General features: G+C 48.8%; 98 protein-coding genes and 2 pseudogenes (2 of these 100 running past the window's edge). 22 read left to right on the top strand and 78 right to left on the bottom strand.

Features of this window, described 5'->3' with window-relative positions; genetic code table 11:
* The 8 genes from BLS44_RS11760 to BLS44_RS11725 form a co-directional block, all read right to left on the bottom strand.
* Positions 1–444 carry the start of a TolB-like translocation protein gene (locus BLS44_RS11760; protein ID WP_090390245.1) on the bottom strand. It extends 714 nt beyond the left edge of the window, so 444 of the gene's 1,158 nt are visible here — the first part of the coding sequence; it begins with the start codon at positions 442–444; the stop codon falls past the left edge of the window.
* A gap of 16 nt (positions 445–460) precedes the next feature.
* On the bottom strand, positions 461–1,660 hold the full coding sequence (locus BLS44_RS11755) for a TolB-like translocation protein (RefSeq protein ID WP_090390244.1): 1,200 nt from the start codon (positions 1,658–1,660) through the stop codon (positions 461–463).
* A 2-nt stretch (positions 1,661–1,662) separates the two neighbouring features.
* A complete protein-coding gene (locus tag BLS44_RS11750; protein WP_143019745.1) occupies positions 1,663–2,835 on the bottom strand; it encodes a PD40 domain-containing protein in 1,173 nt (390 codons plus the stop codon).
* Positions 2,832–3,503 carry a DUF6250 domain-containing protein gene (locus BLS44_RS11745; protein ID WP_090390242.1) on the bottom strand — a complete coding sequence of 224 codons (672 nt, stop codon included), beginning with the start codon at positions 3,501–3,503 and terminating at the stop codon, positions 2,832–2,834. Before BLS44_RS11745 ends, BLS44_RS11750 begins: the two co-directional genes overlap by 4 nt.
* A 44-nt stretch (positions 3,504–3,547) precedes the next feature.
* Positions 3,548–5,233, bottom strand: coding sequence for a RagB/SusD family nutrient uptake outer membrane protein (locus BLS44_RS11740; RefSeq protein ID WP_090390241.1), 1,686 nt, complete (start codon positions 5,231–5,233; stop codon positions 3,548–3,550).
* A gap of 21 nt (positions 5,234–5,254) precedes the next feature.
* Positions 5,255–8,566, bottom strand: a complete 3,312-nt coding sequence (locus BLS44_RS11735; RefSeq protein WP_176954398.1) for a TonB-dependent receptor — start codon at positions 8,564–8,566, stop codon at positions 5,255–5,257.
* Positions 8,567–8,769: 203 nt separating this feature from the next.
* A complete protein-coding gene (locus BLS44_RS11730; RefSeq protein WP_143019744.1) occupies positions 8,770–9,831 on the bottom strand; it encodes a FecR family protein in 1,062 nt (353 codons plus the stop codon).
* Positions 9,832–9,915: 84 nt separating this feature from the next.
* On the bottom strand, positions 9,916–10,491 hold the full coding sequence (locus tag BLS44_RS11725) for an RNA polymerase sigma factor (RefSeq protein ID WP_176954397.1): 576 nt from the start codon (positions 10,489–10,491) through the stop codon (positions 9,916–9,918).
* A 609-nt stretch (positions 10,492–11,100) separates the two neighbouring features.
* Here BLS44_RS11725 and BLS44_RS27145 point away from each other — a divergent pair.
* On the top strand, positions 11,101–11,364 hold the full coding sequence (locus tag BLS44_RS27145; protein WP_090390237.1) for a phosphoketolase family protein: 264 nt from the start codon (positions 11,101–11,103) through the stop codon (positions 11,362–11,364).
* Here the strand turns inward: BLS44_RS27145 and BLS44_RS11715 are convergent.
* The 9 genes from BLS44_RS11715 to BLS44_RS11675 all read right to left on the bottom strand — a co-directional run bounded on the left by BLS44_RS11715 (position 11,361) and on the right by BLS44_RS11675 (position 16,055).
* Positions 11,361–11,885, bottom strand: a complete 525-nt coding sequence (locus BLS44_RS11715) for a DUF6691 family protein (protein ID WP_090390236.1) — start codon at positions 11,883–11,885, stop codon at positions 11,361–11,363. The genes BLS44_RS27145 and BLS44_RS11715 overlap by 4 nt on opposite strands.
* Positions 11,886–11,900: 15 nt before the next feature.
* Positions 11,901–12,464 carry a YeeE/YedE family protein gene (locus BLS44_RS11710; protein WP_090390235.1) on the bottom strand — a complete coding sequence of 188 codons (564 nt, stop codon included), beginning with the start codon at positions 12,462–12,464 and terminating at the stop codon, positions 11,901–11,903.
* 6 nt (positions 12,465–12,470) lie between these two features.
* Positions 12,471–12,764, bottom strand: a complete 294-nt coding sequence (gene trxA, locus BLS44_RS11705; RefSeq protein WP_090390234.1) for a thioredoxin — start codon at positions 12,762–12,764, stop codon at positions 12,471–12,473.
* Positions 12,742–12,966, bottom strand: a complete 225-nt coding sequence (locus BLS44_RS11700; protein ID WP_090390233.1) for a DUF6132 family protein — start codon at positions 12,964–12,966, stop codon at positions 12,742–12,744. Before BLS44_RS11700 ends, trxA begins: the two co-directional genes overlap by 23 nt.
* Complete coding sequence (locus tag BLS44_RS11695) at positions 12,950–13,183, bottom strand: hypothetical protein (RefSeq protein WP_143019743.1); 234 nt, start codon at positions 13,181–13,183, stop codon at positions 12,950–12,952. Before BLS44_RS11695 ends, BLS44_RS11700 begins: the two co-directional genes overlap by 17 nt.
* Positions 13,180–13,389, bottom strand: a complete 210-nt coding sequence (locus tag BLS44_RS11690) for a YgaP family membrane protein (RefSeq protein WP_090390322.1) — start codon at positions 13,387–13,389, stop codon at positions 13,180–13,182. Before BLS44_RS11690 ends, BLS44_RS11695 begins: the two co-directional genes overlap by 4 nt.
* 6 nt (positions 13,390–13,395) lie before the next feature.
* Entirely contained in the window at positions 13,396–13,713 is a 318-nt protein-coding gene (locus BLS44_RS11685) for a rhodanese-like domain-containing protein (RefSeq protein WP_090390231.1), read from the bottom strand.
* An 11-nt stretch (positions 13,714–13,724) separates the two neighbouring features.
* The gene (locus BLS44_RS11680) at positions 13,725–15,143 is read right to left on the bottom strand and encodes an MBL fold metallo-hydrolase (RefSeq protein WP_090390230.1); all 1,419 of its coding nucleotides are present in this window, start codon (positions 15,141–15,143) and stop codon (positions 13,725–13,727) included.
* Positions 15,144–15,260: 117 nt separating this feature from the next.
* Positions 15,261–16,055: a sulfite exporter TauE/SafE family protein gene (locus BLS44_RS11675; protein ID WP_090390229.1), complete on the bottom strand. Its 795-nt coding sequence runs from the start codon at positions 16,053–16,055 to the stop codon at positions 15,261–15,263.
* 541 nt (positions 16,056–16,596) lie between these two features.
* On the opposite strand from BLS44_RS11675, the gene BLS44_RS11670 reads away from it, so the two are divergent.
* Positions 16,597–17,349 (top strand): porin family protein, encoded by a 753-nt coding sequence (locus tag BLS44_RS11670; RefSeq protein ID WP_090390228.1) that lies wholly within the window; start codon positions 16,597–16,599, stop codon positions 17,347–17,349.
* Between the two features lie 115 nt (positions 17,350–17,464).
* Positions 17,465–18,478: a lysylphosphatidylglycerol synthase transmembrane domain-containing protein gene (locus BLS44_RS11665; protein ID WP_176954396.1), complete on the top strand. Its 1,014-nt coding sequence runs from the start codon at positions 17,465–17,467 to the stop codon at positions 18,476–18,478.
* Positions 18,479–18,536: 58 nt separating this feature from the next.
* Here BLS44_RS11665 and ligD read toward each other — a convergent pair whose 3' ends face one another.
* The 5 genes from ligD to BLS44_RS26530 form a co-directional block, all read right to left on the bottom strand.
* A complete protein-coding gene (gene ligD / locus BLS44_RS11660; RefSeq protein ID WP_090390226.1) occupies positions 18,537–19,559 on the bottom strand; it encodes a non-homologous end-joining DNA ligase in 1,023 nt (340 codons plus the stop codon).
* A 580-nt stretch (positions 19,560–20,139) separates the two neighbouring features.
* Complete coding sequence (locus tag BLS44_RS11655; protein ID WP_090390225.1) at positions 20,140–21,120, bottom strand: MlaD family protein; 981 nt, start codon at positions 21,118–21,120, stop codon at positions 20,140–20,142.
* A gap of 5 nt (positions 21,121–21,125) precedes the next feature.
* Positions 21,126–21,893: an ABC transporter ATP-binding protein gene (locus BLS44_RS11650; protein ID WP_090390224.1), complete on the bottom strand. Its 768-nt coding sequence runs from the start codon at positions 21,891–21,893 to the stop codon at positions 21,126–21,128.
* Between the two features lie 13 nt (positions 21,894–21,906).
* Positions 21,907–22,677 carry an MlaE family ABC transporter permease gene (locus BLS44_RS11645; RefSeq protein WP_090390223.1) on the bottom strand — a complete coding sequence of 257 codons (771 nt, stop codon included), beginning with the start codon at positions 22,675–22,677 and terminating at the stop codon, positions 21,907–21,909.
* Positions 22,678–22,887: 210 nt separating this feature from the next.
* A complete protein-coding gene (locus BLS44_RS26530; RefSeq protein WP_176954395.1) occupies positions 22,888–23,049 on the bottom strand; it encodes a hypothetical protein in 162 nt (53 codons plus the stop codon).
* A gap of 30 nt (positions 23,050–23,079) precedes the next feature.
* Here BLS44_RS26530 and BLS44_RS11635 point away from each other — a divergent pair, with 30 nt between their 5' ends.
* A complete protein-coding gene (locus BLS44_RS11635) occupies positions 23,080–23,349 on the top strand; it encodes a hypothetical protein (protein WP_090390221.1) in 270 nt (89 codons plus the stop codon).
* Between the two features lie 303 nt (positions 23,350–23,652).
* Here the strand turns inward: BLS44_RS11635 and BLS44_RS11630 are convergent, their stop codons facing one another.
* On the bottom strand, positions 23,653–24,834 hold the full coding sequence (locus tag BLS44_RS11630; RefSeq protein WP_176954394.1) for a phospholipase D-like domain-containing protein: 1,182 nt from the start codon (positions 24,832–24,834) through the stop codon (positions 23,653–23,655).
* Between the two features lie 238 nt (positions 24,835–25,072).
* Here BLS44_RS11630 and BLS44_RS11625 point away from each other — a divergent pair, with 238 nt between their 5' ends.
* Positions 25,073–25,264 (top strand): YtxH domain-containing protein, encoded by a 192-nt coding sequence (locus BLS44_RS11625; protein WP_090390219.1) that lies wholly within the window; start codon positions 25,073–25,075, stop codon positions 25,262–25,264.
* 46 nt (positions 25,265–25,310) lie between these two features.
* Positions 25,311–25,529, top strand: a pseudogene (locus BLS44_RS27140) (dodecin family protein).
* 291 nt (positions 25,530–25,820) lie between these two features.
* Here the strand turns inward: BLS44_RS27140 and BLS44_RS11615 are convergent.
* From BLS44_RS11615 to BLS44_RS11595, 5 genes are all read right to left on the bottom strand, one after another.
* Entirely contained in the window at positions 25,821–26,492 is a 672-nt protein-coding gene (locus tag BLS44_RS11615) for a BON domain-containing protein (protein WP_090390218.1), read from the bottom strand.
* A 175-nt stretch (positions 26,493–26,667) separates the two neighbouring features.
* Positions 26,668–27,999, bottom strand: coding sequence for a L,D-transpeptidase family protein (locus BLS44_RS11610; protein WP_090390217.1), 1,332 nt, complete (start codon positions 27,997–27,999; stop codon positions 26,668–26,670).
* Between the two features lie 101 nt (positions 28,000–28,100).
* A complete protein-coding gene (locus BLS44_RS11605) occupies positions 28,101–29,126 on the bottom strand; it encodes a helix-hairpin-helix domain-containing protein (RefSeq protein ID WP_090390216.1) in 1,026 nt (341 codons plus the stop codon).
* Between the two features lie 23 nt (positions 29,127–29,149).
* Complete coding sequence (locus BLS44_RS11600) at positions 29,150–29,977, bottom strand: hypothetical protein (protein ID WP_090390215.1); 828 nt, start codon at positions 29,975–29,977, stop codon at positions 29,150–29,152.
* A gap of 176 nt (positions 29,978–30,153) precedes the next feature.
* Entirely contained in the window at positions 30,154–30,507 is a 354-nt protein-coding gene (locus tag BLS44_RS11595) for a hypothetical protein (RefSeq protein ID WP_090390214.1), read from the bottom strand.
* Positions 30,508–30,741: 234 nt separating this feature from the next.
* On the opposite strand from BLS44_RS11595, the gene BLS44_RS11590 reads away from it, so the two are divergent.
* Complete coding sequence (locus BLS44_RS11590) at positions 30,742–31,326, top strand: DUF308 domain-containing protein (RefSeq protein WP_090390213.1); 585 nt, start codon at positions 30,742–30,744, stop codon at positions 31,324–31,326.
* A 102-nt stretch (positions 31,327–31,428) separates the two neighbouring features.
* Here the strand turns inward: BLS44_RS11590 and BLS44_RS11585 are convergent, their stop codons facing one another.
* The gene (locus BLS44_RS11585) at positions 31,429–31,611 is read right to left on the bottom strand and encodes a hypothetical protein (RefSeq protein ID WP_090390212.1); all 183 of its coding nucleotides are present in this window, start codon (positions 31,609–31,611) and stop codon (positions 31,429–31,431) included.
* A gap of 623 nt (positions 31,612–32,234) precedes the next feature.
* Positions 32,235–33,056, bottom strand: coding sequence for a universal stress protein (locus BLS44_RS11570; protein WP_090390209.1), 822 nt, complete (start codon positions 33,054–33,056; stop codon positions 32,235–32,237).
* 316 nt (positions 33,057–33,372) lie between these two features.
* On the opposite strand from BLS44_RS11570, the gene BLS44_RS11560 reads away from it, so the two are divergent.
* From BLS44_RS11560 to BLS44_RS11550, 3 genes are read left to right on the top strand one after another with little or no spacing between them, the layout of a single operon-like run.
* Entirely contained in the window at positions 33,373–33,816 is a 444-nt protein-coding gene (locus tag BLS44_RS11560) for an Hsp20/alpha crystallin family protein (protein ID WP_090390207.1), read from the top strand.
* Between the two features lie 3 nt (positions 33,817–33,819).
* Positions 33,820–34,470, top strand: coding sequence for a BON domain-containing protein (locus BLS44_RS11555; protein WP_090390206.1), 651 nt, complete (start codon positions 33,820–33,822; stop codon positions 34,468–34,470).
* 55 nt (positions 34,471–34,525) lie between these two features.
* Positions 34,526–35,584, top strand: a complete 1,059-nt coding sequence (locus BLS44_RS11550; protein ID WP_090390205.1) for a response regulator — start codon at positions 34,526–34,528, stop codon at positions 35,582–35,584.
* Here the strand turns inward: BLS44_RS11550 and BLS44_RS11545 are convergent.
* The 3 genes from BLS44_RS11545 to BLS44_RS11530 all read right to left on the bottom strand — a co-directional run bounded on the left by BLS44_RS11545 (position 35,577) and on the right by BLS44_RS11530 (position 38,509).
* Positions 35,577–35,870 (bottom strand): hypothetical protein, encoded by a 294-nt coding sequence (locus BLS44_RS11545; RefSeq protein ID WP_090390204.1) that lies wholly within the window; start codon positions 35,868–35,870, stop codon positions 35,577–35,579. The two genes, BLS44_RS11550 and BLS44_RS11545, sit on opposite strands and share 8 nt — an antisense overlap.
* Before the next feature lie 737 nt (positions 35,871–36,607).
* The gene (locus BLS44_RS11535; protein WP_218127737.1) at positions 36,608–37,621 is read right to left on the bottom strand and encodes a zinc-dependent alcohol dehydrogenase family protein; all 1,014 of its coding nucleotides are present in this window, start codon (positions 37,619–37,621) and stop codon (positions 36,608–36,610) included.
* A 3-nt stretch (positions 37,622–37,624) separates the two neighbouring features.
* Positions 37,625–38,509, bottom strand: coding sequence for a polysaccharide deacetylase family protein (locus tag BLS44_RS11530; protein WP_090390202.1), 885 nt, complete (start codon positions 38,507–38,509; stop codon positions 37,625–37,627).
* Positions 38,510–38,772: 263 nt separating this feature from the next.
* Here BLS44_RS11530 and BLS44_RS26525 point away from each other — a divergent pair, with 263 nt between their 5' ends.
* Entirely contained in the window at positions 38,773–38,946 is a 174-nt protein-coding gene (locus tag BLS44_RS26525) for a hypothetical protein (protein WP_176954393.1), read from the top strand.
* 102 nt (positions 38,947–39,048) lie between these two features.
* Here BLS44_RS26525 and BLS44_RS11525 read toward each other — a convergent pair whose 3' ends face one another.
* The 3 genes from BLS44_RS11525 to BLS44_RS11515 all read right to left on the bottom strand — a co-directional run bounded on the left by BLS44_RS11525 (position 39,049) and on the right by BLS44_RS11515 (position 42,546).
* Positions 39,049–39,561: a pyridoxamine 5'-phosphate oxidase family protein gene (locus BLS44_RS11525; RefSeq protein ID WP_090390201.1), complete on the bottom strand. Its 513-nt coding sequence runs from the start codon at positions 39,559–39,561 to the stop codon at positions 39,049–39,051.
* A 229-nt stretch (positions 39,562–39,790) separates the two neighbouring features.
* Entirely contained in the window at positions 39,791–40,240 is a 450-nt protein-coding gene (locus BLS44_RS11520; protein ID WP_090390200.1) for a hypothetical protein, read from the bottom strand.
* 137 nt (positions 40,241–40,377) lie between these two features.
* A complete protein-coding gene (locus BLS44_RS11515) occupies positions 40,378–42,546 on the bottom strand; it encodes a cation-translocating P-type ATPase (RefSeq protein ID WP_245729187.1) in 2,169 nt (722 codons plus the stop codon).
* Positions 42,547–42,786: 240 nt separating this feature from the next.
* Between BLS44_RS11515 and BLS44_RS11510 the strand changes: the two genes are divergently transcribed.
* On the top strand, positions 42,787–43,623 hold the full coding sequence (locus tag BLS44_RS11510) for a universal stress protein (RefSeq protein ID WP_090390199.1): 837 nt from the start codon (positions 42,787–42,789) through the stop codon (positions 43,621–43,623).
* Positions 43,624–44,160: 537 nt separating this feature from the next.
* Positions 44,161–45,750, top strand: a complete 1,590-nt coding sequence (locus tag BLS44_RS11505; protein WP_090390198.1) for a sensor histidine kinase — start codon at positions 44,161–44,163, stop codon at positions 45,748–45,750.
* 277 nt (positions 45,751–46,027) lie between these two features.
* Here BLS44_RS11505 and BLS44_RS11495 read toward each other — a convergent pair whose 3' ends face one another.
* From BLS44_RS11495 to BLS44_RS11475, 5 genes are all read right to left on the bottom strand, one after another.
* Positions 46,028–46,468: an Hsp20/alpha crystallin family protein gene (locus BLS44_RS11495; protein ID WP_090390196.1), complete on the bottom strand. Its 441-nt coding sequence runs from the start codon at positions 46,466–46,468 to the stop codon at positions 46,028–46,030.
* A 145-nt stretch (positions 46,469–46,613) separates the two neighbouring features.
* Positions 46,614–48,992 (bottom strand): phosphoenolpyruvate synthase, encoded by a 2,379-nt coding sequence (ppsA, locus tag BLS44_RS11490; protein WP_090390319.1) that lies wholly within the window; start codon positions 48,990–48,992, stop codon positions 46,614–46,616.
* Between the two features lie 68 nt (positions 48,993–49,060).
* Entirely contained in the window at positions 49,061–49,876 is an 816-nt protein-coding gene (locus BLS44_RS11485; protein ID WP_090390195.1) for a universal stress protein, read from the bottom strand.
* Positions 49,877–49,958: 82 nt separating this feature from the next.
* Positions 49,959–50,795, bottom strand: a complete 837-nt coding sequence (locus BLS44_RS11480; protein ID WP_176954392.1) for a universal stress protein — start codon at positions 50,793–50,795, stop codon at positions 49,959–49,961.
* A gap of 31 nt (positions 50,796–50,826) precedes the next feature.
* A complete protein-coding gene (locus BLS44_RS11475) occupies positions 50,827–51,642 on the bottom strand; it encodes a hypothetical protein (RefSeq protein WP_143019740.1) in 816 nt (271 codons plus the stop codon).
* 230 nt (positions 51,643–51,872) lie between these two features.
* On the opposite strand from BLS44_RS11475, the gene BLS44_RS11470 reads away from it, so the two are divergent.
* Together BLS44_RS11470 and BLS44_RS11465 are read left to right on the top strand one after the other, a co-directional pair.
* On the top strand, positions 51,873–52,919 hold the full coding sequence (locus BLS44_RS11470; RefSeq protein WP_090390192.1) for a zinc-dependent alcohol dehydrogenase family protein: 1,047 nt from the start codon (positions 51,873–51,875) through the stop codon (positions 52,917–52,919).
* A 21-nt stretch (positions 52,920–52,940) separates the two neighbouring features.
* Positions 52,941–53,756, top strand: coding sequence for a hypothetical protein (locus tag BLS44_RS11465; RefSeq protein ID WP_090390191.1), 816 nt, complete (start codon positions 52,941–52,943; stop codon positions 53,754–53,756).
* A gap of 210 nt (positions 53,757–53,966) precedes the next feature.
* On the opposite strand, the gene arsB is transcribed toward BLS44_RS11465, so the two are convergent.
* The 10 genes and pseudogenes from arsB to BLS44_RS27135 form a co-directional block, all read right to left on the bottom strand.
* A complete protein-coding gene (gene arsB / locus BLS44_RS11460; RefSeq protein ID WP_262492852.1) occupies positions 53,967–55,004 on the bottom strand; it encodes an ACR3 family arsenite efflux transporter in 1,038 nt (345 codons plus the stop codon).
* 202 nt (positions 55,005–55,206) lie between these two features.
* Positions 55,207–55,623: an arsenate reductase ArsC gene (locus tag BLS44_RS11450; protein ID WP_090390318.1), complete on the bottom strand. Its 417-nt coding sequence runs from the start codon at positions 55,621–55,623 to the stop codon at positions 55,207–55,209.
* A gap of 16 nt (positions 55,624–55,639) precedes the next feature.
* Positions 55,640–56,479 carry an arsenite methyltransferase gene (locus BLS44_RS11445; RefSeq protein WP_090390317.1) on the bottom strand — a complete coding sequence of 280 codons (840 nt, stop codon included), beginning with the start codon at positions 56,477–56,479 and terminating at the stop codon, positions 55,640–55,642.
* 51 nt (positions 56,480–56,530) lie between these two features.
* Entirely contained in the window at positions 56,531–56,863 is a 333-nt protein-coding gene (locus BLS44_RS11440) for an ArsR/SmtB family transcription factor (RefSeq protein ID WP_090390188.1), read from the bottom strand.
* Between the two features lie 392 nt (positions 56,864–57,255).
* A complete protein-coding gene (locus tag BLS44_RS11435; RefSeq protein WP_090390187.1) occupies positions 57,256–57,702 on the bottom strand; it encodes a pyridoxamine 5'-phosphate oxidase family protein in 447 nt (148 codons plus the stop codon).
* A gap of 481 nt (positions 57,703–58,183) precedes the next feature.
* On the bottom strand, positions 58,184–59,617 hold the full coding sequence (locus BLS44_RS11430; protein WP_090390186.1) for a glycoside hydrolase family 30 protein: 1,434 nt from the start codon (positions 59,615–59,617) through the stop codon (positions 58,184–58,186).
* 245 nt (positions 59,618–59,862) lie between these two features.
* On the bottom strand, positions 59,863–60,483 hold the full coding sequence (locus tag BLS44_RS11425; RefSeq protein ID WP_090390185.1) for a dihydrofolate reductase family protein: 621 nt from the start codon (positions 60,481–60,483) through the stop codon (positions 59,863–59,865).
* A 108-nt stretch (positions 60,484–60,591) separates the two neighbouring features.
* The gene (locus BLS44_RS11420; RefSeq protein ID WP_090390184.1) at positions 60,592–62,637 is read right to left on the bottom strand and encodes a M13 family metallopeptidase; all 2,046 of its coding nucleotides are present in this window, start codon (positions 62,635–62,637) and stop codon (positions 60,592–60,594) included.
* Positions 62,638–62,901: 264 nt separating this feature from the next.
* Positions 62,902–63,909 (bottom strand): helix-turn-helix domain-containing protein, encoded by a 1,008-nt coding sequence (locus tag BLS44_RS11415; RefSeq protein WP_090390183.1) that lies wholly within the window; start codon positions 63,907–63,909, stop codon positions 62,902–62,904.
* 183 nt (positions 63,910–64,092) lie between these two features.
* Positions 64,093–64,197, bottom strand: a pseudogene (locus BLS44_RS27135) (DUF1569 domain-containing protein); the annotation flags it as partial.
* A gap of 788 nt (positions 64,198–64,985) precedes the next feature.
* Between BLS44_RS27135 and BLS44_RS11400 the strand changes: the two are divergent.
* The gene (locus BLS44_RS11400; RefSeq protein WP_090390315.1) at positions 64,986–66,008 is read left to right on the top strand and encodes an LLM class flavin-dependent oxidoreductase; all 1,023 of its coding nucleotides are present in this window, start codon (positions 64,986–64,988) and stop codon (positions 66,006–66,008) included.
* 118 nt (positions 66,009–66,126) lie between these two features.
* Here BLS44_RS11400 and BLS44_RS11395 read toward each other — a convergent pair whose 3' ends face one another.
* The 18 genes from BLS44_RS11395 to BLS44_RS11310 all read right to left on the bottom strand — a co-directional run bounded on the left by BLS44_RS11395 (position 66,127) and on the right by BLS44_RS11310 (position 94,531).
* Positions 66,127–66,561 carry an OsmC family protein gene (locus tag BLS44_RS11395; RefSeq protein ID WP_090390314.1) on the bottom strand — a complete coding sequence of 145 codons (435 nt, stop codon included), beginning with the start codon at positions 66,559–66,561 and terminating at the stop codon, positions 66,127–66,129.
* A 74-nt stretch (positions 66,562–66,635) separates the two neighbouring features.
* Positions 66,636–67,262 (bottom strand): Crp/Fnr family transcriptional regulator, encoded by a 627-nt coding sequence (locus BLS44_RS11390; RefSeq protein WP_218127736.1) that lies wholly within the window; start codon positions 67,260–67,262, stop codon positions 66,636–66,638.
* 68 nt (positions 67,263–67,330) lie between these two features.
* Positions 67,331–69,841 (bottom strand): cation-translocating P-type ATPase, encoded by a 2,511-nt coding sequence (locus tag BLS44_RS11385; RefSeq protein ID WP_090390181.1) that lies wholly within the window; start codon positions 69,839–69,841, stop codon positions 67,331–67,333.
* A 62-nt stretch (positions 69,842–69,903) separates the two neighbouring features.
* Complete coding sequence (locus BLS44_RS11380) at positions 69,904–70,368, bottom strand: heme-binding domain-containing protein (protein ID WP_090390180.1); 465 nt, start codon at positions 70,366–70,368, stop codon at positions 69,904–69,906.
* Positions 70,369–70,447: 79 nt separating this feature from the next.
* Positions 70,448–71,584 carry an efflux RND transporter periplasmic adaptor subunit gene (locus BLS44_RS11375; protein WP_090390179.1) on the bottom strand — a complete coding sequence of 379 codons (1,137 nt, stop codon included), beginning with the start codon at positions 71,582–71,584 and terminating at the stop codon, positions 70,448–70,450.
* A gap of 67 nt (positions 71,585–71,651) precedes the next feature.
* Positions 71,652–75,995, bottom strand: a complete 4,344-nt coding sequence (locus BLS44_RS11370; protein WP_090390178.1) for a CusA/CzcA family heavy metal efflux RND transporter — start codon at positions 75,993–75,995, stop codon at positions 71,652–71,654.
* A gap of 311 nt (positions 75,996–76,306) precedes the next feature.
* Complete coding sequence (locus tag BLS44_RS11365) at positions 76,307–76,684, bottom strand: hypothetical protein (RefSeq protein ID WP_090390177.1); 378 nt, start codon at positions 76,682–76,684, stop codon at positions 76,307–76,309.
* 174 nt (positions 76,685–76,858) lie between these two features.
* A complete protein-coding gene (locus BLS44_RS11360) occupies positions 76,859–77,941 on the bottom strand; it encodes an alkaline phosphatase family protein (RefSeq protein ID WP_090390176.1) in 1,083 nt (360 codons plus the stop codon).
* 53 nt (positions 77,942–77,994) lie between these two features.
* On the bottom strand, positions 77,995–79,680 hold the full coding sequence (locus BLS44_RS11355) for a LamG-like jellyroll fold domain-containing protein (RefSeq protein ID WP_090390175.1): 1,686 nt from the start codon (positions 79,678–79,680) through the stop codon (positions 77,995–77,997).
* Positions 79,681–79,705: 25 nt separating this feature from the next.
* A complete protein-coding gene (locus BLS44_RS11350; protein WP_090390174.1) occupies positions 79,706–81,295 on the bottom strand; it encodes an IPT/TIG domain-containing protein in 1,590 nt (529 codons plus the stop codon).
* 48 nt (positions 81,296–81,343) lie between these two features.
* Positions 81,344–82,030, bottom strand: a complete 687-nt coding sequence (locus BLS44_RS11345; RefSeq protein ID WP_090390173.1) for a hypothetical protein — start codon at positions 82,028–82,030, stop codon at positions 81,344–81,346.
* Between the two features lie 53 nt (positions 82,031–82,083).
* Positions 82,084–83,574: a RagB/SusD family nutrient uptake outer membrane protein gene (locus tag BLS44_RS11340; RefSeq protein ID WP_090390172.1), complete on the bottom strand. Its 1,491-nt coding sequence runs from the start codon at positions 83,572–83,574 to the stop codon at positions 82,084–82,086.
* Positions 83,575–83,605: 31 nt separating this feature from the next.
* Positions 83,606–86,776 (bottom strand): SusC/RagA family TonB-linked outer membrane protein, encoded by a 3,171-nt coding sequence (locus BLS44_RS11335; RefSeq protein ID WP_090390171.1) that lies wholly within the window; start codon positions 86,774–86,776, stop codon positions 83,606–83,608.
* A 21-nt stretch (positions 86,777–86,797) separates the two neighbouring features.
* Positions 86,798–87,853: a DUF5007 domain-containing protein gene (locus tag BLS44_RS11330; protein ID WP_176954391.1), complete on the bottom strand. Its 1,056-nt coding sequence runs from the start codon at positions 87,851–87,853 to the stop codon at positions 86,798–86,800.
* 5 nt (positions 87,854–87,858) lie between these two features.
* The gene (locus BLS44_RS11325) at positions 87,859–88,902 is read right to left on the bottom strand and encodes a fasciclin domain-containing protein (protein WP_090390169.1); all 1,044 of its coding nucleotides are present in this window, start codon (positions 88,900–88,902) and stop codon (positions 87,859–87,861) included.
* A gap of 17 nt (positions 88,903–88,919) precedes the next feature.
* The gene (locus BLS44_RS11320; protein WP_090390168.1) at positions 88,920–90,422 is read right to left on the bottom strand and encodes a RagB/SusD family nutrient uptake outer membrane protein; all 1,503 of its coding nucleotides are present in this window, start codon (positions 90,420–90,422) and stop codon (positions 88,920–88,922) included.
* A gap of 14 nt (positions 90,423–90,436) precedes the next feature.
* Complete coding sequence (locus BLS44_RS11315; protein WP_090390167.1) at positions 90,437–93,307, bottom strand: SusC/RagA family TonB-linked outer membrane protein; 2,871 nt, start codon at positions 93,305–93,307, stop codon at positions 90,437–90,439.
* Positions 93,308–93,961: 654 nt separating this feature from the next.
* A complete protein-coding gene (locus BLS44_RS11310) occupies positions 93,962–94,531 on the bottom strand; it encodes a helix-turn-helix domain-containing protein (protein WP_090390166.1) in 570 nt (189 codons plus the stop codon).
* A 500-nt stretch (positions 94,532–95,031) separates the two neighbouring features.
* On the opposite strand from BLS44_RS11310, the gene phnA reads away from it, so the two are divergent.
* From phnA to BLS44_RS11290, 3 genes are all read left to right on the top strand, one after another.
* Positions 95,032–96,273 carry a phosphonoacetate hydrolase gene (phnA, locus tag BLS44_RS11305; RefSeq protein WP_090390165.1) on the top strand — a complete coding sequence of 414 codons (1,242 nt, stop codon included), beginning with the start codon at positions 95,032–95,034 and terminating at the stop codon, positions 96,271–96,273.
* 8 nt (positions 96,274–96,281) lie between these two features.
* The gene (phnY, locus tag BLS44_RS11300) at positions 96,282–97,727 is read left to right on the top strand and encodes a phosphonoacetaldehyde dehydrogenase (protein ID WP_090390164.1); all 1,446 of its coding nucleotides are present in this window, start codon (positions 96,282–96,284) and stop codon (positions 97,725–97,727) included.
* A gap of 172 nt (positions 97,728–97,899) precedes the next feature.
* A complete protein-coding gene (locus BLS44_RS11290) occupies positions 97,900–99,216 on the top strand; it encodes a DUF5690 family protein (RefSeq protein WP_090390162.1) in 1,317 nt (438 codons plus the stop codon).
* On the opposite strand, the gene BLS44_RS11285 is transcribed toward BLS44_RS11290, so the two are convergent.
* A complete protein-coding gene (locus BLS44_RS11285) occupies positions 99,186–99,581 on the bottom strand; it encodes a hypothetical protein (protein ID WP_143019739.1) in 396 nt (131 codons plus the stop codon). The two genes, BLS44_RS11290 and BLS44_RS11285, sit on opposite strands and share 31 nt — an antisense overlap.
* 320 nt (positions 99,582–99,901) lie before the next feature.
* Between BLS44_RS11285 and BLS44_RS11280 the strand changes: the two genes are divergently transcribed.
* Together BLS44_RS11280 and BLS44_RS11275 are read left to right on the top strand one after the other, a co-directional pair.
* Entirely contained in the window at positions 99,902–100,804 is a 903-nt protein-coding gene (locus BLS44_RS11280) for an alkaline phosphatase family protein (RefSeq protein ID WP_090390160.1), read from the top strand.
* Positions 100,805–100,854: 50 nt separating this feature from the next.
* Positions 100,855–103,290, top strand: coding sequence for a glycoside hydrolase family 95 protein (locus tag BLS44_RS11275; protein WP_143019738.1), 2,436 nt, complete (start codon positions 100,855–100,857; stop codon positions 103,288–103,290).
* 73 nt (positions 103,291–103,363) lie between these two features.
* Here BLS44_RS11275 and BLS44_RS11270 read toward each other — a convergent pair whose 3' ends face one another.
* The 6 genes from BLS44_RS11270 to BLS44_RS11245 all read right to left on the bottom strand — a co-directional run bounded on the left by BLS44_RS11270 (position 103,364) and on the right by BLS44_RS11245 (position 110,159).
* Positions 103,364–103,903: a hypothetical protein gene (locus tag BLS44_RS11270; protein WP_143019737.1), complete on the bottom strand. Its 540-nt coding sequence runs from the start codon at positions 103,901–103,903 to the stop codon at positions 103,364–103,366.
* Between the two features lie 275 nt (positions 103,904–104,178).
* Positions 104,179–105,417 (bottom strand): NAD(P)/FAD-dependent oxidoreductase, encoded by a 1,239-nt coding sequence (locus tag BLS44_RS11265; RefSeq protein ID WP_090390157.1) that lies wholly within the window; start codon positions 105,415–105,417, stop codon positions 104,179–104,181.
* Between the two features lie 120 nt (positions 105,418–105,537).
* The gene (locus tag BLS44_RS11260; protein ID WP_090390156.1) at positions 105,538–106,539 is read right to left on the bottom strand and encodes a 4-hydroxyproline epimerase; all 1,002 of its coding nucleotides are present in this window, start codon (positions 106,537–106,539) and stop codon (positions 105,538–105,540) included.
* A gap of 89 nt (positions 106,540–106,628) precedes the next feature.
* Positions 106,629–108,116 carry an aldehyde dehydrogenase (NADP(+)) gene (locus tag BLS44_RS11255; RefSeq protein WP_090390155.1) on the bottom strand — a complete coding sequence of 496 codons (1,488 nt, stop codon included), beginning with the start codon at positions 108,114–108,116 and terminating at the stop codon, positions 106,629–106,631.
* Positions 108,117–108,141: 25 nt separating this feature from the next.
* Positions 108,142–109,083 (bottom strand): dihydrodipicolinate synthase family protein, encoded by a 942-nt coding sequence (locus tag BLS44_RS11250; protein WP_245729186.1) that lies wholly within the window; start codon positions 109,081–109,083, stop codon positions 108,142–108,144.
* A gap of 200 nt (positions 109,084–109,283) precedes the next feature.
* Positions 109,284–110,159 carry an AraC family transcriptional regulator gene (locus BLS44_RS11245; RefSeq protein ID WP_090390154.1) on the bottom strand — a complete coding sequence of 292 codons (876 nt, stop codon included), beginning with the start codon at positions 110,157–110,159 and terminating at the stop codon, positions 109,284–109,286.
* 492 nt (positions 110,160–110,651) lie between these two features.
* Between BLS44_RS11245 and amaB the strand changes: the two genes are divergently transcribed.
* Positions 110,652–112,181 carry an L-piperidine-6-carboxylate dehydrogenase gene (amaB, locus tag BLS44_RS11240; protein WP_090390153.1) on the top strand — a complete coding sequence of 510 codons (1,530 nt, stop codon included), beginning with the start codon at positions 110,652–110,654 and terminating at the stop codon, positions 112,179–112,181.
* Positions 112,182–112,415: 234 nt separating this feature from the next.
* Here the strand turns inward: amaB and BLS44_RS11235 are convergent, their stop codons facing one another.
* Positions 112,416–113,945 carry a sulfatase gene (locus BLS44_RS11235; protein WP_090390152.1) on the bottom strand — a complete coding sequence of 510 codons (1,530 nt, stop codon included), beginning with the start codon at positions 113,943–113,945 and terminating at the stop codon, positions 112,416–112,418.
* 68 nt (positions 113,946–114,013) lie between these two features.
* On the bottom strand, positions 114,014–115,343 hold the 3' portion of the coding sequence (locus BLS44_RS11230) for a glycoside hydrolase family 95 protein (RefSeq protein WP_245729185.1). The gene runs 1,256 nt beyond the window's last position; only the last 1,330 of its 2,586 coding nucleotides appear in the window; the start codon falls outside the window, past its right edge; it ends in the stop codon at positions 114,014–114,016.

Here is a 115,343-nt window from a genome sequence, read left to right as displayed (position 1 = left end):
ATGGTTAATGGGATAGTGACCAAGCCCTGCACAGCTGATCTTTTTTGTTAACAGGTCCTTGCCGGTACGGGCGGCAACGATCCGGATACGGCCCTTATCAAAAAACACGATCCGGTCATTGTCGATCCATTGGGCTTCCACACCGTTATGTGCAACAGTGCCGTCTATATCCGCCAGCTTCCGGTGGTTCTCCAGGTCCCGGGTACAGGTCCATAGTTCCCCGGGCACAGATTCTTCCCGGCCATAAGGCTCTTTCTTACACCGCACATAAACGAGTACCTTCCCATCCGGGCTTTCGGGTGTCGTATTGTAAAACGAAAAGACCGCCGACATCCCATCCGGACTTACCTGGTGCTCTTTCAGCTGCGGCTGGGCGTTCAGTGTGATGGTGCCAAACAACAAAACTGCTGCCGATATATGCCGTATTACAGATCTTGCTTTCATTACAACTATTATGAGTTTACCGGATCTCGCAAAAGAAGGTTCCATTATATTTTTTATTGAGCGGTCTTGAATAATAGATACGTTTCCCGTCCCGCGAAAAAGCCGGGTTCACATGAAAGCGCCGCTTCCAGGTAATATCATAGGGATCAAATGCCTCAACTGTTACGGTTGCTTCCGGATGGCCGATCCTATATAATTTAACGATGACCGGGTTCGTCTGATAAAATGTTTCTGAAACAAACTGCTGCCGGTCCGGCGACATAGCCAGATGGTTGCCGGGAGGCGTCATCATTTCCTGCAACACATTCCCATCCAGGTCCCAGCGGGTAAGGGTATACCTTCTTTCCGGGGCTTCCGGCCGTCGGCCATTTTTATCCACCTGCAAATGCCCGACGATGGAGGCATTGTCGTACCAGAAAAAATGCAATGCCTTATGCATGATCTTTAAACCGGTGCCATCGCGATTACAGATACCCAGCAGTTGTGCTTTTTCGGACGAACCGACATCTAAGCGGAAGGCGATCTTTTTCCCATCCGGTGAATACTGGCTATGAAGCGTGCGCCAGTACTGAAGCGAATCAATATCCTTCGGTTGCAGGTAAGCGGGGAGCCGCAGTTTCGCGCAATCCTTTACACGCAGCACCAAACGGGTTTGCTGTGTATTGCAATCCAGTTCATAAGTACCCGGTTCTCCCCTTCCATCACTGGCATAGATATTATACAATATGTAGTTTTGGTACGGCTGATGTCCCAGCCCGTCGGCCTTAATTTTCTTTTTCAGCAGGTCTTTACCGTTATGAACATCTACCAGCCGGACCAGGCCACTGTCAAAAAAAGCGATGCGGCTGTTATCTACCCACTGCGCCTCCACCCCGTTATGGGCGGCCGTTCCGGCTATATCGGTCACTTTACGGTGTTCCTTTAAATCACGATCGCAGACCCATAACCCGGCTGCGGTAAAATGATCCCGGCCTGAAGGCTCCTGCCTGCAACGGACATAAACAATGGTACTGCCATCCGGGCTTTCGGGACAGGTATTGAAAAGAGAAAAGATCGTAGACGCGCCATCTGCACCTACCTGGTGCGCTGTTAATTGAGGGGGGCGTAGTGATTTCGCCTGCTGGGCCCTGACCGGCCCTGTAAACAGGATGCCCGCTGCTATCGTTGTAAGCCAGGCAAACCATTTTGCAGGATACTCCTGTATGTTGATATGCATCTTTATAAGATTTCTATAAAAAAAGTACCGTTATGCGTCGCATCCAGCGGCCGGGAATAATAAAGCCGTTTCCCATCCCGCGAAAAAGAAGGGTTTACATGAAACTTTTCTTTCCAGGTTACCCGCTGCGGATCAAAACGGCATACTTCCCTTGCCTGCTTACCCGGCCGGATGGTATAAAGCGTTAACACCACCGGGTTGGTCTGGTAAAAACTTTCTGAGGCAACATATTCCCGGCTGGGCGATAGCGCCAGGTGGTTGCCCCGCGGTGCCAGCATCTGGCCGATCACCTTCCCGTTAAGATCCCAGCGTGTAAGCGAAAATCTCCGATCGTAAGGTTCGGGTTTTTTCCCATCCGGCTCATTGCTCAAATGCCCGATGATCGAATGGCTGTCGTACCACAAAAAATGCAGCGGCTTTATCCAAACCTTTATATCCGTACCGTCTGCATTACAAACCCCCAGTAAAATTTCATCATCCTTTGGCCCCAGTTCTATGCGGAAACATATTTTTTCCCCGTCCGGCGAATACTGGAGATGCGATAATTGCCATTGCAGCAACGGGTAGAGGGAATCTTTTTTAAGAAATGCAGGCAGGGGCAGCGCTCCCAGGTCTTTCAAATGTAAAACAGTACGTACTTCCTGTGTATTACAATCCAGTTCATAGATGCCCGGCTCACCGGGTACTTTGCCTTCACAGATGGAATAAAGCAATTTGCCCTTATATGTTTCATGACCTATTTCAGAAGCCACCCGCTCTTTCCGGAGCAGGTCCTTACCGGAATGAATAGCTACTACCCTTAATTTCAGATCATCGAATAATGCGATCCGGTTATTATCCACCCACTGCGTTTCTGCACCATCGTGCACCGAGATGCTTTTTATCTGCGCTACCTTACGGTGATGGCTGATATCCCGGTCGCAGATCCAGAGAGCAGCCGGTACTCTTGTTTTGCCTGGCGCCGGCTCTTGTTCGCAACGGATGTAGGCAATTGTTTTGCCATCGGGGCTCTCCGGCGTGGTATTGAAATAAGAAAAAACCGTGGACGCCCCTTCCCTGCCTACCTGGTGCTCTTGGAAGCGGGCATTGCCCTGCGCCGCTGTGATTGCCGGAATACATGCCGCCGCCAAAATCGCAGGCAGACAAGTCAACAATTTTACAAAACCGTTCATCATCCGATTCGCTTTATAAGAAGGTTGTCTATTTCCATTGATGTATGCCAGGTCCTGAACCCGAACAATCCTTTTTCACAGGGGCCGGTATCCGATGCTTCCAGCGTCTTCCTGTTATTTTCCCAATATTCAAACTGATCCCCTTTCTTTACCAGCTTTATATGCAGTTTCCCGCCCCGGCCTGCTCTTGGGCCAAAGCTTTCACTTACCCGTTTAAAGCCCGGGTTCCTGCGAAAGCGATAGCGTACCCTGCCGGGGTCTTCATTCGTAACATTGGTAAAGATGTACCCGCTCAATGTATGATAGCGCCGGTAAAGCCCATCCTGCCGGCTGGCTGCTGTTTGCCGGAGCGGCCTCCCTGAGGGATCACCGTACATAAAGAATATATTTACGTTATTGGCGTCATCAGAAGACGATAACAAATACACATCAAATTCAACACTCAGATCGCCGGCCAGCTCCCGGTCCAGCCAAATTGTGGCAGCCCGGCTTCCCGTGGTATCGGCATCTATAAAAAGGCGCCCGTTCTTAACGGAAGCAGCATTGCCTTCGCTCCAGAAAAATGCGGGAAGCGCGCCATCGGGGTCGTTAAAGGTTTCGTTCACCACCACCGTATCTTTAGCAAAAGCGCACAAAAAGCTATAAATACCCATGAGCACAAGCCGGTACATGATATATGAATTAAAGTGATCTGTTAATGGCGCCTGTCTGAAGCCTAATCCCAATTGGGGTTCTGGGTCAATAATGGATTCAGGTCCCGTTCATTTCCCGGGATGGGGAATAAATAATCCCGATCCTCCCTGAATACTTTTTTAAGACTCAAGCTAACAAACCGGAAATCCAGGACATCATTGTTCAGACTGAAAACCGGGTCCTGGGCGGGTGTCAGATGCGCTATATGCCATCTTTTTACGTCAAAGTACAGATGTGTTTCAAACATCAGTTCCTTGTAGCGCTCCAGCCGGATGGCCCGCTGCATCTGGTCTTTGCCCAATCCTGCAGCGAGATCCACGATCTTCGCCCGCTCCCGGATGCGGTTCACGGCATCATATACCTCGGGCACCGGTCCCCTGGCCTCATTTACAGCTTCTGCATACATGAGCAACACATCGGCAAAGCGGACCAGCGGAAAATTGGTGGGGCAGGTACTCGGATTCAGGATATTTTCTTCACCCAATGTCATGAATTTACGTATCGGGATTACACCGGCGGGCTGTTTTTGAGTGTACCAGGTGGTGCGCAATGCAGGGGTATCTGCGTTAATATAGGAACTATAAGGCCAATACACTTTATAATAGGCATTGTTATTGCCATAAAAAGTAGATCCCGGCAAAATAACGCTTTGATGGAGCCGTGTATCCATATTGACAAAGCTGGTATCATACCATTTAACCAGGTCCTTGCCGTAGCTTACTTCCCCGGTATTACCTGCAGGGTAGCCGTTCCGTTTTGGAATCGTAGAAAGATTTACAGCACTGCCATCCCTGTGTGTAAACACACTCAGGGCTGTTGTAGCCGCCTCTGCATAATCTTCTCCTCCCTGGCCAAGGCTCCTGTTTCCATACCATTTTTCAAAGCTGCTGCCCATGCCTGCTTCGTTAGTATACTGAAGCTCGAAAACAGACTCTTTATTATTCTGGGTTTTCCAATAAAAGGAATCGCCAAAATTATCGGTGAGATCATACGTGTAGGGTTCCTGCAGCAGTTTGGCAAATTCCGCTTCGGCCTCCGGCCAGCGCCGGAGGTAGAGGTAGGTCTTCCCCAGCATGGCTATTGCCGCGCCGCTGGTAGCCCGTCCTAAATCAGCAGATGCATAACTAACGGGCAGTTTTTCCGCTGCGTCTTTAAAATCACTGATGATCAGTGCCGTTACATCGGCCACCGAAGACCTTGGCAAGTAGGTGGCGTCTACGGGCATGGGTTTATCCAGGATAACCACCTCCCCAAAATAATTCCAGAGATAGAAGTAGCACAGCCCCCTGAAGAATTTTGCTTCGCCGGTAAGTCGGTTACGCAATGCTTCGGTTACCTTTTCATTATTGTTGAGCCCCGCTATTACATCATTGGCATACATAATGGGCTGGTAGAAGTTGGTATACAGGTTTAATATACCTGCCGCGCGGCTGGTGCTCATTCCCGTGGATATGGCATTAGCGCCCGCCCTGCCGTAAGAATAACTGTCCGGCCCCAGGTTGGTGGTAATATTGAGGAACGGATCCTTAAAAGCGGTTTGCGCGGCCGACTGGTAGATACCATTAACCGCCAATGTAGCATTCGCATCGTTCTCAAAGATCCTGGAACTTCCCACACCATCATACGGGGCCCTATCTAAAAAATTTTTATTACACGCCATAGCAGGCAGGATCAATAAAAAAGCGATTATATAAATTTTGAAATTCATGTTGCTGAAGTTTAATAAAAATTAAAACCGAACCTGGAGGCCAACGGAAGCCGTCTTTCCCAGGGGATAGGACGCATCATCATTCTGGGACCTGGTCATTTCCGGGTCAAGGTTCGGCCACTTTGTCCGGGTAAAATAATTTTCAAGGTTTGCAAAAAACCTTAATTTATTCAGGCCCATTTTTCTGATCAGCGGGCCGGGCAGCGAGTACCCGAGCTGCAGCGAGCGGATCTTCAGATAATCGGCCTTGTGCAGGTAGAAATCAGAAACCTGGTCATTTACCGTACTGCCACTATATACCTTGGGGATGGTAGTGCTTTTATTTTCCGGCGTCCACATATTTAAATACTCCGTAGGGAACACAAAATTGCTTACGTTGTGATTGAGCGCATAAACGGCCGATTGTAAATACCGGTCCCATTTGCCTACGCCATCAAAGTATACGCTAAGATCGATACCGGCAAAGTCCAGGGTAAGGCTGCCGCCATAGGTATAAAGCGGTATGGGATTGCCTTTGAGCACACGGTCTCCATCATTGATCTGTTTATCCCCATTGGCATCTTTATACAAAAAATCTCCGGGGCCGGGCGTTACAGGGGCAAAGGTATACCCTGCAGCCTTCAGGTCATCGATCTCCTGCTGTGTCTGGATGATATGGTCTACTTCCCTTACCCAGAATATGCCGATGGGATAACCTTCTGTCCATGCAGCGGCATTCTGGCCATGCGGCTCAATAAAGCTGCCTTTATAGTGCAGGATACGGTTTTTATTATATGCAAAATTTACGGCGGCCGCAATACCCAGCCTGCCCAGCTGTTGTGTATAGCGGGCATCTGCCTCGAAACCAGCGTTGCGTACTTCTGCCGAGTTTACAAAAGCTGCGCCAATACCACCGGTGGTTGCCGGTGTAGGCAGTTTGGCGAGGATTTTTTGAGTCAGCTTATTATAATAGCCCAGGGTCAGCTCCAGCCGGTTAAACAGCCGCATATCCATACCCAGGTTGGTAACCGTGGTACCTTCCCAGGTGATCAGCGGGTTTCCAAAATCGGTATAGACCAGGGCCGATCCGGATGTTTCATTAAAGGGATATTTTACTACGGAATAAAAGTTCTGCCAGTCGTAATTGCCAATACCGTTATTACCCAGCTGACCGTAAGAGGCACGCAGTTTTAAGCTGGTAAACACGGAAGTTAAAGGCTGAAAGAAGTCCTCGCGCGAGATCACCCATCCCGCAGAGGCCGAGGGGAACACGCCCCACCGGCGCTCCGGCGCAAACTTAGAGGAACCATCATACCGGATATTGGCCTCAAACAGGTATTTGCCGCTGAAGTCATAGTTGAAGCGCCCGAAATAGGAACGCAGTGCGTAATCGCTGGCATTCCCGGTGGGAGGCAGTATCTCTCCGGTGGCTGCATTAAAAACCGGCGTTTCATAGCCCAGCAATCCCTGCCGGCCGGCGCCAAACCCCTGGTTTTTTGCATACTCCTGGTTATAGCCCAGGAGCAGGTGGCCGTTGTGTTTCCCAAATGACCGGGTGTAATCTGCATATACATCAATGATCTGCCGTTCATTTTTTTGAAAATTATTTCTTAAGGTCCTGATACTTGCAGACTGATCATTGGTGATCTCACCGGTTTTAAAATTCCAGAGATCCGCAGGTTCCGAACCACCCCAGCTGTATTGCTGAAAAATGGTCGCAAAATAACTGGCCGTAACAGAGAGGCCTTTTAAAGGCGTGAACACCGCAAAGGCCTTTCCCTGGAAGCGGTTGCCCTTTGTTTCGCCGCGCTGTTGTTTTGCGGTGCGTAAAGGATTATTATTGCTTACTTCACCGGCCAGTTGCGGGGCACCGTAGCGGCCATCCGGGTGCTGGGCCAGGGTGGAGGGACTGCTGGCCCTGAACCATTGAAAGATACTGTTGATATCATCCTCATTGCTCAGGGGATCTGATCTTTGGGAGATATAGGTAACATTATTCCCCAGCCGGAGCCAGTCGTTCACCTTATAGGAAAGATTATTAAGGAAACTGACCCGTCGAAAAGCACTGTTGGGGATCATTCCGTCATCCATATTATAGTCCATGGACGAATAGAAATTGATCTTGTCATTGCCGCCCCTGGCAGATATGTTATGATCCTGTACCATATTCTTTTTCGTAATGGCCTTCCACCAGTTGGTGCTGGGATAGCTGATGGGGTCTTCTTTAATGCCCTTGCTCCATTCGGCAAAGTCTGCTTCATCGTAGGGTGGCGGATCATCGGGTTTGTCATTCAGCAGTACCCTATTGATCAGCTTCATATGATCGAGCGTGTTGTAAGCCCAATCGGGCAGCATGGTCGGCTTCTTCCATCCTACATAGTTGTTATAGGTAAAGTTCACCTTACCGTTCATGCCCTTTCCCGTCTTGGTCGTAATCAGGATCACCCCGTTGGATGCCCGGGAGCCATATATGGACGCAGAGGCCGCATCTTTTAGTATGGAAACCGATGCCACATCATTCGGGCTCACCGAACTGATATCGGCGGCCTGCCCGTCTACGATCACCAGCGGCGCCGAGCTGGTATTTAATGACCCCACTCCTCTTACGCTAAGGCTGGCGTTATTGTTGGCGCTGGGAATACCATTTGCCTGCTGTACCCTGATACCGGCCGCCAGGCCTGCCATGGCGGAAGAGACATTGGTAATAGCCCTCGAATTCATTGACTGCTTATCAAAATCGATGGTAGATACGGCGCCGGTAAGATTGCCCTTTTTCTGTGTTCCATATCCCACGATGACCACCTGGTCCATTTGCGCGTCTGTCTTTTCCAGCACTACCGCCATATTATTGACTGCCTGCAGTTCCTTTGCCTGGTACCCCAATGAACTAAACACCAGTATCGCATTGGCGGCGCTCACATTCAGGGAGAAGCTGCCATCGTCTTTGCTGGCCGTACCATTCGTGGTGCCTTTCTCCAGGATACTTACTCCTACCAGGGGTTTGCCATCCGTATCCGCGACCTTCCCCGTTATGATCCTGGCTTTGCTGGCCTCGCCCGGCACGATCACCACAAGCGCATTATTGAGAAACTCATAAGACAAAGCAGTATTTTGAAGAATTTTCTCCATCACATAATTCAGCGTTGCATTTTCTGCTGAAATGCTCACTGTTTTATTTTTAGGCAGCGTTTCCGTTTTATATACAAACCGGTATGAGCCCTGCGCCTCAATCGATTTTAAAGCGGCTTCAACGGAAACATTTTTGAGCTGGATATTGATCGTCTGCGCTGAAATATTGTCAGCAAATGCCTGGAACGAAAAAACTAAACTAAGGATAATCGCAAGCTTCGCCATTAGCAGATATTTGACCATTCCATTGCCGCAAAACAGGGCAATAGAATTGCATTTTTTTTGCATACCTTTACATTGGTTTTTGGATAAATAAGTGTTGTCGCAAATACAACTTTGTTTAAAAGCCCGGGAGAATGCTGGTACCATTCTCCTTTTTTTATTGAAGTTTATGAACCGTTCATTTCATATTGCATCTTGTTTTTAAGTTAAGGAACAATCGTTATCTTATTTTTACTGATCGTATAATCAAATCCACCGGCTAATTTCAATGCATGTAACACCTGCTCCACGCTCTCATCTTTGAACAACCCGCTAAACTCTTTTTCTTTCAAATCCGCATCATTTATTTCCACCGTAACCCCATACCATCTCGATATCATTGAAGCAATGTCCTTTAGCTTATGATCCCTGAACGCAAGACAATCATGCAGCCATTGTGTTTCAACTGTAACAGAGTCTTTAAAGGGTGTCTGCAGCCCGGTAACCCGGATCTCCGGCATAGCGCTTTCACCCCGCACCGTCTTTTCCCGGGAGTCATCCGCTTTTTTAAAAACCAGTTTTTCATTGGGCTTCAGCAGTATTTTCCGGGTATCCTCATTATTCATGCTCAATTCGATGGATCCCCGTACCAGGGTCGCTTCCGATTCTTTATCCGATGTATAGGCCTTCACATTAAAGGCGGTTCCCAAAACCCGGATATTAAAGCTATTCGTATGTACGATAAACGGATGCTCCGCATCATGGGTAACATCAAAGTAAGCCTCCCCCGAAAGATGTACTTCGCGGTTTACTTTTCCAAAATCTTTATCATAGGAAAGCTCACTACCCGCATTTAACCACACCTGGCTTCCATCGGGTAATTTCATACTTGTTTTGGACCCCATTTTAGTGGCCACAACAGTATCCCTGGTTGTTGTAAGACCCCGTCTCTGGAAATAAAAAGCGCCTACCAAAAGCAGGGCGGCAACCGAAGCCGCGGCCATATAGTACCTCATCCGGCGGGTTTTACCTGCGGGGGCCTGATTTCCGGCGCCAGCCGGCAATTGAGCGGTTCTCTGTTTGAGCGAGTCCCAGCGTTTCCGCAAATACGTTCTATCAACTTCCCTGATTTCTTTTAAGGGTGTTTCATACAGCTGCTCAACCATACCGGACAGTTCCTGGTAGTTGGGATTATTGCCCAGGAACCCATTTAATTCCTCCTGTTCTTCAGCAGACAATGCTCCTGATTTTTTCCTGAGTAATAGCTCTAAAAACCGATTGTAGCTCATATAAGCAATATTCCTTGTTAATAAAGTCGTTTTTTTGATCCCTAACCCCCAAAAGCTGTTCAACTTTTTTTTAATAAAAACCGGTTAATTTTTCCTGGGAAAGAAATAGGCCGAGAATTCCGGAAAGTCTGTCTTCAGCGTATCAACCAGTTTTTTTATGGCGATATTCATCTGGTTCTCAACAGTTTTTTCTGAAAGATCCAGCAACTGCGCAACTTCCTTATACTTCATCCCTTCTTCTTTAACCAGGCGGAATATAAGCCGGCACCGGGCGGGCAGCTGGCTGATGGCATCCGAGATCTTCAGACAATTTTCTTTATTTATCAGGGAATTGGCCTGGGGCAGGTAGGAAAATGTAAAGGCTTCCCCGATCTCTTCAAAAGAAAGGCTTTTGAATTTTTTATTCCTTTCCATCGCATCAATTGAAGCATAGCGCACCGCCCTGTAGAGGTAAAAGGGTACTTTACGGATCTCCCGGGCCGTTTTCCTGTTCTCCCAAAATTTTACAAAAACATCCTCCACCACTTCTTCCGCAAGCTGCTGGTCTTTTAGAAAAGACGTGGCATAAGAAAGCATGCCTGGAAAAAATTTCCCAAACAACTCCCCGAAAGCCGCTTCGTCGCTTTCCGAAATCCGGTATAGGATCGACTCGAAATCCAATGATGCAAAATGAAATTTACTGACAAAAAAAATCCGGGGATAAACATAGACAATATTTATCCGCCGGCAAAAATAAAAATGATATTGAAAAATGAAGATACGTTTCATTTGCAGGCAACCTGTATGATGCAAAGGATCATTGATCAGATCCCCAAAGCAACAGCATTGCCCAGGGGTCAGGATTCAACAATACGCCCCTTCATCCGTAATGAAAAAAGCCCGGTGCCCCGTTTGGGAATCCTGCGTTCACCGGGTATATCTCCGGTGTAAGCGCTTTATAAAGGTCCTACTTTAACCAGCTTGAACCAGGCTTGATGAAAATCATTTTACAGGGTGGCAGATCAGGGTTTAAGACGTACAACGCCGGTACAGCGGAAGATGCGATAGACCTTTGATCAGTATAACAACCGTATATTTCATGGGTTATTGAGCACGGGGTATGCAGATGCGGCAAAAGTACTGGCAGATGCCTTGTTCAACAGGAGCGGGAACTGCATTTTTATTATCCAGATGCATGGGCTATCGGATGGCTTTGTCCCCGGAACTATATCACCCGTATGGCTTAAGGAATAAACAACACACTGGTTTCTCTACTATGATGGCGACCGTATACCTGTCTTTCAGGGTTATGACCGGATCATCCATAACCTTTTTTACGGGCTTCCCAATTCCCTGCTTCCACTTATGGGGTGTATGAAGCAAGGAGCAATTACTACCCCGTTTAACCTGACGGTGCGGAACCATATAAGCAGGTACCGGAGGCCCATGGGCTTCCGGGAATCAAAAACCGGAAACGGAATATTCACAGGAGCTCCGGCAACCGTTTTTATGAACCCTGGCCGTTGCCGGCTACGAAGGCAGCCGGGCGGCTAATGCGGCAGTTTTTTTCTCAGCCAGCCATAAACCCAGGTCCCTGCTACGGCGCTCAAAAGCGTAACTACCACCACGCTGCTGCCGGTTCCGATCTGTGCAAAAAGCGGCCCCGGGCAGGCGCCGGTCATGGCCCATCCCAAACCGAAGATCAGCCCGCCATAAACCTGCCCTTTGTTGAAGGTTTTGGATGAAAGCATCACCGGCTCACCATAAATGGTTTTTATCCTGAATTTTTTAATCAGCCAAACCGAAAGCATACCGGTTGCCACAGCACTCCCGATGATGCCATACATATGGAATGACTGCAACCGGAACATCTCCTGTATACGAAACCAGCTGACCACTTCGGCTTTCACCATGAGTATACCAAACAACACCCCGACAGCCAGGTACTTGAGGCTGTGATACCACCTGTGCTCCAGCCGGCTTTCATTGATACAGATCGCGTCTAACGAGCGTGTTCCGGGATCCCTGTCCGTTACGGCCGCCTCGTGTATTTTATATTGCCCCTGCTCCTGCATATATCACTGTTTTATTTAAAGTTTGAGAATGAACGGCAGGATAAGGTTCGCCATAATGAAACCACCTGCCATAAAGAAAATAGTGGCGATCAACGAGGGTAATTGCCGGTTCGACAACCCCGTTATAGCATGCCCGCTGGTACAACCGCCGGCATACCTTGCTCCAAAACCTACTAAAAAGCCCCCGCCTGTCATTACGATAAATCCTCTTAAAGTAAACAGCGACTGCCAGCTGATAAGGGCACCGGGTACCAGGTGATCCGTACCTGTGATGCCATAACCAGCCAGCTCCTGCAGGAGCGCGGGATGCACTTCGATGGAATGGGGCGCCGATAACAGGTACAGGGCCATGCCACCCCCTAAAAAGATGCCCAATACAAAAAAGAGATTCCAGGCTTCCTTTCTCCAGTCATATTGAAAGAACGGGATATTGGCAGGCACACAGGAGGCGCAGATATGCCGCAGTGAGGAACTGATGCCGAAGGATTTATTACCGGCTATTAAAAGTACCGGAACGGTCAGACCGATCAGCGGGCCTGCCACATACCAGGGCCAGGGCTGTTTTATCAATTCTATCATGTTGTATTATTGGTTTTCGTTGATCAATCGCTCCAGTTCACCTGCCGGTAACACACCGGACTGACGCCACCGTACTGCTCCGCCTTTAAACAGGATAAAGGCAGGTACCCCCTGAACCCCGAAAGCAACGGTGGCCTGCGGGTTTTTGTCTACATCAATTTTAATAATGCGTGCACGGTCCCCGATGCGTTGCTTCAATGCTTCCAGCACCGGCGTCATCATTTTACAGGGCCCGCACCATGCTGCAAAAAAATCTACCAGCACCGGCTTGTCGCCGTTAATCATTTCCTGGAATGTCATGTGATGATTCCTCCTTCTTTTTAAATATTGAAAATAAAAGTCCGCCCATAACCGCACCGTAGATCGTACTGTTCAGCGGTTTTGAAGTGATCGCGCAGCTCCCTGAACGGCAGCCGGTGAACTTCCAGTAGCAATATCCTGCAATGGCACCGGCGATCACACCAGCCAGTACCAGCAGGTGGCTTTTAGTGAACTTCTTCATAGCTGACAGCATCGGTCTGTTTATTATTTTGCGGGGCAGGCCTGTTACAGGAGGAAGTGCTACAGCAGCCTGTATTCAGCAGCGCCATTGCCGAAAGCACCACACCTCCGGTCATCAGCAGCCATTCTTTTGTTTGGATCGCTGCCAAAATGATCAACAGTCCGGCCACTAACCGCAATAAACGTATCCTGCTCCAACTTGATGCTGATATTTTCATGTTCTTCTTTTTTTTATAGTGTTGATACCGAATAACCGGTAAAGCGGGCAAATGCCTGCAACGGAAGTAAGCAACAGGATGCCGGCCAGTATCCCCAGGATCACCGCGGTTATACCCTGGATCCGGTTTGCCAGACAGGCGCCCAAAATGGCCACGGCCACAAGCAGGCGCAGGGCTTTGTCTGTTGTTCCTATATTCTTTTTCATACGCATCTATTTTTGAGACCGAATCCTGTTTACCTGTTGCCAGCTGCCTCCATTGATCACATTATCAAAACCATTTTGTGTCAATAGCCGTTTTGCCATACTGCTGCGGCCACCGCTTCTGCAGAATACGACAATGGCGTTCTTGTTTTTGAATGCCGCTAATCTTCCCTGCAGCTGATCCAGCGGAATATTCACCGCACCTTTTACACTGCCGGCTAAAAATTCTTCGGGGGTCCGTACATCTACCAGGAAGGCCCCCGCCGCTATCACAGCTGCTAATTGAGTTGCGTCTTTTTTTCCAAACAACGACGAAAAAAGTCCCATAATTATTTATTTTAAATGTTATCCTGCGATACCGCATTGCCGGTAACAACCTTGCCCCCGGCGCTTAGCCATTCTTTCATTCCGCCCGGGAAATTCTTTATATTTTTAAACCCGTTTTTTGCAAGTATGGAACAGGCAATGGTGGAACGGTCACCGGCCTGGCAATGAATGATTACCGGTTTGTCCTTACGGATCTTATCCAGGTTTTTTTCAAGCGTTCCCACAAAAACATGGGAAGCTCCTGCTATATGCCCCGCTTCATATTCAGCCGCGCCCCGCACATCCACGATCTGTACCTCCGCATTGCCAACAGCAGTTTTAAATGCGTCAAGAGCAATAAGATCCGCCGCCTGCAGTTGGGTCCCCAGGTCTTCTATATCTGAAATATAGCCGTATATATTATCCAGGCCGATCCGCATCAGCTTACGCGTCAGGTCCTCCATTTGATGGCCATCGGCAATAAGCATGAACTGTTCCTGGTAATTCAGCAACCAGCCGCACCAGGTGGAAAAAGAATGATTGCCCTGGATGTTCAGGCTTCCCGGTATAAACCCTTTTGCAAAATCTGCCTTACTGCGGGTATCGATCACCCGCATACCTTTGTTGTAAGCCGTCATGAATTGTTCTTTGGATAACCGGGTATGCTGCGGAACCGCTATCAGCAGGGGGCGCGGCTCCTTGTTCAGCCGTTTCATCATTGCAAAATAGGCGGGCGGCTCGGGTTGACCCGATAAAAGATACTCCGTAAATGCCGGCTCGTCCGCTCCGTATTGAAATGCCCAGTTGCGGATCTTTTCATACCCTACGGTACTGCTGTGTACCGCACCCAGGGCTTTTCCACAGGCCGAACCGGCGCCATGTGCCGACCATACCTGTACATAATCAGGAAGCGCCGCAAACTTTTTAAGCGACTGGAACAGCTGCCGGGCGCCTGCCTCTTTTGTGCCCATGATCCCTGCTGCTTTTTCCAAAAGATCGGGGCGGCCAACATCTCCTACAAATACAAAATCACCGGTAAACAGCATGACCGGCTTATCCGTGGCCGGGTGGTCCGTCAGCAGGAAACTGATACTCTCAGGTGTGTGCCCCGGTGTGTGCATGACTTCAAAACTCAGGTTGCCGACCCTGATGCGGTCGCCGTCCTTTAGTCCCTGGTGTGGAAATTGGTACTGCCAGTCTTTACCTCCTTCGTCCGAGAGGTACATCGTTGCTCCTGTAACAGCGGCAAGCTCCCTGGAACCGCAAAGAAAGTCGGCATGAATATGCGTTTCTGCTATATGCGTGATGCGGAGACCGTTTGCTGCCGCAAGCTCCAGGTAAATATCGGTATCCCTCCTGGCGTCTATTACCATCGCTTCTCCGGTTGCCTGGCAACCGACCAGGTAACTGCCCTGTGCCAGGTTTTGATCGTAAATGTGTTGAAAGAACATGCTATTTTATTTTAATACTATTATTTTTTGATACAGCGAATTTCCTGCTATGAAGGCTTTTATACAGCTACTTTTGTTACACAGGGAGAAATATTTTCAATCACGCATGCATCGCGGCTACCTGACGAGCTCCTTCACCAGGATATAAATGCCCATTACCAGCACAAACCAGCCAAAAGCGGGTTTCAGTATTTTTCCATTCACCTTTCCCGAAAAATAGCTACCGACCAGGATGCCCGCTATCGCAATAAAAGCAATAACACCCAACAGTCCCCACTGTACGGCGTTATGGGTTAAGGAAAAGAAAAATCCCAATAATGAATTAACCGAAATAATGACCAGCGATGTACCGATGGCGGTCTTTACCGGTAATTTTTGCAGGTTTACCAACGCGGGAATGATCAGGAAACCACCACCTGCCCCCACCAGCCCGGTAATAAGCCCGATAAAAGCCCCCTGCATTATCAATGGCAGGTACCGGGGATGCTGCCGCAGCACAGGGGAGCATGCCGGCTTTCGTTCTCCTCTTATCATGCTGTAAGAAGCCAGGAGCATCAGTACTGCAAAAAGCAACATTAACAATGCCCCCTTTGTAACGGCAATGCCTGCTATGCTGAACACCGTTTCGGGGATAAAAGGAAGGATATAAGCTCTTGTTAAAAAAACGGCGCCAATGGACGGGATGCCAAAAATAACGGCGGTACGGACATGCACCAATCCCTTTTTCAGATAGGCCACCGATCCTACGGCACTGGTAACCCCTACAATAAAAAGGGAATCAGCAGTAGCCGATACCGGGTCGATCCCAAACAGGTATACCAATACGGGAACCGTAAGGATGCTGCCACCTCCGCCGATGAGCCCCAGGGAAATGCCGATAAGAACCGATGCCAGATAACCTGCAATAACCATTATCATTAAAATTGATGCAGCAAATCTGCAACTATTCCCAAACCTGTACAGCTACTTTGGTTACACAAGCATAATTTTGTTCGGGCCCGCCTAACCGTACCCCACACTTCCGACGGTTTTAAAAGCCCGGGAACCACTACACAAACAATACCCCGCTCGCCTGTAGGTCCGGGGATGCTGCCGGATAGCCGTTAATACATCTTTTTAGCAGGACGGTACATGTTTCAAAGGCAGGAACCCTCTTTTTTTCAAGTCCTGAGAAAAGCAAATATCAAAGTACCGGGATGCGTTACCAAGAACAGTTTTTGATCAGTCTGGCAATCAGTTTTTTTCGCCGGATGATCGTAATGCGCTCACTCCCCGAAGGTATGAAAACCCGGCCAGGCTACCGGGCAATACGATCTAACGGACATCATACCTCATGGTGACCTGCATCATTAAAAATGCTTCGGTGATGGTGATAATTTTATAAAGCCTGATAAGAAGTTCCGGCCCATACGCGGTAATCAAACCAGACACTGCTGTTAAAAACTGAAACAAAATGAAAAAGTATATCCTTATCATAATCGTTATTTCCATCGCCGGCTTTTCCCGCGCCCAGCGAAATATTGAAATTGCCTTCAAACCAGGCGTCAGCATTCCCAGTTTACATGCAGCGGGCTCAGACAATCCTTTAAGTTCCGGATACAGGTCACAAGCCTACCAGGACGCTGCCCTGCATGCCGAATATAAGTTCAGCAGGAGCTTCTCGATCCAGCCGCAACTGGAGTACTCCCTTCAGGGCGGGAGAAAGAACGGGCTGCAGGCGTTTCCGGTGCCCGGGGAGATGGCTCCCCTGTTTCCCCCCGGGGAAGCGCCGGCCTACCTGTATGCCGACTATACAAGCGAAACCAAACTGGCATATTTCCTGTTGCCGGTCCTTGTCAAATACCATCTGAATCCCCAAAAGAAATGGGATGTATATATAGCTGCGGGGCCCTTTGCCAGTTATCTTTTAGGCGCAAAAAACAGGACAAGCGGATCCAGCATTATCTATCCTGACGAAAACAAAACGCAGCCGCTTGATCCGCAGCCCCGGTCGTTCAACAATGAAGACAATATTGCCAACGACCTGCACCGCTTTAATACCGGTATTACCGGGCACATGGGTTTAGGACGTAAAATCATTTCCGGCAGCATTTTTCTTGAAGTAGGCGGTAATTACGGCATCATCGTCATCCAGAAAAACAGCGCCAACGGAAGAAACAGAACGGGTGCTGCAGTAATAAGTCTTGGGTACCAGTATGAGCTATGACCCTGGAAAGAATCAAGCCGGCAATCCGCAACGCATTAACAATCGAACACAACTGCGATCTAACGGGCAACTGCTTTTTATGATACAGGGCTTCAATTTAAATGATTTCAATGCGATGACTGAAGAACCGGATAAAAAGACCTTATTTTCAAAAGGAAATCTCATTTTCTATGGGCTGGCAATGCTGATTTCCCTGTTTGCCGTTTACTACTTTGGCGAAATCAAAACAGATATCCGGCTTTTCCGGGAAATCAATCCCGGCTGGCTGTTGCTGGCCGTATTGGGACAGATCGGCACCTATTTCTTCGGAGCGGTCGTTTATCAACAGTTGCTGACAGGATTTCATATCCACATCCGTCAGACCGTTTGGAAGCTCTTCAAGATAAGCTTTATCACTTTGTTCTTCAATCAGACCATACCAAGTGCCGGCATCAGTGGAAATACATTTCTGTTTCAATACCTGCATAAGTATAAAGTTGCGGTCAATAATATCGTTGCACTTGTAGCGGTTGAGCTTCTGAGTTTTTACGCAGCCATCGAACTCGTCATCATCCTGACAGCAGCGTTTAGCCTGCTATGGTCATATATGCCCCGCTTGCTATACCTCCTGTTAGGTATCGGTTTTATGGTTTATTTTTTATTGGGCATGGGAATAAACCTGCTTGCCAACAAACGCGTGATCAGCGCTTTAAAAAAGAAGCTGTCATCCGCTAAATTATTTGCGAAACCGGGCAATATGCTGCAGACATTCTCCGCTGCAAACGGGCCCGTGGTACGGCCTATAGCATTCTTTAAAGAACACCCGGGTGCGGCGTACAGGGCCATCGGGCTGCAGGTGCTGATCTTTCTTTCGGACACTTTTACCATCCTGGCACTGTTCCGTGGCTTTGGTACGCCTGTACATATGCTTACAGTATCTGCCGGTTTTCTGCTCACCCGCATCATTTCGCTGTTACCGGTAGCTCCGGGTGGGCTTATCCTGTACGAAAGCAGTATGACCTATTTTTTTTCAAGGCTGGGCGTACCTTTCAACCAGGCGCTCGTGATCACCCTTTTATACCGTGCATTATCATTCTGGCTGCCCATGATCATCGGCTTCTTTGTGTATAAGAAAATGCGCCGCGAATAATCGCCACAGGTACAGTAAAATGCAGCAACCGGCAGCCCGCCTGTATCCCCGGCAGGGATCAATATCCCATACCGGCGATGCGTTTTGAGCGGTCCGTTTCCGCCTTCTTCAGTTCCTGTTGAATGGTACCGGCACTTTCCGGTAGTTCCCTTACCACATCCTCCGGCCTTTTATCATTCCGGAAACCCAGGAATATAGCAGGTTTCCGGATCCTTCCTGTTTTTGTCCAGGCAGCAAATTCAAAATTGGCAACAAGCTCAGGGCGCACATAATGCAGTACCGCACCTTTAGCGTCGAGGACGGGGTTCATAAAGGGGGGATCGCTGATCTCCAGCGCTTTCAGTTTTTTTAAAATCCCGGGCATCTCCTTTTCTTTGTAGCCGCCACCGCTGCGGCCGATCCATATAAACATTCCATGATCGTAAGCGCCAAAAAGAAGGCTTTTAAAGCAGCGCGCCCTGGCAGATTCGGCCCATCCCCCTATGACGAACTCCTGCCGCTTCCTGGTCGGGATCTTCAGCCACTCGGCACCACGCATACCTTCCCGGTAAACACTCTCCTTCCGCTTGGCTATCACACCTTCCAGGTCCAGGGACCGCATCTGTTCATATAAAACAGCCCCGTCATCAAAACTTTCGCTGTACCTGAAAACAGGCCTTTTACTAACAAGCTTTTTCAGCAATGTTTTTCTTTCGGTAAGCGGACGTTGCTCCAGGTTTTGACCATCCAGCCAGAGCAGATCAAAGACACAGTAACGGATCGGTGTATGGTTCCCATTATAATGTTGCAACGCATCAAAATCGGGCCGGCCCGCCTTATTAAAAACCACTACCTCTCCATCGATGATCACGTTCCGTTGCAGGCTTTTCAGCGCTTTTTCGATCTCGGGGTATCTTGCCGTATAGTCAAGCCCGCTTCTGGACTCCATGCGTACGTTACCATCCTGTACATAGGCGATCATGCGGTAGCCATCCCATTTAACTTCAAACAAATAGTCTTTTAACACCGGCACTTCTTTCACTAATTTGCAAAGCATGGGCGCTACCCGTTCCGGTACAGCCGCTGTTTTTTGTTTTGGCATATATTCCTGGTTGTTTTAAAAAAAGTATAGCCGGCGCTCAATAACGCAATATCATAGCGATCCCGGCGGACGGGGCAATGCTCAGTGGAGAGCTGTTCACTCCCCCGGAGCTGCTACCCTGGTCATATTCTCCCATGGCAGCGGCAGCAGCCGTCATAGCAAGCGCAATCAGCCGGCGGCCGCCGGCTTCCATAAAAGCAATGTGGCCGCCCTGTACTTTGATCTCCTCACACCCCGCGAAGACAGGAAATATTACAATCGTTTCAACATCCCATTACTTTCCCGGCGATTGGCGGTTGCTACGGAGTGGCTGGAAAAGCTTCCTGTAGCCCGACACCTTTGCGCCGGCTATTTTGGCACCAGCACCGGAGCCGCGTCTGCATTGCAGGCAGCTGCCGGGCTCCGGCAATCCCCGTAAGATCATTGTTGCTGTGCCGGTAGCTTCCCGAAATATTCCCCGGTGTGGGCACCTCTTATGAGAATTTTGCCAGGGTAAGTGATGAGGAAGCCGTATCCTACATGGAAAAAGTCATGGAAAGCAGCATATGATCCTGCGTTCCGACAGGTACCTCCCCGTCCTTTATTTATTTTTTTTCTTTTGTTTCTCCTGCTTCCTGAAATACCCCCGCAGCAGAAAACTGTGCTTCAATGCTTCCATACTTTGACTGAACCCCTCCGTTCCTTTCTGGATATGATCCAGGCTGGTATTCAATTTTTCTATGATCGCCGTATCATAAAGCAGTGCATGCACTACTCCATTGTTCTTTGCCACGCCTGCCTGTACATCCCCTGCCACATTTTTAAGTGTGCCGATCAGTGAATCGGCGGTTTCACCGGCCAACCGGATCCTTTTGCCTGCCTGGCGGATATCGCCTGCCAGTACCGTATCTGCCAATAATATCCCGGCAGCGCCCCGGCCAGCGCGCATATCTTGCACAAGCCGGTCCAGCCCGCCGGCCATCACCGATGCCCGGCCGCTGGCCTGCCGGATATTAGACAGCGTTACTTTTATATCTGCAGGAACCGTAGAATCATCCAGCAGGGACCAGATGGCGCTCCTGTTAACCCGCTGCACGGTCATTTTCAGCTCAGAAGCAATCACGGAAATATCCCTGCCTGAATGATCCAGGGTATCCAGCAGCGCAGCCAGGCTGACAACGGGCTTTGTCGTCAATGTATCCCCATCCCGGGCAAGGCTACAGATCAGCGAAACCGGCGTAATATCCACCACCTTATCACCTACAAGGCCGTCCGTACCAATAGAAACAACAGCATCTTTGCGGATCACCCGCCGCATTTTTTTGTCGATCGACATCGTTACTTCGATCTGTGTACTTTCCTCTATTGTAATCTTTCTAACTGTGCCAACCTGTATACCTGAGAAACGGACATTATTTCCTTTAACAAGCCCCTGTGCGTTGTGAAACCGCGCCTTCAGCACATAGGTGGTACCGAAAAGATGCTCATTCCTGCCGATCATATACAGTAGCAAGACCAGCACAAACAGGCCTCCCAGTACAAAGGTTCCTAATCTTATATTATCAGAAATCCGGGTTGCCATATGATCTATTCAAAAAATTGTTTAACCCGGGCATCGCTGCTCCGGCAAAAAGTTTCATAACTTCCGTCTGCATAACATTTCCCGTCGATCAGTATCACAATTCTTTTTCCCGCGATCTTTACGCAATTCATATCATGCGAAATAATCAGGGAGGTGGTATTGTATTTCTGCTGCATATCTGTCATTAACCGGATAATTTCCTTCCCGGTTATGGGATCCAGGCCTGTTGTGGGCTCATCGTAAAGGATCAGCTCCGGTTTCAGGATCAATGTACGGGCCAGCGCAATCCGCTTGCGCATTCCCCCGGATAGTTCTTCCGGCATCATTTCGATGGTATGCGCCAGGCCCACATCATTCAATGCTTCCAGCACCCTCTCATTGACCTGCTCACGAGACAGGCGCATCCAGTGCCGGCGCAGCGGAAACTCCAGGTTTTCACGCACGGTCATTGAATCATAGAGCGCATTGCTCTGGAACAGGAAGCCCACTTTTGCCCGCAGCTGATCCAGGCTTTCGCCTTTGGCGTCCTGCACCCGTACTCCCAAAACCATAATGGTACCCTGATCCGGTTTCAGCAAACCTATTATACATTTGATCAGAACTGACTTCCCCGATCCGGACCTTCCCAGGACCACCACACTTTCTCCTTTTTGCAACTCCAGGTTGAAATCGACCAGTACATGATGCGCACCAAAAGACTTATATAGATGCGCGATCCTCAATACCGGCGGTGCAGCTGCCCGATCTTTCCCTGTTGAGATATCAATGTTCATGTACCTGCTGTTTTTAGTTAATACCGATGGCCTCCGCAATTTGAACGGTCAGCAGGTCGATAATAAAAATCACTACGGAAGCCACCACCACCGCCGAATTGGCGGAACGCCCGACCCCCTCCGTACCCTTGCGACTGCTGTATCCCTTATAGCAACCAACTGTGCCCACCGCAAATCCAAAAAAATAGCTTTTGATAAAAGCGGGCAGCACATCACTAAATGAAAGGTTGTCAAAAACTTGCGACCAGAACAGGTTAAAGCTGGTAATGCCACGGATATTAACGCCCAGATAAGCGCCGTAAAGAGCAATGGCATCACCCAGCAACACCAGTACCGGCAGCATCAGGGTAGCTGCCAGAATGCGGGTAACAGCTAAATAGCGGAATGGGTTTGTACCACTTACTTCCATAGCATCGATCTGTTCTGTTACTTTCATAGAGCCCAGTTCTGCACCAATGCTGCTGCCGATCTTCCCCGCAAAGATCAGCGCAGTGATCACCGGGCCTATTTCCCTTACTACCGCAATACTTACAATCGCCGGGATCTGAGATGCCACTCCGTATGCTACCATGGAAGGACGTAACTGCATCGTTAAGACCAGGCCCATAATAAAGGTGGTAAGACTTACCAGGCCAAGCGACCGGTAGCCAATAACAAAACACTGCCTGATAAATGCGGCCACCTCATAGGGCGGACGAAATGCCTCGCGGAAAAATCTCGCGGAAAACCGGGCGAGGTCGCCGGCCTCGGCGAGGAACAGTTTTATGGAAGTCTCCTGCTGCATGATCCAGCCTTATCTTCTTAACATACGTTACATCCGTCACGCATTGATATTTAAAATTATCATATAGTAGCGCAAAGACCGATGACCTACATCATCCCAGCCCCTGATCGTGCTTTCCGTTTTCATTTTGCACCAGGCAATTATTCAATCCGGCTGTTCTGAAATCTTTGTGTCCGAAAAAAAAGGCGCACCCTTAATGGCAATACCCGCTCAGGCGCTATTGGAGCGCCTGAGCGCAGCAAACATCCCGACGGATCCCTTAGTATCTGGCAACAGATTGATGATCTCAAACAGCAGTATCATGGGGCAAAGCCATTTATCCAATGCAACGGCATTGTTAATTTCATACAAAAAGTCATGGATCTTACACATTTACATTTATTAATAACACATTTGCCTATATTGGCATCCGGTACTGGCTTGTTGATCCTTTTATATGGAATATATACAGGACGTTTTCATACAAAACTGACCGCATACGCAGTACTGCTGATCGCAGCCACCGGCGGTATCATAGCTTTTGCAACGGGCGAAGCGGCAGAAGCAACAGTTAAGCAGATCCGGGAGATTGCCCGGAACAGGATCGAAGAACACGAAGAGTTTGCAACAATCACTGTAGTTGCGGTCATCGTCCCGGGCATAGCCGCCCTTATCGCGATCTATTCAACCTGAAAACCGCCAAAACTGGCAAAGGCGCTTTCACATATCGTTATGACCATATCTCTTATTTGTGCCGGCCCGGCTTCATGGACAGGCTACCTGGGCGGCCAGATACGATATACGGAAGTGAGCAACAACGCATTGCTTAACCTTGAAACACCGGCAGGCCCAGATAGCGACTAAAATACAAAAATCCCAAGGAGGTATGATAACTGTTTAGCGGCCCGAAACATCCCGGAGCGAGCACCCTACCGGATATTTATCATTCACCAGGGTATGGCGATTCGCTACCTTTTTTATTGAAACCTGCTTATCCTACTGGTTAAAATGTTCCTGTTTAAAATAGAACGTACACACATAAAGGATGATCCGAATAACGTTGTAAGAAAGTCGCTGAATAAACCTTACAAACAGCCCCTGGGAGCGGCTGTAGTCCTGGCTTACCACTGTACAATGAACAGCGATCAATTGGTCCAGCTCCTGCTTTACCTGACGAACAAAAGGGCGGTTGCGCACGTCGAGGTTCAGCTCAATGCCGGCGTAAGTACTGATATTGTTTATATTGAAGGAGCCGAGGGTGAGCCAACGGCCATCCCTGAGCCCCATTTTTGCATGCAGAACGCTGTCGCGATACTCATATACCGCTATACGATTGCGCAATAGCCAGGGATACAGGTACCGTTCTGCCTGCTTGGCGATCAATACATCCGATAATCCCGCAGTAACGACCCGGATCTTTACGCCTCTCCGGGCCGCCAGCTTCATCTGCCGCCGCAACCGTTTTCCGGGGAGGAAATAACTGCTTACAAGATAAACATCCTCCCGCGCCTTGCTCAGCAGGTTGAAATAACTTTTCCAGATCTCACTCCGGTTGTGTACCCAATCATTCCGGCGTATCCCTACCGAAATACCCCCGGGCTTTTTTCCGGGGGTTACCGGCATCTTTGCAGACATATCTAACTTCCGGTTACGGGCAGCTTCCTTATTCCACAACTGTATACATACCTGCTCCAGCGCTCCTGCTGCTGTTCCCTCCACAAACAACGCCATATCCAGCCATGCAGGATGATCCGGGCGGCCATAGTAGTCATCGTCAATATTATTGCTGCCCACCAGCGCCTTACAGCCATCGGCCACCACGATCTTGTGATGCAGCCTCCTGCCAAAATAGAAGCCTCCGTTTTTAAACAGGGGTTCAAAGCGTTTCAGCTCCACACCGGCATCTTTAATGCCCGCTAATAAATCAGCTGACAAATGTGTGGCATACCCATCCACCAGCAGGTAAACGCGTACTCCTTTTGCTGAAGCCTGGCGCAGCCACGCTATAACCATCCTGCCGGTATTATCATAGCGGAAAATATACATCTGAATATGGATGCATTGTTCGGCTGTGAGGATCAGGTCACGCAATAAGTTAAAATACTCAATACCTCCTCTAACAAGCAGCAGTGCAGCCTGCGGCCCGTACGTATTTTTCCTGTTTTTATGAATAGACATAAAAGAACTCATTATTAAAAATCAAATTACCCGAAATATCCGGTGTAGTCAATGACCCTGATCATCCCGCTTGATGACTGCTAAAATTCCTGCATTGCAGTGACCAGGCTCCGGGTGCCCGGCTCGTACTGCACCTTCCCGTTAAATTGACCGGCATCATTCTGCCTGTTGAGTCGTATCATTTTTATCCGTCGCTGATCAGGTTACCTTAGCGATTATTAACAATAAAAAGAAAATCATGAATCATTTTAGTAAAACATTGACAGCGGTCGCCGCCGGTCTGGCCGCGGGTGCAACGTTGGGCAGCTTATTTGCTCCGGAAAAAGGCAGCGATATCAGGAAAAAGATAATGGCTGCGTGCAAAAAAAAGAACGCCAGGAACAACAATACATTTGGGAATACAAAAGTAACAAAGCAGGAACCGGCCTGAATGCGGCCATGGTCCTGATCAGACTTCTTTCATCTCAATCTTTTTTATGGCGATTATAAAAGTACTGGAGCTAATGGCCAGCTCCTCCAAAAGCTGGGAAGATGCCGCCTTACAAGCCGTTCATTAGGCATCCCGAACCGTCAAAAATATTCGCTCTGTATATGTTAAAGATCACAGTGCGGTTGTAAAAAATAATAAAATCTCGGAGTATCGTATTGTTGCCAAGCTTAGCTTCGAAATTGAATCTAAAGGCTTAGCAACCTGACCTTCCCGGTGCTGCACAACGCAGGCTTACAGGCGTATATCTGCGATCATGCACATCCAGAACCTCTCTTACCTGCGGAGCTTCCCCCGGGGTGAGGGAGGTTTGTATATTATCCCCTTGCCACACATATGTGGATGCTTCCGGACCTGCCTGTTTTCTTATGCTGACATACGCCGCTGCTCATTGCAGCAGATGGCTAAAAAATGGCAGGTTTCGTTTGAAACCTGCCCGGATAGCTGGCGGGTTAGTGGCCGTTGCGGATCAGCCATAAACCGGCCTCCGCATGCCGTTTTAATCAAAGGCAAATTCCACCAGGTCTATTTCCAGTTCATTTTCCACACTGGATACGCCCGGAGCATTCCATGCTGCCTGCTCTGCATCTTCCTTTTCTGCAAATGAACGGACTTTCCCATGCAATGTTACCTTACTGCCGGAAACATCAATACCGATGCGTTCTGCATCCACCGTTGCGCTGCGTTCAAATGCGTCCCGTATCTTTTGCTGAACGCCTGAAGTGGTTACCCGGGGTTTTACGGTGATCAAATTCAGCACGCTGCGTACTCCGGCCAAATTTTGTATGGCCGCCTTGGCATTATTACGCTGGTATTCCCATTCCACTTCCCCGTCAAGCTGTACCAGGCCATCCTCCACTTTAATTTTGATCTTTTCTTCCTGCACAGCCGAATGCCATTTCAGGGCGTTCAATACCGCTTCTGCGATTTCTGCATCTGTTTTACGATATGCAGGAGAAATACCTACCTGGATATCTTCTGCTACGGCTTTTACGCCCGAAACCCTCTTTGCATCTTTTTCCGCCGCAATTTTCTGAGAATAGGCGCCCACCTGTCCGCCAAGCGTTACCACTCCATCTTTTACCGCTACCCCTATTTCCGCGGCGCTCAAAACGGGGTCCCAATTCAATTCTTCCATTACGTCCTTTTGAATCTGAATGTCACTTTTCATAATTTTCGTTTTAATGTTTGTAAATAAAGTTGTGAAACCAACGCGTAATTTCAATCGTAAATTTATCTTCATCCCCTGCCCGTTTCAATGACTGACATCACCGGCCGGTTTGAGGCTTATCATTAAAAAGCCACCGGCATTGAGCCTGTAAAATACAGGAAGGATCCAGGGTGCGCTATAGCAAATCATATACATCCTGAAAATAACGTACCGCGCCGGCCACCGTGGCGTCTGCCGTCATGTACAGCACAAAGACCGGAACGGGCTTTGCTATTCTTTTAGGGATAGGCTGCTGTCCCCTGATGCTGGCTGTTAAAAACTGCTCATCGAGTTTTTCATCCAGCAACTCATTTGCCAGCTCAAGCGGTTTCTGGATGCGGATACAACCATGGCTGAAGTATCTTTTCGCTGCTTCAAAGTCCGATTTCAGGTTGGTATCATGCAGGTATACGCTATAAGGACTGCTCAGGTTGAACTTTATTACTCCAAGGGCATTATCGCAGCCGGTTGACTGACGAAAACGATATGGAAAATTCTTTGCCGTGAACTTCTTCCAGTCCAACTGCTTCGGGTCAACGACCACTCCTTTGCTGCTGATCACCTGCATCCTCAGGATATCCAGCACCACCAGGCTCTTTTTGCAAAAGGGAAGAATTTCATTAACAGCGATACTCCGGGGCACATTCCAGTAAGGATAAAGGATGACCTGGTCGCAGTATGTCACAAAGCGGGGCGTCATTGTGGAGGGCTTTCCCGCCACGATCCGCATATTCAATTTTACCGAGTCCTGCTCAAAATAATTCAACTCGGCAGCAGCAATATTAACCACTACAAAATGCTTAAACCCGAAATGAAAAAACCAGCGGTAATTATTGAGACTGATCATCAGCGAAGCGATCTTTTCCCGGTCGCCCAGCTCCAGTTGTTTCTGTAATTCCTCTTTTAAGGCCCGGTAAAGCGGCTGTGACGGTTCCAGCTCCGCTACCGTGGCGCGCAGCAGCATGCTGTTGTTTATCCCGTTCAAAAGACTGATGATATGCCGGCGATCAATCTCCTCGTATTTCCCGCTGATCTCATCACTCCCTACCCGTGTGCGCGACCTGGGATCTCCTGCGCAGAGATCGCCAAAATAGGCCAGCGCCGCGTCGGTGAACCTGCGGTCGTACACCAGGCGTTCTCCCGGTTCGGGATCGCCGGTAACAGCCGGCAGCATCGACAGGTACTTTAGCGCATCCAGGCCCTGGAGCGGCGCCTCTTCTTTAATGATCCGCACCAGTTCCTGCTGCGGGGTATCGTCAGCGGCGGCGGTAGAATCCAACCAGAATAAATGCCCTTGGCGCTGACGGTAAAACGCATCCACCAGCGAAGGGTTTGCCAGCGGCCTGTTAATGCGGCGCTGCAGTGCCTGTGCAGCGGCCGCTACTGTGCCAAGCAACAGGAAAACTGCGATCATAATCGCACCTGCTATGGCAGAATGATACTTCCCGGATGTTTGCCTGATGTACATATTTTTCTTTTAAAAGCCACCCAAAACAGGTTTCAATAAATCTTATTCACCGCTTACCGCTCCGGGGCCTTAATGCCCTCCCGTAAACCAGCGGCTCCCGCTCACATATGCATTGCCCGGCTTAAACCTGCCGATTCTATTTCACCATTGTTCAAACGCAGTTCGGGGGGGATATACTTCAGTCCCAATGCCCGGTACATTTCTTTCTCCGTTGATCCTGCTATTTTCCGGTGCGTTGCCCGTTCAAAAAGGCCATATTCATTCATCATATAACCCTTTTCTTTAGCGATCATCCGCAGATGGACGGTATGCCCGCGGGAGCCCGTCATATAAAGCAACGCCGCACCATATTCGCGGGAATGCATGAGCCGGATATCTACCTGGATATGCCGGCACCGGAGTAAAACGCTGGCTTTATTAACGCCGCTGACCAACACCCGCAGCACATGCCGGGAAGCTATGAAAGTTTGCACAATGGCCCGGCGGGCTTCCGGCTCGGCGAGAACCAGTATGTCAATATCTCCAACCAAAGGTTTTTTCCTACGGATACTGCCACAAAGCTCGGCGCGCTGAACGCCTGGTATTTTCGTTAACAGGCCAACCAGGGCGGTACCGATCCTCCGGGCATCGGTCAACGAAACCGGCTGCCCTCTTCTTGTTACCGCCAGCAGCACTTTCATGTTCTCTACTCTTCGCTTACCAATCCCTTTTACACCGTCCAGCCGATGATCATTGAGTGCCTCCACAAGCTCGTCCTCGTTTTTTATACCCAGGCGGTCATAAAGTATTCTTAATGTTGCAGGCCCAAAACCGCTGATATCCATCAATTCCAGTAACCCATACGGCACCTGTTTTTTCAAATGGCTGAAAACTGCAATTTTTCCGGTCTGCAGGTATTCTGTTATTTTCATGGCCATACGTTCGCCGATATGATCAAGTGCTTCCAAACGCTTTATATCAGAAGCGTAGACGGCAATATCTTCGCGCATATTCAGAAGCATTTCGGCAGCGCCCTGATAAGCCGCCACCCGGAATCCTTCGCCTCCCAGGTACCGGTAACAGCGGGCTATCTGCCGGAATATACAGGCGATCGCGTCATTATTCTTGTATTCCGGAACCTGTCTCATAAAAAAAATCAGGCATTCGCCTTTCAGAAGTGGGAAATAAAAACGGGATGTCCGATAGCGCCTCCATTCAAATGCATTCCACCGCCTGGCACCAGCCTCGAAAAATCCGTTCTTCCGGATGCCCCCATTACGATAAAACAATTGTTCCGTCTCTGGTAAAAATCAAATAGCGCACTGCCGAAATCCCTGGCATATAAGGCCTCAAAATGCATCTGTGTATAATATGGTTTCAATTGCTCCTCAATTAATCGCTCGTGCCTGCAGTCCGGAAAGCGGTCTGCAGCAACCACCACCACCGGCTTATGTTCAAAGCAAGGGAACAACCGGGCAAATCGCCTGAAGGCAAATAAGGCGGAAGCGGAGCCGTCGTAAGTCAGTACTATTTCATCAATTTCCGAGGCCGGGCCGGAGACGATCACCAACGGGCATTCTGCAGCCTGGAGCAATGCCCAGACAAACGGCCCGAGGTATGCATTATCATCCGCATCCGGTGAAATCGCTGCATCTACCACCATCAGATCTGCGAAACGGCTGGCCGATACCGCCTCCCGCAGGGAATCTCCTTTCAGACAGTTTACGGTACCGGAGACCCGTTCCTTCCCGCATACCTCCCTGAATTGACGGATATCATCCCGGATGCCTGCTCGGGGATTCAATACCGACTTTTTGTCCGGCGCGGCCGGTGCATAAACTTCCAGGTTAGCCGTTCTTTTTGCGCACAGCGCCTCCCGCCCCCCCGCCAGTAAAACCCCCTGAAGGCGGGACCGGGTCATTGCCGCCAGATAGCAGGCAAATTCCGCTGAACTGTTATTGAATGCAATATCATTAATGAGCAGGAGCAGATTTTCCATTAGTTTACATTTTTTATCGTTAACGATGGGCAACAAACAACGGCTGTTGCCTGTTTTTTTAATATTGCTGCTACAAAGCTTTTTTTACCAGTTGCGACACCCACGACCGCCCTCAATAATGATCGCTCCCCGCTGGCCGGCTATCTATTCAGCCCATTCCGCAGCGCCGTACCGCCTTAAACAGGCAGCACCGCATAACCGATCACCAGCAGATCCGCATACCGGCTTTCTTTTTTTAGCTTCAACACGGGCGTTTCTCCTCTTCCCCAACAGGAGGAGTGCTTATTCCGGTACTTATTATATAACGCTGCGAACCGGGCTGGGGCGACTATCAGCTGTTGCTGCGTTCGGTCATCGTATGGAGGTAACAAGAAGAGAGAACCTGCCCGCAGTAACCAATAACGCAATGAGCGCTTTGGTAAAAAGACCCCATACAGATATACAGGCGTTTCCCGGTTCAATTCCCGGATAAACGAAAACGCCTCTTGCTCCATATTGATGCCGTCAGCTGCAAATAAGATCTTTATCATAACGCTCCCCGTTCATCATTCAAAACTACGGCCGTGTTCTTTTGCTTATCTATGACAGCCGTCAACCCGGCCGATGATACTCATTAAATGGGAAAGCTTTTTATCAGCCATCACCAAACAGGCATGACTGCAATCATTATGAAAGCCGCCGGAGCTCATTGAAGCGCCGCAATACCAAAATGTATCTTGCTACCATGAAACAAGATCAAGGGGAATACCCTTTCATTTAAACAAATGCCCTATATGCTGCCAGGTGTTATTAACTGCAGAACAAAAAGGCCACCACTGTGGCCGGTAGTGCCGGCCGTAAGCCTGTTATTACTGGGTATCAGTGCCTATATCCTTATTTATCCCTGGAACAGCTATCTCCAACTGATCAAACTTTCGGGGATCGGCATTCTTTTGAACGGGTTATTGCTTATAGCAGCATACTATACCGGGAGAACATTTTTTAGCCATTCAAACTGGATCCTTGCGGAAGGGCTGTTAAACAGTGTATCCGGTTCGCTGATGCTGTTCAATCCCTTATTAAATTTTCTCCTCTTTTCATATTTTGCCGGCACCTGGGCAATCGCCTGGGGTGGTTTGAAGATCGCGCAGTCCCTGTTTCAGAAAAAAATATTAAAAGGCTGGCAGCTTTTATGTGCCGAAGGGGGGTGTGCGGCTGCGGTGGGCACCTTACTGCTCGATCTGCCTTTTATAAAAACAAGACAGACTATTCAATGGCTGGCACTGCTGCTCTTGCTGATGAGTATATTGAACATCATGATCAACCTCAAAAATAAAACTTACAAAAAGGGCCGTCCGATCATGTTTTAAATAAAGATGCAGGAAATACCCGTCCATTCCCAGCCGTAGCATTACATACCCGGCTTGTTTGCCTGCCTCTTAATAAGGATCTTATATATAAATAAGCACCCGCTAATCCTGTTCCTGCAGGCCGGAGTCCTGCGGTCCGTCCGGTGCTACAGCCCTGCTGTCATCATTCCCTTTTCTGTTCTGTAGCTCCAACGTCAGAACGTCCGTGTCCGTTGTCTGGATCCAGACACGGCCGGAGAAACGCGCCACCTGCACGGCGATACCGGTTTCCCGGAGGAATCGCATGCGCGTCAGGTTAATTTTAGGAATAGTGGTTAAAGGCCAAAGCTGCAGCGCAGCGTTGCGCTTATTAGCAACGAACAGGAGATGGAACAGAGGTGCAGCGCACCGGTACTATAAGTCTCTCCCGAAAAGATTCCCGCCGCGCTGCGGCTACGGGTAAGTCCCTGGAAGTGCTTGTTACCATTATTTGCGGCACGCTGCGCCCGCTATCAAAAGATCAGGTCTTTTTTGGCCTCCAAAGGCTTATTCATACTACATTTTATGGCAATAGACCTGTTTTTTATCCTGACGCGCATGCGGAAGAATCGGGACTCAAAATCTGCTACGGTCCAGCCGGCTTCGAAACGGAACGACCGGATGCCTGTTAAAGGGGCCACCTCCCTGAACAGCAACCGCCTGCTGAGTTTATCCCCTAGCGACGGGGCCTCCCCCTTCAGGTGAGGATGCCTGTAAAATCAAGTTTCAAATACGGGAACTGTTTTTGAAACTGATCCTGGATATCCCCGATCGTACTTAACTGGTGTATATCAATTTTCATCATCTTTATTTTACGTTCAATACGAATTATCGCCCAATACCGGTTGCAACATCCTTTATCCCCGTAGGTTACCGCTCGTTCGTAACGGCTACTGTGCATGCAGCGCTACAACAGGTACACTGCAGTGCAAAACAAACTTTTTGGTATGACCGGAAAAAAAAGGATCCTGCAGCAAGGAGTGTGCGCCGGGAAGGATCAGCAACAGGTCAAACCTGTTCTTTTCCACAAACGCTATGATACTTTTTGAAGTCCTTTTATTTTCCAGGTAATGAAACACCGGGGCCAAACGATGAAAGCCTGCCCGGGCGCTCAATGCTGTACTACCGGAACGAAAGGCATCTTCATCCTCCCAGCCTGCGCAGACCATATGCAGTCCGGCTCCCAGGTCGGAAATAAGCTGATCAATTTTTTGCACAGGCAGCTGCCCTGCGGGGTTTTGGAAATCCCAGGCAAGGGCTACTTTCTTTATGGACGAAAACCGTGCCCTGTAAGGCACCGCGAGCAGGGTCCATGGCAAATGCCGCATTTCATAAAGGGTATGCCCGCCCCAGACCAGCTTTTCCGCCCGGGATCCCCCCTGGCTGCCCATAATAACCAGATAGGGCCGCACATGCTCACAAAACAATCTGACCTCGGAAAAGAAATTGCCGTTGCGCACTTCACTAAAGATGCTGAGCCCGCCCCCGGTCTTCCGGTGAATCTTTACTCTCAATTTTACCAGCTCTGCTTCTGCGTTGAGCCGATCATCATCCATTGTGAGTGACACAGGTACCTGGGTAAAATTAACGGGCAGGTTGCAAACATATAGGAGCAGCAGGCTTGCCTTACAGGTCTTTGCGATTTCAACGGCATAGTTCACCGCATTTAAAGCAGCCCTGGAAAAATCTACCAGCACAAGTATCGTTTTCATATTCTTATTTTATCCGGGTCTCAATAACCAGTTCCGGGCGCGCCCGGATGAATATTAAAAATAAAGGCCTTTTTTCTACCAGGTCAATGAGTTCCGTCAAGCCGCTTCGTGATCACCGTCAACCCCCACCCGGTATCCAAAATCAAAAGCAACCACGGAACATGCTTCCTGCAAGGGCCCAGACCGCCCCGAACCTAATATCCGTCAAACAGGATGATGACCCCGGTCATTGTAATTCCTTCCTGCCCGGAATTACCTTTAGAGTCGCAAAAGACAAGAATGTCGTATTACAGCTTAATAAACGTCGCCTGCTATAATGTCCAGAGCATATTTTTTTCAACAAGCGAACTTCATTCCCCGGATCATTGACCGGCTCATTCTTCCATGGGTAAGCTGGTTAAGAGTAAAGGGCGTTATCGGGCAAACGTCGGTGCCTTCATTAACAATCTCAGAGGAAAAAGAGCGGTACCGCATTACTGTTGCGGCACCCGGTTTTCAAAACAAGGACCTTTTTTTCAAGGCAAATCATAAGAAGCTCTTTATCAGGATATTTGATCAGGGACCTGACTCAACCCAAACAGAACAGGCTGCTGAGGCCAGCGAGCAGAACAGGTTTGCCTGCTCGATCCGTTTGCCGCCGGAGGTAAGGCAGCACATGATCGATGCACATCTCGAGCACGGTTTGCTTTTCATCCTTCTGCCCAAAGGTTTCCAAAAACCTGATCGTAAAGCAACTTCATTTTCCATTTATAAACAGTAGTGTATGAAATCAGATAAAAAGATCCAGCAGGACGTAACAGAAGCCCTTCAATGGGAGCCCATCCTGAATGCCACAGCAATCGGTGTGGCGGTAACCGACGGAGTGGTAACGCTGAGCGGTCATGTTGATCAGTACATAAAAAAAAGAACCGCCGAATCGGTCGCCAAAAGGGTCAAGAACGTTAAGGCCGTTGCAGTCAATATTTCCGTTGAAATTTCATCTAAAGATAACAGTAATGATACAGAAATAGGTCAGGCGGTCGTTGAGGCATTTCGCTGGAACAGCCTGATACCGCAGGACAACATTAAAGTGAAGGTGGAAAACGGCTATATCACGCTGGAAGGGTGCGTGGAGTGGCAATATCAAAAGCAGGAAGCGTATAAAACGGTTAAGCCGGTACTTGGCGTTAAAGAAGTGTACAATCTGATATCCGTAAAGCCTGCGATCAGTAAGGCGCTGGTAAAAGACCAGATCAAAAAAGCAATGGCAAGGAACGCGGATATCAAATCTGATAAAATAGCTATTGACATCTCCGGCAGAAAGGTGACGCTTAAAGGGACCGCGGGCTCCTGGCAGGAACGAACGCTGATTGAAAATGCCGCATGGTGCTCACCCGGTGTAACAACCGTTATTGATGAGATCGAAGTCCGCTAACCAGGAAGGCGGTTTTGCTTTTGAACATTTTTGTACATTAAGAACCCGATACATAATGACGAAGATATTGCTCGTTGAAGACAATCCTGAAGTCAGGGAAAACATGACCGAGATCCTGGAACTCGCAGGTTATGAAGTATTTACTGCCCCCAATGGGAAAGAGGGTATCGACGCCGCCATCCGGGAACATCCCAACCTTATTCTTTGCGACATCATGATGCCGGTACTGGACGGTTATGGTGTATTACACATGGTTCAGAAAGAAGCCCAATTGCAAAGTATCCCGTTTATATTCCTTACGGCCAAATCCGAAAGAAATGAAATCCGAAAGGGCATGGAAGCCGGGGCAGACGATTACATTACCAAACCCTTTGACAGCATAGAATTGCTGAACGCGATCGAAATGCGGTTGAAAAAAGCAGAATTGCTGAAACAGCCCTTCCAGGGTAACCTGGAGGGCGTTAATGAGCTCATCGCTGTCAGTTATGGCAGAGATTACCTGGAAGAGCTCCGGAAGGACCGGAATATTAACCGGTATAAAAAGAAACAGATCATTTATTCCGAAGGCAACCATCCTTCCCGTATATATTATATCCAGAAAGGAAAAGTAAAGACCTTTAAACGAAACGACGATGGAAAAGAGTTGATTGTCGGGCTCTATGCAGAAGGTGACTTCCTGGGTTATCTGCCACTGATGGAAGGCCGCACCTACCGTGAAACAGCGGAAGCAATGGAAGATGTGGAACTGTCGATTATCCCGCGATCAGAATTTGAAGAACTGATCGGAAGCAATCCCATGGTGATGAAGAAATTCATGACTATACTGGCCCGCAATATTGAGGAAAAGGCGGAACAACTGCTTGCAGTTGCCTACAACTCCCTGCGAAAAAAAGTTGCAGATACCCTGGTAACGCTGAACAGAAAATACAACAGGGACCATGATGAAAGCTTTCATATAGATTTATCGCGCGAAAACCTGGCAGCGATAGCTGGTGTAGCCAAAGAATCGCTGATCCGCATGCTCAGTGAACTGAAAGAAGAACACCTCATTAACCTGGAGGGGCGCAAGATCCGGATCTTAAATTATGCAAAGCTGGAAGATATGTTCAATTAGGTCCGCGTTCTACAAAATCAATGAACGCGCATTTCATTTTCTGAAACTCATGCAGAAGGTGTTGCACGGCCTCTTCCAGGGCTGTATATTGCCTGCTGTTTGCATCAGTCATTCCCTGGATAGCAATTTCTTCCTTCAACAGCGCTATATCCCGGCGCAGCAGATCAATGATCAGGTCTTTTTCAACAAACTGCTGCTGGAACATTTCTGCCTGCTCCACAAAATCTGAAGACACCTGCCCGCTGACGGCCTTTGAAAGCCAGTCCTTAAGCAATACATTATCCATTTTAAGTCGCATTAAAACGGTGCACCATTTGCTATTTTCATTCATATACAATTGCTGTTCTTTTTAAATATCCTGTACCGCTGTTTTTGTCACTCTTCTTATTAAAGGTAATGTTCTCCGGAGCGCACACTTCTAATTTCAATCATCATTTGAGGAAATACGCATCATTGTTCACAGGGCATCACGCAGACCGGCATACAAACCCTGCAGCCGGGGAATTATGGCGCCGTATTGGGCTATTGCGCCCTCTGGCATTTTGTTCATTAACACCCGGGCATTTTTGATAAAGATCATAACCGGTTATAACGCCACTCATGTATTTCAAAGGCCCCGGTTTGAACCTTTACGTTTTAAATACAAGCAGTATGAAAACAGTTATCCGGCCAAATCACCGCGGGCTTTTCTTTAAATCTGCTGCTGTTATTGTGGCCACGCTGTGCTGCATCCTGCTGCTGTCAGGCCACAAATTCTGGCCCCGCCGGAGGTGCAGATTGTAATGAATAAGGATAGATTGGGATTTCCCGGAAAAAAACAGACAGCTACCAGGACGTTATCACAAAGGAGCCGGTACAGTTCAGGGATTTCAAGCTTTTACCGGAATGATCTTACCAAAGGGTATCATCAGATCAGGCAGCCCAAAGAAGTACTGGCCCTGTATCCCGTCCCCATTTATGTGCAGTATCAATACGCCCCGTTTGTAAAACGGCCACAAGTCGCCAGCCATGCAAAAGAATTATTCAGGCATCCGGCATCACCAATACTGCGGCCCCCTGTACTTTGCCTTTGCGAAGCGCATCCAGCGCATCATTGGCCTGCCGGAGCTCAAACAACTGAACGGTGGCCTTCACCGGTACCCGGGGCGCAAGGGCCAGGAACTCCTTTCCATCGCTGCGTTTCAGATTGGCTACCGAACAAATGGTACGTTCCTGCCACAGGAGGTCATAAGGGAATGAAGGAATATCAGACATGTGAATACCTCCGCAAACCACCATCCCTCCCCGGTCTACATCCGCCAGCGCCTTGGGAACCAGCGGGCCATGAGCTGCAAAGATAATAGCCGCATCTAAAGGTTCCGGAGGATCCTGCAGTGAATCACCCACCCATGCCGCACCCGCCTGCCGGGCAAACGTCCGGGCAAACGGGTCACCGGGGCGGGTAAAAGCACACACCGTTTTCCCTTCAAAAACGGCTAGCTGCAGCAGCAAATGCGCTGCGGCCCCAAAACCGTAAAACCCGATCCGGTGTGCAGTAACGGGTATCTTCCGGTAAGAGCGGTAACCGATCAGGCCGGCACACAATAAAGGGGCTGCCGCTGCATTGCGCAAGCCTTCGGCCAGCGGAAAGCAAAACTGCTCCCAGGCAAGGGTGTAGGCAGCGTAACCTCCATCCATATCATACCCTGTACAAACGGCATACTCACAAAGATTTTCCCGGCCGCTGCGGCAATAACGGCAGGTACCACAGGTATGGCCCAGCCAGGGAACCCCGACCCAGTCGCCCGGCTTTAACTGCTGTACACCCGGCCCCGTATGTACCACGTATCCAACGATCTCATGCCCGGGTACCAGCGGCAATTTGGGATGCAAGAGCTCGCCGTCAATAATGTGAAGGTCGGTCCGGCATACTCCGCAGGCCGTTACTTTCACCAGTACCTGCCCATCCAGCGGTTGCGGCACCGGCAATGTAGCATACTCCAGGGGCGCACCCTGGCGTCTCAATATCATTGCATTCATTGTATCAGGTAAGCGCATGCGTTACGGGTTTTGAATATTAAAATGGCGAACTGTATTTATCAGCCGGCTGCCGCTCCAGCTTCCATCCACAAGGATACGCCTTACGGTAAACTCCGGAGTTTCCGGATCTACCCGGCCATAGAGCTGGAACGCCAGCTCATAATTGTTGTTCATCAGCTGTTGAACGGCGGCCTTGTTCCAGCTCCCAAAAGGATAGGCAAAATAGCGGACAGGCCTGCCGGTGAGCGCCTCAAGCAGCCGCCCCGGCTGTACCAACTCAACACGCCAGTCGGCTTCCTTGTAAAACCGGACATCATGATGATCCCAGGTATGACAGCCGATCACATGCCCTTCCTCAGCCAGATGACGCAACTGTAAACCGGTCATATACCGGCTTTTATCAATGGACACTGTCATAATAAAAAAAACCGCCCTAAAGTCATAACGGTCCAGTTCCGGCAGTGCATTTTCATACTGTCCCAGGGTTCCATCATCAAACGTGAGCATAAAGGATTTCCTTGGCGGAGGCACTCCGCGTTGCAGATACGCCATCCACTCACCCGGCAGGATCGTATGGTAACCGGAGTCCTTCAGTATTCTCATGTGTTCGTGAAAAGCCATCACGGGTATAATATAGCTCCGGTCAGCTTTGGCATCTGAGGGCTGCCAATTCCTCACCTGGTGGTAGCATAAGACCGGAGGCTGGTAAAAAAAACTACCGGAAGTAACAAAATCCTGGGCCACTGATCCGGACAAGCGGTCAATCCGGCTGCCGCCGTACCGTATTGCAGGAACAAGGCCTGCCGTTTTATGCACACCCGCCGGGTGCAGCAAAACCAGGATCAAGCAGCAATACAAGGTACTTCGCCCGCAAATGCTGCTTTTTAGTTTTCTTGTTCGGTTCATTGTCCAATTAGTTTCATAAATAAAAATTCAGGTATCATACCCTGTGCATGGCATTAAAATAACATAGACCAACAGCCGCCCCTGCTAAAATCAATATCCATTCCAGTCACAAGACAAGGACTTTTGCTGACGGAGCTACGGGCCCGGCCGTTATGAAAAGCCCTCTTCACAACTGCTGTCAATATATAGTATGACGAAGTTCATTGTATTGTACCTGCTCCCGCAATAGCTTTGAGCATCCTTTCACTAAATCCGCTTATGTTATGCAAGTACCTCCGTATATAAACAAAGAAAAATTAATGGCTTTTGTAACAAGTGCCTTTATTATCTACTCGATCCTGTTCCTGGGCCGCCATGCAATCAAAGACGCTTTTACCGACCTGTTCTGGAAACTATATGACCTGATTGTTAAAGAACAGCCGGCTCCGGGCCACTGATCGCTATACTACCGGTACAATATAAGAACCCCGGCACTTCTGCGCCAGCCCCTTTTTTGAAACACCGCCAATAGCTATGTTGTTTTGCAGGGCCGGGGTACTCTATAAAAATTCCACATAGTTCTCCCGTATATCCGGGAATCTCCCTCTCAGCGGACTCATTTCGCTTTTACAAACGGAGCAACGGCCCGTTAGTTGTTTCAGCTCAATACAAAACAGAATGCCCTCTTTATCCGAATCGGAAACCGCAAAAGGCCAGTAAGATGATTGCAACAGATCATCGTTTTCAATTTTGGCGGCAACCCGGCCCTGCAATACACGGATCGCTTCCAGGCGATCTTCTGTGTTGCTTAACTCCTTAAACACACCCCAGCAAACCACACTTTCCCATTTAACCATTGTTTCCACATGCTCTACCTGGAAGCATACTTCGGGGTTTTCGCGCATCATTTCCAGCTTCAGCCCTTCTGCCGTCCGGCCAAAAATATATCCCTGATCATATGCATAACAAATAGGAACAACATACGTAAGTCCGTTGGTATGACATCCAATATGACCAAAGATCCTGTGCTGCAGCACACTTTCGATCTGGCTCCTGCTTAATTCCTGAAACATTGTTTAAACTTGATAGGTTAAAAAATCAGATTACTTCCAACATTGCCATAACCGGCCACCGGTACCTTCCCCGTTACCGGGGAACCGTTCCGCAAGCTAAAGGTAAAGTTGTGTCTTTAGGAGCCGGCTTACAATGACCATCGTCAATAATATTGTCAATAAGTATTAAGGCCATAAAAGCCTGCAGGTTCCCGCAAACCAACAGGGCCACATCAACGCCCTTAGTTTACTATTCCAACGCCATTTCGAGGCAATCCGGCCTATCCTGGTACAGTTTTCTTACAAAATAGCCGACACGTTGTTTTAAACCGGCAATTACCGATGAGCAATGCGCACGGGCACAGAAGCACTTTGCCTGTATGATCCTGAACCTTATTAAAACCTTATGCGGCGGCGCATCTGTATAATATACAATGGCTGCAATTCCGAAAAGATCCATACTCCATCGTACCCCTTTTTTGTGAAAATGCAACCGGGACGCAAATTGTCCTTTCATTCCATTGATATCAACATAGGGTCTTTCTACGAAAAAACAGATATTATCCTGCTGATCAAAATAAAATGCTTTAATTAAGGATGTCGGACATTTCAGTACCTGATTGCTCTGATCGTAAAACAGCCCGGTATCAAAGTCCATAATTTTATCCTTCAAAAATGCCACCTGGATTCCTGTATTCATGCTATCACTCTTTGAATGTAAATTAAAGCGCACCATACCGGTAGCCGATGATTGCTGTTGACCTCAACCATGACGTTTATCACTATTGATCACCAGGACGAAGCATTCAGCATCAGGATAACAGACCGATGCAGAAGCTATCGTACCTTATTCATGATCCATTTCTTGGTCGTTTCAGCGGCGACCAGGTAAACAACTATAATAAAGAGAAGAACCGCCAGAATATCTGCGGGCAGCCGGTAAAATGCAAACGCTTTGGACAGCGGCGTATAAAGAACAAAAAGAAACAGCAGGCAGGTAAACGCATTTGAAAGCAGTAAGCCTTTGGAGGGTTTACTTCTCAGAAAAAAAAGCCGGGTCCTCAATACAAATAAAATAACGATCTCCGACAAAAAACTTTCCATGAACCAGCCGGTCCGGAGCAGTGCCGGAGCGCTGTAAAAATATCTGTACAACACCCCAAAAGTCATAAAATCAAATACCGAGCTTTGCAGCCCAAAAACAAACATAAAACGGCCGATATATTTCAAATTCCATTTGGCAGGTCTGAGCAACGTTTCCTTATCCACATTATCCGAGGCCAGGGCAATAGCCCGCAAGTCGCTTAAAAAATTATTCCATAAAATCTGTACCGGCAGTATCGGTAAAAAGGGGAGCACGAGCAAAGCCACCGCCATACTGATCATATTACCAAAGTTGGCACTGATCGTAATATAAATATACTTCATTGTATTTTCAAAGGTCCTTCTGCCCTCCACCACCCCCTGCCGGATCCTATCAATGTTCCGGTCCAGCAATATGATGTCGGCTGCTTCCTTTGCCACATCTACAGCGTTTTCGATTGAGATGCCCACATCGGCCGCACGTAAAGCGTTCACATCATTAATACCATCGCCCAGGTATCCTACAATATGCCCTGTTTGCCGGAGCAGTTTTATTATTCGTTCTTTTTGCTCCGGCAATACTTCAGCAAATACACTGGCCCGGTTTACCACCTGGCAGAGGGCGTCATCCGGCATCTGTTCCATTGTTCCTCCACAAATCAATGGCTCTGCCTGCACGCCGATCTGTGCAGCTAAATGAGCCGCAACAAAGCGATTATCGCCGGTAATGATCTTCAGATCGACCCCTACCGCTCTCAACTGGTCAATGGACCCTGTAATGCCATTTTTTGGAACATCTGACAATGTCATCAACCCTAAGAAAGTCATATCCGTTTCATCCTCTTTTGTGATCCGGCGATCTGCAGCCATGTTCTTATAACAAACGCCCAGGGTCCGGTATCCCTGGGCACTGAATACCTCGAAAGCGTGCTCAACCTGCCCGGTTAGTGCACGGTCAAGCACGGTCTTCCCGTTCTTCGTCTCAACCGTACTGCAGACGGCAAGAATATTATGAACGGAGCCTTTGGTAATCAGGATATATCGTTGTTCATTCCCCACCAGGACGCTTAGCCGTGGCGTCAGGCCAACGGCCAGGGTAAGCGCAAACAAAACGGAATCGAAGACCGGCTTGCCCTGCAATACATTTATAACAAGTATGATCCCGGGAATAACAAAAGTCAGATACATCAGCAGATAGCCAAATTTATAGATCCCCTTTTCAAAGGCGATTGGCCATTCTGCCTGCTGCAACGAGCGGCCGATCTTTCCCAGGAAGGTATTCCTTCCTGTATTTACAACCAGGGCCGTTGCTGATCCGTTCGTAACACCTGTACCATTAAAAACGGCATTGGTGACCTTCGACAGGGGACCCGTTGCAGAACAGCAGCCCGCAAATTTTGAAACATGAAACGATTCCCCTGTAAGCACCTCCTCATTTACATGCAGGTCATTCGACTCTAAAAGACAGGCATCGCCCGGAACAATGTCTCCCGCATTCAGCAGTAAAATATCGCCCGGAACCACCTCCTCAAAAAAAACATTCCGGGCTATGCCGCCCCGCTTTACACAGGCCTTAAGATGCGTTAGTTGTTTCAAGCGTTCGACCGCTTTGCCGGCGGTACGCTCCTGGAAAAATCCAAAGACACCTGTAAGTACCAATACAACAGCAATGATGGCGCTCTCAGAATACTGCTGCAAAACAATTGACAAAATAACCGCAAAAACCAATAATAGCACCAATGGGCTCCTGTACTGCGCAATAAGCAACAACAAGTCGCTTACCCATGGCTTCCGTCCAACACGCGTTCCCCCTGCCTTTTGCTGTCTGAGGCGTTCATCTGCAAAAGCCTGTCCCAAACCTTCACGGTTGCTGTTCAACCGGGTCAGGAGTACATTTACATCCTGTAACCAAAATTGTTCCAACGCTTTATTATTTGTTAAGTAAGGCGACCGGAACGGCTGACCTCCACAAATAACGAATAGCCAATACAGATTTAAAATGACGCAGGTCACCAACAGCAGTACGCCTTGTCAATGTGACCAGGATCAGCCCGGGCATTAATGCTCCTCATGAAAAAAGTAACACCGCCACTGTAGCTTCATATAAAATTCTGAAAAGCAGGAACCGGTTCCTGAAGTCCGTTAAAAATAAAATCTTCCGGCATGAAAAAATATATCGTAGCATTTGATGGTCTTAAATACTCGGAAAGTGTAAGAGATTACGCTATTCATCTTGCAAAGCAAAACAATGCTCATTTAACAGGTGTGTTCCTTGATGATTTTATGCATCACAGTTATAAAATAACCCAACTGTTAAAGCAGGGAGGCGACTTTGAAGCCAGGCGAAAAAAATACGATCAGAAAGACGAAAAGACACGGAACCTGGCGGTAGCTGACTTTGAAAGTGCCTGCCAACAGGCATCCTTAAACTATTCCCTGCATCGCGATAAATGCGTTGCCATACAGGAGCTCTTGCATGAGAGTATTTTTGCCGACCTTTTGTTCCTCGACAGTACGGAAACCTTCACCGCATATGCGGAAAAAGCACCAAGTCTGTTTATCCGGGATCTTTTGGGCAACGTGCACTGCCCCGTTGTGCTGGTACCGCATTCATTCCAACCCATCAGCAAACTTCTGTTATTATACGATGGAGCCCCATCATCCGTGCATGCCATTAAAATGCTAAGCTATACGCTGGATGCTTTGAAAGAATTGCCTGTTACTATACTAACGGTAAACGCCGCAGATCAGTCATCTCATCTTCCCGATAACAAATTATTTAAGCAATTTTTAAAACGTCATTTTTCCAAAGTCCAATATATCGTGCGAAAAGGGGCTCCCGGAACAGAAATCACCAATTATCTGAAACAGGCAAAAAACGGGGCATTGATAACGTTAGGCGCATATAGCCGCGGGGCAATCAGCCGCTGGTTCAAGACCAGTATGGCAGATATGTTAATGAAGGAAATGAAATACCCTTTGTTTATTGCACACGACTAAACCCGGCTTACGATCTATCTCGCTGCCCAGACAGCCCTGCGCCACCAATGCCCTCAAAAAGCATCATCGCGTTAAGCAGATCCAACAGTACAAATGCCCCCTTTTGTGGATCGGCCGGCCGATCCACAAAAAGGCAGGCTTTTCAGCCTGCCTTAAAACGATAGCCGCAGTGCTATACCCTTTTGCAGGTCTTATTCTGCGGTAGCTAAATTAATTCAGTTGTATCCTGGTTAAGCTAACAGTTTTTTTTCCGCTTTTAAAATATTCAGTTTACTGCCTTTTAAACAGGTATATCTGAACTTCTTACTTTCCGACCGCAATTGAATTAATCTGATACAAATATCAACCTGGTATCTAAGCAAACAAATGACAATGAGCAATTAATTATTGATCTTTATCATCATTTGAATCCTGCAATGGAATAACAAATTGATTTACCTCTGCAAGTATTCAGCAGCATTCAATTGATTATTAACATATTAATATTTTATAACAACCAAAAATAATTAGTACCTTCAACTTACCAAATCAACAGTCATGAATAAGGATACCGGCATTGGTTTCGACGTTCTGTTCACCAATGCATCGCTCGGTATAATGGTAGCAAATGAACAGGGCACCATTGTATTGGCAAACCCTTTTCTTCTTAAACAGTTTGGCTATTCGGAAAAAGAATTGCTTGGGCAAAAGATCGAAAAGCTGATCCCCGAGCGCTATCATAAGCGACATGTCACCCATGTTCATCATTACAATGAGCATCCCAAAAACAGGCCCATGGGGCTGGGTTTGGATCTATACGCAACCCGGAAAAACGGAACGGAATTCCCGGTGGAGGTTAGCCTGGGCAGTTACCCGACCGAGCAGGGCAAACATGTGATCGCCTTCCTAAATGATATTTCTAAAAGAAAGGAAGCGGAACAGGCACTGCAGCAACTCAATGAAGCACTGGAGCAAAAAGTGGAAGAACGAACGGTAACGCTTAAAAGTACCGTAAAACAATTAGCCGCACTTATTGCAGAAACCGAAGCCAAAGACACGGAACTGAACCGGATCAATATATTTCTAAAAAATATATGGAACCATGCCGCCGCCATAATTATTGTAACAGACAATGCCGGCATCATCAACATGATCAACCCGGCTGCCGAAAGACTGCTGCTCTACAGCAGCAATGAATTAATCACCAAAGAAACGCCAACCATCTTCCTGAATGAAGCCGAAATATCTTTTGCCAGCCTGGTTGATAAAGCCGGCAGCAGAACATCCAATGAAGTAGAAGTATATTATAAAAGAAAAGATGACAGTCAATTCCCCGTTTCGCAAACCTTTACCGCAATGCGTAATGCCCAGGGGGTGATCGAAGGATACCTGATGATTGCTATGGATATCTCTAAGCGGAAGAAGGCTGAAACCGATCTGCTTGTTGCACTGCAGAAGGAAAAAGAGCTGAGTGAACTGAAGTCACGGTTTGTTTCCATTGCTTCCCATGAATTCAGAACGCCGCTCAGCACGGTGCTGTCATCAGCCTATCTGATCTCTAAATATGCGGAGAAGGAGGACCAGCACCGGAGAGATAAACATATACAGCGCATCGTTTCTGCTGTAAATATGTTAACTGATATTTTAAACGACTTTCTTTCGGTTGGAAAGATCGAAGAAGGGAAAATCCAGTTACGGAAAACGGTCTTTGATATTAAGCAGCACCTGCAGCAGATCACCAACGAGCTGCATGGCTTACTGAAGAAAGACCAGCAAATACACTACCGGCATGAGGGTGTATTAGAAATTGAGCTGGACCCTTCGCTGGTGAAACACATCCTGCTAAACCTGCTTTCCAACGCCATCAAGTTCTCTCCCGAAGGCAGTGTTATTGAACTCCGGAGTGTCCGGACGCCGGAGCATCTCAAAATATCAGTTGCAGACCAGGGTATTGGCATATCACAGGACGATCAGCTCCATTTGTTTGAGCGGTTTTTCCGTGCGGCAAATGCAACGAATATCCAGGGAACGGGGCTTGGGCTTCATATTGTAAGCAAATATGTCGAATTGCTAAATGGCACCATCACCTGCAACAGCCGGCTGGATACAGGAACCACCTTTGAACTCAATTTCCGGATGGACCCCTGAAGCGGCAGGGCCACTCCTGCCAAACGCCGCTCATATTGTATCCCAGAATAGAATGCTGTTACACGGTAATGGGGAACTAAAAGCCGTTTATAACCGCCCGCTGTTCCAAACCGGTTCCGGTTTTCAGAACAAGGAAACCACCGGGATGCGGGAACAAATTTCGCGGATCCGGCCCGGCATAAAAACAGAAGTTTTTAGCCCCCCATACAGCCCTCCTGTTGCCGGCTGCCGTTTCAATACCGGAGGAGTACAATAACCCGGCAGAAGCATCGGAGGATTATTTTACTGCTACTTTCTTTTCTACCCGTGCTTCTCCGTCATTGTTCTTGGGCAATTCCAGCGTAAGGATACCTTTATCATAGTAGGCTTCGATGGCATCCGTCTTTACATCCTGCGGAAGCGTGAGTGTACGGGAAAAGCTGGAATAGCTATATTCTTTGCGGCGGTACTTCTTTTCATTTTCCTCGTGTTCCTTTTCAGAACTGGCGCTGATGGTAAGCACATTATCATCCACGTCAATATCAAAGTCGCCCTTTTCCAATCCGGGTGCCGCCACAGTTACCTTATACTGATCTTTTTCATCAGAAACATTGAGTGCGGGCACAGTGTCGTGATTGAAAAAGTTATTTCTTCTGAGCCAGTCGCTCCAGGGAGTAAAAAAGTCATCGATAACCCCGGGGAAAGCTTCTTTCAAATTGATCAGTGATTGTTTAGACATAACAGCCTCCTTGTTTTTTAAAATTAAAATTTATTTTCAGTTCTATTTTAGAAATTACACCCTGTAGCAGTTTAATAAAGATAGAGTACGCGGCAGCGGCATTACAATGACCCGGGTCAGTTATGATCATGACTGCCGCCATTGCTCAGGGCAGCAGCTTCTGCTCTGCCTGAACCATATTGGCAATACCATTTAACAAGGCATCGGGATTAAAGGAGATACTGTCAATCCCTGCCTCAACCAGGAATTCGGCAAAGGCCGGATCATCACTGGGGCGCTGACCACAAAGGCCGATTCTCTTTCCCTGCTTCTTTGCATGGGCGATCATATCTGCGATCATCTTCATTGCTGCAGGGTCTCTTTCAGAAAACAGGGAGGCAACGATACCCGAATCCCGGTCTACACCCAGCACCAGCTGAGTGAGATCGTTGGAGCCGATCGAAAACCCGTCAAAGACCTGTGCAAACTCAGTAGCCAGCAACACATTGGACGGAATCTCCGCCATCATATATAGTTCCAATCCGTTCGCTCCCTGGATGAGTCCTTCCTCCCTCATCACAGCTACTACTTTGCGGCCTTCTTCCACGGTTCTGCAAAACGGGATCATGAGCCTAACATTGACCAGGCCCATTTCATCCCTTACTTTTTTCATTGCCGCACACTCAAGACCAAAACCTGCTCTATATAAGGGATGATAATAGCGTGATGCGCCGCGAAAACCCAGCATTGGGTTTTCCTCCCGGGGCTCAAACGCACTACCGCCCAGCAAATGCGCATATTCGTTGGTTTTAAAATCGCTCATCCGCACAACCACTTCCCTTGGGTAAAATGCAGCGGCTATCGTTGCCACAGCCTGCGCTAATTTTTCAATAAAATATTGACGTTTATCTACATACCCGATGGTCAGTTGCTCAATTTGCTCCCTGGCCGTAATATCCTGCAGTGTTTCATACTGCACCAGGGCCATAGGATGAATACGGATCACATTGCTGATAATAAATTCCATGCGTAACAGCCCCACTCCTTTATTAGGATAGCTTGACCATAGGAATGCTTTTCCCGGATCGCTTATGATCAACATCGGCGCGGTTACTGCAGGCATCCGTATGTTGCCCGGTTGTATTATTTCCTCTGTCCACTCTGCCCGTCCCGCATATATATAGCCTTCTTTTCCTTCTGCGCAGCTAATGGTGACCGGCATCCCGTTCCTGATTTTCCGCGTAGCATCTCCACAGCCTACCACAGCAGGCGTTCCCATTTCCCGGGCTATTATTGAAGCATGGCTGGTACGGCCGCCTTTATCGGTGATAATGCCTCCTGCTTTTTTTAAGAACGGATCCCAATCCGGACTGGTGAGCGTAGTGACCAGGATATCCCCGGTCTGTAACTGTGTTGCTTCCTCCGGCGTGGTCAGTATACGGGCAATGCCGGAAACGATCCTGCCGCCTACAGCCGTACCTTTTGTGATGATCGGATAGCTGCCTTTTAAGCGGTAGATGCTAAAAACAGGATCTTTCTTTTTGCTGTGAACGGTCTCCGGCCTTGCCTGTAATATAAATAGATCATTGGTAAGCCCGTCCCTGGCCCATTCTATATCCATCGGTCTTTTATAATGATCTTCGATGGCCACCGACCAGCGTGCCAGTTGCTGAATGGCATCATCGTTCAGAATAAGCCTGTGCTGCATCTCCTCCGGCGTATCCGTATTAATAACCCCGGCGCCGCTTTTGTCTTCACTAAACCGCATCCATTTTTCTTTACTGCCCAGCACCTTTTGCAGAATGGCATACCTGCCTGCCTTTAGTGTTGGCTTAAATACCAGGAACTCATCCGGTGTTACGGTACCCTGAACCATATTTTCTCCCAGTCCCCATACCCCTGAAATATGGACCACTCCCGGAAAGCCCGTCTCTGGCTCCAGGGTAAAGCAAACACCGGAGCAGGACCTGTCGGACCGGACCATTTTTTGGATTCCAACGGATAAGGCTACCTGGTCATGGGCAAAGCCATTCTCAATACGGTATTTTATAGCCCTGTCTGTATAAAGAGACGCGAAACATTTCGTAACAGCCTGCAGCAGTGCCTGCTCGCCCTGTATATTCAGAAAGGATTCATGCAACCCGGCAAAGCTTGCGCCAGGGAGGTCTTCCGCCGTGGCACTGCTTCTTACGGCAACGGATGTAACACCCTCCGCATTCATTGCCCGGTAGGCCTGCAATAACGCTTCTTCAAGAGCTGGGGGAAGATTCGCTGCCAGCAATACCCCCCTGCAGGCCTTTCCAACATCTGCCAGGTTATCGCAGGCAGCGTTACCGAGCTTTGCCAACAGCTGCTTCAGCGGGTATGCCAGCTGATTCTCCCGTATAAAAAAACGGAACGCATCGGCTGTGACGGCAAATCCGCCGGGCACATTTATCCCCAGCGCAGACAGGTTATTATACAGTTCTCCTAAAGAAGCATTTTTACCTCCCACGATACCAATGTCGGCAATCCCGATCTCAGAAAAATCCATGATATATTTCATCCCCATTTTTTTTGCCTACCGGTATACCTCCCGAACCTAAAACAATCAGTAAGCAGCATTTTATTTTTTTATTTAACCTTTGGAGACATAAACAGCACCGGGACCGGAGGTGATAAGATAAAAGACTTTGTTACGCTTTTATGAAAAAAACCGTGCCGCTGAACAAACATAATCAGCAGGTCCGGCTTTTGTTCAGCCACATATTCCCTTATACCCTCTTCCACATGATCATTGGCCAGAAAACGATAATGCGGCTTAAAACTGTCCAGTTGTTCCTGTACATCGATGGTCAGGGGTACTTCCCTTGGGGAGAGTTCCGCGTTGGGCGATACTGCAACAATATCAATCTCTGCACGAAACTGCCGCAGCCAATCGCGCAAAACCGCCCACGGAACAGGGTCATCACCTTCCAGGTCGATCGCTATACCGATCTTCTTAAAATCAGTCAGCGTAGCCGTTGCCGGCACTACAACCACCGGGCAGGAGCTACGTTTGGCAATGGGAATGGAATGCGTGCCCCATAGGATCCGCTCAAACGCCGTAACAAACTCAGACGCTATAAAAACGGCGACCGGCTCTTCCTCACCACACAATAATTCCAACTGATTCACTACCGTTCCTACCTTGTAAAGCGCCTCTATTACGATCTCGTTCTTCGTCCGCTTTTTCATTTCCAGCACGAGGTCCGTCAGCAAGGCATCTGCCTGTTCTTCGGCCACCTCATAAAAATCCAGGGGCACCTGCACATCGGTGGTCACCGGCAGGATATCCACTGCATTGAAGATGATGAGGCGGGCTTTCAGTAGCTGCGCCAGGTCCGCTGCAAACGCAACAGCGTGGTTGGCTGTTGCTGAAAAATTAGTAGCTGCGATAATCGTTTTCATACTACATTGTTTATTAAATACTATGGAATGATCAACCAAAAACAAACAGATAGCTCCCGGGCCAGATCTTACCGGGGCCGCTCTAATGATGCGTAATAAAAACCGGCTGTTTCATCAGTTGTATCAGCGGCTCCGCGGTACTGTCCTTAAATAGCCGGGACAGATAGGCACGACCATAGGCCCCCATCACAATAAAACAATGATCCCTCCTTTTTAAAAAATTGAACAATTCGAATGCGGGGTCCTTACCATGGACAACCTCATACCCTATCTGCGAATAATAGCCTTTTAACAACTCACTTACCTGCTGTTTATAAGACACTTCCGGGATATCCCCTACCTGAACAACAATCATACGCCTGTTGTCAAAAAAAGGCAATAAATAGGCAAACTGCCGGATGGCAAATACAGAAGAGGCAGAACCGTCATACGCAAAAACCACTTCATCAATATGACTGATCCGTTCAGATGCGATGATCACCGGGCATTCTGCTTTCTGCAACAGCGCTTTTAAAAGCGGAGCCGGAAAACGCCCCTGCGCATCCGAAGCAGCCGTTTTTTCGCCGGCTACAATAAGGTCCGCGAACCGGCTTTCGATCAACGCTTCAGCAATATCATACTCCCCCATACAATGAATGGTACAGACAATATTTCGTTTTTCACAAAGCGTCCGGAAACGCTGGATATTCAGCGCCCGGGTTTCGGTAGCAGTTTCAAAACCGATCGTATCCGGCTCGCCCAGGATGTCGCCGCACGGAGCAGGATCCAAACCGGATAACACGGCATCACCTGCGGCATCAGCAGCTTCAAAAAACAAGCCCTTTATCGACGCCCTGGCGTTCCCGGCAATGTAGCAGGCAACGTCCAGCGCATCGCAATCCAAAGAACAGCCATTTGTAATAAATATTATTTTTTTCATAATTCCGATTTTAAATCCCGACCTCCGCAACTTAGTAAGAGGTAATAAATAATGGCGCGCCCTGACATTGAATGTCTGGTGCAAGGTTGGTACATCCCACGTTGAAGCCCGGGAGTGTTCCATACGAACCGGCAATGATCAATGTTCCTGCTTCATTCATTTCTCCGGAAAAATACCTCAGGATACTACCACCCTCCGTTTCTATTCTATAGGAGGGATAATGGCTTTTGGCCAATTCAGTGAGCTGCTTTTCATTGAGTGCGGAAGCGTCCTCAGCGATATTGTTTTCAACCGCCATAAACAATGTTTCATTAGTCGCAAAACCGGGCAACAGGTATGAAAACTGTTTCAGTGCATAAACCGAAGCCGCACTTCCGTCAAAAGCAATAATATTCTTCGTTGGAGCCGTATACGTTTGCGGAATGATAACGATCGGGCACTCACTGTCGCGGATCAGGTCTGCCAGACAGGATCCGCACCAGCTGCCTGTATCCGCAATTTTCAGCAGCTCTTCCCCGATCAGAAGCAAATCCGCATACCGGGTTTCATACTGCAGCTCCGGCAGCTCAAACCGGCCGCCATCTGAATAGAGGGTGTAACAGATGTTGTTTTTTTTGCAAAAACCTATAAATTCATAAACAAGCTCAACCAGCCCCCTGTGCATTTTCTCATCACACGGAAGATCCTGTGCCGGGCAAGCGTTATGGGTCAGCAGATCCGTAAAATGAGACGCCGGTAAAAATAATCCTGAAAGCAAAACCGGCATCTGCCCGTTCATTTGCTTTACAAACTCAAAAACCGTTGGGCTAATGACTGTACCTTCAGAAGCTATTAATACCTTGATCATAATTGTGCTTATGATCCAAATGTATCCCCCGGCACAGTGTAAAATCAATGATGATCATCACTTTCGATACTGACTGGCATCAAAATATTCCGCCGGTTGCTAATGACAGGAGCCCGCACGCTACAAGCCCCCCGCAAAACGTGCTGTAATAAAGATGATGTCAATCACTGCACGCGTTGATGGCCATCATAGCCATACTTCCCAAATGCTATTAGATTGCAGAAAAAAAAATGAAAGCATTAGTATATCATGGCCCCGGCAATAAATCATGGGAAGAAAAACCCAAACCGGTTATTCTTCAGCCCACAGATGTAATTGTGCGCATCTCGAAAACCACGATCTGCGGAACCGATCTCCACATTTTAAAGGGCGATGTACCGGAAGTTGCAAAAGGGCGTATACTCGGCCATGAAGGCGTTGGTATTGTCGAAGAAGCCGGAGCGGCTGTCGGCAATTTCAGGAAAGGCGACCGGGTGCTGATCTCCTGCATCACTTCCTGCAGCAAATGCAGCTACTGTAAACGGGGCATGTATTCCCATTGCATTAACGGGGGATGGATACTGGGGCATTTAATTGATGGTACACAGGCAGAATATGTCAGGATCCCCTACGCAGATTCGAGCCTGTATCCCATTCCCGAAGGAAGCGATGAAGATGCCCTCGTCATGCTAAGCGATATACTGCCCACCGGTTTTGAATGCGGCGTTCTGAACGGGAAAGTGCAACCCGGCAGCACAATAGCTATTGCAGGCGCAGGTCCCATAGGACTGGCAGCACTTCTGACGGCCCAGTTCTATACACCATCGGCCATTATCATGATAGATCCGGACGACAACCGGCTTTCTGTTGCCAGCCAGTTCGGGGCCACGCATATTATCAACAACCAGCGGGAAAACGGGGTGGAAAAAATCATGGCCCTTACGGCTAACACCGGTGTAGACACTGCCATTGAAGCGGTTGGCATACCGGCAACATTTGGACTCTGTGAAGCAATTATTGCGCCGGGGGGCACGATCGCCAATATAGGCGTACATGGAAAAAGTGTGGATCTGCACCTGGAAAGACTGTGGTCCAGGAATATCACCATCACCACAAGGCTTGTAGATACGGTAACCACCCCTATGCTGTTAAAGACGGTAACCGCAAAAAAAATTGACGCCAAAAAGCTCATTACCCATTACTTCAGGCTGGATGATATCATGAGCGCATACAACACCTTTGAGCATGCATCCGCTCAAAAAGCGCTGAAAGTAATTTTAAACAATACCGGGGTATAAATATTAAAGAATGACCGCCCGATGAAAAAAGTACTTTTTGTTTGTGATGGCGATAATTATTCGCATGAGGCCTTTGAGTTTATTAAACAGCTGCAGCAACATGAGCCGCTGTTTGTAAAGGGCCTCTTTTTTTCCACTCTGGAAATAAAGGAGCTGCTCTATGCCGGTTACCCTTTAAACAATGATCCCGGGCTGCAGGATACCGAAAGGGGCATTCCGCCCCAGGTAGTGGAGCGTTTCATCAACCAATGCAAAACCAATCAGATCCGGTATCTTGCTAAAGAACATAGCGGTTTTTCCTGGAGCCGGGCATTCTGGGAAAAGGAAAGCAGGTTTGCCGATCTTCTAATCATCAGCCAGAAAATGCTTTGCCATAATATTGATGCGCAACAACCTAATACATATATGCTGGAATTGCTTCGCTGGGTCGGCTGCCCGGTATGGGCTGTTCCCGAAAAAGCGACCCGTATTGAACAGATCATCGGGGCCTATGATGGTTCCCCGGAATGCATGCATGCGCTGGCGGCATTTTGCAGCATATTTCCCTGGCACCTGCATTTACCCACCTGCTTTGTGTATATTAAAAACGAAGACCGCGCTGAGATCCCCGATCTGGAACTACTGGAAGAATATGTTAACGCACATTTTACAGATGCCGAAATTCAGCAACTGCATGGGGATCCCGATCAGCTCTTTACCACCTGGATCGCATGCCACAAAAACCCGGTTATAATAACCGGTTCCTTCGGGCGATCGGCCGTTTCCAATTTCCTTCAGAAGAGTTTTTCGGGGCAGCTCATCGGGGAACAAATTGCGCCCCTGTTTATTGCCCGTTAGATTGCTGATTATTTCCGGAACAGCCGGTGCGACAATAAATACATGTACATTCAGGCTCACCATTACGATTCACCCCTGTAGCACCCGGGAAAGTCCGGCATTTGACGGCTTTTCAGAAGCAAGCGGTACCAGGCATTTCAGTTCCGGGGGCAGGAAAAGAGTGATCATAACCAGATCATAAAAATCACGACACCCGATCTCCGGGCCGGATCAGTCGCCCGGTAAAGCATCGTATCGCCTTTTAAGCCAAAGGCTAACCCGGACCAGCATTATCAGGGCAGGCACTTCAACCAAAGGCCCTATTACACCTGCGAATGCCTGGCCTGAATTAATACCAAATACACCGATCGCTACTGCAATTGCCAGCTCAAAATTGTTTCCCGCAGCAGTAAAAGAAACAGCAGCATTTTTAGAATAGTCCGCACCCAATACCCTGCCGATAAAAAAACTCACCAGGAACATTATGACAAAGTAAATAACCAACGGCAGGGCAATGCGTAATACATCAAATGGTATTTGCACCATCAGCTTTCCCTTCAGGCTAAACATAATCACAATCGTAAAAAGCAACGCAATAAGGGTGACCGGTGAAATAAAAGGAATAAATTTTTGCTCATACCACTGCAGTCCTTTCCATCTTAACAGTGCATAACGACTGATAACGCCCATTGCAAATGGGATACCGAGGTAGATAGCCACGCTTTTTGCTACCTGCTCCATACTAACAGGAACCTCCAGTCCCTTGTAACCGAACAGCGGGGGCAATACAGTGATAAAGACATAGGCATAAACACTATACAAGAGTACCTGGAAAATGCTGTTCAGTCCAACCAGTCCCGCCGCATACTCCCGGTTGCCCGCTGCCAATTCATTCCAAACGATCACCATGGCAATGCAACGGGCAATGCCTATTAAAATCAGTCCCACCATATACTCCGGGTACCCGCGCAAAAATAAAAGAGCCAGCAAAAACATCAGCACCGGGCCAATGACCCAGTTCAGCAACAATGAGGCCCCCAAGACCTTTGTGTTTGCAAAAACCTTCCCCATCTCCCCGTAGCGCACTTTGGCCAGAGGCGGGTACATCATCAGGATCAATCCTATCGCCAGCGGAACATTCGTTGTACCGGATGAAAATGAGTTTACAAACTCCGGTGCGCCCGGTATAAAATAGCCAATGCCTACCCCTGCCGCCATGGCGAGGAAGATCCATAGTGTAAGGTACCGGTCTAAGAGCCTGTTTAAAATTCATTCAATGGCTTTATTATGGCTGTTTTGGGCTGCAACTGCGTTAAATTTTTCGCCATAGTGGCCTACTATGCCTGCAAAATTTTCCTTGTTTCGCTCCAAAATAGCTTCATAATAAATTCCATCAATAAAATTTAAACAGGCTCTAAAAATCCAAGCTGTTTCCGTTTGTGGGCCGGAATGCAATTATTGACAGACATAGTCAGGATAAGTGTTGCTGAATAAAATTACGGCAGTAGGTTTTGATTTGCTCCCGTACTGCCCGGAACTGCTCCCTGATCTCAGGTTCCGTACCGGTAGCCTTTGCCGGATCCGGAAAATCGTAATGGAACTTTTGCGCACCCGGCGGGAACCAGGGACAACGTTCTTTCGCATGATCACATACTGTTATTACGTAATCAAAGTCGATATCCGTATACTCGGTAATGTTATTGGAAGTATGCCCGGAAATATCGATACCGTCTTCTTTCATGGTGGCAACGGCATACGGGTTTACGCCATGGGTTACTACCCCTGCACTATAAACTTCCGCTTTGCCTGCGGCGAAATGTTTCAGATATCCTTCCGCGATCTGGCTGCGGCAGCTGTTGCCGGTACAAAGCACTAAAATTTTTTTCATTTTTATATCGTATTTTTTAATCACAACAACCGGGAGCACAACAAGCCTGCATGGGTTTTTCCGCGTATACGGTAATGCTATAGATACCGGTATTACTTTCCCTGAACCGGCTGATTGCCTCCGGCGAAAGATAGGCCGACAATATATCGTCCGGTATCGTTATGGATTTTTCTTTTTGAATCGTAAGGCCGGCGAATCCACTATTATGAATAAGCCCGAGGTACTCCTGTTTTTGAATGGCGCCGGATACGCAGCCGGCATACATTTCAGCAGCCTGCTGAATATCCTGGGGAAGCGTTCCTTCCAGCACAATATCCGAGATGCTGAAGTGGCCGCCGGGCTTTAAGACCCTGAAAATTTCTTTGAATACACCCGCCTTACCGGGCACGAGGTTTAACACACAATTGCTTACCACAACGTCAGCAATACCGGAAGTCACAGGCATGTGCTCAATATCGCCCTGGCGGAATTCCACATTATTAAAACCCAGTTTTTCAGCATTCATCCGTGCTTTCTCAATCATCGCGGGTGTGAAGTCGATCCCGATAACCTTGCCGGTTTCGCCGGTCTCGTGCCGGGCTACAAAGCAGTCATTACCAGCTCCGCTGCCCAGGTCGATCACGAGGTCGCCTTTCCGGATCTTTGCAAACTGCGTGGGAAGGCCGCAACCCAACCCAAGGTCGGCATCGGGTGTATAACCATCGAGGTTGGTATAATCATCACTCATGATGTTATACACTTCGTCTGAACAGCACCCGGAGCCACAACAGGAAGCGGCGTTCGTATCCCTATCCTGTGAGGCAATTTCACCGTATTTTTGACGGACCATTTCTTTTATTTGTGCATCAGTAGCCATCTTTTTCATTTTTATTTATTGTAATATTACGATTGATTTTATCAAAAAATTTTAACAGCAGCGATTCCCGTCTAATGAAACCTCTTTAAAAAAGCTGCGAAAAAGCTCCCGGTATTGCTTCCAGATTTCCGGGTTGATGCAATAGCAAACAGATACCCCTTCAATCGTTCCCTGGATAATACCGGCGGTTTTTAACTCCTTCAGATGCTGAGAAGTGGTGGCCTGTGCTAATCCCAGCTCCTCAACCAGATCTCCGCAAACGCAGGCGTTCTTCTTTACCAGGTATTGCAATATGGCAATACGGGCCGGATGCGCCAACGCTTTAGCCATATTGGCGATATCATTTTGCTGTTTGCTAAATAGATCTGCTTTTGTTGTCCCCATGTCACTCCTTTATCAATCGCAATATTACGATATATTTTAAATACCACAATTTTTTTTTGTACCCGGAAATTGATACGGGCTTTCCTGCCCGGGCTATATCTGAAACTCGCAGCAGACTTGCTTTGCCATATACGCAAATACCCCGTAGTACCGGGAAACGGGAAACGCTCAGCCGTACAACAACTGCGGCCTATTTCCCGGCCCGGAAGTCGTGATGCTGAACGTTGATACAGTACAAACCTGATATAAAAGACGAGCTCAAAACCTGTTGTACCACCCTGGCAACTATATCCATCTGCTTTAACGGCCCGGCGGAAGTTACAAACGGGAAGCTTAGAGGAAGCGTGCATTTTATCCGCAACGCTGCGGATATAAGTTCAGATAAACACCTGTTATTTTTCAAACCGTCCTGTTACCTCCAGTATCTTAACCCGGTACAGGGCGGTTTTGATCCGCGTGCCATCGTCTATTGTTCCTGACACTTCATGCTCGTGCGGATGAATCGTACTGCTGGTAGACAGAGGGTATACCCGGTCGAAAAGGAGCTCCCTTGCCGCTGTTGCCTCCGCTCCCTCCAGCTCTTCAAAGAGCCCGAAAACGATCACGCTCCGCCAGTTGCGCATATCCGTCATTACATCTACCTCGAAACATACTTTTGGATTCCTGCGAAGGATATCCAGTTTTTTGCCCTCATTTGTTTGCCCGTAAATGTAATTGCCGTCATATGCGTAAGTTACGGGCGTAATATACGGCTGGTCGCCATCGGTACAGGCAAGCCTGCCGGTCACCTGGCTTTGAAGGATATTAGCGATGGCCGTTCCGGTTAATTCACCTAACATTTGCTGAGTTTTTATTGATCGCAGTGCTGTTTTCAACCATCAGGGTTCCTGAAACTTCCAGACTGCAAGGCAAATTTACCATTAAGCCTCGCTTTACTAATGATTACTGTCATATCCCGCTTTGATTATGCTCATCGAACAATACCCTGGTGAAGCTTAGCCAGGGGTTGCAGTTACTGTTTATTTTTCCGGGCTGCCACCAACAGGTTCCCCGCAGCAACGACCGGCTTCCATAGCTCCCCTGTTCTTTTCATCATCCCTGCTATCAAGCACTAACCTTGCCTCCGGTACCTGGTAATGAGATTGTTTTCCCGATCTTTCAATAACGCGTCGGCAATCTTTTGCAAAAGGGGAATTACAGGTCCGTTTCATCCCCGGCTCCTCCCTGGCGGAAATATTCTTTGCAGGCAGCTGTATGAATCCGGGCCTTCGTATTATTACTGCCGATATCCCTGTAAAGAGCGAAACGCTGCTACCGGTCCTACCAGACAATTGTAACTACTGCATTCGCAGGTATCGTATACCCCGCATTCCGGCCGGAGCAATTGATATGAAAGGGCTGCTCGTTATCCTGCTCATTTAAAACGATCAATACTTTCCTGCCCGCCGCTGTTACAAACGCTACGTTAGAAAGACCGGCAGCCTCGCTGCTGTAGATCCGCCGGGACCCTGCAGGCACAAATTTTGATGCATGTGCAATGATATAATAGGCTACGTTCCGGTTCACAGAATTGCCATCAAGGGTCAGCGCACCTTTACACTGCGTACATCCCCCGGGGGTGTGCGGATTATAACCCGGATCACTGGCCAGGTTCCATTCCAGTGCTATACGGCTCCAGTTCCTGATAGTGCCGATGATCACGTTTTTTATATGCCATTTCAGGTCGCCGCTAAAGGCCCCCTTTGAGCCGGTCCACTGCTCGGTAAAGTACAGGTTCCTGTCCGGATGGGCGTCATGCACCTGGCTCATGGCGCTTACATTCCCCGCATAGAGGTGAAAGGCTGACCCGTCTATATATTGCTTTGCCCCCGGATCATCCAGGATCGTAATGGGATAATCGGGCCGGTCGAGGTTATGATCATATACGACGATCTTTGTATGGATACCGGCGGCCTTAAACGCTGGTCCCAGCTGGTTTTTTATAAAATCCCGCTGTTGCGCCGCCAGCATCAGCAGGCTTGGGTTATTACCCGGATGCAGGGGTTCGTTCTGGGGTGTGAGCGCATCAATGGTAATGCCCTCGGCCTTCATTGCCCGGATATATTTTATCAAATACCGGGCGTAGGAGGCATAGTATTCCGGTTTCAGGCTGCCGCCCCTGGTGGCGCCGTTGTCTTTCATCCACGCCGGCGGGCTCCAGGGCGAAGCCAGTATCTTTATTTTGGGATTGATGACCAGGATCTCTTTGAGCACCGGTACCAGGTTGGCCTTATCCGGGGCGATGCTGAACTTTTCCTGTTCAGGATCCGTTTGCCCGGCCGGCAGATCGTTATAACTGAACACCGCGGGATCCAGATCCGAAGCACCCACGCTTATCCGCAGGTAACTAACACCGATACTGTTTTCGCCGTTCCCAAACAATTCCCGCAACAGGGCGGTTCTTCCGGATGCATCCAGCCGGTTAATGAGCATCGCGCTGCCCCCTGTTAATGTATAGCCGAAGCCATCAATTTCCTGGAAGGAACGGGTATGGTCTACCTCAATAACCGTTCCCCCGGCTGTTCCCTTTAGGAAGCGGACCGTATTGCTTTTCTTTAGCAATACCGAGGAATCGGCTTTGGTTACCCAGACAGTTGCATTACCCGGAGCCGGTTGAGGCTCCCTGCCACCGGGGTTACCGGCTTTATTGCACTGGGCATAAACGGATAAAAAAGCGATCAGGCAAATGCCCGCAGTGGTTCTTTTTTGTTGCATCCTGTTTTTATTTTATAACACGCTTCCGGAATCAATAACCCGTTCGGATCTGAGCTCTCCTGCATCGTCCCAAAGCAGCAGCGAAGGCCGCTTTAATGCGCCCATCCGGGTTCATCGTAAACGCAATGCGGGTATCTTTATAGCTATCCGGCGGCGAATCTACATCAAAATAAAGAATAGTGCAGTCTTTCACGCCCGTTGCCCTAAATTAAGCCGGCTGCGGCTTTTACCCGGTCAGGGGCTATTTATTTCTTCGTCAACCTGTATCTCAAATGAGTTGTCAGGTTTGATGGTATCACCTCTATCACCTGAATATCGTATTTGTCTTTATCAATGCCGTCAAACAGCCGGATACCGCTTCCCAAAAAAACAGGCGCAATATGAACCAGGAATTCGTCAACAAGACCCGCATTAAGAAACTGCTGAATTGTATCCGCACCGCCCTGTATTCTTATATCCTTCCCCCCGGCGGATTGTTTTGCTTTTTCCAATGCATGCTGTATACCATCATTGATAAAATAAAAAGTAGTAGACCCTTTTTGAACCCAGGGCTCGCGTTTTTCATGGGTCAGTACATATACATCTGCTTCGTACAGATCTTCTGCCCAGTGAACTTCGCCCTCCTCAAACATGCGTTTTCCCATGATGTAGGCGCCGGTTCTTGCAAATACCTCATCAATTATGGTACTGTCTGCACCGTATTCCTCGCCCCCCTCCATTTTAATATGCTTCCAAAAAGCTTTTTGTTTAAACATCCAGCCGTGGATCTTCCCGGAAACGCCACCCATCGGGTTGTTGGGACTCCTGTTATCACCTGCGAAAAAGCCATCAAGGGATATGCCGCTGTCAAAGATAATTTTGCCCATAATTTTTATTTATTGTGGGGCAAAGTTAATCGCTTCCGCCGGTTCCGCTGGCCGCCGCCAGGACCAACATTTCCGCAGTGTCGTTAAGGCCGCTGCTCCCCTGATTGATCACCAGATCTTTATCCTGTCCTTTGGCTCCCGGTACATCCTGTTACCTGGCTGCACGCTGAACGCCTTATAAAACGGCTCAAAGTTCATCAGGGGACCAAGTACACGCCAATCAGGCGTGGAGTGTGGGTCCGTATGCACCAGCATCCGCATAATCGCATCTGTATATTTGCTTCTCCACGCCTGTGCATAAGCCAGGAAAAAACGCTGGTCGGATGTGAAGCCATCAATTTTTGAATCAGTTTGCCCCTGTTGGGTCATTTTAAAGGCATCATAGGCAATGGCGATCCCACCAAAGTCTGCTATATTTTCGCCCGATGTCAGCTTGCCGTTGAGATGCAGGGAATCCAGTACCACAAAGCCATCATATAACTGTTGTATTTGTTTTACCTTTTCATCAAATTTTGCTTTATCCTGTTTTGTCCACCAATCATGTATATTGCCTGTTTTGTCATATTGCGCACCCTGGTCGTCAAATCCATGTGTTATTTCGTGCCCGATCACTGCACCTATTCCGCCATAGTTCATCGCATCGTCTGCATCTTTGTCAAAAAAAGGAAACTGCAGAATACCGGCGGGAAAATTAATATCGTTTCTCGTGGGATCATAATATGCATTCAGCGTTGGCGGTGTCATGAACCAGAGCGATTCATCTACCTGCCTGCCCAGCTGGGACAGCTGAAAGTCAAAATTGTTCCGGCTGGCTGCCACTATATTCTCAAAATACTTTGACCGATCGATGTGCACCCTACTATAATCACGCCATTTGTCGGGATAACCGATCTTCCGGCGGATAGCTTTGAGTTTTTCTGCTGCAACTATTTTGGTAGAATCACTCATCCAGTCCAGCTTTTGAATACGCGCGGCAAATGCTTCTATAAGGTTATCGATCAACACATCCATTCTTTGCCTGGCTTCCGGTGGAAAATACTTTTTTACATATAATTGCCCCAATGCCTCGCCCAGCTTTTTGTCCGTTACACCGCAAATACGCTCCCAACGCGCCTGCTGTACCTGCTGGCCGGTCAGATCTTTACGATAGCTGAATGCAGCATCCTGGAAAGGCTGGCTCAGGTAGCCCGCATAATTTTTTAGGATATGCGCCCGTAAATATAATTTCCAGTTTGGTATAGAAACGGTTTGTAAAAGTGTATTCAGCCGGGTGTAATAGCCGGCCTGCTCCATATCTACAGAATCAGCGCGCCCTCCTATGTTCCGGAAAAATGCCGTCCAGCCGATATTGGGTTGTTCTTTATCGATTTTGGCAAATGCTACCTTGTTGTAATTGGCTTTCACGTTGCGCAGCTCCACTGCCGTTTTATGGGAGGCGGCCATATCTTTTTCTACCTGGTACACGGTGCCGGTGTTTTTTACGGCATTAATACTGTCCGTACCGGTCAGGCGAAAAAGGGTACTGAGATAATTCTTATAGGCATTCTGAACTGCAACAGTAGCGCTGTCTGTCCGAAAATAATAATCCCTCTCCGGCAGACCAATACCGGCCTGCAGCAGCAACCCGATATTCATCCGGCTGTTTCCCTGGTCCGCATCAACACTAAAGCCGATAAGGGTCTGGTTCCCGTTTTTTTCCTCTGCTGCTACCAACTTCATCAGGGACGGTATATCCGTAATGGCATCGATCTGTGCCAGTAAAGGGTTCACAGGTTCGTAACCCCGGTTGTTGATAAGGACCGTATCCATACCGGAGGTATAAAAATCGCCCACTTTTTGCTCAATGCTCCCTGCACCGGCGCCGTTCTTTGACGCGTCTTCCAAAAGCGTTTTTAATTTTTGCTGTATTCCGCGATGCACATCCAAACCACTTCCCGCAACGGGATAATCCGGCGGAATTTTGGCGGTGTCTGACCATTTGCCATTCGCAAACCGGTAAAAGTCATCACCAGGCTTTACAGAGCTGTCTACGAATTGCGTTTCGATAAAATGCTCGCGGATCAACCGGGAATGGGTGCCGTTGTTATGGCAGGATGCGCCGGCACAGCAAAGCGCCGCACCAATGGCGAAAGTAGCGAGTCTGCTTTTATGCATTTGTTTAGTTTTTATTGTTGTACTGCTGATAAAAACGGCAGCATAGAGGATCGTCTTTCTCGTATTTATGCGATAACACTTTTGCCGGAGGCCCGGGACCTGCTTACATCCGCAACCTGGCTTTTGGATGCGCTTGCCTGAAACGAAAAAGCAGGTAAGCAGTCGTTTTGGCTGCGACCCCGAAGGACACTGATCTGCTACCTGCTGAAGTGCAAATTTCAGCAAAACCGGTATGCAGATCTGGTAAAAAAGTGTGCAGAAACACTATTTTTTCACATAAGATGCCGGGCTTTTTCCATAAACCTGTTTAAAACTACGCCCAAATGCCGAAGTATCCTGATAGCCGATCTTATAGCAAACATCTTTTACATTATATCCCAATTCTAAAAGACGAAGCGCTTCTTTCATTTTCAGGTTCCGGAAATGCTGCGCCGCCGTAAGCCGGAAGATGGTTTTAAATTTCTTATTAAAGGAACTTTCAGACATTTTACACTGTGCCGCCAGGAAACCAGTACCGGGGAAATCAGCGCCATATGACTTTTCCATATAATTGAGTGCAAATTCCAACTCACCGGGATCCCCGGCCGGGGTGCTTTTCTTATGCCTTTGAATACCGCAAATTTCTTCCAGGAACAGGTAAATCAGCTTATGAACTCCCGCTTTCAGCTTCAGTTTCTGAAAAACATCCTTTTCCTTATCGAATACGGAACAAATATTTTCTACCTGCTGCTGGTATTGTTCTGCTTCAGCCTGCACGAATGCCTTTTCCCGGAAATTTAGAATATCGGCAAATAACGGGCGTTTTAACAGGGATGCCAGGTCTGAATTTTCTGCGAACCATTTTTTATGAATTTCGAGCTGGATACCGAATGCCTGTTGTTTGGCCTTGATAAAAATTTCTGCATTCATTTGTCCATTGAAAAATGCCGCAAACTGGTTGCCGGAATAAAATTGCTCATCAACTTTTAAATACAACGGATTCTTCGTTCTCTTTTCCGTGAAATAAAAAACCAGCGTACAATAGTCAGACGCCGGATTGGGGATCAGCCCATATTCGGCATCTACCGGGCTATAGCTTGTAAAAGAGAACAGGAAAAGTCCCTCTTCCAAAAGCCGGTATTTAAAGGAAGAATCAATAATTTCATTTTTAATCGCTATTGCACCAGAGCTCCTGTCGTGTTTTGCATCAGGATGCAGCTGAAGCATACTGTTGATATACACTTCGGGATCGGAAATAATTGTAGCAAAGCGAATAGATTCAGGGAGCTCCATATTTTACCTGTATAAACTTCAAATTTATCAAATTATAAGGGATAATCAGGAACCGTTAAAAAAACAGGGAAAGGCAGCCAATTTTCTCATCAGCACCCAGGATCGCAAATACCGGGGGCCGGCTATGATCCATGCTGATACGCTTATCCGCCCGGTTAGCCGGCACATAAAATCATAGGGTATTCATACGCCAAATTGTTTCAAATGATGATCGCAATGCAGGTAAATAAACTGTCCGAATTGCGCTTTGGTCATTTTTCCAAAAAACCAGTGGGTGAAATTTTCACCCTTAAAAAGTCGTTGGTGCGTTTTTCCCCAACCCGCCGGATCCGTTTCTTAATATACGCTTTAAAGCCGGTTCCAAATATGCGGCCGGCCAAAGACCTGGCTATGGGCATATTTCCATAATAATATTCCTCGCACAGCGCGCAATGCCAGAGACCGAAATTTTACCCGGCTCCTGCAGGAGCCGGGTTGATCAAAACAGCACATTGCTATAAACACGCTGCTCCTCCGGAGCTGAACAATGCTGATATCGGATGCGTTTACCCTGGATTGCACGCCTGAACGTTCAATGTTAAAGCTGGTTTTATACCCGGTGTTCAGGCTGCATTTCCAGTCCGGGACATTCCGGGCCGGATCCACATTTCCACTCCCAACAACCATTGCATGCGCGTCCGGCTAATTTTGGCCGGCATGGGATTGCCGGTAACCATGACATAGGATTGATACCGTTTCTATATATAATTGCCCGCCAAACCCTGCCCTGATAAACCCTTAAGGAGTTGTATGTAATTAACCGCGCGTGGAACGCGGGGTTCATGATCAAGCTCCCTGGTTGAACCCCAAACGGGGTTCAATGCGAACCAATCGCAAATAGACCGACGGCTATCCGGCCATAACCCCATCCGGGGGTTACCGGCCACCCTGACGCACCTCCGGTAGCCATCAGGATCCAGATCTTTATAGAACAATTGCTGCAGGATCCTGTTATTTATTAAATTTGAAGAGATCATCACTACCGGATGAGCAATGAGAGACAGTTTGCCTCACCGGGAAGAAAAATAATTGAACAAATGAAAAAAATAGGTTTTTTATCGTTTGGCCATTGGGCCGACCATCCCGCTTATACTACCAAAACAGCGGGCGACACCTTGCTTCAGTCAATTGACCTGGCGGTGGCCGCAGAGGAGATCGGGATGGATGGGGCCTATTTCCGGGTGCATCACTTTGCCAAACAGCTGGCGTCTCCCTTTCCTTTATTAGCAGCCATTGGCGCCAAAACCACCAAAATTGAAATTGGTACGGGCGTTATTGATATGCGGTATGAGAACCCGCTGTACATGGTGGAAGATGCCGGCGCTGCCGATCTGATCTCCGGCGGCCGCCTGCAATTGGGGATCAGCCGCGGTTCACCCGAACAGGTCATTGAAGGGTGGCGGTATTTTGGTTATGAACCGGCAGCAGGGGAATCCGATGCCGATATGGGCCGAAAAAAAGGGCTGGAATTTTTTGAGCAATTAAAAGGCGTGGGATTTGCCCGGCCCAACCCCAATCCGATGTTCCCAAACCCGCCCGGGCTGCTGCGCCTGGAGCCGTTCTCCCCGGGTTTGCGGGAACGTATCTGGTGGGGATCTGCTTCTGACGCTACCGCTGTTTGGGCAGGAAAAGCGGGTATGAACCTGCAAAGCTCCACCCTGAAATTTGATGAAAGCGGCAAGCCGTTTCATATACAGCAGGCCGAACAGATCCGCCTGTTTAAAAAGGCCTGGAAAGAAGCCGGGCATCAGCGGGAACCGAGGATCTCTGTAAGCCGGTCCATCTTTGCTTTGGTGAGCGACCAGGACCGGTACTATTTTGGCCATGAGGCAGACCGGACCGATAAAACAGGGATCCTGGAAGCAGACAAACGCGCCATTTTTGGCCGGAGCTATGCTGCAGAACCCGATCAGCTGATCAAAGAATTAGCTGAAGACGAAGCGATCCGGGAAGCGGATACCGTTTTATTAACGATCCCCAATACCCTGGGTGTAGACTATAATGTGCGCCAGCTTTCTGCCCTACTGAAATATGTAGCCCCCGGGCTGGGATGGCGGTAAACAAAGACGTTGTGCATCGAAACATTGCAGCTGTTTTTAGCAGGGCAAAAACCGGTGCGACCCGGCTGCCGGGCAAGGCAAACGTCTGCAATGACGTTCAGCGGTGCTACTGCTTTTGTTACATTAATGTAACATTCAGGCCAATAGTTGTTTTTATGGAATTGGTGACCAGGCAAGCCGATTTGGATTTCTCTAAAACCCGGAGGGCTTTTTGCTGGTCCGTTTCATAGTTTTGCAATGTCACTACAGGATCTATGACGGCCTCCGTGATCTGGTACCGGCCTTCCTTTTGTTCCAGCTTACATATCGTTTTACAGGAAAAACGACTGAATGCGAGTCTGAAATTTTCTGCTATCGCTAAAAAAGTGGCCATATAACAACTGTTTATAGCTGCTGCGTATAAATGTTCAGGCGACCAGATCCCCGGTACGCCGTTGGGAAATTCAGGTGGGGTAGCGCAGGCTATGGTCTCCCCTAAAACCGGTGAAGATAACAAACCCCTTCTGCCGCTTTCCCATTCAAGGTCTACTTCGTAAAAATGTTCCTGTAACATCCTGGCTGTATTTAGATTATTTAATTTGATACTGTAAAATTGCATCCAATTAAAAATCGGTACAGTCACTTTGGTTACACAAGCGTAATTTTATTTCTGCCCAGCTGAACCATTCCGTTTTCCTCCAGCTGCTTCAGCAGCCTCGAAACCACTACCCGTGCCGTTCCCAATTCGTTGGCCAGTTGCTCATGGGTAACGCTTAAGACACGGTTCCCCGTCAGTTCTTTTTTCTTTTGAAGCAGGGCCAGCAACCGCTCATCTACTTTTTTAAAAGCAATAGCATTGACAATTTCCAGCAACTCTTCAAAGCGCTTATGATAGAGCCGGAAAATATAGTCCAGCCACTGCGGGTACTCTTTAATAAACAGGGATACTTTTTCAACAGGCAGGAAAAGGATCTCGACATCCTCTTCCGCCTCCGCCCTGACCTTGCTTGTTTCGTTATGCAGTCCGCCTAAAAAAGACATAATACAGCTCTCACCGGCCTTGATATAATACAGTAAAATTTCCCTGCCGTCCTCCTCTGTCCGGACCACCTTCAGTACCCCCCTGGTAACAATAGGAATAGAACGGACCGCTGCATTTTCGTTCAGGATAACGCGCCCAGCCTTGTAACTTTTCTGGATACTGTTTTTATACAGTTCCGCCAGCAACCCCGGAGAAGATTTAAACTCCGCTATCTGTTCAGGTAATTCCATCATACAATTTACTATAAAAATACTTTAAATATGGAGCCCGCACCTGCTCCACAACTTCCGGCCACTCTTCTTTACAGCGGGCTCTTTTGATTTCTTTTCAGCAGCTTATAAAGCTCGAACCACAGTACCGATACGGCCGCAATAAGTATTGCTGCAGAAAGCTCCGGCAAAGTGAGACCCGTTACATCAAAGAAAACAGAAAAGGGCTTTACATACAATATGGCCAAAAGAAGCGCCAATGTGAGCCCATTGATGATCCCAAATAGAGGGTTCCTGTTTTTAACACTTTCAAACATGCTGTAAAAGAAAGAGCGGTTTACCAGGCTCAGCATAACATTGGCAAAAATCAGTGTGCTAAAAACCATTGCCCGGGTCTTTTCTGCGTTACCGCCACCCCGGACGCTCAGCTGGTAGGCAAAAAGCACTCCTGCCGTAATGACCAGTCCCTGAATAATGCTGATGAATAGCTCCCGCCCGTTCAGAAAAGTGTCGGTCATTGCCCGCGGTGGCAGCTTCATCGTATTTTTCTCCATTGGCTCGTTCTCAAATACGATAGAACAGGTGGGCCCCATCACCAATTCCAGGAAAATAACATGCACGGGAGTAAATATCTGCGGAAAGGCCCAGCCCAGGAACAGGGGTAATGATACAGAAAGTATGATCGGGATATGGATAGAAATAATATAGCGGATGGCCTTTTTAATATTGGAATAGATCCTTCTGCCCGCAGCAATACCGGTAACCAGTTTTTCCAGGTCATCATTCGTAATAACCAGTGAAGCTGCAGCTTTCGCAATCTCTGTTCCCTTACTGCCCATCGCCACGCCAATATGCGCGGCCTTAAGCGCGGGGCCGTCGTTGACACCATCACCCAGCATTGCCACTATTTCTCCTCTCCGTTTCAAAGCATTTACAACTGCCAGTTTTGCCTCCGGGAACATCCGGGTAAACAATACCGTTTTTCCGGATACCTGTTCCAGCTCTGCGTCGGTGTATCCGACAATCTCTTTTCCTTCTGCAACCTCAGCCGTATTTTTAATACCGGCCTGTGAAGCGATGCTTCTTGTTGTATCGGCATTATCGCCCGTAATTACCTTTACCTTTATGCCTGCATCATAAATATGCTGAAATACGCTGTCAATCCCCTTCTTGGGAGGATCATAGAACACCACCAGGCCAAGAAATTCAAATTCAAATGCCTGCTGCTTTTCCGGGAACCGGTTCCCTTCAAAAACCGACCGGGCTACCCCCAGTACCCGGTATCCCTGTTGTCCGAATGTTTCAACGGCATTCCTTATGCGATCCTTTTCTGCGGCCGGAAGCCGGCAAGCTGCAAGAATGGCTTCGGGGGCGCCCTTGGCTGCAATGATCCGCTCCCCGGTGGTATTTTCAAAGAGATGCGTCATCATCGGCGGTTTCCCTTCCAGGGGGTACTCATAAAAGAGCCGGTACTCGCTCCGCAGATCTTTAGCCTGGGTCTGTTCATATACACGATGCAGGGTCTTTTCCATCGGGTCAAAAGGAACGGGCTCACTGCTCCACATTGCGTAGGCGATCAGCGTTGACACCCGGGCGTCACCGAATGCTGCTTCGCTGAAGGTTTCGTCCGACCGGTAATCATACAGCTGTTTCAGCTCCATACTATTTTCCGTGATGGTACCGGTTTTATCGGTACAGATCACCGTTGTGCTGCCCAGGGTTTCCACAATGGCACTTCGCTTAATGATGATACCTTCCCGCATCAGCTTCCAGGCACCAAGGGCCATAAAAGTGGTGAATGCTACCGGAATTTCCTCGGGGAGTACAGACATAGCCAGGGTAAGGCCATTCAGCAGGCTGTTTAACAGGTCCCCGGTATGATAAAAATTAAAGGCGCAGACCATCAGGAATACTACAATACCTGTAATGGCCATCACTTTAACAAATTTCCGGATCTGCAGCTGCAGCGGGGATACTTCTTCTTTTACAGCGGCTATGGATTCCCCGATTTTCCCGACACGGGTGTTCTTCCCGATCCTTTCTACTTCAAAAATTGCCAGCCCGGAAACGACGATTGTTCCGCTGTATACCTGACGGTCCTCAGCATCGCTGCTTTTGAAAACCGATAAACTTTCTCCGGTAAGCGATGCTTCGTTGACCGAAAAGTCGTTGCTGTGTATGATCCTTCCATCTGCATTGATCAGGTTGCCTTCCTCCGTAATGCAGAGATCCCCCACCACTATTTCATGGGTAGGTATTTTTACAACCATTGCATCCCTGATCACCACGCTCAACGGCTCATTCAGTTTTTCCAGCGCCTCCAGGGCCTTTTTGCTGCGATTGTCCTGATAAAAGGAAATAGCGGAAACCGCAATGATGGCCAGCAGCATAAACAATGCCTCTCCATAATCACCGATCACAAGGTAAATAATGGAAATAGCAAACAGCAGGACCAGCATGGGCTCCTTCACAATACGCACCAGCAACTCCAGCCCGGTGCTTTTATGAACAGCGTTCATTTGATTATAGCCATATTCTTTTCTTGAGGCCATTACCTGGCGTTCCGTGAGCCCCTTTAAATGACCGGGAATATTATACGACATCACATTTTCTTTGCGGGTTCTACAATAAATCATCCTGATTTCTGCCGTCTTTGGAAACAGCCTTATCGGATTTGTTGCTTAACCTCCTTTGCCCATGCTTCCAATTCTTTCCTATCAGCATCCGACAGTATTGCATTACGATGAATCAACGTATAGGAAGTTAAGGGCATTTCCCCTTTCCCGACCGTTTCTGCCACCTCATCCAGTTTATGCAATTTTTTCTTAGCGGGATAGGTATTGAATTCATCAAAGTTCAGGTGTTTTTTCCCGGAACTAATATGACTGGCCAGCCACCATTTCACCGGCTGCACATTACTATACCACGGGTAGGTGGTATTATTGGAATGACAATCGTAACAGCTCGTTTTCAGCAATGCCTGTATATGCGGGGGCACCGTATAATGTTTATCAATGGCATTTTCGGAAACAACAGCAGTACTGTTCTTATCCGTACCGAAGAACTGGATAACGACCAGCAGCAGCAACAGGGCGATGACTATCTTTTTTAAAATCGATTTCTTTTTCATTCTCGGACATTTAATATTTTATAAAATATCTGGTTGATCTGTGTGCCTCAAAAAACGGACAACGCAAGGGAAGGTTCTTTTACTCGTTTTCGTCCCCGGTATTTTTTAATTTCATCAACAGCGTATAAGCATTTTTAGTTACGATATTTTTTCCTGAAAATTCCTTATAATTCTGAACCTGTACAAATCCTTTTTCCGTTGTTCCTGTTATAACGGGGGCTAACCGGTAGTTTTTTCGTTTTTCTTCTACAAAAACATAAGTTTTGCCTTCAAAATCCACAACGCTTTCCTCCGGCAAAACATTGGCAAGGGCCGTTTCCACCTGAATTTCTGCATTCATATAGGTACCGGGGATCAGGCCCGGATCATATCTTTCAAAATGGCAATGGATATCCGCCAGCCCGCTGGCATCCACATCCCTGCTTATTAAATGGATCGTACCGGTATACTTTTTGCCCGGATCCGTATTAGTATAGGCAATCAATTGCAGCCCCGGCTTCAACATTGCAAGGTCTTTTTCATAGACTTTGAGATTGAGGTGAATATCATCCGGGTTGATCAGCTCAAAAAGGATATCCGAAGGATTTACATACTTTCCAATATTCACATTCACTTTGCTGACATACCCGTTAATGCTGCTGTACACCGGGGCGCTTTTTCGGATATGATCCGGTGTAACAGTTGCCGGAGCAATATTTACCAGCTGCAATTGCTGTGCAATGGCATTCATCAGGATCTGCTGGCTGTTCATCTCGGATTGCGCCTGCTGCATGATTTTATCGCTGCTTGCCTGGCTTTGATTCAGCTCTTTTTGACGGTTGTAATCCAGAGCAGCAAAGTGCAGCTTCGATTTTGCCGTCAGGTAGTCCTGCTGCAGCTGAACAAACTGCGGATTTTCAATGATGGCGATCACTTCTCCTTTGGCCACTCTCATCCCCGGCAACAGCCGGGTGCTTTTCAGGTATCCCCCCAACGGCGTGCTCACAGAGATCATGTTTTGAGGAGGAACATCAATTTTACCGTTTAACTTCAACAGTGTAGCCATTTGCTGCATCGAAAGCTGCATTGTTTCAACCGGCGTATTCTGCAGCTGGGCATCCGTTAATATAACCCTGCTGTCATCCCGGGGTATCGCTGCTACCGGTGCCTTATCTTCCTTTCTGCCGCAGGCGGTAAGACATCCTAAAAGTACCGCAACGAAGCATGTATAGTTCATTTTTTCTGTTTTTATACGTTTATTGATTATTGATCCGGGACATTACTTCCCCGGTGCGCTTTGCTTCCTATAAATCTACCGTGATATACCGGAGCGCTATTGCATTCTCATTCAATTTCCAAAGTGCTTCTGCATAATTACTTCTTAACAAAATTGCCTGGTTCATCAGCACGATGCATTCAAGATAATTGATAGCTCCATTCAAAAATTGTTTCTGAGCCGTTTCTTCGATCACCCGGGCGGTTTTCAGCTCCGAGTTTTCGTACTGGTTTACGATATCCAGGTTGCTCCTGTATGCCTGTAAAAGCTGCTCATATTGTTTCCCGAGGGCGGCACGGGCATTTTGAAGATTGTCTGCATCTACGCCGGCCGCTATCCTGGACGCCCCTACCCTTGCGCGCTGGCCGCCGGAAGCCAGGGGAACGGTGATACCGACACGGAACGAATGAAAGCGCGGCATTGCATCATACAGCCGCTCATCGGGTCCCATACCTTTAAAGCTGTTGAGGTTGTAGCCCAGCAGCACTCCCGGAAGCAGCTTCGACCGTTCAACTGCAGTCTGTTGTTCGCTTACCACTTTCTGTTGTTCCAGCAGGCTTAGCAGGGGATGCATATTTACTTCATCCGGCACAAGGACCGCTTTCCGGTCATCTGCCGGCATATATTCCGTTTCTGTATTCAACAACCACCGGAACCGGAACCCGAGCGTGTTCAGCTCCTGTTGCACCTGCCTGAGCTGGATGCTGATCGCCGCTTTTTGATTATCGGCAGTCGTTTTTTCCAGCACATTGCTCTCCCCTGCTTTCAGGCGCAGCGCTGCCTTATCCTGAAAATCGGAATAGAGCCGGAACGCTTCCCTGAGCAGCTTTTCCTTTTCTTTCCAATACAGCAGGTTATAGTAGGTAAGACTGACAGCTTTTTTTAACTCGAATTCCTGCAAGGAAACATTCAGCTGGCTTTTCTTCCATTCCCCGGTGTACAGGTCTTTCTGCCGCTTATATACCGCGGGGAATGCAATACGCTGCGAAATACCGAATCCAACATCCCTGTAGGCGCTGTTGAGCTGTCCGTAATCCATCCCGATATCCGTATGGGGGATATCGGCGGTGGCAGTCTTCATTAGCGCCCTGGCGTAATCGGAACGGAGCCGTTCATTCCGCAGGCTCCGGTTCTGCTGCAGGGCAAGGGTAATGGCTTCCTCCAAAGAAACCGTAACCTGTGCCTTTAAAGTACTTCCGCAAAGCAAAGCGAACAATATCAAAAGCAATGCCCGGTTTTTATATACCTTTTTTTTCATTTCAGACCTTTTTTCAATGGTTACATATAAAAGCGGCAGCACAAACAGGGTGAGCAGTGTTGCAATCAACAGCCCGCCGATCACTACCGTTGCCAGGGGACGCTGTACTTCAGCCCCCGCCCCGTTACTGAGCGCCATTGGTATAAAGCCCAGTGAGGCTACCGAAGCCGTCATCAGCACCGGCCGCAAACGGCTTCCGCCACCAGCGGCTACGATCCTTACAATATTGCGGACCCCATTTTTATAGAGCCGGTTAAATTCAGAAATCAGCACGATCCCGTTCAGTACGGCCACCCCAAACAAGGCAATAAATCCAACACCCGCACTGATACTGAAAGGCATTCCCCTGAGCGCAAGGAGGAACACGCCACCAATAATAGAAAGCGGGATGGCCGTATAAATCAGCAGGCTCTCTTTTATGGATTTGAATGCCAGGAACAACAGCGTAAAGATCAGCACCAATGCTACCGGCACCGCAATCATCAGCCGCTTTTTGGCATTGCTCAGGTTTTCAAAAGAGCCCCCGTATTTAATGAAATACCCTGCGGGCAGCTTTACCGTTTTTTCGACCTTTGCCTGCAGCTCTTCTACAATACTTTGCACATCCCTGTCTTTTACGTTAAACCCCACCACGATGCGGCGCTGCGCATTCTCACGCTGTATCTGGTTTGGCCCCTGTTCAACATCCACACGGGCCAGCTGCGATAAAGGGATCTGGTTTCCGGAGGGCGTCGGAACCAAAAGATTCCGGATATCCTGGATATTTTTACGGTCACTGGCGGGAAGGCGTACCACCATATCAAAGCGCCGCTCCCCCTCAAAAATACGACCGGTACTTTGCCCTGCAAATGCGGCATTGATGACCCGGTTCACATCTGCAACCGAAAGATGGTGCTGTGCAATTACAGGACGGTCATATTTCACTACCACCTGGGGCAGACCGGAAACCGGTTCTATGTACAGGTGCTGCGCTCCTCTTACCGTTTCGATGATCCTGCCTATTTTTTGCGCGCTCTGAACCAGGGAGTCCAGGTTATCTCCAAACACCTTCAGCACTACATCCTGCCGGGCACCGGTCATCAGTTCATTGAACCGCATCTGGACCGGGTACTGAAAACCGACGGTGATACCGGGAACATCATCCAGGGCCCTGGTCATTTTGTCTGCCAGCTCCGGAAAAGTTTCGGCCGATGTCCATTTCTTCTTGTCTTTCAGGATCACCATCATATCCGAAGCGTCCATCGGCATCGGGTCCGTGGGAACCTCCCCGCTTCCGATCTTGGTGACCACTTTCTCCACTTCGGGGAAACGGGTTATCAGGATATGCGCTGCTTTTTGCGTTCGTTCAATCGTTGTGTTAAGATTACTTCCCGGCAGTACGCGGGTATCGACGGCAAAATCACCTTCTTCCAGCGATGGAATAAATTCGCCCCCCAGTCTGCCGAGGATAAAAATAGCGCTCACAAATAACGCCAGCGTCAGGGCAAAGATCATTTTAGGGATCCTGAGCACCCTGAACAGCGCTCTTACGTACAGTGCCTCTATTTTCTTCATCATGCGATCGGAGAACGAAGGCACCCGGTTCCGCTTCCGTAAAAGGACGGCGCTCATCATCGGGATATAGGTCAGGGATAGGAGGAATGCCCCCAGCAGGGCAAATGCGACCGTTTCCGCCATTGGTTTGAACATTTTTCCTTCAATACCCTGTAATGTAAGGATCGGAAGATACACAACCAGGATGATCACCTGCCCGAAAACGGCACTGTTCATCATCCTGCCTGCCGACGCTTCTACGATATGATCCATTTCCCTGCCCGGGATCTTTAAAAGGTGCTTCAGCTTCCGATGCTGCATCAACTGGTGCAGCACCGATTCCACAATAATGACCGCTCCATCAATGATCAGTCCGAAATCCAAGGCTCCCAGGCTCATCAGGTTTCCGCTTACACCAAAAAGATTCATCATGCAGATGGCAAAAAGCATTGCCAGCGGGATGACGGAAGCCACAAGAAGCCCGGCCCTGATATTTCCCAAAAACAATACAAGGATGAACACCACGATCAGCGCGCCTTCCAGCAGGTTGGTTTCAACGGTACGGATCGCATGGTTGACCATTTTGGTGCGGTCAAGGAACGGCTCTATCACCACCCCTTCCGGAAGCGTCTTCTGAATTTCGGCAACCCGGGTCTTTACATCCCTGATAACCTGGCTGCTGTTGGCCCCTTTCAGCATCATGACCACCGCTCCGGAAACTTCGCCGTTATCATTATAGGTCATGGCACCATAACGTGTGGCATACCCTGTTTTTACTTCGGCCACATCCCGGATGAAGAGCGGCACTTCGTTCTGCTTACCGGTTATGGAAATGTTCCGGATGTCTTCCAGCCCCCCCACCAGGCCTTCACTGCGGATGTATAGAACCGTTGGCCCCTTTTCAATATAAGCGCCGCCGGTGTTCTGGTTATTATCGCTTAATGCGCCAAATACATCATTGATCGTAATACCATAGGCATTAAGTTTGTCCGGGTTTACGGCAATTTCGTATTGCTTTAATTTTCCGCCAAAGCTGCTGACCTCTGCTACACCTTTTACGCTCAGCAGCTGTCTTCTTACAATCCAGTCCTGTATGGACCTCAGCTCCGTAACACTGAATTGCTGTTCATATCCCTTTGCCGGGCGCACTACGTATTGGTAAATTTCTCCAAGCCCGGTGGAAATGGGCCCCAGCTGCGGGTTCCCGATCCCCTGCGGGATCTCCTGCTGCACCTGTTGCAGGCGCTCTGCAACCTGCTGGCGCGCCCAGTAAATATCAATATCGTCATCAAAAACAATGGTAACAAGCGAGAGCCCGAAACGGGAAAAGCTCCGGATCTCTTTCAGCCCGGAAATATTGCTGTTTGCCTGTTCAATAGGGAACGTGACCAGGCGTTCTATATCCGTTGCGCCAAATGAAGGTGCAACCGTAATGACCTGCACCTGGTTATTGGTAATATCCGGAACGGCATCTATGGGCAACCGGGTTGCCTGATATACGCCAACGCCGATAAGCCCCAATACCAGCAATGCAACAATGAGTTTATTCCTTACGGAAAACATTATAATTTTAGTAAGCATAATAATCCCTTACATCTTAAGTATTAAAAAATCTGATCATGCAGATCGCTTTATCCTGCGGGATATACCGGTCCTGCAACGGGATGCTGCCGGCACTCAAAAAACAGGCTTGCGCAGCGCCCGGCCCCGTTTCCCGGGTTAACCCGGAGTTTATACAAAGGCCCGGAACAACCCGGCAACACATCTGTATCAGCGCGCGGAAAATCCACAAGACACGACCCTGTTACGGATCTTTCCATTGCGGGCATACACATTCAAACCCCGAGAAGCCTGACTATATACAGCCCAAAAAATAAAATGATGAAAAACGGCTACCCCACCCTGGGAGGCTGCCAGATGGAACTTAAGAAATCTTTTTGATAAAAGACGTTCCTGTAGAGTGCAACCGGCTTTGATGGAGGTACCCTCCATTTTTTGAGTTCCACCAGAAAACCGTTATCTAAAGTAAAAACAAGCGTTAAACTACCGGAATGGGATACGAACGGCAGCTTCTGATCCGTTTGATAATCGGCATCTTTAACCGGGTTATCATAATGCATTTTCAAAAATGCCCAGAGCGTCATCCCCGGATCTTCCTGCCGGTGCTCAATGAAATGCTCTACCAGTATAGGTATTTTCAGGAACTGGTATGCCTCGGTCGAAGAGACCAGGTAGAGCGAAAGCATACCTATAGCGATCCAGTTCCTCATTGGCCAAAGATACGAAAAACCCCGTTAGCAAATCAACCGATGTTACCGCACTGCCGGACAAACGCGCCTGGTTGCAGCATTGATCAGCTCCCGGTGGCGCTTCCTTAATGTCTTGCCCGAAACACGGGGCACTCCCAAGTTGCAGGCAAGCCCGTATCCCTGGTTGAAAAAAAGTTATCTGCCGGTAACAGTCGTAACCCTTTCTCCCACCGGGTGCTCTGCTTTAAACTCAAAGCCCAAAAGGTGGGCCATTGTTTGAGCAAACTGGTCCTGGTAAATACGGGTTGAGGTCTTCACTTCCCCGGTAGCCGGAGTATCCGGTCCAATGACGGCCAGCCAGGTATTTCCCGAACCAGCAGCCGAAGCGCCATGACCGGTCCAGCTCCTGCCGCCGCCACGGCCATGATCCGGGCATATTACAAAAGTGGTCTTATTCCTGTAAAAGGCGTCCTGCTGCAAGGCGTTCCAAAGACTGCCGATCATCTGATCCGTAGCCCGGGCTGCTTCCAGGTAAAAATCATATCGTCCCTCATGCGCCAGTACATCCAGGTCTCCAAAATCGAGGTACACCATCCTGGGATGACGGGCCAGGATATATGTTCTGGCAATGGCATAAGTATTCATATCCCACCGTTCTTCTTCTCCTTCAAATTTGGGAATATAATCCTGCAATTCATTCGCCAGCTGCTGTGCCTCCGTAAGTCCCGGGCCTTCTACCTTTTCATAGGGATTGATGAGGGGCATTTTATTCCGGTTCCTGTTCACGATCCGGCTTACCGCCCCCCAGCTGGCAAATGTGGCGACCTTCCCTCTGTAGCCTTTTTGTTTTTCTATAAACTCAAACACGTTTGTGTTAGGATTATCCGGGTAACCGTTGGAGTTGATCTTTGGGTCGAAATAGCCGGTAATGGTTTCTGCCCTGCCGGGATAAGAGAACCAGTAATTATTGCGTACATTCACTTCGTTGCCCAGGTCGCGGTTGCCATACAGCTGTCCTTTGCTGACAAGCGTGCTCCAGAAAAAGGGCATCAGTTTAGAGCGTCGCTCCCCAGGCGTGCCGGCCCAGTATTTTTGCATCAGGGCCGCGCTATCAGCTTTCCGGTATTGCCGTTTATTAAAAATGGACGTATCCATACCCCGGAACAATTCTTCCCAGCGATAGCCGTCTACGGAAATAAAAATAATGTTTTCTGTCTGACGCTTCTGCGCAACACTGTTGAGGGCGATGAGCAGGAGCGGAAGGATCATCCACTTCATGATTATACGTTAAGATTGTTATTATTATTTAAAAACCGGTTTCCTGTACACTTTTAATTCCCGCTCCACACTTTGCCATCTAAACCCCAGGTTTCATAATCAACCCGCATGCCCATCCAGGTCATGATCCGGAACGAATGATCTACAAGACCGGGAGTCAGCAGGCGCAAATCCAAAGCTGATGGATTTAGTACATCAGATATGGGGGGACGGGTAGGACTTCCAACAAACGTCAGGTCGGCTCCCGTATTACTATAATCTTTCAAAACAGATCCCGAGGCCTCATTCATTTTCCACCAGCCGATGAGGCTATTATACAGCGGATGGCTGCGGTTAAGTTCCAGGTATTGCCAGCTATTGATCAGATCCGCAGGCAGTACCGTATTCCAGATGCGTACATCTGAAATATAGGTATCCGCAGAATATCCCCACCCCGAGTAATACCCCTTTCTTCCATCTTCTCCTATTACAAGAGGAAGTCCCGGATCTACAGAACCCGTATTGGCGGCTATATTGTTGGTTGTAAATAAAACACCATCCTGGTATACAGAAATGACGCCTTTCCGATCGAAGCTCACTGAGAGCATATGCCATTTATTATCTGTAAAAACAGGGCCATTAAAGTCCTTTCTGCTCGTTGCACTTGCCCTGAAATTAATACGGGAATGATTACCTTGTTTGAAGATCAGCCAACCTGTATTTCCTCCGGAGTTCCAATCTTTATTGGTGATCAAGGGAGGATCGTCCGATGTAGCATTATTTGTTTTCAGGCGTAACTCAACTGTAAAGTTCTGGGAAGTCCCAAATTTGAACGCTGAATGGTCTGTATAGGCATATTGCTGTGCGCCGTTCAGAACATTGAACCTTATAAAATTCCCTTCATACGGAATATTAATCAGAGGCCTTGGAATAACTGTCTTTGTAAGGTTAGGGTTATAATAGATGCTGAATACATTGCGGTCCTGGCTGGCACCGCCTCCATAGCTTCCGTCCAGCTTACCGCCGTGGGTTGACGTAACGATCACCAACCAGTCCTCTTTTTCATAAGTATCCCGGTGCTGTAAGGTATATACCATCTCATCAATATAGTTATCCAGTGTCTGCAGTGCTGTACGGTATTGCATTACCCCGATACCAAATCCATAGGTCTTACCGACACGTTCCGCCAATGAAAAATCAACAAGCAGAAGGTCAGCATCATCGGCCTTCAACCGGTTCACCGCCGAATCTTTTGCAGCAAGATCATTGTCTGGCATATGCTGGTGTTTTTCCATTTCAGTACCAAACAGGCCGGTACCCAGTAGTGGTAACGTAGTAAAAGCTACCGCCCGGAACCTGCGGTCATTGTCCTTCATCCGTTTCAGGAAGCTGGGGTACTGTGTAAAGTTTGCGGAGGCAAAGTTCTCTGTTGTTACATTGTGCTTATTCAGGCGGGTGCCTGTTACCAGGTCTGCCCAGGTAGTGCCGTCATTACTGATAGTATCAATAAGACCGTAAAAGCTGTACACACTATTATCCAGCATTTTTTTAATTGTCGGAAGATTGGCTTCTTCGACAGCTGCACCCGCTGCCCCATCCAGCACGATCAACAGTGTTTTTTTCTTTTTCAGACTGATCAGCGGACCATCTTCCCCCCCGGCCTGATCTGTCAGTACCGGCTTATTACAGGCCTGCAGCATTATGAAAACGGCCATCAGCCCAAGGCCTGCTGCTCTTATACCGAACTTCAATTTGTTCATATTCCCAAGTATTTATATGATCCGATCAATAATTCAATTTAACAATCCCCGACACGGGTTTGAGATCAAACGAAGAGAATCCTCCCACCAGCACAATTGAGTTGCGCGCCGTAAGAGCGGCAGAGGCCGTTACCAGCCCTCCCTGAAACCCGCTGAAATTATTGTACGTGGTGCTTAGCTTCCCATCGGCTTCAAGAATGGCCACTCCCCCCCTGCTGTATCCCTGAAACTGGTCAAAGAAGCCACTCACCAATATTTTTCCGTTGTCCAGAACGCGGATATGCGATAAAGAGCCCACAGTGCTTTCACCTGGGTTAAAGTTATTATCCAAAGCACCGGAGGCGGTAAACAGCGCTATTCTTTTAAGGGATTTGCCTGCCACATTTACAAAATAACCGGCAGCAACTACCCTGCCATCCGGCAAATGGTCAATGGAGGAAACCGTATTATCCGGCCCGGTGCCCACATTAAATGCCGGATCGAGGGCCCCTAAAGTGTCCAGCCGGGCAATCCTCACGGCCTGGGCTCCATTGAAAGTGGTAAAGGAGCCGGCGATCATCAGCTGGTCTGCACTATTGAGGTAGGAATCTTCTATACGCCCGTTCACCGACGGTTTGCCTGCAGGAAGGGCCGGGTCAAAATTGTAAGTGGTATCGAGGGTAAGATCGGCATTCAGCCGGGCCAGGTAGTTCAGATGCAGGGTATCCACCAATACGGAATCCCGTTTGCCATCGGCGGAAACACCCCCATACGTTTTTCTGAACACCTTGCGAAAATCACCGGCCAGTATAATTTTACCATCGGTTTGCCGGTGCAGGGCTGACACAGGCGCATCAAAACCCAGGGCAAATGCCGGAACCGTGTCTACCTGTGCAAGACCGGTATAGTGAACCAGGAGGGTATCCGGCGAACCGTCCTGGTTAAGGGTGATCATGTTTTGCACCCTTCCGTCAAAGCGGCCGCGGTACCTGCTAAAACTACCGGCTACCAGGTATCGTCCGTCCGGCAGCGGCAGTGCATCCTGTACATTGCCGCCAAAAAATCCCCGGCGTGTTCTAAAACTCCGGTCTATGGAGCCATCCGGGTTCAGGCGCGCCATCCCGTTCAATCCATCGGCCTCCCCCGAATTATCATAGTCGGTAAAACTACCGACGATCACATATTTTCCATCACCCTGGAAGCGGATCCCTGCCACGCTTCCGCCACTGGCTCCCGGAAAGGATTTAAAGGCAGCATCCGCTGCCACCGGGCCGCTGATCTGTTGCTGCGGACCTGCCAGTACCTGTTTATTAATGGTGAGCGTGATCATTCCGCTGCTGGCCCGTACCGGTACTTTTACTTCCAGGCGGGTATCGGATACACTCAGCACTTCCCCTGGCTCGCCATTAAACCGCACCAGCAGTTCCTCCTTCTTATATTGGGCAAAGCCGGATCCGTAAAGTGTTATGGTATTGCCCGGTGCGCTTACCGAAGGCCGCAGGGTTTCTGTACTCAGCTTTACTTTCAGGGGCTCCTTATCCGAGCCGTAGGGATAGGGCCCCAGCGCTGTTTCCTTTCTACAGGCCCATAGCAGACAGCCGCATAAAAATAGCAGGATATAGTTCGTTTTATACATAATTGCTCTTTAAATCATTTTTTAAACATCATACCACTCCTGCCCGCACTAAGGCACATTATCGTTTACAACCGCGATAAAATCGGATCCGTAGGCAAAGAATGCAGTACCTGCCAGCGCATGTACCACCCCGTTTTGCGGCTGCAGATTGGAGGTAGCCACCTGCTCTGTAAGCGCACGGGCAAGGTCGGCAAAATTGCTTCCTACTGCCGAAAGCCAGATGGTACGCGGCCCCACGTCCTGTGTGCCGGAATATGCTCCATATACTACGCCCATATTCATAATAAAACCATCGTAGGACTCTATGTTCTGACCCGGATACAGGGCTGCCCTTGCAAAATCGACGCGACTGATGTCGTTCATCATATACCGGCCTTTAAAAATATAGTGGGAAAGGTACCTGCGCCAGATATCACCCGGTATATCAGCAATACGGAGACTATCTTTGCCCTGTGCATAGCGGCTGCCGTTTATGGCATTCATTGTAAACATCAGCGACTGGTCCGGCGGCGCAAAAAAGGTAACCGTTTCTTTTTGAAGGATCTCCTTCATACCCGACCGGTCAATCACCTGCACCAGCGAATCAAAAAGAAAAGGACGCTGCTGCAGGAACTCGTAAATATTTTCTTTGAATACGCCGGACTGTAGGCCGGTGTTCCTGAAGTAATCCTTTTTGTTACAGGCTGCCAGGAACAACAGGGCAAAGAGACAAACGATCAATGGATTCTTTTTCATCAAACTGTTATTTTTACGCAATCACGATTTATAAGTCTAATACGCTCTCCCGCTTACCGTATCCAATACAGGTTCAGCACGATCTCCGGGTTATTTTGTCTTGCCTTGGCATCAATAGGCCAGGTCCATGCCCCGCGGTCAAACTGGTCCTGGGTCATGGGGGTAATGATCTGGTTGGGATCCGTTACCCTGCCCGTGCGTACAAAGTCGTACCAGCGGTGCCCTTCTCCTATAAGTTCTTTTTGCCGCTCCCAGAAAACAGCATCCTTCAGGTCTTCGGCGCCGGCCGTAAAAAGCGGTGTACCGGCCCGGGTACGTACCGTATTGAGCATGCTGATGGCTTCGGTGTTATTGCTTCCCAGGTTGGCCAGGGCTTCTGCCCCCAGCAGCAGCACATCTGCATAGCGGAACACCATCAGGTTGTCCTCAAAACTCCAGTAGCCCGTAGGATCAGCCACATTGATCTGTTTTAAGAACATAAAGGTTTGATTATTGCTGTAAGGGAGATAGAACCAGGTATCCCTTCTTTTATCCGGCAGGTTGGGTGGATAAATGCGTTCCATTAAAGGACGTACAAAATACAAGTCACTGTTGCCACCATAATCCACAATCGGGGAATGCGTCATCCATTGCCCCAGGTTTACATACAGCGAGGTATTGCCATAATTCCGGTTGAGCTCAAACTCAAAAATGCTTTCCTTGGTCTTTCCCTTAAAAATGCGTTTGGTTTCCTCAATGGGCAATAATTCAAAGGCGCCGCTATTTTTTACCGCTACACATTTTTCGGCTGCATCCTTCCAGTATTTAGACTGATTGGCTTTGTCAAAGCCTGCCAGCCACATGTTCATCTGCGCGATCAGTGTGTATACGGATCCCCTGCAGGCGCGCACGCCCAGGTCGGAGGGATTGGTTGCCGTCCAGGGCAGATCATCTTTTACAGCATCCAGTTCAGCGATCAGTGTATTAAAAATGGTAATGAACGAGGTACGGGGCCTCGGCGTTTTATCATAGGGCTGGGTATAAAATGGCACATCACCATATAACCGGCAGATATAAAAATAGGTAAAGGCCCGCACAAACTTTACCTCAGTAATGTACTGTTTCTTTTCTGTATCCGTTAGCGTGGTCATTTTTTCGATCTCGGCAAGTGTGATATTGCAATTGGCGATGGACTCGAAATAGGGTCCCCAATCGTCGATATCATTGAGATGATAACGTTCCGGTACACCCAGGTTGGTAGTATTGGACAGATCGTTTTGCGACAGGGTATAAAATCCCTGGCCCAGCTGACCGGAGGCAATACTGCCCCCGATGCCTCCGCAACGCATATCACCTACGGCGGGGATCACCGGCGAATTAAAGTCATTGAACTTCTGGAACAGGAATCCGTAGCAATTGATCACAGCGGCCTCCACATCCTGCCGGGTTTTCCAAAAGGAGTTGGACCCGGTCCGGTCCGCAGGTTCCACATTCAAAAACTTTTTGCAGGATGCAGCGGCTGATGCCAGTAACAGCAGGAATAATATTTGATGCAACCACTTCATGTGTCTATCATTTATTTTTAATAATTCAGTTTTAAAACTCAACGTTTACCCCAATGGTATAGGCCCTGGTATTGGGATAGTTGCCCAGGTAATCGCGCCCCAGGCTATTCACCGTTTCGGGGTTGGGGCCCGAGTAGCGTGAAATAAGGAACGGGTTTTTTACCGTTGCATACAACCTGGCATTGCGCAGTTTCAGCGTATTGTTGAGCCAGGTCTTACTGAAATTGTACCCGAGTGTGGCACTGTTGAATTTTATGTACGTACCATCCTCTTCAAACAGGCTCTGACCATCTCTCAAAGATTCCGTGCCCGTGTTTACCAGGAACGGATTCGGATACCTGGCATTCGTATGATCCGGCCGGTAATAATCCACATCACTGATATCCACAAAAGTCGACGGCTGATCTGCACTGCCGTTCCCGTCTTCGTCCTTCAGTTCCAGCGGATCCTGGTAATTGCGTAACCGTTGTGAAAGTGCATTGTTGCGCAGGGTCCTGTCAAACAACAGCGATCCGCTTACGGTAAGGTTAAAGTTTTTATACATTACCATGCCGCCGAAGCCACCGGTAAACACCGGCTCAAAGCTTCCGCCTACCTGCAGGTCGTTTCCGTCTATCACATAGTTACCGTCCACATCTTTAAAGTAGGTATCTCCCGCCTGGAAATAAGAAGTAGTGTAGCCATTACGGAATCCCAGGCCGGTTACCGGGTCTACCGGCACGTCTTTATTGTTTGCAAATACACCCTGCGATAACAGCAGGTAGTTGTTTTGCCCGGCACCTACACGGGCAATTACAGAATTATTATCACTGTACCAGACCAGGGCATTCCCGGGCAAACGGCGTACAATCTGCTTGATGGCCGATCCGTTCACATACACGTTCCAGTTAAAATCTTTTCCGGGACGGGCTGGCCGGAAGGTAAGCGAGACCTCCAATCCCCTGTTGGTTAGCGCCGCATCATTGGAAAATGTTTTTTGAAAACCCGTGGCATCCGCCAGCGGGGTTTCATAAATAAGGTCATCAATATTTTTTTCGTACAGGTTAAACGAAAGCCCGACCCGGTTGGCAAACAGGTAAAAATCCCCCCCGAGGTTCTTGGTTTCTACCCGCTCCGGCCGCAGATCCGGGTTGGGCAGGTATCCCAATATGGGGCCAATACGCACCACGTTATTATATGCACCTCTTACTCCAAACTGTCCCTGCGAAGCATAAATGTTCGATGTGGGCCGCAGGTTAATCCCATAAGTAAAACGCAGGCTAGCAGCCGTCACCCATTTTACGTTCTCCATAAATTTTTCCTTTTCTATATTCCAGCGTAATCCCAGGGAGGGGTTACGTGCCCAGCGGTTATTGGCGCCTGCATAAGAACTTCCGTCCTGCCGGTAGCTGAAATCGATCACATATTTTTTACTGAAATTGTATTGCAGGTTCGCCGCAACGGCAATGGTATGCGTGGTTTTATATTCATTGGTACCGCTGCTGTTGTATTGTACGCCGGCATAGTCAGAGTACCAGGAATTATAGCCAAAGGGTCCCCAGTAGTAGTCATTGGGACCATTGCGGTTTTCAATCACATAACCCGTGCTGTTGTCTACCGTTAACTCACTAAATACCGATGCATACACGGTATGTTTATCATTATAGGTTTGGGTATAATTGATCTGGCTGCGGTTATATAAGCTGGAACGCCGGGCCGAAAAACCATAGAGTCGGGTGCGATTGGCATCGGCCGCAGCAGGTTTAAAAAAGTCTTCGCTGTCCATGGTATAATCATAACTGGTATTGGAGCTCAGCCGCACATTTTTTATGATTTCATAAGAGGCGTCTACAAAAGACCGGAAATTATGCGTTTTGGCATCGTTGGTACTATAGATGGCACCGGAAAACTGGGATACATCCAGGAAAAACGAAGGTCCCGGCAACAACGACGAAGCTACATTGGATCCGGCGCCTACTTCCGTAAGCCCGTTACCACTGCCTTTAAGCTTATTACCTATAGCGGCAAACACCTGCGCATTGATCCTGAATTTTTCATTGGGGTTAAACCCTAAACTCATGGTAGCCGCATAGCGGTCGAAACCTGTATTCCGGATCACGCCCCGCTCAGAATAATAGTTCAGGTTGGCTTTATAATTCAGTACCTGGTCGCCACCGGCAATGGAAAGATTATGCGAGTGGTTATAGGTAGGCGTATAATAAATCCCCTGCCAGTTGGTCGCATTATTGTAAAAAGGGTTCAGGCTATCGGAAATAAAGGGCTGCCGGTTGATCTGGTAAATATATCCGTAATCCCCGGTGTTATACACGGTGTTTACCCGCAGCAGGCGTTCGTCCTGCCCTCCGATAGTCTTGCGCAGGGGCGGCACCGTATTCATAAAATAATTACCCACATAAGAGATGATCGGTATTTTAGACTTCCCTTTTTTGGTAGTAATTACAATAACCCCGTTAGCCCCGCGTGAGCCATAGAGCGATGCGGCCTGTGCATCCAGCATTACGTCCACGGTTTCGATATCTTCCACTGGAATAAGGGAAAGCGGGCTGGTACCGGGTCCTATGGATTGAAAGCCGTATTCAAAACCGGCATCCGCATCAATAGGCACGCCATCTACAATGTATAGCGGAGAGTTTGCATTTACATAGGCATTGTCACCGGTGCCGGTGGCGCCGATACTGGAAAGGCCCCGGATGGTGGCTGCCCCCCGGAACCCCGGGGCGCCGGTATTCATCTGCACGTTCAATCCTGCTACACGGCCCTGCATCAGTTCCTCCAGGTTGGCGGAGGGTATATCTTTGATATCATCCGCCGTAATGCGGGTAATAGCGCCCGTGATCGTTTCCTTCTGCTTACGCTGGTAGCCCACTACCACTACCTGGTTCATATCGTTGGCGGAACGTTCCAGCTCAAACAGCAGGGTGTCTGAAGGCGCCTGCCGGGCCGTAGCAAAACCGGCATAGGATACTTCGATCTCCTCTCCCGGTTTCAGCTGTACACTGAAATTACCCAGCTGATCCGTTGTAATAAGGGCTTTCAGCGGGCGCCCTTTCCAGGCGGTAATGGTAGCACCGCTTAAAGGTTCTTTGGTATCTGCAGCGATCACCCGGCCCGAAGCCTTTATGGTTTGGCCATTCAGCTGGCTTACCCCAAAAGTACCCAGCAGGATCAAACAGGCCATCAATCTGTGTATCGTTCCTTTCATATCTTTTGTTGTTCGCAGTTATTAATCGTTCTCAAACTTCAGGTTCTTTTTGAAATGAAAGACAAGCTCCCAGTCTCCCGGTTCATAAATAGAAAAATTAAGCCCAAATACGCCGTTGCGCAGGCTGTTGCCAAAGCCCCGGCGGGGATACTCAAACAAGACCTTTGCCTGTCCGCCCGAAGCATACCGGGTCGTAAGCGTGGTAAGCGGTATCGGGTAAGCCGCATCATATTTTACATAGCTGTCTGTCATTTGCATATTGAAACCATGCACCAGCTCCGTCCATTTGGTATTGCTGAACCTGGAGGGGTTGATGGGCAGCGAGTCTTTATCCAGGAAGCGAAAGGTAAGGGAACTGCCATTTCCTGTTTTCCTGAAATATACCGCAGCCATATAGGGCTGCAGCAGGCTGTCCGTGGTATAGTAGAGGTTGGAGGAAGTAGTTAGCCGCACCTGCCTGGGAACAGTGATGGAAGTGGTATTCGTAGGGGGATAGGTCTGGAAACTTTCAGTAAGAGGTTTACGGGTTTCCTTATTATACTCAAAGGGTTCATAAGGTATTTCCTTATACGGGATGAGCTTTTGGTTGGTAAACAGTTTGCTGGCCCCGGTATTATTGGATACTTTAATATCAAAAAGATAGAGGGAATCCGTATCCGGCTTTCCATGAATAACGGCAGAGGAAGCAGCGGCAAACACCAGGTCGCCGGAGCCGGGCCGGATGGTAAAATAGGGTTTTTGCACTTGCTGCCGCTTGGCCTCAATTTCAGCCAGGGAGGTTTCGAGTCCCGTATACCGGCCCACCCAGTCCTTTACCGTAGTGAGCGCTGTCAGCTCCGGGGCCGGGGCCCCATTTGCCCGTCGCAGATTCAGTAATTCAAAATTGAGCGGATAGCTGGATTTGTCGGCATTGAACTGCGTTAATACTACCAGATTCCTTCCCAGTACAGGCGTGTAAGTATCCGTAGCAAAACTGACCCTGGGACTGAGGTACTCGGTTACAGGAGGCATTTTCTTACACCCTGCAACCAGTGCCAGTGCCAGTATGGCGCCTAAAAAATAGCGGTTCTTGTTCATGCCCATTAGTTTTTATTGAGTTTTACTTCTTCTATGATGATGTATCGCCCTGCCGGCGAGCTGGTTTGGTCGTATTGATAATCGAGATGCAGCGTGAACCTATCACGATCAAAATAGCTGGGGCCATGCTTTTGAAGCGTAGCATTTGCCTGGGCTGTTGCAGGTCCTATAGCCGTTACGCTATCGCGGCTGTCCAGCGTGATCTTTATTTTATAAAGCGCATTACCGATAAAGTCGCCCCCATCCATGAGCACTTCATTGGCCGAGATGGCGGTTACCCTTTTACCGTTCCTTAAAGCGGCTGTAGCCAGTGGACCCCAGGGGCGGGTGGTTGCGTTGGGTAAATACAGTGTGCCAGAGGAGTAATAATAATAGTCACTCCAATAGTTCTGCCGTTCTGCCGCACGGATATGAAAAGTGCCAAAACCAAAAATATGACCGGGTTCCAGTACGTGCACCACGCCATTGGAAAGCCGTATATCTGTAGTGCTGGTGCGGCTGCTCGACCAGTCCTCCTCCCATTTTGAACTATAGGTAAAACTGTATTTCAGCACCTGGCTTCCTCCCTTGTCTACGCCTTCTGCATTGGTTGTCTGCTGTGCCACGTTAACGGTGCGGTCGCCCACGGTACGCAGGTATATGCCATCCCTGTTTACGGCAATTGCATCTGCCATCCAGCTGCCTCTTGCAATATAATACGCCAGCAACTGCCGCAATGAAGAGCTGTCTATATCCTTAAGCGCAACCGGGCCCAATCCCTGCCCGCTGCGGCGGCTGTTATAGTTGATCAATGCACTGCTGATGCTGGCATCAGAGGGAATAAAGAAGGTCACATTCTGAGAAGCAAGGGTATCCCTTAAGCCGGACCTGTTAATAATAAAAAGCAGTGAGTCGAAACCTCTTCCCTGTTTTTGCAGGTATTCATACACATTGTAGGGAAGGGTGTTACCCTCCGGTGCATCATTCCGGTAGGTGTTATCCTTTTTGCAGGACATTCCCATCAAAACCGACAGCAGGCAGAGGATGCAATAATATTTTGCCGTATTCATTGTATTAAGATTGAATATTATTTCCAGTAACTGTTTTGTTGCAAAGAACCGTTATTGAGCAGCGTGTTCTTTGAAAGCGGCCACAACGCTGCCCCCTGCCCGATCTGTGCTATTGATAACCCGGAATACAGGTGTGCCTTACGGTTGCGGACCAGGTCAAACCAGCGCTGCCCCTCTCCCAGCAGCTCCCGCTGCCGCTCTTTTAAAATGGCATCAAGCAGGTTGCCGCCGGTTTGCAGCTTAAACTCCGCAAGCCCGCGCCGGGTACGTACAGCATTCAGATATACCATGGCGTTGTTGATATCATTGAGATAATACAGGGCCTCGGCTCTTAACAATACAATATCCTCATAACGGGTAATAACAATGGCCGACTGAAAATTATTAAACAGCGGCTCCTGGGTATAGGTCCGCGCTTTGATTTTACTGAACATAGGCACCGGGTTCGAAAAGTTCTGGAAATACCCCCCGCTTACCGCGCCGGCCACACTAATGGCGAAGCGCTGGTCATTGGCTTCATTAAATATCTGTAATACGGAATCGGCCGGCACATATACATCGGGCACAGGCTTATCTACCAGCGGTGCGCTCAGCGTCCAGTCTTCGATATGCCCCTTTGCCGAAGATTCCTGGTAACGGGCATCTGCCGTAAGAGAAAAAATAACACCGTTGCCTAAAGCACTGAATACCCCGGCGGTTTCTGCTGTGAGTGTAGATGCCGATGTAAACGTATATTTTCCCAGGCTTGTATTTTCATATACCAATCTTGCATTGGACTCGCAGGAGGCATAGTCGCCCCGCCAGGCATATACATGCGCCAGCATTGCATAACAGGCGGCCTTGGATGCAATACAGGACAGCCAGAAACTGCCGGCCTGGTCATAATAAACCCCGATCTGTTCCGGCTGACTTCCGTCATAATTCCAGGGAAGGTTCACCGAAGCGGCAATTAATTCCTGTTCTACAAAGTCCAGGATTTTTGTTTGGGGATCCCTGGGCCGGCTGGTAAAGCCACCTTCTACCGCATCGGTAATCAGGGGCGCATCACCCCAAATACGCACAATATAAAAGTAAGCCAGGGCCCTGAGAAAACGCACCGAGGCTATATCCACTTTCATTTTCTGCTCGTTGTACCGGAAGTCTTTTTCCAGTACCTGCGGCAATTTCTGCAAACAAAGATTGGCCTGTGCAATAACGGCATAAAAGCGACGCCAGTCCTTCCATTCCTCCAGGGTGGCAAAATTGGCATTGAGCTGCTGTGTGGTTACGGCCCCGATATCGGCACGGCTGGTGGCCCTGAAATTGCCGGCTCTTAACTCCCCGTAGGCAAAGAATGCATTTTCATTAGCCAGGGCTGCACGCATTAATCCATAGGTGGCAAAGACTGCCGACCGGGCATCATTGCGTTGCTGCCACATATTATTTTCAGGCACCTGGTGCCGTGAAGGTACATTCAATTCCTTTCCGCAGCCTGCGAAAAAAAACATCAGTAAGAGTATTAGGATATTGTACGGTTTCATAAAATCTTATTTTATTAAAGGTCTAACTGCAGGCCAACAGAAAAGCTCCGGGCAAAAGGAACACCGTACCCGTCATCATACCCCATGTAGTTAGACAGCTCCGGGTCTCTCCCCGTATAGGGTGTTACAGTAAACAGGTTATTGGCAGTGATATATGCTTTCATGGAGGTGATCTTTGCTTTCTTAACCCAGGCAAGATCCTTCAGGTTATAGGAAAGCAGTACCGATTTAAGCTTCAGAAAATCGGCTTTCTCCAGGAACAGGGTTTGATCCCGCTGATACGGCTGTACTAAACTCCAAGGATTGTAAAGCGGGTACTTTTCCCTATCGGGTATCTGCGTCCAGAAGGTCACTTCCTTTACCCCGCTCATACTTCCCGACACCTCGCGGTTGGCAAAATCAAAACGGTTGGCCACCGCTTCATTCACCAGGTATTTGCCCCATGCAAAAGCAGTAAGCAAATCCAGCTCCCAGTTCTTATAGTTAAAAGACTGGTTAAAAGCACCGCTGATCTTCGGATACATATTTCCCCTGAATACGCGGTCGTTATCATCCACAATAAAATCACCGTTCACATCCTTCCAGCGGGGGTCTCCTTTTTTCACCGTTATGCCATAGTAAGTCAGCGGTTGACTGGTAGCAGGATTTACGGGCACAGCAGCATCACTTTCATAAACACCTTCATTCTGAAGGAGCCAGTAGGCGTCTATCCGCTGGTCTTTTTGCAGGTGACGGCCGTCGGCTGTAATGCTGTTTAATCCGTCCGGCAGGGCGGTAATACGGTTATCGTTCCAGTGCAGCAAAAGGCCGGGGCTCCACCTGAAACTGCTGTTCCCGAAATGACTGCCGATACTGGCTTCCAGTCCGGTATTTTTTACGGCCAGTCCATTCTTATATTGCTTTGTAAAACCATACTCGGTAGGCACCGGCACCGGCGCTACCATATTTTTATCATTCCGTATATAATAGGTGGCTGCTATATCCCATTTTTCTCCAATGCCCATTTCAAAACCAATAGTTGCCTGGCCGGCATAAGACCATTCAATGCCCCAGCCGGTATAGCCCCTGTTAAACGGGAGGGTAAGCGTAGGCATAGATCCGTAAGAAGGGAGGAAGGGTGCACCGTTGTAGCCATTATCCACCGTGTATACCGGGCCATATCCATAGCTGTCGTTATCAAACACCCGGCCGGTGCGGCCCATACCTGCTTTTATTTTAAGCCGTGAAAATACGGGCTCTAATCCCAATTCGTCCCTGAGATCCCAGGCCAGGCCCAGTGAAGGGGAGGTAAACCACCAGTAACCGTTCTGAAAATAAGAAGATCCTTCCCGGTTTACACCTGCGGTCACCTCATACCGGTTCTTTAACGTAAAGCGGGCACTTCCGGAAAAGGAAACCAGGTTATGGTTCAGGTAATCCTTAAAGGCAAAGATCGTTCCGTCCTGGAAGGAAGGCGTTGAACCACCGGCAATGATCTTTACAAAATCAGACCCGCCCCGGTATCCTTTGATATAATCGTATTTACGGCGGTCCCATTGCGCGCCGGCCGTACCCGTAAGCTGCAGCACCATGCCGCCCCCCAGGTTGGGCCTGTAGCTGATCTCGTTCTTCCAGGCCGACCGCTTATCCAACCCGATAAAATAGGAAGCAAAATTATTTCCATCATTAACCGTGGTGGGAAAAAAGAGATCCCGGTTATTATCATGATAGTTCATCAGGAAAGAACTGCTGAGGTCCCAGTTTTTAAGCTGGTACGCAGCTTTGATCATACCGGCCAGGAAATGATCCTGGTTCTTATCAAAAGACCAGCGGTCCAGCAATGCATAATAGTTTGACAAATAATCCTTGTTGGGCGAGAGCGGAGCACCGAGCGTGGGAAGATACTCCTGCTCGGCAAAACGTTCCCGAAGAAAGGTGTTCCGGCTCCTGTCTGTAAGACCTAACTGTATTTGCGTGGTAATGGTAAGATCGTCAAAAGGCACCATACCGATATTGGCCGCAACGTTGTAACGATCCACTCCTGTATTACGCATGATGCCGCTCTCCCGTACATTACCCAGGCCTAACCTGAAATAAGCCCGCTCCGTTCCTCCGGAAATGGCGGCATTAACGGAATGCTGCCAGGCATTCTGATAAAAAACGGCATCCCAGTTGGCAGGACCATAATACACGGCATTGGATGAGTCGGCCAGATAGGCCGGGAATGCTGCCGCCTGCTGCGGTGTAGCATACGCATCGTAAAAAGGTTTTCTGAAATCGCGCTCATAACGGCCGTTTGCTGTTTTCAGGTCGTAGGGACGCAATACAAAGCCTCCGTGCAGATTTACATTGATCCGGTATTTTCCGGGGGTGGGCCTGCGGCTGCGGATCAGCACTACCCCATCTACCCCCTGTACCCCATAGGGCGCGATAGCTGCCGGGTCTTTCAATATTTCAATCGATTCAATATCACTAATATTCAATGCCGTGGTTATATCCGTTTCGGAGCCGATCCGCTCGTAATCATATTGCTTGACGCCAAAGGCGAAAGCATGATTCTGGATCAGCGGAACGCCATCCACAACGTACAAAGGGGTAATAGCGTATATATCGCTTTGCCGGGCCACCGGTGCGTGTAATCCTCTTACCAACAGCCAGGAGGGTATACCGGGCTCGCCTGATTTGCGCAGCGTTGTTACGCCGGCTACTTTAGCATCGAGTAAAACAGGCAGGCTACTTCCCGGCAACTGTTTCATAATGGCTACCGGCGCCTGGCCGATACCTTGCGGCCTTACTATTTCAGGAACCGTATCGCGCTGAACAGCGCTGCTATCCTGGGCGGCAATCCGGCCCATACATAGGATCATCGCAAGGACAATAAACAGTCTGGATACATTCTGATACATGTGAATTTTGTTAAATCTGGATATCGCAATAAAGCGCTATTTTAGTTTGGCGCAACAGGCTCCTTCATTCCTTACTGAAGGTGTCTGCGCTTTTGTCTTTTCCCGTTAACCGTTCCTTAAAACGGCATTACTTCTTATAATCTCCAAGCATGATGACCGGTTCTGCTTTATCTCTTTTACAAATCAAACCGAACACAAAAATGAATGATTGTTTCTAGCTGGCAAGGCAATCCACATCAATTATTTGTTAACAAATGCTATATTTAAGTTTAGTATAAATGTACACGTGTTTTTCAAATAAAAAAACTTTTTTTTTGCGCAATCGCTTGCACAAAGCGTGCAGTAACACGCTCCTGTACAGGAATAGCAACTATTCCTCCTGTGCACACAGCATAAGCATCTAATAAACTTTTATTTAGTATTTATATACTTTTCTATTTCTCAGCAAGAGTCCCTACTGCCCTTGAAACCAAAGCATACAGTGCAGCTGTTACAACCCGAAAAAGGGCTTACTATGCAATCAAAATAAAGGGAACAGGTATATATACAGCAACAGGAACAGCTGCCAAAAAACCGGGCCGTGATTTGCAAACTGCTTGACAGGTGTGGCATGCAAAGACCGCAAAACAGCGCCACAAAGCATCGTATAAAATATCAGAAAAAATACATTACAAGGATCCGCACTTTTGACCGGCCTGTGTTTTTGAGTTTATGCGGTTCCCGCCCATCAAAAAAAAGTGTATCGCCGGCATTCAGCTGGAAAACGTGCTCCCCTACCTGGTACTCCAGCTTTCCTTCAATGATATATTTGCATTCAAAGGCATCGGTCCGGATCATTTTTTTACGCCCCGCTCCCGGTTTCAGTTCCAGCAGCACCACATCCACCGTTTGCGTCATCAGGGAACGGGAAAGTATCCTGTTATACTGAAATCCGGTCACAGGCTCTTTCTTAAAAGGCGCATGTGCATCCTCCCTGATAATAAGTACCCGCGGGATACTGTGCGCTTCATGCAACCCGGTAAAGAATTCTTTTACATTCAGCTCCAGGCTGTCAATAAGGGCAAACAGTACCGGCAGAGAGGGAATGGTCCTGTTATTTTCTATCTGGGAGATGAGGCCTTTCGTGACCCCGGCCTTACCGGCCAGCTTATCCAGGGTAATCTTCTTTTGAACCCGTTGTTCCTTGATCTTTTCTCCAACCAATAAAAATAACTCCCTGCTCATTGTCTGTATTTATACATTACTGAATACTAAGAAACTCCCGGTATTGATGTACCGCCTCCGGAGTAAACGGTATCATGTGAACGTTTGATCTTAAACCCAACATGAAACCTGTTACGAAAATAAGTGGTTTAACCAAATGAGCCGCAGAAATTTACCACGGTAGCGGCGGGCAACCGGAGCCTTTACAAAACACCCCCTGTTGGGCCATCACTAAAAACACTTAAATGTTTATTATTTATAAACATCCGGATTAAAGTTCTATATTTATGCTAAACATAAAAATCTTCTTTTTATCTTTATTTGCTTTGTAAATGGCGGGACCGGTTGCTCCTTTTTAATATTAATCAATTGCAAATCATTACATAACGATATCAATTTTCATCAAAAGAACTATTCGTACAATCATCGCCGGCAAGACCGCCGCCTGACACCCAAAATTGCTTCATCCAGTAATTTATAACCACACAAACAAAATTGTTTACAATTACTAAACTCAAATCATGGATCAAATATCGACCACCAGCTTTTCGGTAAACGGCATAACGTATACGCCCCAGCAACAGCCTATTGTTGTAATCTGTATGGACGGATCAGCAGATGAATATTATAATGCGGCCTTAACAAGGGATAAAATGCCCTGTCTCAAAGCAATGATCCGGTCAGGATACAGGGGGCTTGTAAGAGGTGCGCTCCCCTCCTTTACCAATGTCAACAATACTTCGATCGTTACGGGCCTCCCGCCTTCAGCGCATGGCATCTGCGGCAACTTTTTTTATGATGAAAAAAACGACATGGAAGTAATGATGAATTCCGCGGAATACCTGAGGGCCGGTACCATTCTTGCGGCGGCGGCGGCCTCCGGAAGAAAAGTAGCCGTAGTTACGGCTAAAGAAAAGCTACGGGATATACTGTCCCATCAACTAAAGGGCATTGCCTTTTCTGCAGAAAGGGCATCTGATACAAAGCTGTCCGTTCACGGGATTGAGCAAGCCGAGCAGACCGTTGGTTTGAATACCCCCGAAATATACAGCGCCGATGCCAGCCTGTTTGTTTTACGGGCCGGTGTTGCGCTCATTGAAAAAGGGATGGCCGATTTTCTTTATCTCTCCCTCACAGACTATATGCAGCACACCTATGCGCCTGAGGCACCTGAAGCGTTAGACTTTTATGCAGCGATAGATACCGAACTCGGGCGCCTGCTAAGCCTGGGAGCCCGGATCGGGGCAACGCCTGATCATGGAATGAATCCTAAAATCACAGCCGGAGGGAAACCGAATGTCCTGTATGTAGAAGACCTGCTGGAAGCGCAGTTTGGTAGCGGTTTTCGCGTTATCTGTCCCATTACCGATCCCTATGTAAAACATCATGGGGCCCTGGGCTCCTATGTGGTTATCCATATTGAAGACAAATCCATCATCCAGGAAGTGATCGCATTCTTACACACTATCCCCGGAATTACCGAAGTCTATAACAAAGAGGAAGCCGTAAGGCATCTGGAGCAGCCTTCTGACAGAACCGGGGACGTGGTGGTGCTCTCGGGCCGGAATGTTGTTGTTGGACGCAAACCGAGATATCATGATCTGAATGCCATTGAAGGTGCGCTCAGATCCCATGGAGGCAGGTATGAAGAAATGATTTCGATGATCCTGTCGCATCCCCTCAACAATGAATACCTGCTGCGGTCGGCCGGGGATCCGCGCAATTTCCAGATTTTTGATTTTCTCATCAACGGAACAAAATAAATAGTCATATGAACCAGGACGCAATAATAAAAACGGGGCCCGTGGAGCTAAGCTGCTATGTAGCCGGTCAAAGAGTACCCCAGGGTGCTACTCATACGGTGCTCAATCCATATAACAATGAAGTGGTCGGTATCGTGCACCTGGCAGGTGCCGCCGAAGTGGAAGCTGCTATAAAGGCCCCGCTGAAGGCCCACACTTCATTGTCACACTATGAACGTTTCGAAATACTTGACCGGACAAGAATTTTACTTAAGGAAAGAAGCGAACAGTTTGCACAGCTCATCACTGCCGAATCGGGGCTGGCTATACGGGAGGCCCGTTACGAAGTGGGAAGGGCTTTAGATGTGCTGCGCTTTGCATCTATCGAATGCATAAAGGATGAAGCCAAAGTGTTCTCCTGTGACCTTTCGTCAAACGGGAAGCAACGAAAGATCTTCACCAACAGGGAGCCCTTAAACCTGGCTGTTTGCATTACACCGTTTAACCATCCGCTTAACCAGGTGCTCCATAAAATTGCACCGGCTATTGCCGCAGGTACACCGGTGATCCTGAAGCCATCAGAAAAAACGCCGCTCACCGCCATCAGGATCACCGAGCTCCTTTATGAAGCAGGCCTGCCGCCTTACATGCTCAGCGTTCTGCTGGGTCCCACAAAAGAGGTTGCCGCCCCTCTTATACAAAGTTCCTGTGTAGACATTGTTTCTTTTACCGGAAGCGTGGCCGTAGGCAAGCGGATTGCGGCAACTGCGGGATATAAGAAGGTCGTTTTAGAGCTTGGCGGCAACGATCCGCTTATTATTATGAACGATGCAGACCTGAAGTTTGCCGCACTGCTGGCAGCAGAAGGCTGTTTCCGCAACAGCGGTCAGCGCTGCACGGCCGTAAAAAGGATCCTGGTTCACCAGGAGGTGGAGGCGCCTTTTACGGCCCAATTCTTAGCAAAAGCAGCCACTTATACCTGCGGCGATCCGGCAGACCCGGACACCATGGTTGGAACGGTTATCGACGAGCAGGCGGCCATTCACCTGGAAGAACAGGTAAAAAATGCACAGGTCTCCGGTGCAAAGGTCTTACTGGGGGGCAAACGCAATGGAGCGCTGATGGAACCAACCGTCATCAGCGATGTACCGAGAGATGCGCCCGTGGTGGTTAATGAATCTTTTGGGCCACTGGCCCCGATCATGACCTTCAAAGATATTGATGATGCCATCCTGTTATCCAACGCTACCGCCTATGGGCTTTCATCAGGAATTGTAACCAACAACCTGAGCGCAGCTTTCCGCTTTATAAAGGAGCTGAAAGTAGGAACGGTCAATATTAATGAAATTCCCGGGTTCAGGATTGAGAGCTCCCCTTTTGGAGGGATAAAAGACTCCGGCCTGGGAGTAAAAGAGGGCGTGATTGAGGCAATCAATGCCTTTTCGTATACAAAAACCTATTCATTACCGTGGTAGTACATCCATCCCTGTCAAAAATACAAGCCGGGCAAACAGCCGTGATCATCATTGACAGCGGTCCTTTTACGGATGCCCCTGCGTGCTGCTGCGCCCGGCCAACCGGCGGCCAAAAGCACAACGGCGCACGCCCGGGCAGGACCAATAAAGAAAAGCGGTTAAAGTTTTCCCCATGATGCATAACATTCACCAAATATTAAAACGTTCCAACTTCCTCTTCGTTTGTTGGTGCATGCTGGCGGCCTTTGGCACGTACTTCTGTATGTACGCATTCAGAAAGCCCTTCAACACCGGCATCTACAGTGGCTATCATATCGGGCCAATTGATTATAAAATCGTGCTGATCATAGCGCAGGTTTTCGGCTATATGATATCCAAATTCCTCGGGGTAAAGATCATTGGCGGATTGAAGCCCCGCAACCGGCAAAAGCTGATCATCCGCCTGATCCTGATTGCGGAAGCATCGCTGCTGCTGTTTGGACTGATACCGCCTCCGTATAATTTCCCCTGTCTCTTCATTAATGGCCTGCCCCTGGGCATGGTATGGGGCGTAATATTCAGTTACCTGGAAGGGCGAAGATTCACGGAGCTACTCAGCATGGGGCTTAGCACCAGCCTGATCATCTCCTCGGGATTTCTTAAAACCATCTACCTGGCCATTCATTCCTGGTTCCCTTTCCTCTCAGAATTCTGGTTGCCGGCTATTATTGGATTGCTGTTCCTGCCGGTGTTCCTTTTTTGTGTATGGATGCTGTCCGCCATTCCCCCGCCAACCGAAAAAGACATCTGCTCCCGGGCCAAAAGATTACCAATGAACCACGGGGACAAAAAAATGGTATGGAAGCAATACCGCATGGGCTTGATCGGGATCATTATCGTTTACACCTTACTCACTATGCTACGCGATTTCAGGGATAATTTTTCTGTGGAGATCTGGAACGAGCTGGACAAAAACTGGCAGGACAATGTTTTCGCCATCACCGAAAGCATTTCCGGACTGGTTGTGCTGGTGGCGGTGGCAAGCCTTTCGGCAGTTAAAAACAGCATCACAGGGTTCTGGAGCGTGATATTGCTCCTGTTTGCGGGTATTGCCCTTAGCGGGCTTTCAACACTGCTGTTTCAATTTCATTACATAACGCCATTCTGGTGGATGCTGCTCCTCGGCACCGGACTATTCCTTGCCTATATCCCGATACAGATCGCCCTTTTTGAGCGCATCATTGCTATTTTTAGGGTAAAAGCAAACGCCGGCTTTTTTGTTTACACCTGCGACTCTATAGGCTACCTGGGAAGTGTGGGGCTGTTGCTCTACAGGGAATGCTTTGATCCCAGCCACAGCTGGTCAAAGGTCCTCATTCATTTTTCCTACCTGGAAACCGCTATTGCCTGCGTTGTCCTCCTGCTGACGGCCCTGTTCTTCAATAAGATGATCAAAGCCAGGAAAGCGGGTCCCCGCTGTTACAAACCAGCCCCGGACCCATCGGAATAAAGATATAACGGGAAAATCGTCAACGGCCCCGGAACAGCCTTGCCTGTCTTCTTCATACAAAACCAGGCTGCTCCTCTTTCAGGGATCCGGAGAAATTGATATTTCCTTAAACCAGGGGACCATTTCCTGAAAAAAACAGGGTCTGCTTTTATTGATCCTGTCTGTTCACCAGCTGGAATTGTTACGGTTTTGATAAAGTGGTTGCCAAAGCGTTCAGCCTGGCAGAAGCCAATGAAGCGTTTGCCTATGCTCTGACGCAAAAGCCACCAAGAGTAGGCGTAAGAATATAACATGCGCCCGAAGCAGGACAGGGCAAGCGCATCTAAATTGTGTGAAAAGAGCACACCAGGAGCATTTTCAGGCACTGTAAGTGCCGCGTGTTTATAGCAGGATATTAAAGGGGAAACCCCGGCTCCTGCAGGAGCCGGGTTGATAAAACAGCAGATTACTATAAGCACGCTGCTCCTCCGGAGCTGAACAATGCTGAAATCAGATGCGTTTGCCCTGCGAAGCAGGATCCTCATGCAGATTATGAATATATTTGCCCTTACTTTGTAACCGGAGGTATCTGCTGTGAAAGCTGATCCCGGGTAAAAACGGTACCTGCGCTCATGTGTTAATGGCTGCCGGGGCCATTGATGAACGATGCACTCTAATAAAACGACCCAAAGATTAAATTATAAAAATGAATTGCTTAACGATCTTTTTATCAGCAGTGCTTTTCATTGCTTTTAGCAGCCGGGCCCAAACAAGAGTAGTCCTTATTGGTTTGGATGGCTTCAGCACAGAAGGCTATAACAACATCTCCCACCCCAATATTGACAGGCTGGTATCTGATGGCGTATTATCCACCACCACAAGACCGGTGATGCCCTCCGTTACTTTGCCCAACTGGACCAGTCACCTTACCGGCTCAGGGCCGGAAGAGCATGGCGTTACCGGCAACGACTGGACGGTGGCCAAACATAGCCTTGAAGCCATTGATAAAGATGCAGAGGGATACTACCCTTCCATCTTTAAAATACTGAAAGAAAAAATCCCCGGTGTAAAGACCGCTTTCTACTACAACTGGGCCGAGCTTATTCACTCCATGAACAAAAAACATATTGATGAGGTATCCTTTCAATACAACGACCGGTACGACAGCAATTACGCAAAAGCTTACAACTTTATTGCAGCCAATAAAAACCGGCCCTCGCTTACTTTTTTATATAGTGTGCATACGGACCATGCCGGCCATGGATATGGGTGGATGTCGCCGCAATATATATCGGCCGTTAAGGCGGCCGACAGCGCCATTGGTGTATTCCTGGCCCGGCTAAAAGCTGCCAATTTGTATGACAATACTTATTTTTTCCTGATCACCGACCACGGCGGTAAGGAAAAAAGCCACGGGGGCACTTCTATGCAGGAAATGCAGGTACCCTGGGCAGTTACAGGTCCCCGGATCAAAAAAACGGGGCGAACCGATCTATACAACAGCAATAAAAATACTTCACTGGTAATTGCCCGGATCTTTGGGCTGAAACCAGACGTGTTGCCCAAAAGCTGGACAGGCACAGTGCCGGAAGGCATTTTTAAACGTTGACCCTTAAAAAATCAAACGCGGGTTTATTACCCAGCCCAAATACTTGCCGCATGAATATAAGAACGACATGGATCATATGCTTCCTTCTTTCGGGGGGGCTGCTATTGAACGGGAACGCACAAACTTCCGGAACGTTAAAGCTTTGGTACACCAGTCCGGCCAGCGCCCTTGCAAAAGACGATCTTAACAGCTGGAACAGCGACCCGGAATGGCTGAAGGCCCTGCCCATCGGGAACGGACATATAGGAGCCATGGTTTTCGGCGATGTAAATAAGGAGCGCATCCAGCTCAACGAAATGACATTGTGGAGCGGCAGTATGGATGAAGGCGATAACCCTGAAGCCGCAAAATATTTACCCCAAATAAGAGCCCTGCTCTTCCAGGGAAAATATAAAGAAGCGACGGAGCTTACCAATAAAACCCAGATCACCTCCCAAAAAGGATCGGGTAGTGGAAACGGCGCCAAAGTGCCCTTCGGATGTTTTCAGACCCTGGGCGACCTGTGGCTCAATTTCAACAGTCAGAGTCCCTATACCGGCTATTATCGTGAGCTGGATCTGATCAACGGCATTGCGCTTACCCGGTTCACGAAGGACGGCGTGGTATATACGCGTGAAGCCTTTGTCAGCCACCCGGATAAGGCGCTGGTGATAAGGCTTACGGCCGGCAAGCCCGGCTCCCTTAATTTTGACATGAGCATTGATCGCCCGGAGAAATTCACCACTTCCTTAAATGACAGGTGCCTTATCATGGAAGGCGTTCTGGACAATGGCAGGAACGGCAACGGCATGCGATACAAAACAGTTGTTACGCCCCTGCTTACCGGCGGCAGCCTGCATCCCACTGCCGGTGGTTTGCAGATAAGGAATGCGAACGCCGTAACCCTTGTACTTACCGCCAAAACGAGCTATCGCCTGCACTACCCGGATTATAACAATACCCGTTTCGAAAACGAACTGGACGCTATCACCCGCCGGGCCACCGCCAAAACATATGCAGCGCTTAAGCAGGCCCATATAAACGATTTCAGCAGCTTTATGAAGCGCGTCAGTTTTCAGCTAAATAACACAGGGCGCACATTAGCCACCGACGTACTGGTAAGCAAGCATGCCGGTACAAAAAATGAGCAGGCGCTCTATCCCTTATACTTCCAGTTTGGCCGTTACCTCCTGCTTTCCTCCTCGCGCGCCGGCGGGCTTCCGGCCAACCTGCAGGGCATCTGGGCCAATAAGATCCAAACACCCTGGAACGGAGATTATCACACTGATATCAATGTGCAAATGAACTACTGGCCGGCGGAGGTGGTCAATTTATCAGAGAGTCATGTACCCCTGATGGACCTGATCCGATCGCTTTCTCAACCCGGCAGGAAAACGGCCCGTATCCAGTACAACATGAAGGGCTGGGTGCTGCACCCCATCACCAATGTGTGGGGCTATACATCGCCGGGCGAAAGCGCCAGCTGGGGCATGCATATAGGCGGGGGCGCCTGGATCATGCAGCATATATGGGAACACTACGCTTTTACCGGTGATCAGGTATTCCTGAGAAGCGCCTATCCGCTGTTAAAAGATGCCGCCCTTTTTTACCTGGACTGGCTGGTAAAAGACCCCCGAACGGGCCGGTTGATTTCCGGACCCTCCCCTTCACCCGAAAACAGTTTCAAGGCACCCGATGGTTCCATTGCACAGATCAGCATGGGCCCTGCCCATGACCAGGAAGTGATCTATGATCTTTTTACACATACGCTGGAAGCATCCCGGGTACTGGGTATGCGCCAGGATGATTTTTTGAGGAAACTGGAGCAGGCCCTGCAACACCTGCTGCCCCCGCAGATCGCTCCCGACGGGCGTTTAATGGAATGGGCACACCCTTTTGAAGAGACAGAGCCTACCCACCGGCATTTATCACACCTGTTTGCGCTGTACCCGGGCAACCAGATCACGTCCACCAAAACGCCTGAGCTCGCCGATGCCGCAAGACGATCGCTGGAAGTAAGAGGCGATGGCGGTGTGGGCTGGACCTTTGCCTGGAAAATTGCCCTGTGGGCAAGACTGCACAACGGTAACAGGGCCCTGGGTATTTTAAACACCCAGCTGCGACCTACCCAATCAATGGATACCAGATACAACGATGGTGGCGGTACTTATTATAATTTGTTTGACGCGGGACCTCCTTTCCAGGTTGACGGGAATTTTGGCGTCATTGCCGGCATGGCAGAAATGCTGCTGCAAAGCCACCAGGGGTTTATTGAGCTGCTGCCCGCACTTCCGGATGATTGGGCTACCGGCGAGGTAAAAGGACTTGTAGCCCGCGGCGGGTTCGTGGTCAATATGAAGTGGAAGGATAAAAAGCTGGTCAGCGCAGCTATCTTCTCCCGGAACGGAGGCCCCTGCAGGCTAAGGTATGGTCCGGTAACTCAAACCATAGAAACCCGGGCTCAGAAACAGTATGTATTTAACCCCAACCGGGCACCGCAAATGTAAGGAAGCAGCAGCGCTTCCGCACCGGGCGGACTGCCGGTTCTATGCGAACCACCCAGCCCCCCGCCCACGGGTATTATGGGTTTGTTTTCACATCTTTTTCCGGGTTAAAATTGAAATCAAAATTGTTCTGTGAAAGTTTGTAGTTGATCACCCGCTCAAACAGGAAGGGATAATGATTCCAATGAAAAGCGGGGTATTCCTTATTGGTAATAATCCTGTTATTGCTGAAGCGCAAACCATCTACAGACTTCGCATATACCAGCGGCCGGTCAAATGTTTCAAACACGTTATTTTCGATCCTGATACCGGAATGAAAGTAACGGCGCTGCCTTTTCAGTTCCGGTATTTCCGGGTAAATGGAGATAACAGCATTGGTAAACTGGAACATATTCGTTAAAGCATTCACGAACCGGTTCCCGCGGATGAGCACCGATGTATCCAGGCTTTTATCGAAGGTGATCTCAAATTCTTTTGCGCCGACAAAACCCGGTTGATCCAGCGCCTTTATTGAACGGATATTGTTCTTTTTACCGATAACTTCCATTGTTCTGCCGGCTATAAACTGAACCTGGTCCCCCTGCTCTCCCCATTTAAAGCCATAGGTATTTGCCATCCGTTCAGATCCATCAGCATTTTGCCTTTCAAACCTTAGCCCGCCGGGTTGCACGTAGGGCAAACGCATCTAAATTGGGTGAAAAGAGCGCACCGGAAGCATTTGCAGGCACTGTAAGTACCTCGTGTTTACAACAAGGTATTACCCCGGCTCCTACAGGAGCCGGGGTAATCAAAACAGCATATTGCTATAAACATACCACTCCTCCGGAGCTGAGCAATGCTGAAATCAGATGTATTTGCCCTGGGGATGCATGCCCTATTCCCTATCCGTTCTCAAAACCTGTCCGGGTTAAATACCTCAATCTGGGTGGCCGTGTCTTTGCCCGACAAAATATTTGCAATTGTTTTACCATAAGCCGGCCCCAGGCTCAGCCCCATCATGCCGCCCCCGCCGGCAATGCTCAGGTTGTTTATCTTTTTAACACGGCCCAGGTAGGGCAAACCGTCCGGCGGGCAAGGCCTGTAACCATACCAGGTACCGGTTGGAAAAGCAGGCCGGCAACCCGGAAAATATCTGGGTACGGCTTCTACAATTCCTCTTACCCGGTTGCTGTAAATTTTATTATTGGCCGGTCCCAGTTCCATCGTACCGCTAAAGCGTATCTGCCCGTTCATAGGCGTTACGGCCACCCGTGCTTCCAGCAGCAGCGCCCCGTGTATCATCGATATGCCCGGCCCCGGGTGGTACATAAAGGAGTAGCCCTTACCCGGCATCAACGGGAGCTTCAGCTGCAGAACGGAAGCAAGTTCCGGAAGCTCGTAGCCGGTTGCCACCACTACTTCATCCGCTTTAAAATCCCCTTTTGTTGTAACAACTTCCGTTAATGTTCTGCCGGATGATTTAAACCCCGTCACCTCTGTCTGATAGTGTATCTGTACACCCGCTGAAAGAAGCTGCCGGGTCAGTTGTCGCATCAATTGCGGCGGGTACAGGATACCATCACATCGATACAACACCCCTCCGGCAACATCCATTTCCAAACCCGGCTCCAACTCCCGGATACCGTTTTTATCATGCACTGCTACCTCCAGGCCCAGCCGTTGTGCCTTTTCGGCAAGCTCCGCTTCTTCATGCGCCATCGCCGCTGTTTTGTACAGCATCATAATACCGTTTTGCCGCAGCTCAAAATCAAACCCCGGCGTGGCAGCCAGCTCATCATAAAGCCTGCTGCTGTAAAGATTCAGATCCCTGACCGGCCCGGCACTGCGACTCACATGCTTTTCATTGGTATGTTTTAAAAACCGGATGCCCCAATCCAGCAAAGAGAGATTCAGCGATGGCCGTACATAAAAAGGGCTTTTACTGCTCAGCATCCATTTGATACCCTGCGATACAATGCCCGGCGCTGCTAACGGGGTAAAATGGCTGGGCACTATCATACCGGCATTGCCATAAGAACAATTATTCAGCCCATCGCCTTTTTCCAGCACCTGTACATCCCACCCTTCCTTATTCAAATAATAAGCGGCCGACAATCCTGCAATACCCGCACCTATAATAACTACTTTCATTTTTATTTTTTATGCATCCGGCGGAGCAATACCTCCCGGGCCGGTTTCCCCCGTAATTGTCGGCAATGCTCCTTTGCCTGGTACAAAAGAGCACCGGCCGTTCTTCTCAAAACCCGGTGATCACAGCACCTGGAACCCTTTTGCATAAGGGTCATCCTCCGTATCAATCCAGATGGTATTATAACCATAAATCCTTGCCCATCCTTCAATGGAAGGTACGATAGCCGCTTTGCCGGACACTTCAGTTGCTTCTTCTATACGCCCGATAAATTGCGAACCGATATAACTTTCGTGAACAAAAGTATCGCCCAGATGCAATTTCCCTTTCGCATACCATTGCGCCATTCTTGCCGATGTGCCGGTTCCGCAGGGGGAACGGTCCAGGGCGTTTTCACCAACCAATACGGCGTTCCTGCCCGTAGAACCGGGTCTTGTGGGCTTTCCCGTCCACTGAATATGCGTAAGGCCATGAATATTGACATTTTCCGGGTGCGCAAATTCATATTTTTCATTCAGGAGTTTGCGGATCAATTTACCATAATGGATCAGCTGCGCGGCCGTAAAGCTGCTGATATCGGCAAAGTTCTTTTGCGGATCCACAATCGCATAAAAATTGCCGCCATATGCTACGTCCGCCACAATTTCACCCAGGTCCGGGCAGTTTACCGTAAGACCTTCCTTGTATAAAAAGGAGCTTACATTCGTCAGCTTTACCGTCTTTACTTTTTTGCCTTCCTGCATATAATCGATCAGGACCAGGCCCGCAGGGGTTTCCAGTTTCAGCTTGCCGGGGACCCTGGGGACCACCAATCCTTCTTCTATTGCAATGGTTACCGTACCTATGGTGCCATGCCCGCACATAGGCAGGCAGCCGCTTGTTTCAATATACAGTACCCCGGTATCATTGGCCGCATCTGCGGGCGGATACAAAATGCTGCCGCTCATCATATCGTGGCCCCGCGGCTCAAACATCAGCCCCAGGCGTATCCAGTCGTACTCCGCCATAAAATGCAGCCGTTTCTCCATCATGGTATTCCCGTTCAGCAAGGGACCACCGCGGGCCACCAGGCGTACCGGGCAGCCGCAGGTATGGGCATCAATGCAATCGAATATATGTTTCATATTTCAGGTTGACAAGTTAATGGGTTGACAAGTTTACAAGGTGATGGGACCGTCTAAAAAGCAAACAGTCCTGTCCGCCTGTTAACCGGTCAACTTGTTAACGGTTCTTTACTCAACACGTCATTTACGGTTCTCCAGATGCCCAGCGGGTTCTCGTTTTTTAATGCATCCGGCAACAGATGGTTGTTCCAGTTCTGGAAAGCAACCGGTCTTACAAAACGTTTGATGGCATCGGCCCCTACCGAAGTGAACCGGGAGTCGGTTGTGGAAGGGAAGGGTCCTCCATGCTGCATGCTTAAACAAACCTCAACACCGGTAGGAACACCGTTGAGAATAAAGCGGCCGCAAAAATGCTGCACAGCATCAACCAGCGGCCCGTTATTGTTCATGTCCGCATCCGTAGCCATCAGGGTAGCCGTGAGTTGTCCCTCCATCTGTTCCGCCACCACCGTCATTTGCTCCAGGTCCCGGCATTTTATGATCAAAGAATACGGGCCGAACACTTCCCGGTGTAAAACGGGGTTAGCCAGAAACGTTTCCGCTGTAACAGCGGCAATAACCGGCCGGGCCTGCTGCTGACCCGGATCGGCATCCGAAGCCGCAACAAGGGTAACCCCCGGCTGCGCCAGCGCCTGTTCTTTACTTTCGGAATAATGATTGCTGATCCCCTCATGCAACATCGTTGCAGGAACAGCTAACCTGATCTCGGCGGCCATCGTTTTCACAAACCGGGTTAAATCTTCGCCCTCTACAGCAATGATCAGCCCGGGATTGGTACAGAACTGGCCGGCGCCTAAGGTAACCGATACGGCCAGTTGTTTTGCCAGTTCCTCCGCACGGGTCTTTAATTGCTCCGGCAGCAGGAATACGGGGTTAATACTGCTCATTTCCGCAAATACCGGGATGGGGCTTTTCCGCTGACCGGCCCAATCGAACAATTGTTTACCGCCCGCATAAGACCCTGTGAAGCCTACGGCTTTTGTATAAGGATGCTTTACCAGGGCGGCCCCCACGTCGAACGAAGCCCCGTGTACATGCGCGAATACCCCATCGGGCAAACCACATTCCGCAACCGCTATTTTGATGGCTTCCGCTACCAGCGTGCTGGTTTTTGCATGCGCCGGATGAGCTTTTACAATTACCGGGCAACCGGCTGCAAGCGCCGTGGCCGTATCCCCCCCGGCCGTGGAAAAGGCAAAAGGGAAGTTGGAGGCGCCAAAGACCACTACCGGCCCCAGGGGCACCATCATTTTGCGGATATCGGGTTTCGGCGGCACTTTTCCAGGAGCGGCCGTATCAATACGGGCTTCCAGCCAGTCGCCCCGTTCGCAGGCATCCGCGTAAGCATCCAGCTGAAAAACGGTCCGGCCTCTTTCGCCCTGGAGCCGGGCTCCGGGCAGGTTGGTTTCCGCACCTGCCGTTATCAGCAGCTCATCGCCTAAAAGCATTACCTGCCGGGCAATAGCCCTCATAAAACCGGCGCGGGCCCGGAGCGTGGTTTTGCTGTAAATGGCAAAAGCATTCCGGGCATTACCCATTACTTCTTCTATCTCCTTAGCTATAGCATCTCTAAACATAACTTAATTTAAAATTCAGGCCGGATCAAACAGGAAATGCGCCCCCCTTCCTGCCCCCGATAATATGCGACACATCGGGCCGGGTGGCAATACCCCTGTTAATAATATTCAGGATCTGCTCCCGCTCTTCCCCCACAAGTGTCAGACGGGGAGCACGTACATATTCACTGCCGATTCCTGTTTGCTGTTCGGCCAGCTTAATATACTGCACCAGCTTTACATGAATGTCCAGCTCCAGCAGGGGCATAAACCACCGGTAGATCTCCAGCGCCTCAGCAATCCGACCGGTTTTTACCAGCTCGTATAACGCTACCGTTTCAGCAGGAAAAGCGCATACCAGCCCGGCAACCAGGCCATCTGCCCCTGCAACCAGCGCCTCCAATGTAAGCGTATCTACCCCGCCGAGGATGCTGTACCGGTCTCCAAACCGGTTGCGCAGGCGGGTTACATTGGATACATCGCGGGTGCTTTCTTTTATTGCGGTGATATTGGGGCATGCAGTCAGCGCTTCAAAAGCATCCAGGGTCACCAGCGTTTTATAATCGTTCGGGTTATTATAGATCATGACCGGCAATGCCGTACTGTCTGCCACGGTTTTGAAATAGGTAACCAGTTCCCGGTGATCAGGCACATAACGCATCGGAGGTAACAGCATCAGGCCATCTGCCCCCCATGCGGCCGCCAATGCGGCCTGCTCCAGCGCCAGGCGGGTGCTTCCTTCGGCAACATTCAGGATCACCGGTATCCGGCCATCTACCTTTTCAATCGTAAATTTTACAAGGCGCTCCTTTTCTCCGGTGGTCAAAACACTTGCCTCACCAAGCGTGCCACCCAGGATGACTCCTGTTACACCCGCCTGAAGCTGTGCTTCCAGGTTCTCTTGAAACAGACCAAGATCCAGCTCACCATCGCTGGTGAACTTTGTTGTTATTGCAGGCATTACCCCCTTCCATTGAAACAGCATCATCTTTTAATATTTTTGAAATGTGAAATTATATGTCCCGGAGTTATCCGCAGTACAATTATTTAACCCATTGCAGGCATATTTTACCTGTTAATTCCATGAAGAAGCACCCGAGGCTTTAAGGCGATCACGCATAAACGAACGCTTCTTATATTTATGCTCCAACGGGGCCAAACACAACGGCGAAGAACGAAAGGCTGCTGCTACAACTTGCTTTTATAATTTTTGAGATACACTACCGGGGTTACACCCGCGATGGATTTGAATACCCGGTTAAAATTGGTGATGCTGTTGAACCCGCAGGCATAGGCAATACCTGATATATTATCTTCGCCTGGTGTTGTCAGCTTTTTACAGGCTTCGTTGATGCGCAATTCGTTCAAAAAACCCACAAATGTATTCCCGGTCTGCTTTTTAAAATACCGGCAGAAAGATGGAGGCGTCATATGGGCAACTGCCGAAATCTCTTCAAGAGTAATATCCTTGTCGAAATGCTGCATAATATAATTATAGATATTGCCGATCTTTATTCCCTCGCTCTCGCTTACGCCGTCCATCACGGCCGGAGCAAACGGCTCAATAAATTGCTGCGCCAGGTGCAGCAGCTTCAGCAGTTCCAGGAACCCTACCATGCTGGAGATATGTTTTTTGCCCAGCATGGTGCGGATCTGCGCGGCAATGTCGCCACCATACTGCCCGGGGATCTTGAAGCCGGCCAGGTGCCCTTCAAAAAAACGCTTTACCAGCTGCATCTCCGGCAAACTGAACAGGGGCTTTAACTTTTCAACCGGATCAAAAAAAACCGTCAGGGCATGTACTTTGCTGACCGGGTCCGGTTCAAAATAGCCCGCATTATTTTTAAATACATGCGGGTGGTTTGCGCCTATATAAAATACATCCCCCGGACCAAAGGGAAACATATTGGTACCGGCCACCAGGGTGCCCTCCCCTTCAACAACTGCAGTGATCTGCACCTCGGCATGACGATGCAGGTAGGGATAAAAATAGGGAAGCTGTTCCTCCTGCACAATAACTGACTGATCATGGACAACCGGGATTGTAAACTGCAACACCTTCATCCTATAAATATACGTACATTACTCAATGATACCCCACTACCCTGCCAGGGCAAGCATATCTTAACGGGGCCTTCGGTTCCGGCGGCCGTTATCCCCGGTATGCCCCTGGCGTCAATACCCCCGGGCCTTCAATACATTTCAGAAAGATCGCAGTTTTAAGCCGAACAGGGCGGAACGGGATCAAAAAAGCCCTCCGGACGGAAAATTACTGCAAAGTTCCGCCGTTACTGCAATGATAAGCTACCTTTGTCAGGGGCCAAAAGAAGCTGATCGCGGGCTCTTATGTGACGTTTGCAGAAAGAAGGTACACCGCAGTTTGCACAGCTGCCTGAAGGCTTTGAAACGGGCAATGCAGACAAGATCGTTGAACGCACCTCTACTTCACAAACGAAGATAGAAAGGATATAAAAAGTCAGGCGCCGGACAATTACGCGGGGCATTTAACACCCGGCGCCCGATAGCTAAATTAGTAACGTACAAACTCTAAAAGTTATGATAAACGATATTTTAAAAACATTCTCTATTCGTGAGCAAAACCCGGGAGCTTCTGACGGCATTGATTTTATGCCTGGTTCCGGGGATCGCATTACCGTGTGGTCGCCCGTTGACGGGCAAACAATAGCAACCGTACAAACCGTTACAAGGACAGCGTATGATGCTGTTATTTCCAGAGCAGAGTCTGCCTTCCTGTATTGGCGGACTGTTCCCGCACCCCGGCGCGGCGAGATCGTCCGGCAGATCGGCGAAGCCTTGCGTATCTACAAAGATGACCTGGGAAAGCTGGTTTCTTACGAAATGGGGAAAAGCCTGCAGGAAGGGCGCGGAGAGGTGCAGGAAATGATCGACATCTGCGATTTTGCCGTAGGGCTGTCGCGCCAGCTATATGGGCTAAGCATGCATTCTGAAAGGCCCTGCCACAGGATGTACGAGCAATGGCATCCCCTGGGCATTGTGGGGATCATTTCTGCATTCAATTTCCCGGTAGCCGTATGGAGCTGGAATGCCATGATCGCGCTGGTCTGCGGAAACGTGTGTGTATGGAAGCCCTCCGAAAAAACGCCCTTGTCTGCGCAGGCCTGTTTCCGGATCCTTTCCGAAGTATTCAAAAGGAATGATTTACCCGGGGGGCTTTGCAATCTTGTACAGGGGGGAAAGGATCCCGGAGCATGGATGGCCGGAGACCCGCGCGTAGCGCTGGTTTCGGCAACCGGTTCTGCCAGAATGGGAAAAGCAGTTAATACCGCTGTTGCTGCAAGGCTGGGCAAATGCCTGCTGGAACTGGGAGGCAACAATGCTATTATCGTTTCCAAAGATGCGGACCTGGATATGACCCTTATGGGTGCGGTATTTGGTGCGGTGGGTACCGCCGGGCAACGATGTACCACTACGCGGAGACTGATCATCCATGAAAGCGTTTTTGACCGGTTTACCGAAAAACTAAAAGGCGCCTATGCCCAGCTGAAGATCGGGAACCCTTTAGAGGCTCAAAATCATGTGGGACCGCTGATTGACAAAGATGCCGTTGCACATTACACGAATGCCCTGGATACCATCAAAAAAGAAGGAGGAACCTTTATTGTGGACGGAGGAGTGCTGGAAGGCGCAGCATACGCTTCGGGATGTTATGTAAAGCCCTGTATTGCCAAAGTTGAAAACCGCTTTTCCATTGTACAAACAGAGACCTTTGCCCCGATCCTGTATGTTATGCAATACCGTGAGATCGAAGAAGCGATCGCAATGCAGAATGATGTACCGCAGGGTCTGTCCTCCGCCATTATGACCTTAAATCTCCGGGAAGCGGAGTTGTTCCTCTCCGCTGCGGGTTCGGATTGTGGTATTGCCAATGTTAACATCGGTACTTCCGGCGCAGAGATCGGCGGCGCCTTTGGAGGAGAAAAAGAAACAGGTGGCGGCCGTGAAAGCGGTTCAGATGCATGGAAGGCATATATGCGCCGCCAGACCAATACTATTAATTACGGCAGGGATCTGCCATTGGCACAGGGCATCGAGTTCAATATCTGACCGGGAAAAACACAGCAGAGCAAACGCGCCCGGGTTTTATAAGGTACAGCATATATATTGTTCCGAATATTTGCATATGCAGCAGAAGAGCGCGGGTAACAAAGCAAACAAACCGACGGCTATCGGGTTATAACCCCATTGGGGGTTCAACTGCTGGCAAGCATTAACCCAATATATGCGAATATCCCGACACTGAAATTGCAAAAGGCATTGAACCTTCAATGATCTTTTTACTTACCGCACCAACTCGTCTGGCCATACAACGGGTTTATTGCTGTTTTTCCAGACAGGCATTTGAGCGCCCCGGCGCTTTAGCTCCAGCGTCCACCGTTTTGCCAGCGCTTTCAGCTGTTGCTGGTGGGAGGCAGCCAGGTCATGCTGCTCTGCGAGGTCCTTTTCCATATCATAGAGCTCCAGCTTTTGCTGCTTCATCAAATATACCAGCTTCCACTTTCCCAAACGCATAGCGCCGGACCAGGCATAGCCCTCGTCTTCATTAGCCGTCCAGCGGTTGGGATAATGAAACAATAAGGGACGCCCGTTCCTTACACCGGAAGGATTTTTCAGAACCGGTACATAACTGACACCGTCAATGGCTGTCTTTAACGGAACACCGGCTATTTCGAGCACCGTAGGGAAAAAGTCCTCGGCGCTTACATAGCTATTGGTTTTCGTGCCCGGTTTTACCACACCGGGCCATTTAACCATCAGGGGCACCCGGATGCCACCCTCGTAAGGAGAGCCTTTACCCGCACGCAGGGGCAGGTTCTGTGTATTACGTTCCCCGCCTCTGCCGGTGTTGGCCAGGCCGCCGTTGTCCGACATAAAGACGACAACCGTATTTTTCTCCACTCCTCTTTCTTTTAAGTAATGCATGATATCCCCCAAACTTTTATCCATCCCTTCGATCAGGGAAGCGTATGCTGCTTCCGTAGCGTCAAGACCCGCAGCCAGGTATTTATCCACAAACCTTTTATCCGGCTGAATGGGCAGGTGTACGGCATAATGCCCGAGGTAGAGGAAGAACGGTTTTTTATTTGCGATAGGGAAATCCATCGCAGCCATGGCTTTCTGCGTCAACGCCTCCGTTAAAAAAGTATCCTTACCATAAAACGCCTGTAGATCGGGGACCGCATTAAAAGTGGTTTTACCGGGCATATTGCCGAAGTTCTGCTGTCCGTAATAGCTTTGCGGATGCCCCAGTGAAGCGCCGGCTATATTTACAACAAAGCCCAGGTTCATCGGATCACTTCCACTGGTACCCAAACTGCCCCAGTGTGCTTTTCCCACATGAATGGTAAAATAACCGGCATCTTTCAGCAGCCGGGCAAGCGGCCTGGCGCAAAAATAGGTGTTGGGCTCATTCGTGGTACTTAAACCACTTACATTCCACCGGGGCGCCTGCAGCTGGTCATCCTTAAAATCTGTGGGGGTACCGGGTGTAATCGATGTCCAGTTGGTGATATGTGTTCTTGCAGCACTCATCCCGCTCATCAAAGTCGTACGCGTTGGTGTGCAAACCGGGTTTACATATGCCTGGTGAAACAACAATCCTTCTTTGGCCATGCGCTCCATATTGGGGGTATGAAACCTGCGGTTAAGGGCCATCACCGAGTCCCCGAAGGGCTGCGAAGTATCCATCCATCCCATATCATCCACCAGGAACAAAATGATATTGGGACGCTGTCCCGGGTTTTTACCTTGCCCGGCAACGGTTGCCGTTGTTAAAAGCAACAGCACTATACCGGTGAACAATCGCATCATAAAAATAGTTTAGCTCGAAAGTTCGGAGTATTTCCGCATTTATTCAAATGATCATCCCGCCGCCGTTTTCATTGAGCATCTAAAATAAGCTGCTCCCCTGCTTTTGTGCTCAAATAGTAAGTATATCCTGCCGGCTGTACAAAAGCCGTTGTTTCCTGCCGGGAGTGATCCAGGAAGCCGGTAGTCCGGATGGGTTCCATCATTGGATTTTTTGCCGCACCCTTTAAAAGCCGGCCACCTTTTACCCGCAGCGCCACCGGGCTCTTTATGGGGAGGATACCGCCTTTTTTTGCAATGATCCGGGCGCCTGTCAGCTGATGGCCCGCCCAGCTGATATCCACTTCGAAATCACCGCGGGCTTTTATACCTTTTATGCTGCCCTGCGCCCATTTGTCCGGCAATGCAGGCAACAGGTGCAGGTAGCCGTCGTGCGACTGTAACAGCATTTCGGTGATCCCTGCCGTAGCGCCAAAGTTGCCGTCTATCTGGAAAGGCGGGCAGGCATCAAACAGGTTGGCATAGCACCCCGAACCGGAAAAAGCCGGGTCATCTTCCTTAACCAGGTGAATGAGCTTTGATAAGATGCTCAATGCCCGGTTGCCATCATACAGGCGGGCCCAAAGATTTACCTTCCATCCCATAGACCAGCCGGTAGCCTGATCGCCACGGCGTTCCAGCACCCGCTTTACCGCGCCGGTCAGTACCGGGCTGCTATTGGGTGTGATCTGGTTGCCGGGATGAAAGGGATATAGATGCGACAGGTGGCGGTGATGTACATCCTGCTCTTTAAAATCCCATTGCCACTCCTGCAGCTGTCCAAAGGAGCCCACCTGGTAGGGCAGCAGTTTGCCCAGCTTTGCTTCAATCTCCGTTTTTAAAGCATCTTCAACGCCCAGTGCTTTCTGAGCTTCCAGGAAACGCGAAAAGCTTTCCCTGATGATGGCCATGTCCATGGTAGGTCCCGGGCTAAGGGTAGAGCTTTGCCCGCTGTCATATACAAATGCATTTTCCGGCGAATGTCCCACCGGTGTTACCAGGTAACCCTCCCCGTTGGGAATGAGCCAGTCTTTATAAAACAGCACTGCTCCCTTCAGCAGCGGGTATACCTCTGTTTTTAAAAACGTTTTATCACCGGTAAAAAGGTAATGCTCCCATAAATGGCTGGTAAGCCATCCTGCCACCATCGGCCAAAAAGAGCAGGCACAGATATCAATAGGATCGGCCTCGCGCCAGATGCTCATGTTATGGTTCCCCATCCAGCCCTGGTTGCCATAGATCCGGAGCGCGGCTTCTTTACCATTTACGGCCAATTCCTTTATGGCTTTAAAAAGCGGTTGATGACATTCGGAAAGATTGGTAAGCTCCGCCGGCCAGTAGTTCATTTCCAGGTTGATATTG

Origin of the sequence: Niabella drilacis (assembly GCF_900101395.1) — a bacterium.
GTDB classification, from domain to species: domain Bacteria; phylum Bacteroidota; class Bacteroidia; order Chitinophagales; family Chitinophagaceae; genus Niabella; species Niabella drilacis.
This window is presented reverse-complemented; position numbering and strand designations above follow the sequence as displayed.

Coding starts and splice junctions, on each gene's coding strand:
- BLS44_RS11735 (WP_176954398.1), bottom strand. CDS start 8,566: ATGGCGAAGCTTGCGATTATCCTTAGTTTAGTTTTTTCGTTCCAGGCA.
- BLS44_RS11400 (WP_090390315.1), top strand. CDS start 64,986: ATGAAAAAAATAGGTTTTTTATCGTTTGGCCATTGGGCCGACCATCCC.
- BLS44_RS11530 (WP_090390202.1), bottom strand. CDS start 38,509: ATGAACCGAACAAGAAAACTAAAAAGCAGCATTTGCGGGCGAAGTACC.
- BLS44_RS11390 (WP_218127736.1), bottom strand. CDS start 67,262: ATGATGGAATTACCTGAACAGATAGCGGAGTTTAAATCTTCTCCGGGG.
- BLS44_RS11320 (WP_090390168.1), bottom strand. CDS start 90,422: ATGAAACCGTACAATATCCTAATACTCTTACTGATGTTTTTTTTCGCA.
- BLS44_RS11430 (WP_090390186.1), bottom strand. CDS start 59,617: ATGCAACAAAAAAGAACCACTGCGGGCATTTGCCTGATCGCTTTTTTA.
- BLS44_RS11560 (WP_090390207.1), top strand. CDS start 33,373: ATGTCCAGAGCATATTTTTTTCAACAAGCGAACTTCATTCCCCGGATC.
- BLS44_RS11510 (WP_090390199.1), top strand. CDS start 42,787: ATGAAAAAATATATCGTAGCATTTGATGGTCTTAAATACTCGGAAAGT.
- BLS44_RS11345 (WP_090390173.1), bottom strand. CDS start 82,030: ATGAAAAAGAATCCATTGATCGTTTGTCTCTTTGCCCTGTTGTTCCTG.
- BLS44_RS11680 (WP_090390230.1), bottom strand. CDS start 15,143: ATGTTCTTTCAACACATTTACGATCAAAACCTGGCACAGGGCAGTTAC.
- BLS44_RS11235 (WP_090390152.1), bottom strand. CDS start 113,945: ATGATGCGATTGTTCACCGGTATAGTGCTGTTGCTTTTAACAACGGCA.
- BLS44_RS11655 (WP_090390225.1), bottom strand. CDS start 21,120: ATGGCAACCCGGATTTCTGATAATATAAGATTAGGAACCTTTGTACTG.
- BLS44_RS11550 (WP_090390205.1), top strand. CDS start 34,526: ATGACGAAGATATTGCTCGTTGAAGACAATCCTGAAGTCAGGGAAAAC.
- BLS44_RS11595 (WP_090390214.1), bottom strand. CDS start 30,507: ATGATAAAGATCTTATTTGCAGCTGACGGCATCAATATGGAGCAAGAG.
- BLS44_RS11700 (WP_090390233.1), bottom strand. CDS start 12,966: ATGAAGAAGTTCACTAAAAGCCACCTGCTGGTACTGGCTGGTGTGATC.
- BLS44_RS11745 (WP_090390242.1), bottom strand. CDS start 3,503: ATGTACCGGCTTGTGCTCATGGGTATTTATAGCTTTTTGTGCGCTTTT.
- BLS44_RS11425 (WP_090390185.1), bottom strand. CDS start 60,483: ATGGGCAAAATTATCTTTGACAGCGGCATATCCCTTGATGGCTTTTTC.
- BLS44_RS11385 (WP_090390181.1), bottom strand. CDS start 69,841: ATGTCGTATAATATTCCCGGTCATTTAAAGGGGCTCACGGAACGCCAG.
- BLS44_RS11610 (WP_090390217.1), bottom strand. CDS start 27,999: ATGTACATCAGGCAAACATCCGGGAAGTATCATTCTGCCATAGCAGGT.
- amaB (WP_090390153.1), top strand. CDS start 110,652: ATGATAAACGATATTTTAAAAACATTCTCTATTCGTGAGCAAAACCCG.
- BLS44_RS26525 (WP_176954393.1), top strand. CDS start 38,773: ATGCAAGTACCTCCGTATATAAACAAAGAAAAATTAATGGCTTTTGTA.
- BLS44_RS11545 (WP_090390204.1), bottom strand. CDS start 35,870: ATGGATAATGTATTGCTTAAGGACTGGCTTTCAAAGGCCGTCAGCGGG.
- BLS44_RS11280 (WP_090390160.1), top strand. CDS start 99,902: ATGAATTGCTTAACGATCTTTTTATCAGCAGTGCTTTTCATTGCTTTT.
- BLS44_RS11365 (WP_090390177.1), bottom strand. CDS start 76,684: ATGAGGAACTGGATCGCTATAGGTATGCTTTCGCTCTACCTGGTCTCT.
- BLS44_RS11520 (WP_090390200.1), bottom strand. CDS start 40,240: ATGAATACAGGAATCCAGGTGGCATTTTTGAAGGATAAAATTATGGAC.
- BLS44_RS11445 (WP_090390317.1), bottom strand. CDS start 56,479: ATGGCTACTGATGCACAAATAAAAGAAATGGTCCGTCAAAAATACGGT.
- BLS44_RS11585 (WP_090390212.1), bottom strand. CDS start 31,611: ATGCGATTCCTCCGGGAAACCGGTATCGCCGTGCAGGTGGCGCGTTTC.
- BLS44_RS11555 (WP_090390206.1), top strand. CDS start 33,820: ATGAAATCAGATAAAAAGATCCAGCAGGACGTAACAGAAGCCCTTCAA.
- BLS44_RS11370 (WP_090390178.1), bottom strand. CDS start 75,995: ATGCTTACTAAAATTATAATGTTTTCCGTAAGGAATAAACTCATTGTT.
- BLS44_RS11570 (WP_090390209.1), bottom strand. CDS start 33,056: ATGAAAACGATACTTGTGCTGGTAGATTTTTCCAGGGCTGCTTTAAAT.
- BLS44_RS11450 (WP_090390318.1), bottom strand. CDS start 55,623: ATGAAAAAAATTTTAGTGCTTTGTACCGGCAACAGCTGCCGCAGCCAG.
- BLS44_RS11260 (WP_090390156.1), bottom strand. CDS start 106,539: ATGAAACATATATTCGATTGCATTGATGCCCATACCTGCGGCTGCCCG.
- ligD (WP_090390226.1), bottom strand. CDS start 19,559: ATGCCAAAACAAAAAACAGCGGCTGTACCGGAACGGGTAGCGCCCATG.
- BLS44_RS11685 (WP_090390231.1), bottom strand. CDS start 13,713: ATGGGACTTTTTTCGTCGTTGTTTGGAAAAAAAGACGCAACTCAATTA.
- BLS44_RS11415 (WP_090390183.1), bottom strand. CDS start 63,909: ATGGAGCTCCCTGAATCTATTCGCTTTGCTACAATTATTTCCGATCCC.
- BLS44_RS11670 (WP_090390228.1), top strand. CDS start 16,597: ATGAAAAAGTATATCCTTATCATAATCGTTATTTCCATCGCCGGCTTT.
- BLS44_RS11255 (WP_090390155.1), bottom strand. CDS start 108,116: ATGTTTAGAGATGCTATAGCTAAGGAGATAGAAGAAGTAATGGGTAAT.
- BLS44_RS11270 (WP_143019737.1), bottom strand. CDS start 103,903: ATGGCAAATACCTATGGCTTTAAATGGGGAGAGCAGGGGGACCAGGTT.
- BLS44_RS11615 (WP_090390218.1), bottom strand. CDS start 26,492: ATGAAAAGTGACATTCAGATTCAAAAGGACGTAATGGAAGAATTGAAT.
- BLS44_RS11325 (WP_090390169.1), bottom strand. CDS start 88,902: ATGAATACGGCAAAATATTATTGCATCCTCTGCCTGCTGTCGGTTTTG.
- BLS44_RS11485 (WP_090390195.1), bottom strand. CDS start 49,876: ATGAAAACGATTATCGCAGCTACTAATTTTTCAGCAACAGCCAACCAC.
- BLS44_RS11625 (WP_090390219.1), top strand. CDS start 25,073: ATGAATCATTTTAGTAAAACATTGACAGCGGTCGCCGCCGGTCTGGCC.
- BLS44_RS11245 (WP_090390154.1), bottom strand. CDS start 110,159: ATGAAGGTGTTGCAGTTTACAATCCCGGTTGTCCATGATCAGTCAGTT.
- BLS44_RS11665 (WP_176954396.1), top strand. CDS start 17,465: ATGACTGAAGAACCGGATAAAAAGACCTTATTTTCAAAAGGAAATCTC.
- BLS44_RS11465 (WP_090390191.1), top strand. CDS start 52,941: ATGAAAAAAGTACTTTTTGTTTGTGATGGCGATAATTATTCGCATGAG.
- BLS44_RS11740 (WP_090390241.1), bottom strand. CDS start 5,233: ATGAATTTCAAAATTTATATAATCGCTTTTTTATTGATCCTGCCTGCT.
- BLS44_RS11360 (WP_090390176.1), bottom strand. CDS start 77,941: ATGAAGTGGATGATCCTTCCGCTCCTGCTCATCGCCCTCAACAGTGTT.
- BLS44_RS11350 (WP_090390174.1), bottom strand. CDS start 81,295: ATGTATAAAACGAACTATATCCTGCTATTTTTATGCGGCTGTCTGCTA.
- BLS44_RS11420 (WP_090390184.1), bottom strand. CDS start 62,637: ATGCATAAAAGCAGACTCGCTACTTTCGCCATTGGTGCGGCGCTTTGC.
- BLS44_RS11690 (WP_090390322.1), bottom strand. CDS start 13,389: ATGAAAAAGAATATAGGAACAACAGACAAAGCCCTGCGCCTGCTTGTG.
- BLS44_RS11375 (WP_090390179.1), bottom strand. CDS start 71,584: ATGAACTATACATGCTTCGTTGCGGTACTTTTAGGATGTCTTACCGCC.
- BLS44_RS11475 (WP_143019740.1), bottom strand. CDS start 51,642: ATGATCAAGGTATTAATAGCTTCTGAAGGTACAGTCATTAGCCCAACG.
- BLS44_RS26530 (WP_176954395.1), bottom strand. CDS start 23,049: ATGTGTAAGATCCATGACTTTTTGTATGAAATTAACAATGCCGTTGCA.
- BLS44_RS11395 (WP_090390314.1), bottom strand. CDS start 66,561: ATGTTACAGGAACATTTTTACGAAGTAGACCTTGAATGGGAAAGCGGC.
- BLS44_RS11590 (WP_090390213.1), top strand. CDS start 30,742: ATGCCCTATATGCTGCCAGGTGTTATTAACTGCAGAACAAAAAGGCCA.
- BLS44_RS11505 (WP_090390198.1), top strand. CDS start 44,161: ATGAATAAGGATACCGGCATTGGTTTCGACGTTCTGTTCACCAATGCA.
- BLS44_RS11265 (WP_090390157.1), bottom strand. CDS start 105,417: ATGAAAGTAGTTATTATAGGTGCGGGTATTGCAGGATTGTCGGCCGCT.
- BLS44_RS11730 (WP_143019744.1), bottom strand. CDS start 9,831: ATGAGCTACAATCGGTTTTTAGAGCTATTACTCAGGAAAAAATCAGGA.
- BLS44_RS11630 (WP_176954394.1), bottom strand. CDS start 24,834: ATGTCTATTCATAAAAACAGGAAAAATACGTACGGGCCGCAGGCTGCA.
- BLS44_RS11380 (WP_090390180.1), bottom strand. CDS start 70,368: ATGAAAAAGAAATCGATTTTAAAAAAGATAGTCATCGCCCTGTTGCTG.
- BLS44_RS11645 (WP_090390223.1), bottom strand. CDS start 22,677: ATGCAGCAGGAGACTTCCATAAAACTGTTCCTCGCCGAGGCCGGCGAC.
- trxA (WP_090390234.1), bottom strand. CDS start 12,764: ATGACATTCCAGGAAATGATTAACGGCGACAAGCCGGTGCTGGTAGAT.
- BLS44_RS11600 (WP_090390215.1), bottom strand. CDS start 29,977: ATGGAAAATCTGCTCCTGCTCATTAATGATATTGCATTCAATAACAGT.
- phnA (WP_090390165.1), top strand. CDS start 95,032: ATGGATCAAATATCGACCACCAGCTTTTCGGTAAACGGCATAACGTAT.
- BLS44_RS11440 (WP_090390188.1), bottom strand. CDS start 56,863: ATGGGGACAACAAAAGCAGATCTATTTAGCAAACAGCAAAATGATATC.
- BLS44_RS11675 (WP_090390229.1), bottom strand. CDS start 16,055: ATGGTTATTGCAGGTTATCTGGCATCGGTTCTTATCGGCATTTCCCTG.
- BLS44_RS11750 (WP_143019745.1), bottom strand. CDS start 2,835: ATGATGAACGGTTTTGTAAAATTGTTGACTTGTCTGCCTGCGATTTTG.
- BLS44_RS11470 (WP_090390192.1), top strand. CDS start 51,873: ATGAAAGCATTAGTATATCATGGCCCCGGCAATAAATCATGGGAAGAA.
- BLS44_RS11605 (WP_090390216.1), bottom strand. CDS start 29,126: ATGAGACAGGTTCCGGAATACAAGAATAATGACGCGATCGCCTGTATA.
- BLS44_RS11435 (WP_090390187.1), bottom strand. CDS start 57,702: ATGTTAGGTGAATTAACCGGAACGGCCATCGCTAATATCCTTCAAAGC.
- BLS44_RS11340 (WP_090390172.1), bottom strand. CDS start 83,574: ATGAAGTGGTTGCATCAAATATTATTCCTGCTGTTACTGGCATCAGCC.
- BLS44_RS11315 (WP_090390167.1), bottom strand. CDS start 93,307: ATGTATCAGAATGTATCCAGACTGTTTATTGTCCTTGCGATGATCCTA.
- BLS44_RS11355 (WP_090390175.1), bottom strand. CDS start 79,680: ATGAACAAATTGAAGTTCGGTATAAGAGCAGCAGGCCTTGGGCTGATG.
- BLS44_RS11755 (WP_090390244.1), bottom strand. CDS start 1,660: ATGCATATCAACATACAGGAGTATCCTGCAAAATGGTTTGCCTGGCTT.
- BLS44_RS11715 (WP_090390236.1), bottom strand. CDS start 11,885: ATGCAGGAGCAGGGGCAATATAAAATACACGAGGCGGCCGTAACGGAC.
- BLS44_RS11335 (WP_090390171.1), bottom strand. CDS start 86,776: ATGAAAGGAACGATACACAGATTGATGGCCTGTTTGATCCTGCTGGGT.
- BLS44_RS11525 (WP_090390201.1), bottom strand. CDS start 39,561: ATGTTTCAGGAATTAAGCAGGAGCCAGATCGAAAGTGTGCTGCAGCAC.
- BLS44_RS11710 (WP_090390235.1), bottom strand. CDS start 12,464: ATGATAGAATTGATAAAACAGCCCTGGCCCTGGTATGTGGCAGGCCCG.
- BLS44_RS11480 (WP_176954392.1), bottom strand. CDS start 50,795: ATGAAAAAAATAATATTTATTACAAATGGCTGTTCTTTGGATTGCGAT.
- BLS44_RS11695 (WP_143019743.1), bottom strand. CDS start 13,183: ATGAAAATATCAGCATCAAGTTGGAGCAGGATACGTTTATTGCGGTTA.
- BLS44_RS11290 (WP_090390162.1), top strand. CDS start 97,900: ATGATGCATAACATTCACCAAATATTAAAACGTTCCAACTTCCTCTTC.
- BLS44_RS11250 (WP_245729186.1), bottom strand. CDS start 109,083: ATGATGCTGTTTCAATGGAAGGGGGTAATGCCTGCAATAACAACAAAG.
- BLS44_RS11535 (WP_218127737.1), bottom strand. CDS start 37,621: ATGCGCTTACCTGATACAATGAATGCAATGATATTGAGACGCCAGGGT.
- BLS44_RS11275 (WP_143019738.1), top strand. CDS start 100,855: ATGAATATAAGAACGACATGGATCATATGCTTCCTTCTTTCGGGGGGG.
- BLS44_RS11330 (WP_176954391.1), bottom strand. CDS start 87,853: ATGAACAAGAACCGCTATTTTTTAGGCGCCATACTGGCACTGGCACTG.
- BLS44_RS11310 (WP_090390166.1), bottom strand. CDS start 94,531: ATGAGCAGGGAGTTATTTTTATTGGTTGGAGAAAAGATCAAGGAACAA.
- phnY (WP_090390164.1), top strand. CDS start 96,282: ATGAACCAGGACGCAATAATAAAAACGGGGCCCGTGGAGCTAAGCTGC.
- ppsA (WP_090390319.1), bottom strand. CDS start 48,992: ATGAAATATATCATGGATTTTTCTGAGATCGGGATTGCCGACATTGGT.
- BLS44_RS11650 (WP_090390224.1), bottom strand. CDS start 21,893: ATGAACATTGATATCTCAACAGGGAAAGATCGGGCAGCTGCACCGCCG.
- BLS44_RS11495 (WP_090390196.1), bottom strand. CDS start 46,468: ATGTCTAAACAATCACTGATCAATTTGAAAGAAGCTTTCCCCGGGGTT.